Annotated in this window: 101 protein-coding genes, 2 tRNA genes and 1 other RNA gene (2 of these 104 cut by a window edge); 60 read left to right on the top strand and 44 right to left on the bottom strand. The window is 66.8% G+C overall.

The features are described from left to right. On the top strand, positions 1 to 29 hold the final stretch of the coding sequence (locus tag ACH82I_RS07085; RefSeq protein ID WP_230747840.1) for a hypothetical protein. It extends 304 nt beyond the left edge of the window; the window shows 29 of its 333 coding nt (coding positions 305-333); the start codon falls outside the window, past its left edge; its stop codon occupies positions 27 to 29. Further along, positions 26 to 577, top strand: coding sequence for a hypothetical protein (locus ACH82I_RS07080; protein ID WP_413336458.1), 552 nt, complete (start codon positions 26 to 28; stop codon positions 575 to 577). The genes ACH82I_RS07085 and ACH82I_RS07080 overlap by 4 nt, the downstream gene beginning before the upstream one ends. Positions 578 to 596: 19 nt before the next feature. Here ACH82I_RS07080 and ACH82I_RS07075 read toward each other — a convergent pair whose 3' ends face one another. Then, a complete protein-coding gene (locus tag ACH82I_RS07075; RefSeq protein WP_230747836.1) occupies positions 597 to 2552 on the bottom strand; it encodes an FAD-binding monooxygenase in 1956 nt (651 codons plus the stop codon). Positions 2553 to 2628: 76 nt separating this feature from the next. After that, entirely contained in the window at positions 2629 to 3969 is a 1341-nt protein-coding gene (locus ACH82I_RS07070) for an MFS transporter (RefSeq protein ID WP_230747835.1), read from the bottom strand. Positions 3970 to 4117: 148 nt separating this feature from the next. On the opposite strand from ACH82I_RS07070, the gene ACH82I_RS07065 reads away from it, so the two are divergent. From ACH82I_RS07065 to ACH82I_RS07040, 6 genes are read left to right on the top strand one after another with little or no spacing between them, the layout of a single operon-like run. Continuing rightward, positions 4118 to 5602 carry a fumarylacetoacetate hydrolase family protein gene (locus tag ACH82I_RS07065; protein ID WP_413336457.1) on the top strand — a complete coding sequence of 495 codons (1485 nt, stop codon included), beginning with the start codon at positions 4118 to 4120 and terminating at the stop codon, positions 5600 to 5602. Beyond that, positions 5599 to 6321 carry a GntR family transcriptional regulator gene (locus tag ACH82I_RS07060; RefSeq protein WP_413336456.1) on the top strand — a complete coding sequence of 241 codons (723 nt, stop codon included), beginning with the start codon at positions 5599 to 5601 and terminating at the stop codon, positions 6319 to 6321. Before ACH82I_RS07065 ends, ACH82I_RS07060 begins: the two co-directional genes overlap by 4 nt. Then, complete coding sequence (gene hpaE, locus ACH82I_RS07055) at positions 6318 to 7823, top strand: 5-carboxymethyl-2-hydroxymuconate semialdehyde dehydrogenase (RefSeq protein WP_413336455.1); 1506 nt, start codon at positions 6318 to 6320, stop codon at positions 7821 to 7823. The genes ACH82I_RS07060 and hpaE overlap by 4 nt, the downstream gene beginning before the upstream one ends. A 13-nt stretch (positions 7824 to 7836) precedes the next feature. Next, a complete protein-coding gene (gene hpaD / locus ACH82I_RS07050; protein ID WP_413336454.1) occupies positions 7837 to 8949 on the top strand; it encodes a 3,4-dihydroxyphenylacetate 2,3-dioxygenase in 1113 nt (370 codons plus the stop codon). 12 nt (positions 8950 to 8961) lie between these two features. Further along, a complete protein-coding gene (locus ACH82I_RS07045) occupies positions 8962 to 9747 on the top strand; it encodes a fumarylacetoacetate hydrolase family protein (protein ID WP_413336453.1) in 786 nt (261 codons plus the stop codon). After that, the gene (locus ACH82I_RS07040; RefSeq protein ID WP_413336452.1) at positions 9732 to 10520 is read left to right on the top strand and encodes an HpcH/HpaI aldolase family protein; all 789 of its coding nucleotides are present in this window, start codon (positions 9732 to 9734) and stop codon (positions 10518 to 10520) included. The genes ACH82I_RS07045 and ACH82I_RS07040 overlap by 16 nt, the downstream gene beginning before the upstream one ends. Before the next feature lie 3 nt (positions 10521 to 10523). Here the strand turns inward: ACH82I_RS07040 and ACH82I_RS07035 are convergent, their stop codons facing one another. Further along, positions 10524 to 12503 carry an LPXTG cell wall anchor domain-containing protein gene (locus tag ACH82I_RS07035; protein ID WP_413336451.1) on the bottom strand — a complete coding sequence of 660 codons (1980 nt, stop codon included), beginning with the start codon at positions 12501 to 12503 and terminating at the stop codon, positions 10524 to 10526. Positions 12504 to 12889: 386 nt separating this feature from the next. Between ACH82I_RS07035 and ACH82I_RS07030 the strand changes: the two genes are divergently transcribed. Both ACH82I_RS07030 and ACH82I_RS07025 read left to right on the top strand, forming a co-directional pair. After that, positions 12890 to 14668 (top strand): PrsW family glutamic-type intramembrane protease, encoded by a 1779-nt coding sequence (locus ACH82I_RS07030; RefSeq protein ID WP_413336450.1) that lies wholly within the window; start codon positions 12890 to 12892, stop codon positions 14666 to 14668. Between the two features lie 8 nt (positions 14669 to 14676). Then, the gene (locus tag ACH82I_RS07025; RefSeq protein WP_413336449.1) at positions 14677 to 15864 is read left to right on the top strand and encodes a MarP family serine protease; all 1188 of its coding nucleotides are present in this window, start codon (positions 14677 to 14679) and stop codon (positions 15862 to 15864) included. Positions 15865 to 15903: 39 nt separating this feature from the next. On the opposite strand, the gene ACH82I_RS07020 is transcribed toward ACH82I_RS07025, so the two are convergent. The 3 genes from ACH82I_RS07020 to upp form a co-directional block, all read right to left on the bottom strand. Beyond that, positions 15904 to 16845: an endonuclease/exonuclease/phosphatase family protein gene (locus ACH82I_RS07020; protein ID WP_413336448.1), complete on the bottom strand. Its 942-nt coding sequence runs from the start codon at positions 16843 to 16845 to the stop codon at positions 15904 to 15906. A gap of 90 nt (positions 16846 to 16935) precedes the next feature. Further along, positions 16936 to 17703: a winged helix-turn-helix domain-containing protein gene (locus ACH82I_RS07015; protein ID WP_413336447.1), complete on the bottom strand. Its 768-nt coding sequence runs from the start codon at positions 17701 to 17703 to the stop codon at positions 16936 to 16938. Between the two features lie 364 nt (positions 17704 to 18067). After that, entirely contained in the window at positions 18068 to 18706 is a 639-nt protein-coding gene (gene upp, locus ACH82I_RS07010) for a uracil phosphoribosyltransferase (protein WP_413336446.1), read from the bottom strand. An 80-nt stretch (positions 18707 to 18786) separates the two neighbouring features. Between upp and ACH82I_RS07005 the strand changes: the two genes are divergently transcribed. Then, positions 18787 to 19341, top strand: a complete 555-nt coding sequence (locus ACH82I_RS07005) for a tRNA adenosine deaminase-associated protein (RefSeq protein WP_413336445.1) — start codon at positions 18787 to 18789, stop codon at positions 19339 to 19341. Positions 19342 to 19355: 14 nt separating this feature from the next. Next, positions 19356 to 19790, top strand: a complete 435-nt coding sequence (locus ACH82I_RS07000) for a nucleoside deaminase (protein ID WP_413336444.1) — start codon at positions 19356 to 19358, stop codon at positions 19788 to 19790. On the opposite strand, the gene ACH82I_RS06995 is transcribed toward ACH82I_RS07000, so the two are convergent. Then, complete coding sequence (locus ACH82I_RS06995) at positions 19787 to 20416, bottom strand: TetR/AcrR family transcriptional regulator (protein ID WP_413336443.1); 630 nt, start codon at positions 20414 to 20416, stop codon at positions 19787 to 19789. The genes ACH82I_RS07000 and ACH82I_RS06995 overlap by 4 nt on opposite strands. Here ACH82I_RS06995 and ACH82I_RS06990 point away from each other — a divergent pair. Together ACH82I_RS06990 and ACH82I_RS06985 are read left to right on the top strand one after the other, a co-directional pair. Continuing rightward, entirely contained in the window at positions 20410 to 21909 is a 1500-nt protein-coding gene (locus ACH82I_RS06990; protein ID WP_413336442.1) for a serine hydrolase domain-containing protein, read from the top strand. The genes ACH82I_RS06995 and ACH82I_RS06990 overlap by 7 nt on opposite strands. A 42-nt stretch (positions 21910 to 21951) precedes the next feature. Next, positions 21952 to 22042: transfer RNA gene (locus ACH82I_RS06985), tRNA-Ser, on the top strand. 136 nt (positions 22043 to 22178) lie between these two features. Here ACH82I_RS06985 and ACH82I_RS06980 read toward each other — a convergent pair. The 3 genes from ACH82I_RS06980 to ACH82I_RS06970 form a co-directional block, all read right to left on the bottom strand. After that, complete coding sequence (locus ACH82I_RS06980) at positions 22179 to 23345, bottom strand: integrase core domain-containing protein (protein WP_413336441.1); 1167 nt, start codon at positions 23343 to 23345, stop codon at positions 22179 to 22181. A 435-nt stretch (positions 23346 to 23780) separates the two neighbouring features. Further along, on the bottom strand, positions 23781 to 24095 hold the full coding sequence (locus ACH82I_RS06975) for a hypothetical protein (protein WP_413336440.1): 315 nt from the start codon (positions 24093 to 24095) through the stop codon (positions 23781 to 23783). A gap of 17 nt (positions 24096 to 24112) precedes the next feature. Continuing rightward, on the bottom strand, positions 24113 to 25810 hold the full coding sequence (locus ACH82I_RS06970; RefSeq protein ID WP_413336439.1) for a sodium:solute symporter family protein: 1698 nt from the start codon (positions 25808 to 25810) through the stop codon (positions 24113 to 24115). Positions 25811 to 26131: 321 nt separating this feature from the next. On the opposite strand from ACH82I_RS06970, the gene ACH82I_RS06965 reads away from it, so the two are divergent. From ACH82I_RS06965 to ACH82I_RS06920, 10 genes are all read left to right on the top strand, one after another. Continuing rightward, positions 26132 to 27607: an NCS2 family permease gene (locus ACH82I_RS06965; protein ID WP_413336438.1), complete on the top strand. Its 1476-nt coding sequence runs from the start codon at positions 26132 to 26134 to the stop codon at positions 27605 to 27607. 211 nt (positions 27608 to 27818) lie between these two features. Then, the gene (locus tag ACH82I_RS06960) at positions 27819 to 29303 is read left to right on the top strand and encodes a xanthine dehydrogenase small subunit (protein WP_413336437.1); all 1485 of its coding nucleotides are present in this window, start codon (positions 27819 to 27821) and stop codon (positions 29301 to 29303) included. After that, positions 29300 to 31675, top strand: a complete 2376-nt coding sequence (gene xdhB, locus ACH82I_RS06955; RefSeq protein WP_413336436.1) for a xanthine dehydrogenase molybdopterin binding subunit — start codon at positions 29300 to 29302, stop codon at positions 31673 to 31675. Before ACH82I_RS06960 ends, xdhB begins: the two co-directional genes overlap by 4 nt. Next, on the top strand, positions 31672 to 32457 hold the full coding sequence (gene xdhC, locus ACH82I_RS06950; RefSeq protein WP_413336435.1) for a xanthine dehydrogenase accessory protein XdhC: 786 nt from the start codon (positions 31672 to 31674) through the stop codon (positions 32455 to 32457). Before xdhB ends, xdhC begins: the two co-directional genes overlap by 4 nt. Before the next feature lie 41 nt (positions 32458 to 32498). Continuing rightward, entirely contained in the window at positions 32499 to 33782 is a 1284-nt protein-coding gene (gene guaD / locus ACH82I_RS06945) for a guanine deaminase (RefSeq protein WP_413336434.1), read from the top strand. Positions 33783 to 33989: 207 nt separating this feature from the next. Continuing rightward, entirely contained in the window at positions 33990 to 34802 is an 813-nt protein-coding gene (locus tag ACH82I_RS06940; protein WP_413336433.1) for a hydroxypyruvate isomerase family protein, read from the top strand. Between the two features lie 37 nt (positions 34803 to 34839). After that, positions 34840 to 35721: a 2-hydroxy-3-oxopropionate reductase gene (locus tag ACH82I_RS06935; RefSeq protein WP_413336432.1), complete on the top strand. Its 882-nt coding sequence runs from the start codon at positions 34840 to 34842 to the stop codon at positions 35719 to 35721. Positions 35722 to 35785: 64 nt separating this feature from the next. Beyond that, positions 35786 to 37582 (top strand): glyoxylate carboligase, encoded by a 1797-nt coding sequence (gene gcl / locus ACH82I_RS06930; protein ID WP_413336431.1) that lies wholly within the window; start codon positions 35786 to 35788, stop codon positions 37580 to 37582. Between the two features lie 119 nt (positions 37583 to 37701). After that, positions 37702 to 39057 (top strand): allantoinase AllB, encoded by a 1356-nt coding sequence (allB, locus tag ACH82I_RS06925; RefSeq protein ID WP_413336430.1) that lies wholly within the window; start codon positions 37702 to 37704, stop codon positions 39055 to 39057. Positions 39058 to 39500: 443 nt separating this feature from the next. Beyond that, complete coding sequence (locus ACH82I_RS06920) at positions 39501 to 40217, top strand: DUF559 domain-containing protein (RefSeq protein WP_230747251.1); 717 nt, start codon at positions 39501 to 39503, stop codon at positions 40215 to 40217. Positions 40218 to 40303: 86 nt separating this feature from the next. On the opposite strand, the gene bcp is transcribed toward ACH82I_RS06920, so the two are convergent. After that, entirely contained in the window at positions 40304 to 40771 is a 468-nt protein-coding gene (gene bcp, locus ACH82I_RS06915) for a thioredoxin-dependent thiol peroxidase (protein ID WP_230747253.1), read from the bottom strand. A gap of 37 nt (positions 40772 to 40808) precedes the next feature. After that, entirely contained in the window at positions 40809 to 42029 is a 1221-nt protein-coding gene (locus tag ACH82I_RS06910; RefSeq protein ID WP_413336428.1) for a glycerate kinase, read from the bottom strand. 189 nt (positions 42030 to 42218) lie between these two features. On the opposite strand from ACH82I_RS06910, the gene uraD reads away from it, so the two are divergent. The 4 genes from uraD (at position 42219) to aceE (ending at position 46919) form a co-directional block, all read left to right on the top strand. Next, positions 42219 to 42740 (top strand): 2-oxo-4-hydroxy-4-carboxy-5-ureidoimidazoline decarboxylase, encoded by a 522-nt coding sequence (uraD, locus tag ACH82I_RS06905; RefSeq protein ID WP_230747268.1) that lies wholly within the window; start codon positions 42219 to 42221, stop codon positions 42738 to 42740. After that, a complete protein-coding gene (gene uraH, locus ACH82I_RS06900) occupies positions 42737 to 43060 on the top strand; it encodes a hydroxyisourate hydrolase (RefSeq protein WP_413336425.1) in 324 nt (107 codons plus the stop codon). Before uraD ends, uraH begins: the two co-directional genes overlap by 4 nt. 165 nt (positions 43061 to 43225) lie before the next feature. Then, entirely contained in the window at positions 43226 to 44110 is an 885-nt protein-coding gene (gene pucL, locus ACH82I_RS06895; protein ID WP_230747274.1) for a factor-independent urate hydroxylase, read from the top strand. A gap of 73 nt (positions 44111 to 44183) precedes the next feature. Continuing rightward, positions 44184 to 46919, top strand: coding sequence for a pyruvate dehydrogenase (acetyl-transferring), homodimeric type (aceE, locus tag ACH82I_RS06890; protein ID WP_230747283.1), 2736 nt, complete (start codon positions 44184 to 44186; stop codon positions 46917 to 46919). A 25-nt stretch (positions 46920 to 46944) separates the two neighbouring features. Here the strand turns inward: aceE and ACH82I_RS06885 are convergent, their stop codons facing one another. Next, positions 46945 to 47730, bottom strand: a complete 786-nt coding sequence (locus tag ACH82I_RS06885) for an IclR family transcriptional regulator (protein WP_230747285.1) — start codon at positions 47728 to 47730, stop codon at positions 46945 to 46947. Positions 47731 to 47944: 214 nt separating this feature from the next. On the opposite strand from ACH82I_RS06885, the gene ACH82I_RS06880 reads away from it, so the two are divergent. The 3 genes from ACH82I_RS06880 to ACH82I_RS06870 all read left to right on the top strand — a co-directional run bounded on the left by ACH82I_RS06880 (position 47945) and on the right by ACH82I_RS06870 (position 51577). Beyond that, positions 47945 to 49324: an NAD-dependent malic enzyme gene (locus ACH82I_RS06880; protein ID WP_413336422.1), complete on the top strand. Its 1380-nt coding sequence runs from the start codon at positions 47945 to 47947 to the stop codon at positions 49322 to 49324. Between the two features lie 91 nt (positions 49325 to 49415). Next, positions 49416 to 50723, top strand: coding sequence for a DUF6986 family protein (locus tag ACH82I_RS06875; protein ID WP_413336741.1), 1308 nt, complete (start codon positions 49416 to 49418; stop codon positions 50721 to 50723). Between the two features lie 29 nt (positions 50724 to 50752). After that, positions 50753 to 51577 (top strand): bifunctional allantoicase/(S)-ureidoglycine aminohydrolase, encoded by an 825-nt coding sequence (locus ACH82I_RS06870; protein WP_413336420.1) that lies wholly within the window; start codon positions 50753 to 50755, stop codon positions 51575 to 51577. A gap of 115 nt (positions 51578 to 51692) precedes the next feature. Here ACH82I_RS06870 and ACH82I_RS06865 read toward each other — a convergent pair whose 3' ends face one another. Then, entirely contained in the window at positions 51693 to 53168 is a 1476-nt protein-coding gene (locus ACH82I_RS06865; RefSeq protein ID WP_413336418.1) for a malate:quinone oxidoreductase, read from the bottom strand. A 217-nt stretch (positions 53169 to 53385) separates the two neighbouring features. Here ACH82I_RS06865 and ACH82I_RS06860 point away from each other — a divergent pair, with 217 nt between their 5' ends. The 3 genes from ACH82I_RS06860 to ACH82I_RS06850 all read left to right on the top strand — a co-directional run bounded on the left by ACH82I_RS06860 (position 53386) and on the right by ACH82I_RS06850 (position 56955). Continuing rightward, positions 53386 to 54486 (top strand): aminotransferase class I/II-fold pyridoxal phosphate-dependent enzyme, encoded by a 1101-nt coding sequence (locus ACH82I_RS06860; RefSeq protein WP_413336416.1) that lies wholly within the window; start codon positions 53386 to 53388, stop codon positions 54484 to 54486. Beyond that, the gene (locus tag ACH82I_RS06855; RefSeq protein ID WP_413336414.1) at positions 54483 to 55865 is read left to right on the top strand and encodes an FAD-binding oxidoreductase; all 1383 of its coding nucleotides are present in this window, start codon (positions 54483 to 54485) and stop codon (positions 55863 to 55865) included. The genes ACH82I_RS06860 and ACH82I_RS06855 overlap by 4 nt, the downstream gene beginning before the upstream one ends. A gap of 91 nt (positions 55866 to 55956) precedes the next feature. Next, positions 55957 to 56955, top strand: coding sequence for an isopenicillin N synthase family dioxygenase (locus ACH82I_RS06850; RefSeq protein ID WP_413336412.1), 999 nt, complete (start codon positions 55957 to 55959; stop codon positions 56953 to 56955). A gap of 14 nt (positions 56956 to 56969) precedes the next feature. Here the strand turns inward: ACH82I_RS06850 and mmuM are convergent, their stop codons facing one another. Beyond that, positions 56970 to 57887, bottom strand: coding sequence for a homocysteine S-methyltransferase (gene mmuM, locus ACH82I_RS06845; protein WP_413336410.1), 918 nt, complete (start codon positions 57885 to 57887; stop codon positions 56970 to 56972). A gap of 21 nt (positions 57888 to 57908) precedes the next feature. Here mmuM and tgt point away from each other — a divergent pair, with 21 nt between their 5' ends. After that, positions 57909 to 59180, top strand: coding sequence for a tRNA guanosine(34) transglycosylase Tgt (gene tgt / locus ACH82I_RS06840; protein WP_413336408.1), 1272 nt, complete (start codon positions 57909 to 57911; stop codon positions 59178 to 59180). Between the two features lie 28 nt (positions 59181 to 59208). Here the strand turns inward: tgt and ACH82I_RS06835 are convergent, their stop codons facing one another. After that, positions 59209 to 59955: a queuosine precursor transporter gene (locus ACH82I_RS06835; protein WP_413336406.1), complete on the bottom strand. Its 747-nt coding sequence runs from the start codon at positions 59953 to 59955 to the stop codon at positions 59209 to 59211. Next, positions 59936 to 62512 carry a M3 family metallopeptidase gene (locus ACH82I_RS06830; protein ID WP_413336404.1) on the bottom strand — a complete coding sequence of 859 codons (2577 nt, stop codon included), beginning with the start codon at positions 62510 to 62512 and terminating at the stop codon, positions 59936 to 59938. Before ACH82I_RS06830 ends, ACH82I_RS06835 begins: the two co-directional genes overlap by 20 nt. 95 nt (positions 62513 to 62607) lie before the next feature. On the opposite strand from ACH82I_RS06830, the gene ACH82I_RS06825 reads away from it, so the two are divergent. After that, positions 62608 to 63678, top strand: coding sequence for an AI-2E family transporter (locus ACH82I_RS06825; RefSeq protein WP_413336402.1), 1071 nt, complete (start codon positions 62608 to 62610; stop codon positions 63676 to 63678). 2 nt (positions 63679 to 63680) lie between these two features. Here the strand turns inward: ACH82I_RS06825 and ACH82I_RS06820 are convergent, their stop codons facing one another. Beyond that, on the bottom strand, positions 63681 to 63899 hold the full coding sequence (locus ACH82I_RS06820) for a hypothetical protein (protein ID WP_413336400.1): 219 nt from the start codon (positions 63897 to 63899) through the stop codon (positions 63681 to 63683). 44 nt (positions 63900 to 63943) lie between these two features. Between ACH82I_RS06820 and ACH82I_RS06815 the strand changes: the two genes are divergently transcribed. From ACH82I_RS06815 to ACH82I_RS06800, 4 genes are all read left to right on the top strand, one after another. Beyond that, a complete protein-coding gene (locus ACH82I_RS06815; RefSeq protein WP_413336398.1) occupies positions 63944 to 64570 on the top strand; it encodes a GNAT family N-acetyltransferase in 627 nt (208 codons plus the stop codon). Then, a complete protein-coding gene (locus ACH82I_RS06810; protein WP_413336396.1) occupies positions 64560 to 65174 on the top strand; it encodes a M23 family metallopeptidase in 615 nt (204 codons plus the stop codon). Before ACH82I_RS06815 ends, ACH82I_RS06810 begins: the two co-directional genes overlap by 11 nt. Before the next feature lie 171 nt (positions 65175 to 65345). After that, entirely contained in the window at positions 65346 to 66869 is a 1524-nt protein-coding gene (locus tag ACH82I_RS06805) for an aldehyde dehydrogenase family protein (RefSeq protein ID WP_413336394.1), read from the top strand. After that, the gene (locus ACH82I_RS06800; protein WP_413336392.1) at positions 66869 to 67288 is read left to right on the top strand and encodes a DUF779 domain-containing protein; all 420 of its coding nucleotides are present in this window, start codon (positions 66869 to 66871) and stop codon (positions 67286 to 67288) included. Before ACH82I_RS06805 ends, ACH82I_RS06800 begins: the two co-directional genes overlap by 1 nt. Positions 67289 to 67321: 33 nt before the next feature. Here ACH82I_RS06800 and ACH82I_RS06795 read toward each other — a convergent pair whose 3' ends face one another. The 6 genes from ACH82I_RS06795 to ACH82I_RS06770 are packed head-to-tail and all read right to left on the bottom strand — an operon-like array spanning position 67322 to position 75059. Beyond that, positions 67322 to 68668 (bottom strand): alkylhydroperoxidase domain protein, encoded by a 1347-nt coding sequence (locus tag ACH82I_RS06795; protein WP_413336390.1) that lies wholly within the window; start codon positions 68666 to 68668, stop codon positions 67322 to 67324. Between the two features lies 1 nt (position 68669). Then, complete coding sequence (locus tag ACH82I_RS06790) at positions 68670 to 69737, bottom strand: putative FMN-dependent luciferase-like monooxygenase (protein WP_413336388.1); 1068 nt, start codon at positions 69735 to 69737, stop codon at positions 68670 to 68672. Positions 69738 to 69743: 6 nt separating this feature from the next. Further along, positions 69744 to 71420: a dipeptide ABC transporter ATP-binding protein gene (locus tag ACH82I_RS06785; RefSeq protein ID WP_413336386.1), complete on the bottom strand. Its 1677-nt coding sequence runs from the start codon at positions 71418 to 71420 to the stop codon at positions 69744 to 69746. Then, a complete protein-coding gene (locus tag ACH82I_RS06780; RefSeq protein WP_230747347.1) occupies positions 71417 to 72286 on the bottom strand; it encodes an ABC transporter permease in 870 nt (289 codons plus the stop codon). Before ACH82I_RS06780 ends, ACH82I_RS06785 begins: the two co-directional genes overlap by 4 nt. After that, positions 72283 to 73353 (bottom strand): ABC transporter permease, encoded by a 1071-nt coding sequence (locus ACH82I_RS06775; RefSeq protein WP_413336384.1) that lies wholly within the window; start codon positions 73351 to 73353, stop codon positions 72283 to 72285. Before ACH82I_RS06775 ends, ACH82I_RS06780 begins: the two co-directional genes overlap by 4 nt. Then, a complete protein-coding gene (locus ACH82I_RS06770) occupies positions 73350 to 75059 on the bottom strand; it encodes a TIGR04028 family ABC transporter substrate-binding protein (protein WP_413336382.1) in 1710 nt (569 codons plus the stop codon). The genes ACH82I_RS06775 and ACH82I_RS06770 overlap by 4 nt, the downstream gene beginning before the upstream one ends. 196 nt (positions 75060 to 75255) lie before the next feature. Between ACH82I_RS06770 and ACH82I_RS06765 the strand changes: the two genes are divergently transcribed. Genes ACH82I_RS06765 through ACH82I_RS06755 form a run of 3 tightly spaced genes read left to right on the top strand, consistent with a single transcriptional unit; the run spans position 75256 to position 77343 of the window. Then, complete coding sequence (locus tag ACH82I_RS06765; RefSeq protein WP_413336380.1) at positions 75256 to 75882, top strand: VOC family protein; 627 nt, start codon at positions 75256 to 75258, stop codon at positions 75880 to 75882. Further along, on the top strand, positions 75870 to 76538 hold the full coding sequence (locus tag ACH82I_RS06760) for a VOC family protein (RefSeq protein ID WP_413336378.1): 669 nt from the start codon (positions 75870 to 75872) through the stop codon (positions 76536 to 76538). Before ACH82I_RS06765 ends, ACH82I_RS06760 begins: the two co-directional genes overlap by 13 nt. Positions 76539 to 76554: 16 nt before the next feature. After that, entirely contained in the window at positions 76555 to 77343 is a 789-nt protein-coding gene (locus ACH82I_RS06755; protein WP_413336376.1) for a DUF3152 domain-containing protein, read from the top strand. Positions 77344 to 77347: 4 nt separating this feature from the next. Here ACH82I_RS06755 and ACH82I_RS06750 read toward each other — a convergent pair whose 3' ends face one another. Continuing rightward, positions 77348 to 79099: a DHA2 family efflux MFS transporter permease subunit gene (locus ACH82I_RS06750; RefSeq protein ID WP_413336374.1), complete on the bottom strand. Its 1752-nt coding sequence runs from the start codon at positions 79097 to 79099 to the stop codon at positions 77348 to 77350. Then, the gene (locus ACH82I_RS06745) at positions 79096 to 79746 is read right to left on the bottom strand and encodes a TetR/AcrR family transcriptional regulator (RefSeq protein ID WP_230747363.1); all 651 of its coding nucleotides are present in this window, start codon (positions 79744 to 79746) and stop codon (positions 79096 to 79098) included. The genes ACH82I_RS06750 and ACH82I_RS06745 overlap by 4 nt, the downstream gene beginning before the upstream one ends. A gap of 165 nt (positions 79747 to 79911) precedes the next feature. On the opposite strand from ACH82I_RS06745, the gene ACH82I_RS06740 reads away from it, so the two are divergent. After that, the gene (locus ACH82I_RS06740) at positions 79912 to 82449 is read left to right on the top strand and encodes an ATP-dependent Clp protease ATP-binding subunit (protein ID WP_230747365.1); all 2538 of its coding nucleotides are present in this window, start codon (positions 79912 to 79914) and stop codon (positions 82447 to 82449) included. A gap of 263 nt (positions 82450 to 82712) precedes the next feature. Here ACH82I_RS06740 and ACH82I_RS06735 read toward each other — a convergent pair whose 3' ends face one another. The 3 genes from ACH82I_RS06735 to ACH82I_RS06725 form a co-directional block, all read right to left on the bottom strand. Further along, positions 82713 to 83507: a YidC/Oxa1 family membrane protein insertase gene (locus ACH82I_RS06735; RefSeq protein ID WP_413336371.1), complete on the bottom strand. Its 795-nt coding sequence runs from the start codon at positions 83505 to 83507 to the stop codon at positions 82713 to 82715. Between the two features lie 131 nt (positions 83508 to 83638). After that, positions 83639 to 83944 (bottom strand): hypothetical protein, encoded by a 306-nt coding sequence (locus tag ACH82I_RS06730; protein ID WP_230747369.1) that lies wholly within the window; start codon positions 83942 to 83944, stop codon positions 83639 to 83641. A 54-nt stretch (positions 83945 to 83998) separates the two neighbouring features. Further along, on the bottom strand, positions 83999 to 84637 hold the full coding sequence (locus ACH82I_RS06725) for an endonuclease (RefSeq protein WP_413336369.1): 639 nt from the start codon (positions 84635 to 84637) through the stop codon (positions 83999 to 84001). A gap of 145 nt (positions 84638 to 84782) precedes the next feature. Between ACH82I_RS06725 and ACH82I_RS06720 the strand changes: the two genes are divergently transcribed. The 5 genes from ACH82I_RS06720 (at position 84783) to ACH82I_RS06700 (ending at position 88452) form a co-directional block, all read left to right on the top strand. Further along, entirely contained in the window at positions 84783 to 85418 is a 636-nt protein-coding gene (locus tag ACH82I_RS06720) for a ClpP family protease (protein WP_413336367.1), read from the top strand. Beyond that, positions 85415 to 85996, top strand: a complete 582-nt coding sequence (locus tag ACH82I_RS06715) for a ClpP family protease (RefSeq protein WP_413336365.1) — start codon at positions 85415 to 85417, stop codon at positions 85994 to 85996. The genes ACH82I_RS06720 and ACH82I_RS06715 overlap by 4 nt, the downstream gene beginning before the upstream one ends. Before the next feature lie 103 nt (positions 85997 to 86099). Further along, positions 86100 to 87380: a sensor histidine kinase gene (locus ACH82I_RS06710; protein WP_413336363.1), complete on the top strand. Its 1281-nt coding sequence runs from the start codon at positions 86100 to 86102 to the stop codon at positions 87378 to 87380. Next, the gene (locus tag ACH82I_RS06705) at positions 87377 to 88051 is read left to right on the top strand and encodes a response regulator (RefSeq protein WP_413336361.1); all 675 of its coding nucleotides are present in this window, start codon (positions 87377 to 87379) and stop codon (positions 88049 to 88051) included. The genes ACH82I_RS06710 and ACH82I_RS06705 overlap by 4 nt, the downstream gene beginning before the upstream one ends. Before the next feature lie 119 nt (positions 88052 to 88170). Further along, positions 88171 to 88452, top strand: coding sequence for an SHOCT domain-containing protein (locus ACH82I_RS06700; RefSeq protein WP_230747383.1), 282 nt, complete (start codon positions 88171 to 88173; stop codon positions 88450 to 88452). 31 nt (positions 88453 to 88483) lie between these two features. On the opposite strand, the gene ACH82I_RS06695 is transcribed toward ACH82I_RS06700, so the two are convergent. Beyond that, positions 88484 to 88843, bottom strand: coding sequence for a helix-turn-helix domain-containing protein (locus ACH82I_RS06695; RefSeq protein ID WP_413336359.1), 360 nt, complete (start codon positions 88841 to 88843; stop codon positions 88484 to 88486). 195 nt (positions 88844 to 89038) lie between these two features. Here ACH82I_RS06695 and ACH82I_RS06690 point away from each other — a divergent pair, with 195 nt between their 5' ends. After that, a complete protein-coding gene (locus ACH82I_RS06690; protein WP_413336357.1) occupies positions 89039 to 90067 on the top strand; it encodes an iron-siderophore ABC transporter substrate-binding protein in 1029 nt (342 codons plus the stop codon). Positions 90068 to 90070: 3 nt separating this feature from the next. On the opposite strand, the gene ACH82I_RS06685 is transcribed toward ACH82I_RS06690, so the two are convergent. From ACH82I_RS06685 to ffs, 3 genes are all read right to left on the bottom strand, one after another. Then, a complete protein-coding gene (locus ACH82I_RS06685) occupies positions 90071 to 90583 on the bottom strand; it encodes a GbsR/MarR family transcriptional regulator (protein ID WP_413336355.1) in 513 nt (170 codons plus the stop codon). Then, positions 90583 to 92130: a L,D-transpeptidase gene (locus tag ACH82I_RS06680; protein WP_413336353.1), complete on the bottom strand. Its 1548-nt coding sequence runs from the start codon at positions 92128 to 92130 to the stop codon at positions 90583 to 90585. The genes ACH82I_RS06685 and ACH82I_RS06680 overlap by 1 nt, the downstream gene beginning before the upstream one ends. 179 nt (positions 92131 to 92309) lie before the next feature. Continuing rightward, positions 92310 to 92405: signal recognition particle sRNA small type (ffs, locus tag ACH82I_RS06675), an RNA gene on the bottom strand. A 125-nt stretch (positions 92406 to 92530) separates the two neighbouring features. Between ffs and ACH82I_RS06670 the strand changes: the two genes are divergently transcribed. From ACH82I_RS06670 to ACH82I_RS06660, 3 genes are read left to right on the top strand one after another with little or no spacing between them, the layout of a single operon-like run. After that, a complete protein-coding gene (locus ACH82I_RS06670; RefSeq protein ID WP_413336351.1) occupies positions 92531 to 93709 on the top strand; it encodes a hypothetical protein in 1179 nt (392 codons plus the stop codon). Further along, positions 93706 to 94461, top strand: a complete 756-nt coding sequence (locus ACH82I_RS06665; RefSeq protein WP_413336349.1) for an ABC transporter ATP-binding protein — start codon at positions 93706 to 93708, stop codon at positions 94459 to 94461. The genes ACH82I_RS06670 and ACH82I_RS06665 overlap by 4 nt, the downstream gene beginning before the upstream one ends. After that, positions 94458 to 95657 carry an ABC transporter permease gene (locus ACH82I_RS06660; protein ID WP_413336347.1) on the top strand — a complete coding sequence of 400 codons (1200 nt, stop codon included), beginning with the start codon at positions 94458 to 94460 and terminating at the stop codon, positions 95655 to 95657. Before ACH82I_RS06665 ends, ACH82I_RS06660 begins: the two co-directional genes overlap by 4 nt. Here the strand turns inward: ACH82I_RS06660 and ACH82I_RS06655 are convergent. Then, a complete protein-coding gene (locus ACH82I_RS06655; protein ID WP_413336345.1) occupies positions 95635 to 97074 on the bottom strand; it encodes an MFS transporter in 1440 nt (479 codons plus the stop codon). The genes ACH82I_RS06660 and ACH82I_RS06655 overlap by 23 nt on opposite strands. A gap of 101 nt (positions 97075 to 97175) precedes the next feature. Between ACH82I_RS06655 and ACH82I_RS06650 the strand changes: the two genes are divergently transcribed. The 3 genes from ACH82I_RS06650 (at position 97176) to sfnG (ending at position 99807) form a co-directional block, all read left to right on the top strand. Continuing rightward, entirely contained in the window at positions 97176 to 98066 is an 891-nt protein-coding gene (locus ACH82I_RS06650; RefSeq protein WP_413336343.1) for a helix-turn-helix transcriptional regulator, read from the top strand. Between the two features lie 153 nt (positions 98067 to 98219). Further along, a tRNA-Ser gene (locus ACH82I_RS06645) sits at positions 98220 to 98304 on the top strand. Between the two features lie 336 nt (positions 98305 to 98640). Continuing rightward, on the top strand, positions 98641 to 99807 hold the full coding sequence (sfnG, locus tag ACH82I_RS06640; protein WP_413336341.1) for a dimethylsulfone monooxygenase SfnG: 1167 nt from the start codon (positions 98641 to 98643) through the stop codon (positions 99805 to 99807). Positions 99808 to 99852: 45 nt separating this feature from the next. On the opposite strand, the gene ACH82I_RS06635 is transcribed toward sfnG, so the two are convergent. From ACH82I_RS06635 to ACH82I_RS06615, 5 genes are all read right to left on the bottom strand, one after another. Then, positions 99853 to 101427: a SpoIID/LytB domain-containing protein gene (locus ACH82I_RS06635; protein WP_413336339.1), complete on the bottom strand. Its 1575-nt coding sequence runs from the start codon at positions 101425 to 101427 to the stop codon at positions 99853 to 99855. 55 nt (positions 101428 to 101482) lie between these two features. Further along, on the bottom strand, positions 101483 to 102289 hold the full coding sequence (locus ACH82I_RS06630; RefSeq protein ID WP_413336337.1) for an Fpg/Nei family DNA glycosylase: 807 nt from the start codon (positions 102287 to 102289) through the stop codon (positions 101483 to 101485). A 9-nt stretch (positions 102290 to 102298) separates the two neighbouring features. Next, positions 102299 to 102832, bottom strand: coding sequence for a type 1 glutamine amidotransferase domain-containing protein (locus ACH82I_RS06625; RefSeq protein ID WP_413336335.1), 534 nt, complete (start codon positions 102830 to 102832; stop codon positions 102299 to 102301). A gap of 126 nt (positions 102833 to 102958) precedes the next feature. After that, positions 102959 to 103918 (bottom strand): NADP-dependent oxidoreductase, encoded by a 960-nt coding sequence (locus ACH82I_RS06620; RefSeq protein WP_413336333.1) that lies wholly within the window; start codon positions 103916 to 103918, stop codon positions 102959 to 102961. A 217-nt stretch (positions 103919 to 104135) separates the two neighbouring features. Next, complete coding sequence (locus ACH82I_RS06615) at positions 104136 to 104831, bottom strand: hypothetical protein (protein WP_230747421.1); 696 nt, start codon at positions 104829 to 104831, stop codon at positions 104136 to 104138. A gap of 241 nt (positions 104832 to 105072) precedes the next feature. Here ACH82I_RS06615 and ACH82I_RS06610 point away from each other — a divergent pair, with 241 nt between their 5' ends. The 4 genes from ACH82I_RS06610 (at position 105073) to ACH82I_RS06595 (ending at position 108590) form a co-directional block, all read left to right on the top strand. Next, positions 105073 to 105480, top strand: coding sequence for a YciI family protein (locus ACH82I_RS06610; protein WP_413336331.1), 408 nt, complete (start codon positions 105073 to 105075; stop codon positions 105478 to 105480). Positions 105481 to 105484: 4 nt separating this feature from the next. Then, on the top strand, positions 105485 to 106660 hold the full coding sequence (locus ACH82I_RS06605) for an RNA polymerase sigma factor (RefSeq protein WP_413336329.1): 1176 nt from the start codon (positions 105485 to 105487) through the stop codon (positions 106658 to 106660). A 111-nt stretch (positions 106661 to 106771) separates the two neighbouring features. Then, positions 106772 to 107830 carry an FUSC family protein gene (locus ACH82I_RS06600; protein ID WP_413336327.1) on the top strand — a complete coding sequence of 353 codons (1059 nt, stop codon included), beginning with the start codon at positions 106772 to 106774 and terminating at the stop codon, positions 107828 to 107830. A 73-nt stretch (positions 107831 to 107903) separates the two neighbouring features. Then, positions 107904 to 108590, top strand: a complete 687-nt coding sequence (locus tag ACH82I_RS06595) for a DNA alkylation repair protein (protein ID WP_413336325.1) — start codon at positions 107904 to 107906, stop codon at positions 108588 to 108590. A gap of 15 nt (positions 108591 to 108605) precedes the next feature. Here ACH82I_RS06595 and ACH82I_RS06590 read toward each other — a convergent pair whose 3' ends face one another. The 5 genes from ACH82I_RS06590 to ACH82I_RS06570 all read right to left on the bottom strand — a co-directional run. Next, positions 108606 to 109409 carry an ABC transporter ATP-binding protein gene (locus ACH82I_RS06590; RefSeq protein WP_413336323.1) on the bottom strand — a complete coding sequence of 268 codons (804 nt, stop codon included), beginning with the start codon at positions 109407 to 109409 and terminating at the stop codon, positions 108606 to 108608. Beyond that, positions 109406 to 110452, bottom strand: coding sequence for a FecCD family ABC transporter permease (locus tag ACH82I_RS06585; RefSeq protein WP_413336321.1), 1047 nt, complete (start codon positions 110450 to 110452; stop codon positions 109406 to 109408). The genes ACH82I_RS06590 and ACH82I_RS06585 overlap by 4 nt, the downstream gene beginning before the upstream one ends. After that, positions 110449 to 111489, bottom strand: coding sequence for a FecCD family ABC transporter permease (locus ACH82I_RS06580; protein ID WP_413336320.1), 1041 nt, complete (start codon positions 111487 to 111489; stop codon positions 110449 to 110451). The genes ACH82I_RS06585 and ACH82I_RS06580 overlap by 4 nt, the downstream gene beginning before the upstream one ends. A 12-nt stretch (positions 111490 to 111501) precedes the next feature. After that, positions 111502 to 112533, bottom strand: a complete 1032-nt coding sequence (locus ACH82I_RS06575; protein WP_413336318.1) for an iron-siderophore ABC transporter substrate-binding protein — start codon at positions 112531 to 112533, stop codon at positions 111502 to 111504. Between the two features lie 176 nt (positions 112534 to 112709). Next, a protein-coding gene (locus ACH82I_RS06570) for an AraC family transcriptional regulator (RefSeq protein WP_413336316.1) crosses the window boundary here: on the bottom strand, positions 112710 to 113380 show its 3' portion. It continues 154 nt past the right edge of the window; the window shows 671 of its 825 coding nt (coding positions 155-825); its start codon lies beyond the right edge, outside the window — the gene reads right to left on this strand; it ends in the stop codon at positions 112710 to 112712.

Below are 113380 nucleotides of genomic sequence, written 5' to 3'. Positions count from 1 at the left end.
CGGTCGACGGCAGTGGAGATCAGCCGTGAGCACAGTCGACCAACGTAAGGCCCGAAGCCGACACAAGCTCCTGCTGGCGGCCAGACTCCTGCCGTTGGCAACGGTCGTCGCGTGGATCATCACGATCGTCGTTCCCACCATCGACAGCAACACCAGTGACGGCGGCAACGAGGAAGGTCCGAGCCTCACCATCACCTCCCTGGGACACTCACCGGTGCTGCTGGAATACCTCGATCATGAGGCCATCAGCATCTGGATCGGCATCCTCACCCTGGCGATCCTGCCCTGGTTGGTGGGCGCTTCGAAGTGGTGGTCGGCTGCTGCAGTCCTGTTCGGTGCCGCCCTCCTGTGGATGCTGAGCTCGTATCTCATCACGCCGCCGATCATGATGTGGGACGGTCAGACCGAGGACGGAACGCCGACGGGCGGCATGGAGGTCGGCCGCCCGGCACCCGGCTTTGCTGTGTACGCCATCGGAGCTCTCGCCCTCACGGCAGCGGGCATCTGCGGGTGGATCTCTTCGTCTGGGAGTACGGCAGCGCTGCGACACAGAGGTGCCCTCGACCCGGACGTCTGACCGGACCGAGGGCAGAAGCTCACTGCTCGGGTAAGAACACTCCGTCGAAGAAGCGGCCGATCTCTTCGTGTGCGTCCAGAGGGAAGACGCCCGAGACGTACTGGTCCGGACGGACCACGACGACCGCTCCGTCGCGGCTGATGCCGCGGGCTTCGAAGATGTCCTCCTCGTCAAGCGTCGCGTAGATCTTCTCCACATACTCGAGTCCGAACTCTCCCACATGCGGGCGGAAGGCCGTCGGCACATCGGGGAAGGAGAACTCGGTGTGGCCCTGCTGGTAGATGACGCTGAGTTCGAGAAGGCTGTCGAGATCCTCGCCCTCACGGCGGAACTTCACCAGAGGGGAAGCCGGATCGGACTCGAGCCAGGCAGCGAGGGCCGCGACCTTCGACGGCGTCGCGTCCGTCTCGTCCGCAGCGCCCGCCGTGTCCGCACCGTCGGCGTCTGTCCCGGCGAGCGTCGGTGCCGCGGCATCGGCGAAGACATAGACCCGCCAGCGGCCGTCGGCGCGCGCCTCATGCCCGAGGTGGATGAAGTTGCCATCGCAATTGCGCTGAACCCTGGCCGATTTGAATCGCTTGCCCACCGGGAATCCGGTCGACAGCTCCTGGTGTTCGGTCGACGTGGTGATCATCGACTCGGCGTACTCGGTCATGAACCCGGCGGGGAATTCGGCGGTTTTGACGTAGAAGTCTTCGAGATAGCTCGCATCCGGCAGCTCCTCCTGCGGAGTCGCCATCAGCGTCGACCATTCCTTGTCGAAGTCGATGAGGTTCTTCGCCGCCACCTGCCGTTCGGCAGAATAGGTGCGCAGCAGCTCCTGCGAGGAGCGGCCGGAGAGTACCTGCCCGAGCTTCCACGCAATGTTGAAGCCGTCCTGCATCGAGACGTTCATGCCCTGACCGGCCTTGGCCGAGTGCGTGTGGCAGGCGTCGCCGGTGATGAACACCCGCGGGGAGGGTGCACCGGGAGTCGTGTCGTCGGCGTCGTCGAAGGCATCGGTGAGTCGGTGGCCGACCTCGTAGACGCTGTGCCAGGCGACGTTCTTCACGTCGAGGCTGTAGGGCGTGATGATCGCGTTGGCCTTGGCGATGATGTCGTCGATGCTCGTCTGGCGCACCTTGCGCTGATCGCCCTCCGGCACCTCGCCGAGGTCGACGTACATGCGGAAGAGATGCCCGCCCTCGCGGGGGATGTGGAGGATGTTGCCGTGCTTAGAGGAGATGGCGCACTTCGTGCGGATATCGGGGAAGTCCGAGTTCGCGAGCACGTCCATGACCCCCCAGGCGTGGTTGGCCTGATCGCCGGTCATCGTGCGGCCGATCGATCTGCGCACACCGGAACGGGCACCGTCGCAGCCGACGACGTAGCCCGCGCGGATGGTGCGCTCCTCACCTGCACGCTCACCTGAGGTGTAACGGACGGTGACAGCAACGGGATGCTCTGAGCCGGAGTCCCTGTCGACTGCAAGGTCGACGAACTCGATGCCGTAGTCGGGAGTGATGCGGCCGGGGGACTGCTTCGCGAACTGGGCGAAGTAGTCGAGGACCCGAGCCTGGTTGACGATAAGGTGCGGGAATTCGCTGATGCCGGCTTCGTCGTCCTTCGGCCGCCCCGTGCGGATGATGTGCTCGGGGTTCTCCGGGTCGGGATTCCAGAAGGACATGTCGACGATGTGGTATCCCTCGCGCATGATCTCCTCGGCGAAGCCGAACGCCTGGAAGGTCTCCACCGAGCGGGCCTGAATGCCGTCGGCCTGACCGATGACCAGGCGTGAATCGCGCTTCTCGATGAGGCGGGTGTTCACCTCCGGGTACTGGGACAGCTGTGCCGCCGCGATCATGCCCGCAGGGCCGCTGCCGACGATGAGGACATCGACCTCATCGGGCAGCTCCTCAGGACGATCGATTCCGCAGCCTGCCGCTGCTTCGATCCGCGGGTCCGCGGACACATAGCCGTGCTGGTGAAAATGCATGTCAACCTCCGGTCCATCACACGTCTTCGTGACTTCTCAATACTAACAGTTCATATACGATCTGGTGTTGCTCGGCTCATCTGGTGTGATGTCCGACAAGGGGGCTGACGGACTGCTCCTCCTCGTGGTCGGGTCCCAGCGGGATGCCGGAGCGATCCTTGAGGCACAGGGTCGCGACCAGAGCGATCAGCGTCATCAGCGCCAGATAGGCGGCCACCGAGGTGGTCGTGCCGGTCGCGGACACGAGCGCCTTCGCGATGGTCGGGGCGAAGGCCCCGCCGAGGATCGATCCGATCGCATACGAGACCGAGACTCCGGAGAAGCGCACGCTGGAGGGGAAGAGCTCGGCGTACATCGCCGGCTGCTGGCCGTAGGTGAAGCCGAGGCCGACGCTGAGGACGACCAGTGCGGTGAAGAGCAGCCAGATGCTGCCGGTGTTGACCAGCGGGAAGAGGGAGAAGATGCCGATGAGCAGCAGGGCCCACCCGAGCAGATAGGTGTTCTTCCGGCCGATCCTGTCCGAGACTGCTCCAGCGACGATCGTGAAGATCAGCCAGGAGACCGCCGAGGCGGACACCGCCCAGAGGACGGGGCCGCGGTCGAGTCCGATCGGTCCGGTGGGGTCGGTGGCATAGTTCTGGATGTAGCCGCCGGTGGTCATGTAGCCGGCGGCGTTGTTGCCGACGAAGACGAGGGAGGCGAGGATGACGAGCAGCCAGTGGTTCCGGAACAGCTTGCCCAGCGGATTGCTGACCTGCTCCTTGCGCTCGGCGATCTCATGGAAGACGGGCGATTCCTCGACTCCGCGACGGATCCAGTAGCCGACCGCGACGAGGAGGATCGAGAGGAAGAACGGCACGCGCCAGCCCCATTCGAGGAAGGCATCGCCCGGTGCGATCGCGGTCATCAGGGCGAGGACGCCTGAGGACAGGATGAGTCCGATGGACACGCCGATCTGCGGGTAGGACCCGCGCAGTCCGCGGCGTCTCGGTTCGGCGTGCTCGACGGCGAGGAGGACTGCGCCTCCCCATTCGCCGCCGGCCGAGATGCCCTGGATGATGCGCAGGACGATGAGGAGGATCGGGGCGGCGATGCCGATCGAATCGAAGGTCGGCAGGAAGCCGATCAGCGCTGTGGCGGCGCCCATCGCGATGAGGGTGATGATGAGGATGACGCGGCGCCCGAGTTTGTCCCCGAAATGTCCGGCGAGGAACGCTCCCAGAGGGCGGAACAGGAAGCTGATGCCGACCGTGGCGAAGGCGACCATGGTCGACATCGTCGGTCCCAGTGGGCCGAAGAACAGCTGGTTGAAGATCAGTCCGGAGGCTGCCGCGTAGAGGAAGTAGTCGTACCACTCGATGCTGGTCCCCACGACGGTTGCGAAGGCCACTCGGCCCTGGGTGTGCGGTCTGCTCATCATGACTCCTCTGTCGCAATTCGGCGTGTGTCCGAGTCCTGCCGTCACCGTCAACTCGGCTCCGAGGATGTGACGCGGACTACTTGTCCTCCGGAACCGTATCATATACGATCTGAGTGAAGTTCAACCGAAATGAGGTGTGAGATCGATGTCGACTCCAGCTGGTGCTCCGGCCCGACCGGGCAAAGTCATCGCAGTCCATGTGGCGTACGAATCCCGTTCCGCCCAGCGCGGCAAGCGGCCCGACCAGCCGTCCTACTTCCTCAAGGCCGCCAGCTCCATCGCCGGCACAGGGGAGACCATCGAACGTCCCGCCGGCACCTCGCTGCTCGCCTTCGAAGGTGAGATCGCCGTCGTCATCGGCACCCTCGCACACCGCGTGAGCATGGAGGACGCCTGGAACCACGTCGAGGGCGTGACCGCATCCAACGACTTCGGTCTCTACGACATGAAGACGCCCGACAAGGGTTCGAACCTGCGGTCGAAGAGCCGCGACGGCTACACCCCGCTGGGGCCGAACATCATCCCCGCCGCCGAGGCGGACCCGCAGTCCCTGCGCATCCGCACCTGGGTCAACGGCGAGGTCAAGCAGGACGACGGTACGTCAGCCGAGCAGCTGATCTTCCCCTTGACCCAGATCGTCGCCGATCTCAGCCAGCACATGACCCTCGAACCCGGAGATGTCATCCTCACCGGAACCCCGGCGGGCTCGAGCGTCGTCGCCCCCGGGGACACTGTCGAGGTCAAGGTCACGGCCACCTCGGCGAGCGGTTCCGAACTCAGTTCGGGACGACTCGTCACCACTGTGATCGAAGGCCCGGGCGACTTCGACGAAACTCTCGGCAGCACCCCCGCCGTGAACGAGGCTCTGGCCATCGACGCCTGGGGATCGCGTGAGGAAGCGGGCCTGCCGCCGGAAGCCGAGACCGACGCGAGCGCATCACTGAGCGAGGAGCTGCGTGCCAAACTCACCGCAGCCCCGACCGCGGGCCTGTCCGCGCAGCTGCGCTCCCGGGGGCTGAACAACGTCGTCATCGAGGGAGTCGCACCTCTGAAACCCGGCAGCAAGATCGTCGGCACCGCGAAGACCCTGCGATTCGTACCCAACCGCGAGGATCTGTTCACATCCCACGGCGGCGGCTACAACGCCCAGAAGCGGGCCTTCGATTCGATCTCGAACGGTGAGGTCATCGTCATCGAAGCCCGCGGCGAGGCCGGATCGGGAACCCTCGGCGATGTGCTGGCCCTGCGAGCCAAGGCCCTGGGCGCGACCGGAGTCATCACCGACGGGGGAGTCCGCGACTCCGCCGAGGTGGCCGAGATCCTCCCCGTGTTCGCGACCTCCCGCAACCCCGCCGTGCTCGGGCGCAAGCACGTGCCCTGGGAGTCCGAAGTGGCCGTGGCCTGCGGAAACGCCACCGTTCTGCCCGGCGATGTGATCGTCGGCGACGACGACGGAGTCATCGTCATCCCCCGCGACCTCGTCGAGGACGTCGTCGACGCCGCATTGGCCAAGGAGACCGAGGACGGCTGGGTCGCCGAGCAGGTCGCGGCCGGCAACCCCATCGAGAACCTGTTCCCACCCAAAGGCGCATGGAAAGAGAAGTTCGAGGCATGGAAGGCCACTCAGTGAAGACCGCAGACGGGGAGACCTCCGAGGCCGAGCTCTCGGCAGAATCCGGTTCGCTGAGCAAGGCGGAGACGGCCTACCGTTGGATCCGCCGACGCATCGCCGAGCAGACCTTCGAGCCCGGGCACAAACTGGTCCTCGCCCAGATCGCGCTCGAACTCGACACCTCCGTCGTCCCGGTTCGCGAGGCGATCCGGCGTCTCGAGGCCGACGGGCTCGTCACCTTCGAACGCAATGTCGGAGCCCGGGTGGCCATGGTCGATCAGAGCTCCTATGCCCAATCCATGGAGGCCGTTGCGATTCTCGAAGGAGCCGCAACCGCCCAGGCGCTGGAGTTCCTCACCGAGGATGACCTCGCCGAGGCCGAAGCGATCAATGAGCGCATGCGCAGCCTCCTCGACGACTTCGACCCCACCGAATTCACTCGACTCAACCACGAGTTCCACGCAGCCCTGTTCCGCCGCTGCCCCAACGAGCGACTGCACTCCCTGGTCGCCGTGGAATGGGACCGGCTGGCTCATCTGCGGAACTCGACGTTCTCCTTCGTGCCCGAACGGGCACTGGGCTCGGTCGACGAGCACGCCCGCATCGTCGCCCTGATCCGGGCCCGCGCCTCGGCGGACGAGATCGAACGGGTGGTGCGCGGCCATCGGTCCGCGACCCTGCACAGCTACCAGGAAGCCCAAGCCAAGACCACAGAGAGAGAAGAGGACAAGTCATGACTGACACCACCGCTGCTCCCACCGGAATTCCGGAGAAGATCCGCCACTACATAGGCGGCGAATTCGTCGACTCCATCGACGGCGATGAATTCGACGTCATCAACCCCGTGGACAACCGGCCCTATATCAAGGCCGCCTCGGGAAAGAAGGCCGACATCGACGCGGCGGTCGCCTCGGCGAAGCAGGCCTTCGACGAAGGCCCCTGGCCGAGGATGCTGCCACGTGAGCGCGCCCGCGTGCTGAATAAGATCGCCGATATCGCCGAATCCCGGAATCAGGAGCTCGCGGAGATGGAGTCCTTCGATTCCGGTCTGCCGATCACCCAGGCCCGGGGGCAGGCCGCCCGCGCCGCGGAGAACTTCCGGTTCTTCGCCGACCTCATCGTCGCCCAGGTCGACGATGCGTTCAAGGTTCCCGGCCGCCAGGCCAACTACGTCAACCGCAAGCCGATCGGCGTGGCCGGACTCATCACCCCCTGGAACACCCCGTTCATGCTCGAGTCCTGGAAGCTCGCTCCGGCGATCGCGACCGGCAACACCGTGGTCCTCAAACCCGCCGAGTTCACCCCGCTCTCGGCTTCCCTGTGGCCGGGAATCTTCGAGGAGGCCGGACTGCCCACGGGCGTGTTCAACATGGTCAACGGCTTCGGCGAGGAGGGCTTCGCCGGGGATTCGCTGGTCAAACATCCCGACGTTCCGCTCATCTCCTTCACCGGCGAATCGAGCACCGGTCAGACGATCTTCGCGAACGCCGCTCCCTGGCTCAAAGGCCTGTCGATGGAGCTCGGCGGCAAATCCCCGGCCGTCGTCTTCGCCGATGCCGATCTCGACGCGGCGATCAACGCCACGATCTTCGGCGTCTTCTCCCTCAACGGGGAACGATGCACCGCGGGTTCGCGCATCCTCGTCGAAGAATCCGTCTATGACGAATTCGTCGAACGCTACGCCGCCCAGGCCAAGCGCGTGAAGGTCGGTCTGCCCTCGGATCCCGACACCGAGGTGGCCGCGCTGGTCCACCCCGAGCACTTCGAGAAGGTCATGTCCTACGTCGAGATCGGCAAGGAGGAGGCTCGCCTCGTCGCCGGAGGCGGACGTCCCGAGGGATTCGAGACCGGCAACTTCGTCGCTCCGACCGTCTTCGCCGATGTCGCCCCCGACGCCCGGATCTTCCAGGAGGAGATCTTCGGTCCCGTCGTCGCGATCACCCCGTTCAAGTCCGATGCGGAAGCGCTGCAGCTGGCGAATGACACCAAGTACGGCCTCGCCGCCTACATCTGGACCTCCGACCTCAAACGCGCACACAACTTCTCGCAGGCCGTGGAATCCGGAATGGTGTGGCTGAACTCGAACAACGTCCGCGATCTGCGGACCCCCTTCGGCGGCGTCAAGGCCTCGGGCCTCGGCCACGAAGGCGGCTACCGGTCGATCGACTTCTACACGGAACAGCAGTCCGTGCACATCAACCTCGGCGAGGTCCACAATCCCGTCTTCGGGAAGCAGTGAAAGGTTTCCACCCATGTCCCAGCCAATTCCCACCCCCACCGTCCCGGCACCGGACGTTCTGCGCTGCGCCTATATGGAGCTCGTCGTCACGGACCTGAAGAAGTCGCGTGACTTCTACGTCGATGTGCTCGACCTGCAGGTCACCGAGGAGGACGAGTCCACCGTTTACCTGCGGTCGATGGAGGAGTTCATCCACCACAATGTGGTGCTGCGTCAGGGGCCCGTGGCCGCGGCGGCGGCGTTCGCCTACCGGGTGCGCACTCCCGAGGACGTCGACCGTGCGGAAGCCTACTACCGCGAGCTCGGCTGCCCGGTCGTGCGGAAGAAGGACGGGTTCGTGCGCGGCATCGGCGACTCGGTGCGCGTCCAGGATCCGCTCGGCTTCCCCTACGAGTTCTTCTACGAGGTCGAGCACGTCGAACGTCTCGCCTGGCGCTACGACCTCTACTCGCCGGGCGCACTTGTGCGTCTCGATCACTTCAACCAGGTCACCCCTGACGTGCCGAAGGCCGTGGACTACATGGAGAACCTCGGCTTCCGCGTCACCGAGGACATCCAAGATGCCGAAGGCACCGTCTACGCCGCCTGGATGCGCCGTAAACCGACCGTCCACGATACGGCGATGACCGGCGGGGACGGTCCGCGCATGCACCACGTCGCCTTCGCCACGCACGAGAAGCACAACATCCTCGCCATCTGCGACAAGCTCGGCGCACTGCGTCTCTCGGACACGATCGAACGCGGGCCCGGACGGCACGGCGTCTCGAACGCCTTCTACCTCTACCTGCGCGACCCCGACGGCCACCGGATCGAGGTCTACACCCAGGACTACTACACGGGCGACCCGGACAACCCGCGCGTAACCTGGGACGTCCACGACAATCAGCGTCGTGACTGGTGGGGCAACCCGGTCGTGCCCTCCTGGTACACCGACGCCTCCACCGTCCTCGACCTCGACGGCAACCCGGTGCCGATCGTCACCCGCACCGACACCTCCGAAATGGATGTCACGATCGGCGCCGACGGGTTCTCCTACACCCGGCGCGAGGATGCCTCCAGCCGGTTCGGCGAGCACTCGGGTGCCGACGACGGCGAAGACGAGTTCAAGCTGGGTCACCAGCTCTGAGGAGGAGCAGACATGCTCGATGAGACAACGATCGCAGCGATCGCCGACGATCTGGCGACCGCGGAGAAGAACCGGTCGAAGATCGGCCTGCTCACCGCGAAGTACCCCGAGATGACCGTCGAGGACTCCTACGCCGTGCAGAACGAATGGCGCCGGCGAGGTGAGGCGGCCGGCCGCCGACTCTTCGGACACAAGATCGGCCTGACCTCGAAGCCGATGCAGCAGGCCACCGGCATCACCGAACCCGACTACGGGACGATCTTCGCCGACCAGGTCTACGACACCGGTTCGGTCATCGACCACTCCCGGTATTCGGGTGTTCGGGTCGAGGTCGAGCTCGCCTTTGTGCTCAAGGACGAGCTGCGCGGACCGGACGTCAGCCTCTTCGACGTCCTCCGGGCCACGGAATACGTGGTGCCCGCGCTTGAGGTGCTGTCTTCACGGATCGAAATGGAGGGCCGGACCATCGTCGATACGATCTCGGACAATGCGGCGCTAGGGGCGATGGTCCTCGGCGGTCGTCCCGTGGCCGTGGATGCTCTCGACCTGCGCCGGGTCGGGGCGCTGCTCTACCGCAATGAGTCCGTCGAGGACTCGGGGCTGGCCGCCGCCGTGCTCGACCATCCGGCCCGCGGCATCGTCTGGCTGGCGAACAAACTCGCCGAACACGGCGATGTGCTGCATGCAGGGGAGACCGTCCTGGCCGGATCGTTCACCCGACCCATGTGGGTGAGCCCGGGAGACACCGTCCACGCCGACTACGGAGAGTTGGGAGTCATCACATGCCGTTTCGAGTAGACCTGCCGCAGACCTTCACCCGACGAGTCGCCGAGTTGGATGCGGGGGAGTACCTGACCGGAATGTGGGTGTGTTCCGGATCGCCCGTGGCCGCGGAGATCGCCGCATCCTCGGGGATGCAATGGGTTCTCATCGACGCCGAGCACTCGCCGATCGGTCTCGAGACCACGACGGGCCTGCTCCGAGCGATGAATGGCTACCCGGCGACTCCCGTGGTGCGGGTGCCGGTCAATGATCAGGTGCTCATCAAGCAGCACCTCGACCTCGGTGCGCAGAATCTGCTCGTGCCGATGGTCGACACGAAAGCCGACGCCGAGGCGGCCGTGCGTGCCGTGCGCTACCCACCGCGGGGTGTGCGCGGGGTCGGATCGGCTCTGGCCAGGGCTTCGCGGTGGAACGCCGTGGAGAACTATCTCGGTCGGGCCGAGGAGTTCGTGTCCCTGACAGTGCAGATCGAGTCGGCAATTGCTGTCGAGAACGCCGCGGAGATCGCTGCGGTCGACGGGATCGATGCCGTGTTCGTCGGTCCCTCGGACCTGGCCGCCTCGATGGGCCTGCTCGGTCAGCAGACCCATCCGGACGTCACCGAGGCGGTGCTGGCCACCTTCGAGGCGGTCAGGGCCGCCGGCAAGCCCGTCGGCGTCAACGCCTTCGACCCTGAACAGGCACGGAAGTACCTCGATGCTGGAGCCTCGTTCGTCCTCGTCGGCGCCGATGTCGGACTGATGATGAACGGGGCCCGGGCGTGGGCGCAGACCTGGGTGCACGACTGAGGATCACTCTTCGCCGCGGCGTCGACCGGTGATCAGCAGGACCGTGGTGCCGAGACCGACGAGGACGATGCCGGCTCCGATGAGCATCCCGTTGCCGGTGGCGCCGGTCCGCGGCAGTTCGGCCGGGGGAGCGGGAGCCTCAGGCGCCTCGGCTACGGGTTCGACCGGCGGGGTCTCGGGCTGTTCCGGAGGGGCGGGCGGGGCACTGGGCTGCTCCGGAGGGGCCGGCGGTGTGCTCGGTTCCTCGGGCGGTGCACTCGGCTCTTCGGGTGGTGCCGGCGGCGTGCTCGGCTTCTCCTCCGGCGGACGATGCACGGTCTCGGAGGGGATGCCCCACTCGCTCGTCCAGGCCGTGTGCACCTCGCTTTCGGCGATCGAGGTCACGTAGGTGACCCAGCCGACCGGCATCTCCACCGGTTCGGTGGCGATCTCCGCGGTGCCTTCCTGGTCAGCGACGACGGTGACGTCCTGGCTCGACAGTTCCTCACCCGCGGGCTCCGCGGACTGCTTCGGCTCCTCCTCGACGTGGTAGGCGGTCACGGTGACCACGGCTTCGGAACCTGGCCGCAGGCCCGTCACTCGCACCTCGTCGTGGGTGGTGCTGCCTTCGTAGACCGCCTCGGTGTCGGCACTCGGCGTCCACGGGGTGAATCCGGTCTCCCGGGGCTGGCCGTGGATGCCTTTCCACTCCTTCGTCGCCTTGTCTCCGGCGATGGTCTCCGTGAAGTACATCCATCCGCGGAAGTCATCGGGCACGGTGATCGCCTCGGAGGTGTGCGTGCCGTTGCCGATGTTCTTCGAGGTCACCGAGCCGATGACGCGGGCGTCGTCGTTCTTCTTGCCCAGCTCGGGTTTCGACGCGGTCTGCCACAGCTCGTGTTCGACGGTGACTTTGTGGTCGCCGATGAGACCGGAGACCGTGAACTCATCGGTCACCGAATCCCCGGGCTGAGGCTTCTGGTTCGAGATCTCGGTGGTCACCCGCGGCTGTGAGGTCATGTCCAGCGAAACCTTCGCCTCGAGAGTGTCGGGTTTGTCCGGAGTGATCACCCGTTGGACCCGTTTCGACGTGTTCGGCTTGTAGAGGAGCACCGACTCCGGTGCCACCTGCGCGGAGGCCTTCACACTGACCGTTCCCGGTTCCGTGAGCTTGAGCCTCTTCACCGTGGCCTTCGTTCCGGTGGTCAGGGACTTCGGGGCATCCTCGACCCCGCTGATCTTCAGACCGATCGGGACGTCGGGGACTCGGGCACCGGAGGCGCTGGTGAGAGTCACCGTCATTGTCACCTCCCCGGTGCGGGGAATGCGCAATGTCGAATCGTCATCGGATCCGGGGTCCTCGACCTTCACGAAGTCACCATCACCGGGGCCAGGAGAAGGATCGGGCACCGGGGCGGACTTCTGCGCCTGGTCATAGGGTTCGAGCACGGGCAGGTCGAGCACCGGTTCGAGGGTGACATCGAGAGAATAGGGCCCGGCGAACTTCTTCGCCTCGGCTGAGATCCGGGAGTACTCCTTCGCCGCTCCGGCGAACTTCTTGCCGAGTTCGCTCGGCTTCTCCGCGGGAACGGTGTGATCGTGGGGGACCTTCTTGTCGAGCCTGGCCAGCGCGCTCAGCGCAGCTTGGACGTCATCGGACTTCGACCCGGAGTGGGTGTGCAGCGCCCACGCGGTCTCCGGACTTGTGACCGTCGTCGGTTTCGCGTCGGTGAAGTACTTCGGCAGCGGCGACTGCTTGCCCGCATCGATGCAGTATGCGGGCCGGTCCTTGAACGTCCGGTAGGCGCCGTACCAGGTCTTGCCTTCCTTGGCATGGTGCCAGATTCCCGGACCGTACGTGTCCGAGGACTTGAGCATCGGGACCTCGCCGAGTGCCGCCGGCGGGCCCGCGGCCATGGCCGGGCCGAGACCGATGAGCGAGGCCAGAGCCACGACGATGAGGAGGAGGGCTGAGCGGAGCGCGATTCGTCTGTGAGTAGTCATGGCACGATTCCACGCTGGGCCGGGTAAGTCTGACCAGGGTCGAAAATGTGCCTGTGAATTCACCTGTCGTCGTCCACAGGAAATCGCACGCGAGTCGGAATGCAGCGCGTCGGAGCTGGGGAGCGAAGTCGGCGCGTGGTCCTCGATGAAAGCCGAGGTGAGAGCGGTGCGAGCGCGGTCGGTTTTGGACCCGGGTTTCGACGATCCAAATCTGCCCGCCGAGGTGGCCGCTGAGTCGGCGGGTTGTCCACAGGGAATCGAGCGCGAGTGAGGTTTCGAAAGTACTCAACTGTTGCTGGACAGATACATCATTCTGCGCGGGATGTCAGCGTTCGACCGTAAACTTGGCACTGCGGTCATTCCCCACAAAGAAGGACGATAGCTCTATGTCGGCACAGAACGGTCCTGGCTCGCAGGGTCCGAACAACCCCGGACCCCACCGCGCGCAGCCTCCGCAAGTCGCGGACCCGAGGCAGCCCAACGGCCAGCAGTCGGGAGTACCGCAGCCCGGACCGCAGCAGGTCCCGCCTCAGCAGGTCCCGCCTCAGGGGCCACCGCAGCAGTCGGGAATGCCGTCCCAGCAGCCGCCGATGCAGCGACCGCCCCGGCAGGGAATGCCCCAGCAGCAGCCGATGCCGCCTCAGCAGCCGAGCAATGACCGGTTCCGTCCGCGGCCGCAACAGGGCCCCGGTCCGGGAACACAGCAGCCCCAGCGCCCGATCCCTCAGCCGGGGACGGCTGCGCAGAACCACCTCGGCGGGGGAATGGGGAACGGCCCCGGACAACCTCCGATGCAGGGCCAGCCGATGCAGGGCCAGCCGATGCCCGGCGGACCGCAGATGTATGGTCAACCGCAGGTGCCCGCCCAGCCGCAGTTGTACGCCCCGCCGATGCAGCCGCGCGTGTACGAACAGCCGCGCTTCGCTCCCACGGTCACCCAGGAGATGCGGATCCGCGCCGGCGTCCAGGCTCCCCAGCAGATGGTCACCGAGACGCCGTGGACCGGGGCTGTGCGCCAGTCTCGGCCGGTCGAGGAAGCTCCGGATTCGACCGGCAACATCATCCGCCTCGTCCTTGCCATCGTCGTGCTCGTCGCCCTGGTCGGCGGGCTTCTGCTCCTCGCCCTGATCGGCGGGATCGCCTTCGGCGTGCGACTCTTCGCCCTGATCGGACTCTCCGCGATCCCACTGATCGGAATCATCGCCTACGTCCTCTGGCTCGACCGGTGGAAACCCCAGCCGAAGCTCCTGCTCGGCATCTGTCTGCTCTGGGGCGCCGTCGCCGCGGTCATCCTCACCCTGTTCGTCTCATTGGTCGGTGAGGTCGCGCTCTATATGATCGGAGTCGGCGGGATGCCCAGTACGGTCGGCGCCGTCATCCAAGCCCCGATCGTCGAGGAGACGACGAAGACCGTCCTCCTCGTCGTCATCGTCCTCGCCGCCAGACGGCACTTCGAAGGCCCCCTCGACGGGCTCGTCTACGGGGCGCTCATCGGTGCCGGCTTCGCTTTTACAGAGAACGTCCTCTATCTCGCACAGGCATGGGACAGCGGACAGCTGGGAGGACTGTTCCTGACCTTCGCAATGCGCTGCATCGGTTCACCTCTCCTGCACACCACATTCTCCACCTGTGCCGGTGTGACGATCGGTCTCGCCGCTCGCAAATGGCCGTGGTGGGCCGTCGTCCTCATGTGGTTCCCGGGACTGATCGTCGGCATGATTCTGCACGGAGTCTGGAACGGCACGATGACCGGACTCGGTCAGATCCATCCGTTTGCCCAGATCGCGGGCCTCATCGTACTCAGCTTCATCCTCACCGGCTGTTGGGTCACGCTCGGCCTGATTCTGCGCCGCAGCGAGCGGCTGCACACCCTGAACATGCTCGGCGACTATGCGAACACCGGATGGCTCACCCATGCCGAGGTCGACATGCTCGGCACCTGGAAGGGCCGGAAGTTCGGCCGACAGTGGGCGGATTCCTTCCCCGGCGGCAAAGAGGAGATGCGCACGATGATCCGGACCTCGGGTGAGCTCTCGACCACGCGCATGCGGCTGCTCGCCGGCCTCGGCGGAGAGACTGAACGCGCGCTCGAGCGCTTCCAGCTGAAGAAGTTCTCCTCCGCCCGCGATCGTCTGCTCGCCGCCTCGAGACGAACGGCCGGATAGCCGCCACCATGCTCGTCGACATCGTCATCGTCCTCGTCGGAATCGCGGCGCTCTTCACCGGGTTCCGGCAGGGATTCATCACCGGCCTCGGCACCGCCGCGGGCTTCGTCGTCGGATGGATCCTGGGACGGCTGCTCTCTCCGCTGGTCGAATCCCTGAGCGAGGGCACCTCCGCGATGGACAACCCCGGAGTGGTGATGCTGCTGGCGTCGATGCCGCTGGTCCTCAGCGTGCTCTTCGCCTTCGCCGGCAGCGGCATCGGCGCATGGATCAAGAAGTCGATGGACTCCGAGCTCGGGCAGGGCATCGACGCGATCGGCGGAACCGTCACCGGGGGAATCGTCTGCGTCCTCGTCATCTGGCTGGCCGCCGGATTCATCCGCACCACGCCCTGGGTCGAACCGAACCGGTGGGTCGCCGACTCGACGATCATCGCCGCCGTCGACCGGACGATCCCGTATTCCTCGCAGCTCGCCCTCGGCGATATCTCCCAGGGACTCAAGGCGACGGGGTTCCCGCAGGTGTTCTCCGGTCAGACGGAGCAGATCCGGGGAGTCGGCGAGCCCGATTCGGCGATGGTCGATGTCGGCCGCAAGGTCGAGGATTCGGTCGTCAAGATCACGACCACGGCCACCACCTGCTCTGCCGGATCCGAGGGGTCGGGCTTCGTCTACCGCGACGGCCTCGTGGCCACGAACGCCCATGTGGTGGCCGGGTCCACCGAACTCGCCGTGCAGGTCGGAGGCAAGGGCAGGCCCTACTCCGCCGAGGTGGTCGAATTCGACGAGCAGGCCGACGTGGCCGTGCTGCGAGTTCCCGAGCTCAGCGCCCCCGCCCTGGACTTCGGTGATGGGCTGGCCACCGGCGACGACTCCGTGGTCGTCGGATTCCCCGCCAACGGCCCCTACACGATCTCACCCTCGCGAGTGCGGGACAAGATCGATGCCCGCGGGCTCGACATCTATGACGAGAATTCTGTAGTGCGTGAGGTCTACTCGCTGCGCGGAATCGTTCGGGAAGGCAATTCGGGCGGCCCGCTCATCGATGCGAACGGCGATGTCGTCGGCATGGTCTTCGCGCGTTCGGCCACCGACGGCGAGACCGGCTATGCGCTCACCCGCGCCGAGATCGCCGATGAGCTGGAAGCCGGAGCGAACACCAACACCCCGCAGCCGACGGGTCAGTGCACGAGCTGAGACGCGAGCACGCGCTGAGACGCGTGCACGAACTGAAGACTACTTCAGGTCGAGGCCGGCGATGACGGCGCGGTGGTCGCTCGATCCGCGGTTGAGCACCTCGTCGGAGGTGGCGTCGAAGCCGCGGTAGAGGATGTGGTCGAGTCGGGTGACCGGGAATCGTGCCGGCCAGGTGTAGCCGAAGCCTCCGTGGGCTTCTTGCCGCGAGTCCTCGAGCGGGGGCACCAGGGCGGACATGTTGGAATCGGTCGACGCGGTGTTGAAGTCACCGGCGACGATGACGTGGTCGGCTTCGTCGGTGGAGACCTCCGTGGCCAGGCGGCGGATCGCCGCATTGCGCATCGCCTCATGCCCGGGGCGCACCGAGGGCATGTGCACGGCATAGAACCGGATGTCGCCGTGGTCGGTTGAGATGGTGGCGGCGAAGGCACGTGGCCACTGCAGCCCCAGGTCGACCTCCTCGGCGTTCGAGATCGGCCACTTCGACCAGACGCCGATCGTATCGACGACCTGCGAATGCTCGAAGGAGCTGTCGAGCTCCTTGTGGATGATCTTTCCCGACAGGGACTCGAGCTCTTGGATCGTGACGATGTCCGGGTCCGCGGCCACGAGGTTCTTCGCCGCGGCGGTGGGCTCGGGCATGCGGGCGCCGACATTGTGGGTGGCGACCGTGAGGTCCGGATCGGATTCGTCGCTCGAGGGCAGCAGCGCGCCGCCGAACATCGCGGCCCAGACGACCGTGGGGACGAGGAAGCCGATGAGCGAGAGGATCGAGAACCGGAAGAGGAGCATGAGCAGCACGAGAGCGAGGAAGACTCCGGTCCACGGCAGGATCGACTCAACGAGGAGTGCGATGCCCATTCTGTTGGGCAGCAGGTCGTGGAGCAGGAGGAACGCCGCATAGAGGATCCCGAAGATCAGTGCGGTGATTCCCTTCGCGGGACTGTGCGCTCGTCGGGCGCGCGGATATGCCTGGTTCATCGATTAAGAATCTTAACCGTGAAGTCTGGCTCCGGGCTGGGTGAGGTCTGCGATGCGCCTCACACCTCGGATTCGCCGAGGCGGTCCGGCTCAGCGATGGGCGGTGGCGCTCCACACGGTGACGTCCGGGTGGGTGTCGTAGCGGTAGCCCGATCCCCTCATCGTGCGCACCACCGAAGCGTATTCGCCGAGGCGGCGGCGCAGACGTCGGATGTGCACGTCGACGGTCCGCTCATCGGGGACTTCGCCTCCGGACCAGACGGCGTCGATGAGGTCCTCACGCGGCAGGGTGGTGTCGGCGTGGGAGACGAGGGTGGCGAGCAGGTCAAACTCCTTCGTCGTCACATCGACGAGCTCGCCGTCGATGCGGACCTCGCGACGAGGGATGTCGATGCGCAGGCGTTCGGTCGCAGTTCCCTGGAAGCTCTCACCCAGACGGGAGCCGAAGGCCCCAGTGGGCCCGTCGCCGGCGCGCTGAGCGCCGGCCGCTTCGCCCTCTTCGCGGAGTGCAGGAGGGTGGATGCGGTTGGGAATGCGCGAACGCACAGGGCCGTGTGTTCCTGCCGGTGTTCCGGTGGCGGCGGGGGAGCCGGTGGCGACGGCACGGACGGCATCGATGTCGCTGCCGCGGCCTTCGGGGGCCAGGGCGATGACGGCCTGGGTCTCGGCCTGACTGGCGAGTTCCTTCGCATAGGCCTGGAGTTCCCCGGCGATCGCCGAGAGATTGGTGCCGTCGGCGGCGGCCTTGGACTCATCGAGTCCGATGTAGACGATGATGCCGCGGGCGGCCTTCGGTGAGGGGACCACACCGGCGGGACCGTAGGTGTGCGGGGGATTCTGCGGATCGACTGCGCTCAAGCGAGCTCCTGCGCGACGGACGGCGACTGCACTGCGGGGGTGAACGTACGCGGGTTCTGGGTTCGACATGACTGTCCTTTGCTCCGACCTTCGAGGCCGATGTGACTGGAAGAGTCCGCTGCGGAATGGGCGTGTACTCGTTCGAGGCCGAACAGCGGGAGGGCGATCACCGGCCACGAACGCAGGGCATACACATCTGTGCCATGCGCATTCGCAGCGAGTGAGTCGAAGAAGTCATGGCTTCATTATTCGTCACACAAAAGTCGAACTGCAATGATGGACGCGAAAATGAGACGACTGTGACGAAATATGACGTCACACGCCGAGGTGCCGCGTCCCTGGTGAGGCTCTGGTCGGTGAGCCTCTAGTCCACGATCCCGTACATGCGGTCCCCGGCATCGCCGAGGCCCGGAACGATGTAGCCCTTCTCATTGAGCTTCTCATCGAGGGCGGCGGTGTAGATCTCGACGTCGGCCGAGTCTCCGTAGTCGGCCTCGATGCGCTGGACGCCCTCGGGGGCGGAGACGAGGCAGACGGCGGTGACGTCGCGGGCACCGCGCGCGAGCAGGAAGTCGATGGCCATAGCCAGGGTGCCGCCCGTGGCCAGCATCGGATCGACGACGAAGATCTGACGACCGCGCAGATCATCGGGCAGGCGATCGGCATAGGCGCTGGGCTCGAACGTCTCCTCATCGCGGACCATGCCGAGGAAGCCCACCTCGGCGGTGGGGAGGATGCGCAGCATCCCGTCGAGCATGCCCAGGCCGGCGCGCAGGATCGGGACGACGATCGGGCGGGGTTCGGCCAGCGTGGTGCCGGTGAACGTCGAGACCGGGGTCGTGACCTCCTTGTCCTCGACGGCGACCGAGCGTGTGGCCTCATAGGCCAAGAGCATCACGAGCTCTTCGGTGAGCTGGCGGAAGCGGGCGGAGTCGGTGTCGCGATCGCGCAGGACGCTGAGTTTGTGGGCGATGAGCGGGTGATCGGCTACGTGAAGTCGCATACCCAAATGGTACGGGAGAAGTTTCCGACTTCGCGTGTCCAACTGTGGTCAACGACCGGGGGAGAGTTCACAATGGAGGCATGTCGTACTTCACTGAGATCCTTGCCGAATCCGCCGACGGCTTCCGTGCCCTCGATGTCGACGTCCGGGACGCCTCCGGCCTCGACAGCCTCGTCGACATGATGCGCTCGTCTGGCTCCGAGGACGGGGAGGCCGTGGCCGTGATCGAACACGAGGACGAGTGGTTCGGCCTCGTCCGACTGTGCGCCGACAATGAGGTCAAGGTCTTCCTTTCCGACCTCAGGGCGGTCGAGCTCAGTCCCTTCGCCGATATCTTCTCCGACTTCCTCGACTCCCAGCCCGATGCCTACGAGTCCGAACCCGAGGAGGAATTCGGGATCGACGAGGACGAGGACGGCCAGGACGATGACGAGGAGGATGACGACGAGGTCGAGATGCTCGAATTCGATCCCGACGCCGAATGGGGCGGTGATGCCGATATCTACGCCGACCGCGGGGTCACTGCCGCAACCCTCATCGACCAGGTCGAGTCCTACCGCTCCGACCCGGCGCGCGTCGTCGCCCATGTCGGTGAAGCCGTCGGCTTCGCCGATCAGCTCGAGGCGGCCCGCTGAACGAGCAGACCTGGATGGACCTCGCCCTCGCCGAGGCGGTCCTGGCCCCCGCGCATGACGACGTTCCCGTCGGAGCCGTGGTCCTCGATGCCGCGGGGCGGGTGATCGGGCGCGGTCACAATCGCCGTGAGGTCGATCGGGATCCCGTCGGCCATGCCGAGCTCATCGCGCTGCGGTCCGCCGCCGAGGCGCTCGGCCGTTGGCGGCTCGAGGACGCGACCCTCGTGGTCACCCTTGAGCCCTGTGCGATGTGCGCCGGGGCCATCGTCGGAGCCCGGGTCGCCCGGGTCGTCTATGGGGCCTTCGATGAGAAGGCCGGGGCGGCCGGTTCGGTCTGGGATCTGCTGCGCGACCGCGCGGCCCTCCACCACCCGGAGGTCGTCTCCGGGGTGCGCGCGGATGACTGCCGTGCGCTGCTGGGCGAGTTCTTCGCGGCCAAGCGCGGCTAGCCGGATCGCTCGGAGGAGACGCTCCTCGAGCAGTCCCCGTCGAAGACCGAGTCGATCGCGGCCTCGAGCGGGGCCGGGTCCGGTGTCATCCCGAGAGCGGAGCGGACCATGATCCCGTGGCAGAGAGCGAGAATCGCTCGTGCGGAGGCGGCGGCATCGCGATCGGGCGCGACCTCCCCGCATTCCTTTCCGTTGGTGACTGCGGTCTCCACCTGGTGGACGAGTTCGGCTTCGCGGTCTCGCGCTGTCGTAGTGAGCTGCGGGTTTCGCGCCGCCATGCCGAGGAACTCCTGACGGAGGCGGCACTCGGCCTCTCGTTCCGCGTCGAGGGGGAGGAGCTGGGCGAGGCCTGCGGCGATCATGTTACGGATCGGCAGTCTCGCATGTTCCCTCTGCTCGACCAGGGCTTCGACTCGTGCGCCGATTCGGTCGAGGCAGGCCTCGTAGGAGGATCGCAGAAGTGCGTCCTTGGAGTCGAAGTAGTGCTGGACGAGTCCGACCGAGACCTGCGCGGTGGAGGCCACGCGGGCGATCGTGACGGCACCGAGTCCGGACTCCGTGGCGGTGCGCAGGACGGCGTCGACGATCTGCTCGCGTCGCTGGGCGTGGTCTGAGGTTCGTGGCACGGCATTACCGTATCAGCATATGGTTTAATAACCGTATGGATATACGGGAATCTTCGAGCGCGCTCCGTCGAATCCTCACTGCGGTCCTGGCGGTCGTAGCTGCCGGCCAGCTGTGGGCGGCGCCGGCGGTTGCCGAGCTGCGCAACGGCGAACCCGGGGCTCAGGCAGCCTGTGACCGGATCGAAGGGGATCTGGCGGAGGCGATAGATGAGGCGGGGGTGCCGGGGGCGACCGTCGCCGTGGTGACGCCCGAGTCTGTGGATGTGCGCGCGGTCGGTGAGGATGCCGCGGGAGAGGCACTCGAGCCCGATGCCGCGATGCTCTGGGGGTCCGTGTCGAAGCCGATAGCCGCGACGGTGGTGATGAGGCTGGTCGAGGAGGGCCGCCTCGCACTCGATGATCCGGTGTCGGAGTATCTGCAGGAGATGCCGACGACGGACCCCAGATTCCGGTCGATCACCATTCGGCAGCTTCTCAATCACACGAGCGGATTGCCCTTCGGCGCCGAATTCCTCGACGTCGACGCTCCCGGAAGACGTGCGAGTGACGTCATCGCGGCGATGGAGGATCTTGAGCTCGTCGGTGATCCGGGCGGTGCGTATTCGTACAGCAGTGTGGGGTTCGTCTTCGTCCAAGCCGTCATCGAGGAGGTGGAAGGCGAAGGTCTGGCCGAAGTGGAGTCGAGGCTCTTCCCCGGTGTGGGAGAACTCGACGACGTGAGTCCGGGGGCGCGGTTCGTGGGGAACCGAGCGCTGTCGTGGCGGACTCCGCGCGATGGCGCCGGTCTGGGCTACGGCTATCAGGGCGGGTCGGTCGGGGCTTTGGCCGGCTTCGTCCAGGACTCCTTCGGGGAGCGGGGCGCCGGCGAGATCGACGAGATGATCGAAGAGCCCGTCGATTCCAGCGGGGGAGGATCGATGGGACTCGGGTGGCGGGTGCGAGCTGACGGAGTCGTCTGGCACACCGGCACGGTTCCCGGCTATTTCAGCGCCGTCCATATCGATCGTGAGCGGCAGGTCGCAGTGGTGGTGACGATGAATGCCTCGGGACTTCTGCCTGAGGAACAGCTTCTCGGCATAACCGAGGACCTGTTCGAGGAGGTCCGAGGGAACGAGGGCGACGGCGGGGGCTTCGGGGGCTCGCCGGTGGGGCTGCTGATCCTCCTCGGTGTCGCGGCGGTCGTGCTCGTGGTGGTCGGGCTCGGCATTCGGCTACGAGGAGGTCGAGTCCGTGCAGCATTCTGGCTGGCGGGGTCGCTCGTCGTCGGGCTCTGTGGGTGGTGGCTGCTCCCGGCCCTGCTCGAGGTTCCCGCCCGCTACCTCTGGCTGTGGGTCCCGGAGGTGGCGATCGCTTTCACTCTCATTCCGATCGCCTTGTTCGGCGTCGGCGTCTGGTCGGCATTTCGGTCCAGAGAAAGGGGTCGGCCACGGGCTCGAACCGGGCGTGGGCAGCAGCGGAGGGGAGCGGTCGGGAGTGGCTCAGCTCACCCCTGAGCGATTTGGCCGCCGAGTGCGCCAGACTGTACAGTTGTCGGCGGTGGCGTGTCCGAGCGGCCGAAGGTGCAACACTCGAAATGTTGTGTACGGTAACCCCGTACCGTGGGTTCAAATCCCACCGCCACCGCCATGTGATGTCTCACGTCATCGTTCACTCGATGGCGTGGGACATTTCTTATTTCTGACCCGGTCATGTCTCACGACATCGTGCACATTTTCGGGGTCATGTCTCACGTCATCGTTCACACCATGTCTCGCGTCATCGTTCACTTCTTCCTCTGGTAGTCCTTGCTCGCGTCGAGTGTGTGTTCAGCGATGATTTCTCCGTCGTCTCGATTGATGACCATCGTCTCGGACCCGTGCACGAGCAGAAGCACTCGCTTCCTCGACCATGCCCGGCCGATCCCTAGGTGGCGCAATCGGCCCGCGTAGCGGATGCTGATCGTGCCGGTGGCATCGACCTGGTCGTATCTGACTCGCCAGATGTGGCCGGTGGCCTCGAGGACGGGGAAGGCTTTGTCCGTGGCCATGTACACCTCGTGTGGGGTGCGGCGTCCGATGGCTCGGTGGGGTCGTTGAGTGTTGTAGATGACTGCGAACCTCGCCAGCTGGGCGTTGAGCTCGGCGATGGTCGGCACGAAGCCGTCGGCGCTGAGCCATCGCTTGAGTGTCTGGTGGTAGTGCTCGATCTTGCCCTGGGTCGTGGGGTGGTTCGCGGCCCCGTTCTTCTGCACGATCCCCAGATCGGCGAGGAGCTGTTCGAACCCGTTGGGTTGTTTCGGGGTTCCGTCGTGGCCGCGGGCGAAGCGCGTGGTGTAGACCATGCCGTTATCGGTCAGCGTTGATGCTGGTGGCCTGTAGATGTCCATCGTGTGGATGAATGTGTCGATGACTGTCTGTCCGGTGACGGGGGTATGTGTGGTCGCGTGGAGGAGTGCGCGGGAGTGGTCATCGAGCCAGGAGAGGATCTGGGTGTCGGTGCCATCGGTCAGGGGCCAGTGGGTGAAGTCGGATTGCCAGCATTCGTTGGGGGCGGCTGCTTCGAAGCGGTGCCAGGAGGTGCGGGGGCGTTTCTGGGGTTGATCGACGATGGTGTTGTGGCGGCGGAGGATTCTCCAGATCGTTGAGGTGCTGGGACGGGGTTCGGGGAGGCGGTCCCAGATCGATTCGGGGCCGGCGTCGAGTCCCTGGGTGGTGAGTGTGTCGCGGAGTTTCAGGATTCTGGTAATCGTGTCGTCGTCGGTGGAGTTGGGGTTGGTGTGGGGGCGGCGTGTTTGCGGGTCGACGGCGTTGATGCCTCCGGTGCGGTAGCGGGCGAGGAGGGTGTAGACCCATCGTTTCGAGATGCCGAAGCGTTCGGCTGCTTCGGGGGCTGTGAGTGTGCCTTCGGTGATGGAGAGGATGATGACTCGGTTTCTGTTTGTGTCCTTCATGAGTGAACGATGTCGTGAGACATGTGGTGAAGGATGTCGCGACACAGGTTGTGCATGATGTCGTGACACATCGAGTGATCGATGTCGTGAGACAGGGGTGAACGATGTCCTGAAACCAGACACCACCGCCACCGCCAGCGAAAAAGCCCCGGAATCCTTGATGAATCAAGGGTTCCGGGGCATTCTCCATCGTCCGGATGCTCACGACATCGTTCCGGTCAGGGAAGCGCTCGATCAACGCGAATCGCGAAAATGTCGCCTTTGCTCGGTGCTCAGTACTGTCGATCAACACTTAGCTCGAAAACAACGTCGCACGAGACGATGTTTTCGAGCTTCGCGTGGACTGACGCCGGACGGCTTCTACTGGAGTTCCGCGGGAGGCGAAAGAGCGACCGAGGGACAATGAGCCCAGCCGCCGGACGTCAGCAGCGGCGGTCAGTCCGCCTCAGCGCCGCTGCCGCTTCCGCTTCCGCTTCCGCTGCTGCCGACGGAGCCTGAGGCCGCGGCGTCATCGACGATGCGGATCGGGCGCAGGCGGGCCCACACGAGGAAGACGAGCGCCGCGACGACCAAGCCGATCCCCGTCCACAGGTTCGCATCGATGCCTCCGGTCCGCTCCGCCTCGTCGGGGGACAGGCCGATGATGCCGGCGATGGTCAGGATGATGCCGAAGATGCCCAGCAGCACCCCGATGACATTGCGGATGTCGAAGGCGCCGGCGGTCTTGGTGAGTTCGTTGCTTCTGCTCATTGTTCTCGGTTGCTCCTTCAGCTGAAGACCACGTTGAGGATGATGACCATGATCAGCGCCACGCCGGCCACCGGGGCCGGGCGCTTCCAGATCGGGGGCTTCGGTTCGTTTGGATCATCGAAGTCGGTTTTCGGCGTCTCCGAGTACACGAGGCCGCGCAGCTCGGCGGCCGGCTTCGGCGTGGTCATGAAGGTGACGATGACCGAGAGCACGATGTCGACGACGAAGGCGGTGCTGGCGGCGAGGAACGCCGCGCCCTGGCCCGGCAGGTCGAGGACTCCGGTCTCGGCGAGGATGAAGACGATGACCGCGGACAGGGTTCCGCCGACGAGGCCGACCCAACCGGCGGTCGCGGACATCCGCTTCCAGAACATGCCGAGGATGAAGGTCGCGAACAGCGGCGCGTTGAAGAAACCGAACAGCGTCTGCAGGTAGTCCATGAGGTTGGAGAAGTTCCCGGCGATGAGCGCGGTGAAGATTGCGACGATGCAGGCGCCGACCGTGGCGAAGCGGCCGACCTTGAGGTAGTAGTCGTCCGGGCGGTCCTTGACCACGTACTGCTGCCACAGGTCGTAGCTGAAGACGGTGTTGAACGCGGAGATGTTGGCGGCCATGCCCGCCATGAAGGCCGCGAGCAGACCGGCGATCGCGATGCCGAGGAGACCGTTGGGCAGGACTTCGCGCATGAGCAGAAGGAGGGCGTCGTTGTAGTTCACGCCCGTCTGAGCCTGCGCGGCCGCCTCGCCGGCGGTGCTCGAGATCTGCTTGAACTCGGAGAGCTGGGTGACCAGCACGGCGGCGATCATGCCGGGAATGACGACGATGAAGGGGATGAACATCTTCGGGAAGGCGCCGATGATCGGGGTCAGGCGGGCGGCGTTGATGCTCTTCGAGGCCATCGCTCGCTGCACCTCGACGAAGTTCGTCGTCCAGTAGCCAAAGGAGAGCACGAAGCCGAGGCCGAAGACGATGCCGACGACGGAGAGCACGGGGTTGTCGAATCCGGAGAGCTGCTGACCGGGCCAGCTGTTGAGCTGCTCTGCACCGAGCATCCCGTCCCCGCTGACCCGCTCGACGAGTCCGTCCCAGCCGCCCACGCGGTGGAGGCCGATGAGCGTCAGTGGCAGCAGTGCGGCGACGATGACGAAGAACTGGAGGACCTCGTTGTAGATCGCGGCGCTCAGACCGCCGAGGGTGATGTAGGACAGGACGATCGCCGCGGCCACGATGAGTGCCACCCACAGTGGCCAGCCGAGCAGCCGGTTGACGATCGTGCCGAGCAGGAACAGGTTGACGCCGGCGATGAGGATCTGCGCGATGGCGAAGGACAGGGCGTTGACCAGGTGGGCCCCTGTGCCGAAGCGCTTGCGCATGAATTCCGGGACGGATCTGACCTTCGACCCGTAGTAGAAGGGCATCATCACCACGCCGAGGAAGAGCATCGCCGGGATCGCACCGATCCAGAAGTAGTGCATCGTCGGCATGCCGTACTGGGCGCCAGTGGCCGACATGCCCATGATCTCGACGGCGCCGAGGTTGGCCGAGACGAAGGCGAGACCGGTGACCCAGGCGGGAAGGCTCCGTCCGGACAGCAGGAATTCGATGCTCGACGAGATCCCGCGTTTGGCGAACCAGCCGATGCCGAGGACGAAGGCGAAGTAGATCGCGATCAGCAGATAATCGACCCACTGGGCGTCCAGGCGGATGTCTTCCACGGGTAACTCCAACTTCTTCGGTGAATGGTCCTTCGGTGGTGTCGTGCACCACAGTCGGACACTCTAGATGACTGTGTGAATGATAGCTAGTGAACGAACATGAAAAGTTTTGATCGATTGTGATGTTTGACACGTTCGCAAGGAGCGGCGAAACTGTGCTGATGAAATCAGAAACCTTTTTCCGTATAGCGAAATCATCCCCGTGTGGGAGGATTGCGCTGCGGAGATCGGTCGAATTTCATTGCGCAGGTTCAAGGCGCGGGGTCGGAACGACGATGTTCCCGACCGATCAAATCGAACAACCTGAGGTGGTCCATGAAAATGGCTGACAACAATCAACAGCGGGAGAAGAGTCCCGCCTCGGAGGAGACGGGCGGCCACGGCGTGTTCGACCGGTTCTTCGAGATCACTCGTCGCGGCTCGACGATCAAACAGGAGATCCGCGGCGGCCTCGTGGCCTTCGTGGCGATGGCCTACATCGTCGTGCTCAATCCGCTCATCCTCGGAGGCTCGCAGGACGTCGTCGGCGGCGCCCTCGACTTCGCCCAGCTGACGGCGGTCACCGGCCTCGTCGCCGGTACCATCACGATCCTCTTCGGCGTCGTCGCCCGACTGCCCTTCGGCCTCGCCGCCGGACTCGGCATGAACAGCTTCCTCGCCGTCGCCGTCGTCCAGGAAGTCACCTGGGCCGAGGCGATGGGCCTCGTGGTGATCAACGGCATCATCATCGTCGTGCTCGGCGCCACCGGCATCCGCACGGCTATCTTCCACGCGGTTCCGCACGCGCTGAAGATCGCGATCACGGTCGGCATCGGCCTGTTCATCGCATTCATCGGATTCGTCAACTCCGGATTCGTCACCCGCACCCCGTCCGGCCCGCCCGTCCAGCTGGGCCAGGACGGCTCGATCGCCTCCCTGCCGACGGTGATCTTCCTCTTCGCGCTCATCCTCATCGGTGTGCTCGTGTCCCGGAAGGTCCCCGGCGCCATCCTCATCGGCATCATCGTGGCTACGATCGCCGCGATCATCGTGCAGGCCATCACGAAGCTCGGCACGGTCGGCGACCCGGTCAGCCCGGATCCGAAGGGCTGGAACCTCTCGGCTCCCGAGATCCCCAGCCAGCTCGTGGCCGTGCCCGACTTCTCGCTCATCGGCGCCTTCGACCTCGTCGGCTCCTTCGAGCGCATCGGCGTCCTGGCCGCGACGATGCTCGTGTTCACCCTCGTGTTCACGAACTTCTTCGACGCGATGGGTGCGATGACCGGCCTGGCCCGCAACGCGGGTCTGCAGACCTCCGACGGAATGTTCCCCCGCATCCGCGGCGCCTTCATCGTCGAAGGCCTGGGGGCCGTGGCCGGCGGTGGCGCCTCGGCGTCGTCGAACACGGTCTTCGTCGACTCCGCAGCGGGCATCGCGGAGGGTGCGAGAACGGGGCTGGCGGCCATCGTCACCGGCATCCTGTTCCTGCTCTCGATGTTCTTCGCCCCGCTCATCGCCGTCATTCCGATGGAGGCCGGTGCCGCCGCCCTCGTGGTCGTCGGCGCGATGATGGTCGCCGAGATCCGCGAGATCGATCTCAGCGACTTCCGCACCTCCCTGCCGGTGTTCCTGACGATGGTGACGATGCCGCTGACCTACTCGATCGCCAACGGCATCGGCGTCGGATTCATCACCTGGACGCTCATCCACTCGATGAGCCGCCGAGGCAAGGACGTCCACTGGCTGCTGTGGGTCGTCTCGGCCGGATTCATCCTCTACTTCGTTCGCGGACCGATTTCGGCTATCTTGGGAGCATGACGAATATGTCTGAGATCACAGCCTGGGGAAAGGGTCGGATCGCCCACGGCGACTGAGCAGCTGCACAGTCGATGCCGGATCCGAACCGATCCCGAGCCGACACCGCGTTCTTCGCTGCTGTTCGCATGGATAACCAGAAGTACGAAGAACGAAGCAACTGCTCCAACCATGCACTGTGCGCCACATCGACGAGGCGCAGGAGGTAAGTGCAATGTCCGCACCGACAACACAACGGGCCACCGCCGAGATCTCTGTGAACGGACGGGCCCATGAGTTCCACGGCCCGCCTCACACCAACGCCCTTGACTTTCTCCGCGGGCAGGGCCTGACCGGCTCCAAGGAAGGCTGTGCCGAAGGCGAATGCGGGGCCTGCGCGATTCTCGTCGCCCGCCCCGACACCGAGGATTCCACACGCTGGATCTCGGTCAACTCGTGCCTGCTGCCGGCCGCCGCACTCGACGGTCAGGAGGTCGTCACCGCCGAAGGCCTCGCCGCCGACGAACACATCCATCCCGTCCAAGAGGAGATGGCAGTGCGCGGCGGCTCCCAATGCGGATACTGCACCCCCGGATTCATCTCCTCCATGGCCGCCGAATACTACCGCCCCGAACGCGCTGGCGACGCCGTCGACCCGGGCGAGCACTGCGGTCCCAACGGCTTCGACATCCACTCCCTGTCCGGCAATCTCTGCCGCTGCACCGGCTACCGCCCGATCCGCGATGCCGCCTACGCCCTCGGCCAGCCCGAACCCGGCGACGTGCTCGCCCAGCGTCGAGACCGACCCGCCCCCGCCTCGGCGACCACGGACATCCACTGCGCCGACACCGCGACCGGTCAAGTGGGACGGTACCGTCGTCCCGCCACCCTCGCCGAGGCGGTCGAGATCCTCGCCGCCGAGCCCGAGGTCATCCCCGTGGCCGGGACCACCGACTGGGGCGTCGAGGTCAACATCAAGGGCGCCCGCGCCAAATCCCTGCTCGCGCTCGACCGGCTGCCCGAACTGCGCGGCATCACCCGCACCGACGAGCACATCGAACTCGGCGCCGCGAGCACCCTGAGCGAACTCGAACGCGAACTCGGCGGGTCGATCCCGCTGCTGGGCAAGCTGTTCCCGCAGTTCGCCTCCCGCCTCATCCGCAACGCCGCGACCATCGGCGGCAACCTCGGCACGGGCTCACCGATCGGGGACACCCCGCCGGCCCTGCTCGCGCTCGAGGCCGAGCTCGTGCTCACCTCGGCGCGGGGGAGTCGCACGGTCGAACTGGCCGACTACTTCACCGGCTACCGGCAGACGGTGCGCGAAGCGGGTGAGATCATCTCAGCGATCCGCATCCCGCTGCCCCTGGCACCCCTGACCTCCTTCCAGAAGATCGCCAAACGCCGCTTCGACGACATCTCCTCGGTCGCCATCGGCTACGCCGTGGACGTCGTGGACGGAACCGTGGCCAAGGCGCGGATCGGACTCGGAGGGGTCGCGGCCACCCCGCTGCGGGCACGCGCCACCGAGGCGATGCTCGAGGGGCGGCCGTGGACGCTGGAGACCGTGCACGCCGCGGCCGAGACCCTCGCCGCCGAAGGCACCCCGATGGACGACCACCGGGCCAGTGCCAAGTATCGGACCGCGATGCTGCGGTCCTCCCTCGAACGCTTCTTCGCCGAGCAGCTCGGCGCGATGAACCAGGAGGCCACGCGATGAGCCAGCTCTCCCAACGCCCCGTCGACCCGATCGTCGGCGAGAGCCACCACCACGAAAGCGCCTTCGGCCACGTCACCGGCAAGGCCCTCTACACCGATGACCTCGTCGGTCGTCTCACCGGCGTCCTCCATGCCTTCCCCGTGCAGTCGACCCAGGCGCATGCGAAGCTGGGTGCGATCGACGTCGACCCCGCCTATGCGGTGCCCGGCGTCGTCCGGGTGATCACCGCCGCGGACATCCCCGGCGTCAACGACCAGGGCGTCAAACACGATGAGCCGATGCTGCCCGTCGACGAGATCATGTTCTTCGGCCAGCCCATCGCCTGGGTGCTCGGTGAGGACCTCGAAGCCGCGAAGGCCGGAGCCGCCGCCGTCGTCGTCGCAACCGAAGAGCTGCCCTCCCTGGTCACCGTGCCCGAGGCGATCGCAGCGAACAGCTTCCACGGCGTCCAGCCGGTCATCGACAAGGGGCAGGTCGATGATGCCTTCGCCGATGCCGCTCACGTCTTCGAAGGCGAATTCGAGTTCGCCGGGCAGGAGCACTTCTACCTCGAGACGCAGGCCTCCCTGGCCCACGTCGACGAGAACGACCAGATCTTCATCCAATGCTCGACCCAGCATCCGACCGAGACCCAGGACATCGTCTCCCACGTCCTCGGGGTCCCTGCCCACGAGGTGACCGTGCAGTGCCTGCGGATGGGCGGCGGATTCGGCGGCAAGGAGATGCAGCCCCACGGCTATGCCGCACTCGCCGCCCTCGGCGCGAAGCTGACCGGCCGACCGGTGCGGCTGCGGCTCAACCGGACCTGTGATATCACGATGACCGGCAAACGCCACGGCTTCCATTCGACCTGGAAGATCGGGTTCACCGAGGAGGGGAAGATCCTCGCCCTCGATGCGACCCTGACCGCCGACGGCGGCTGGAGCCTCGACCTGTCCGAGCCCGTGCTCACCCGCGCGATGTGTCACATCGACAACGCCTACTGGGTGCCCAACATCCGCGTCCACGGCCGCATCGCCAAGTGCAACAAGACCTCGCAGACGGCCTTCCGCGGATTCGGCGGACCGCAGGGCATGCTCGTCATGGAGGACATCCTCGGTCGGGTCGCTCCGAAGCTGGGGCTCAGCGCCCGCGAGCTGCGCCGCCGCAACTTCTACTCCGCGGGCCAGGACACGCCCTACTACCAGCCGGTGCGCCATCCCGAGCGGATGGGTGCGGCCTGGGACCAGGTCCTCACCGACGCCGAGATGGCTGCCAGGGAAGCCGAGATCGCCGAGTTCAACGCCGGCAGTCCCGACGTCAAACGCGCCCTGGCGCTGACCCCGGTGAAGTTCGGGATCTCCTTCAACCTCACCGCCTTCAACCAGGGCGGGGCGCTCGTGCTCGTGTACAAGGACGGATCCGTCCTCATCACCCACGGCGGCACCGAGATGGGCCAGGGCCTGCACATGAAGATGCTGCAGGTCGCGGCCACCACCCTCGGGGTGCCCCTGTCGACGGTGCGGCTCGCGCCCACCCGCACGGACAAGGTCCCCAACACCTCGGCGACGGCGGCGAGCTCCGGCTCCGACCTCAACGGCGGTGCCGTCAAGGACGCCTGCGAGCAGATCCTCGGCCGCCTGCGCCAGGTCGCGGCCGGTCTGCTCGGGGCCCCGGCACACGAGGTCAGCGTCAACCGCGGGATCGTCTCCGCGCTGTCGTCGAAGAAGACCGTGACCTGGGAAGAGCTGATCAACACCGCGTACTTCCAGCGGATCCAGCTCTCGGCCTCCGGGTTCTATCGGACCGAGGGACTGCACTGGGACCTGTCGACGATGACCGGGGAGCCCTTCAAGTACTTCGCCTACGGGGTGGCGGCCTCCGAGGTCGAGGTCAGCCGCTTCGACGGCTCCTACTCGCTGCGCCGGGTCGACATCGTCCACGACGTCGGGGACTCGCTGTCCCCGCTCATCGACCTCGGCCAGATCGAGGGCGGGTTCGTCCAGGGTGCCGGCTGGCTGACCCTGGAGGATCTGCGCTGGGACGATTCCGACCGGCCCAGTCGCGGACGCCTGGCCACCCAGGCGGCGAGCACGTATAAGATCCCGAGCTTCTCCGAAGCACCGGAGGTCTTCAACGTCTCGCTGCTGGACAAAGCCCACGAAGAGGGAGCCGTCTACGGGTCCAAGGCCGTCGGTGAGCCCCCGCTGATGCTCGCCTTCTCCGTGCGCGAGGCCCTGCGGGAGGCCGTCGCCGCCTTCGGGCCGGGCGGAGCCGGCGTGGAGCTGGCCTCACCTGCGACCCCGGAGCAGGTGTTCTGGGCGATCGAGTCTGTGCGTGCCGCCTCGCCCGAGACAGCCGACCACCGGGAAGGCGAACGAGTACCGTCATGACCTGGATGGACACCGCAGCCGAGCTCCGCGGGGCTCGGGTGCCGGCCGTCCTCGTCACTCTTGCCTCCGTGCGCGGGCACGCCCCGCGTGAGGCCGGAGCGAAGATGATCGTTACCGCCGATGGGCTGCATGGAACCATCGGCGGAGGCAATCTCGAGATGACGGCCCTCACCCGCGCCCGCGAATTACTCGATGCCGAGGCTCGGGCCCCGGAGATGCTGACCCTGCGACTCAACGACAAGGCTCCGGCGAAGTACGGCCGCCAATGCTGCGGGGGAGAGGTCAACCTGCTGCTCGAACCCCTGCCGGTGCCCGCAGCGGTGGCGATCTTCGGCGTCGGCAATATCGGGCTCGAACTCGCGCGGATACTCAGCCGCCACGACATCGACCTCCACCTGTCCGATTCCCGGCCCGAGCTCCTCGCCGAACTCGACCGCCTCGAGGCCGGCGTGGCGAACATCGAGAGGTCCTTCTCCATGGTCGGCGAAGAGGTGCTCGTGGGACTGCCGGCCGGCACCCACGTGCTCATCATGACCCACGACCATGCCGAGGACCTGCATCTGTGCGATGCGGCCCTGCGGCGGGGAGACCTCGGCTCGATCGGACTCATCGGCTCGAGCGCCAAATGGCAGCGCTTCCGGAAGAACCTCATCGCCGACGGCCACGAACCCGCCCTCGTCGACACCATCGACTGCCCCATCGGCCTGCCCGAAATCACGGGCAAGAGCCCGGCCACGATCGCACTCAGCGTCGCCGCCAAACTCATCTCCACCATGGGCTGAGCAGCCCAGCCACGAACTTCACTGCAAACAGGAGCATCACCATGATCATCTACCGCGCCCGCGTGTTCGACACCCCCGAGAGTCCCTTCACCGGCGGTGAGCTGCGCGCGGAGTCAGATGTCGCCCTCGTCGTCGACGACGGTCTCATCACCGACCGCACCGACTTCGCCTCCGCGACGGCGGCCCATCCCGAGGCCGAGGTCGTCGACCTGCGCGCCGGAGTCCTCATTCCCGGCCTCGTCGACACCCACGTCCACTACCCGCAGGTCAGGGCGATCGGGCATCTCGGCAAACCCCTGCTCGAATGGCTCGACCACAGCGCCCTGCCCGAGGAGGCGAAGCTGGCCGAGGAGACCTACGCCCGGGCCGTGGCCGGCGAATTCCTCACCGGACTGACCTCGGCGGGGACCACCTCGGCGATGGTCTTCGGCTCCCACTTCGCGACCGCCATGGACGTCCTCTTCTCCCGCGCCGCCGAGGTGGGACTGCGGATGACCTCCGGCCTTGTCACCAGCGACGTCAACCTCCCGGAGGTGCTGCTGACGAACGTGGAGCGCTCGCACGCCGAAGGCCAGGCGCTCATCGACCGCTGGCACGGCGTGGGGCGGCTGCGCTATGCCGTGACCCCGCGCTTCTCCTTCTCCGCGGGACCTGAGCTGCTCGCCGCGGGCGGGCGGCTCGTGGCCGAGAACCCGGGCATCTGGGTCACCTCGCACCTGAACGAGAACCGCGACGAGATCGCCGGCGTCGCCGAGCTCCACCCCGAGTCCCGGGACTACCTCGACACCTACGACCGGGCCGGGCTGCTGGGCCGGCGCACGATCCTCGCCCACAATGTCCACCCCGGGGGCCGAGAGCTCGCGCGGATGGCCGAAGCGGGAGCCGCCGCGGCGCACTGCCCGACCTCGAACTCGGCCCTGGCCAGCGGATTCTTCCCGCTGCGCCGGCACATCGAGGCGGGCGTGCGCGTGGCGTTGGGCTCCGACGTCGGTGCGGGAACCGGATTCTCCCTGCTCAAGGAGGGGGCGCAGGCCTACTTCATGCAGCAGCTCGATCCCGCCGGGGGAGTCCCGCTCTCCGGGGCCCACCTGCTGCACCTGGCCACCGCCGCCGGCGCCGAGGCGCTCGAACTCGACGAGGTCGGCGATCTGTCGGTCGGCAAGCGCTTCGACGCCGCCTATCTGCGTCCGACCGAAGGTCAGCCGCTCGACGTGGGCCTGACCCATGCGGCCTCCGACGAGGATGCGCTGGCGAAGATCTTCGCCCTCGGCACCCCGGCCGACATCACCCAGGTCTGGATCGACGGAGCCCTCGTCAAGGCCTGACCGCCCACCCCACTGCTACCTGACGGCGGCCCAGCACCCTCGCGCGAGGGTGCTGGGCCGCCGTCAGGTAGCAGTGGGGAAATTCTTCTGAGCAGGTTGACTCCCGGCCGCGACCCTGCCTATGCTTGATTTCATCAAACGGAAATGAACTTCCACGATACGAAAACAGTGGAAGTCCGTACTCGCAGAGACGCGAAGGAGAACACCATGGCGACATTCGCTTTCACCGATGCCGACAGCTACGTCCTCAACTGCTCAACCCTGCTCACCGAACTGCCCGTCATGGAGCGTGCCCAGGCGGCCAAGGACGCCGGGTTCGGCCAGGTCGAGTTCTGGTGGCCCTTCGACGGCAACCCGCGCCCCACCTCGGCGGAGGTCGATGGGTTCATCGCCTCCCTCGAGTCCGCCGGAGTCGAACTCAAGGGCCTGAACTTCTGGGCCGGGAACATGGCCGGCGGCGATCGCGGCATGGTCTCGATCCCCGGTGCCGAGGCCGACTTCGCCGCGAACGTCGAGATCGTCGTCGAGATCGGGCGCCGCACCGGCTGCCGCGCCTTCAACGCCCTCTACGGCCTGCGGGTCGACGGCGCAGATCCCGAGGAGCAGGACCGGATCGCTGCGGCCAACCTCGAGCTCGCCGCGAACGCGGTTGCCGCAATCGGCGGCACCGTCCTCGTCGAACCCGTCTCCGGGGCCGAGGCCTACCCGCTCAAGCGGGCCGCCGACGCCGCCGAGGTGGTCGACCGGGTGCGGGCCCGCGGGGTCGACAACATCGCCATGCTCGCCGACTTCTTCCATATGTCGATCAACGGCGACGACGTCGCTGCGGTCATCGAAGCCGATGCGGCGAAGTTCGGCCACATCCAGATCGCTGACGCCGCCGGCCGCGGTGCGCCGGGCACGGGCGAGCTGCCCCTGCAGGATTGGATCAACCGCTCCTACGAGCTCGGCTACACCGGGGCCATCGCCCTCGAATACAAGCAGGACCGCGAGACCGCCTTCGAGTGGCTCGCGAACTGAGACCCCTCTTTCCAGACACAGCAGTGAGGACACGAACATGAGCAAGACAATCGCATTCATCGGACTCGGAATCATGGGCCTGCCGATGGCCAAGAACCTCGTGAGCGCCGGCTTCGACGTCCGCGGCTTCAACCGCAGCCCGGAGAAGGCCCAGGCCCTCGCCGAGGCGGGCGGCCAGGCCGCCGGAACCATCGCCGAGGCGGTCGACGGTGCCGAGGTCATCATCACCATGGTCCCCGATTCGCCCGACGTCGAAGACGTGCTCACCCGTGAGGACGGCATCCTCGCCCACGCTGCGGCGGGAGCCACCTGGATCGACTTCTCGACGATCCGCCCCGATGTGGCCAAAGGCCTCGCCGAGCAGGCCAAGGCCAAGGGGCTCAAGGCACTCGATGCCCCGGTCTCCGGGGGCGAACCCGGAGCCGTCGACGGAGTGCTCTCGATCATGGTCGGCGGAGACCAGGCCGACTTCGACGCCGCTGCCGAGGTCTTCGCCGCTGTCGGCAAGACCATCGTCCTCGTCGGTCCCTCGGGCTCCGGCCAGACCGTCAAAGCCGCGAACCAGCTCATCGTCGCCGGCAACATCGGCCTGCTGGCCGAAGCCGTCGTCTTCCTCGAGGCCTACGGGGTCGAGACCACCTCGGCACTGCAGGTCCTCGGCGGAGGACTGGCCGGATCGAAGGTCCTCGAGCAGAAGGGGCAGAAGATGCTCGACCGGTCCTTCGAGCCCGGCTTCCGACTGGCCCTGCACCACAAGGACATGGGCATCGTCACCGCCGCCGCCCGCGAGGCCGGCGTCGCGATCCCGCTCGGCTCATCGGTGGCCCAACTCGTCGCCGCGACCGTCCAGCAGGGCAACGGGGGCCTCGACCATTCGGGTCTCTTCACCGTCGTCGAGCAGCTCTCCGGCAAGAAGTAGGCCCCACCACGAACCGAGTCGGCGACAACGTCGTCGCCGGCTCACCAACGCAAAGGACAGAACAATGACACGAATGCGAGCAGTTGACGCGGTGGTGCTCATCCTCGAGAAGGAAGGTGCCACCGAGACGTTCGGCCTGCCGGGCGCGGCCATCAACCCGCTGTACTCGGCGATGAAGGCCCACGGCGGCATCCGCCACACCCTGGCCCGGCACGTCGAGGGCGCCTCCCACATGGCCGACGGCTTCACCCGGGCGGCCGCCGGGAACATCGGCGTGTGCCTCGGCACCTCGGGGCCGGCCGGCACCGACATGATCACCGGCCTCTACGCCGCGGCCGCGGACTCCCAGCCAATCCTCTGCATCACCGGCCAGGCGCCCGTTGCGGTCCTGGACAAAGAGGACTTCCAGGCCGTGGACATCGCCTCGATCGCCGCTCCGGTGACGAAGATGGCCAAGACAGTCCTCGAGGCCGGACAGGTGCCCGGGGTCTTCCAGTCCGCCTTCCAGCTCATGCGCTCGGCCCGCCCCGGTCCGGTGCTCATCGACCTGCCGATCGACGTCCAGCAGACGGAGATCGACTTCGACATCGCCACCTACGAACCGCTGCTGCCGTCGAAGCCGGCGGCCACCTCGGCGCAGGCGGAGAAGATCCTCGACCTCATCGCCGAGGCGAAGCATCCGCTCATCATCGCCGGTGGCGGCATCCTCAACGCCGATGCCGCCGAGCGGCTCGTCGAGTTCGCCGAGGCGACCTCCATCCCGGTCTCGCCGACGCTCATGGGGTGGGGGACGATCCCGGACAACCACCCCCTGCAGGCGGGCATGGTCGGAATCCAGACCCACGTGCGCTACGGCAACGCCTCCTTCCTCGAATCCGACCTGGTCATCGGCATCGGCAATCGCTGGGCCAATCGCCACACCGGCGACCTCTCGGTGTATCGGGCGGGACGGAAGTTCGTCCACATCGACATCGAACCCACCCAGATCGGACGCGTCTTCTCCCCGGACTACGGCGTCGTCTCCGATGCCGGAGCCGCCCTCGACGCCCTGCTCGCCGCGGCGCGTTCTCGCAGCGGCGGCGCGAGCCTGCCGGACTTCTCCGAGTGGGCAGGGAAGTGCACGGCGCGCAAGTCGACCGAGCATCGGAAGACGAACTACACGGAGATGCCGATCAAGCCGCAGCGTGTCTATCAGGAGATGAACGCCGCCTTCGACGAGGACGTGACCTATGTATCGACGATCGGGCTGAGCCAGATCGCCGGAGCCCAGATGCTCCACGTCTACAAGCCCCGCCACTGGATCAACGCCGGTCAGGCCGGGCCTCTGGGGTGGACGGGACCGGCCGCGCTGGGCGTGGCGAAGGCGAAGCCGAACGAAACCGTCGTGGCCCTGTCCGGAGACTACGACTTCCAGTTCATGATTGAAGAGCTCGCCGTCGGTGCCCAGCACAGGATCCCGTACGTCCATGTGGTCGTCAACAACTCCTACCTCGGCCTGATCAGGCAGTCGCAGCGCGGCTTCGACATGGACTATCAGGTGTCCCTGGCGTTCGAGAACATCAACTCCACCGGCAGCGCTGCCGGCTACGGAGTCGACCACGTCGCCGTGGCGCAGGGACTCGGCTGCAAGGCGCTGCGGGTCGAGGACCCCGAACTCATCGGCGAAGGGCTGCGGGTGGCCAAGGAGCTCATGGACGAACACCAGGTCCCCGTCGTCGTCGAGGTCATCCTCGAACGGGTCACGAACATCTCGATGGGTGCCTCGCTCGATAAGATCAACGAGTTCGACGTGCTCGCCCAGACCCCGGCCGATGCGCCCACGGCGCTGACGCCGATGAGCGAACTCGTCGCCGCGAAGTAGAGACCGCGTCGGCCGACACACGGCGCACATATTGGTATACCATGGCCCCGGGGGAGTCGCACAGGCTCCCTCGGGGCCGTTCCATCCGACCACGGCGGTCGGATCAACGAGGAGGATGCATGAGCAATGACGACAGCTTCGACCTGATCATCCGCGCCCGGCGGGCCGCCCTGCCCGCAGGCGTGAGCGCGGCCGAAATCGGCGTCCGCGACGGCGCGATCGCCCAGATCGCCACCGGTGAAGACCGACTGAGCGGGACCGCCTCGGCGAGTGCCGAGGTCATCGAGATCGACGAGTCGCAGGTACTGCTGCCCGGACTCGTCGATTCCCATGTCCACGTCAACGATCCCGGCCGCAGCGAATGGGAGGGCTTCGCCAGCGCCACCCGCGCCGCAGCCGCCGGCGGAGTGACGACGATCGTCGACATGCCCCTGAACTCCCTGCCGCCGACCGTCAACGTCGATTCGCTGCAGATCAAGCGCGAGGTCGCCGGTCCCAAGGCCTTCGTCGACGTCGGCTTCTGGGGTGGGGCGATCCCGGGCAACACCGCCGACCTGCGCCCGCTCTTCGACGCCGGAGTCTACGGCTTCAAATGCTTCCTCGAGGACTCGGGCGTCGAGGAGTTCCCACCGCTCGAGCCCGCCGAGATGAAGGCCGACATGGCCGAGATCGCCTCCTTCGACGGGATGCTCATCGTCCACGCCGAAGACCACGAGGTGATGGCCGAGGCGCCGTCGTTCTCGGGCCCCAAATTCAGCGACTTCCTTGCCTCACGGCCCCGCGAGGCCGAGAACGTGGCGATCGCCCGCGTCATCGACGCCGCCCGGGAGACCGGAGCCAGGGCGCACATCCTCCACCTCTCCTCGGCCGATGCGCTGCCGCAGATCGCCGCGGCCAAGGCCGAAGGCGTCAGGCTCACCGTGGAGACCTGCCCGCACTACCTCGTCTTCACCGCCGAGGAGATCCCCGACGGGGCGACGACGCACAAGTGCTGCCCGCCGATCCGCGAGGAGTCGAACCGGGAGGCGCTGTGGCAGGGGCTCATGGACGGCACGATCGACTGCATCGTCTCCGACCATTCGCCCTCGACCGCCGAACTCAAACTGCTCGACACCGGTGACTTCGGGGCTGCGTGGGGCGGGATCTCGTCCCTGCAGCTGGGGCTCTCGCTCGTGTGGACCGAGGCCGCGAAGCGCGGGGTCGACCTCGCCGAGGTGGTCCGCTGGATGTCTGCGGCGCCGGCCGCCGTGGCCCGAGTGGAGGGCAAAGGCGCGATTGCCGTGGGCAACGACGCCGATTTCGCCGTGTTCTCCCCGGACGAGGAGTGGACGGTCGCGGCCACCGAGCTCTACCACCGCAACCAGATCAGCGCTTACGACACCCGGACCGTGCGCGGACGAGTGACGTCGACCCTGCTGCGCGGCGCCCCCGTCGACTTCGACCAGCCGCGGGGCCGCCTCCTGACTGCCCGCTGACCCTTAAAAGTCCTCTCACTGCTACCTGACGGCGGCCCAGCAACGTGGCGCCACGTTGCTGGGCCGCCGTCAGGTAGCAGTGGGGGAGTTTGTGCTCAGGGTTATCCACAGTCTCATGTAGTATATTGCGATTTGTTGCCAGATGATGCAATTTAGTGTCTATGCATCTGTTTCTGTCGACCGGCAAACTTCACCGGCTGGGTTTCACCAAAGATGAAATCCGGCGAGCTCAGCGGTGCTGTCTCTCGCGCATCGCCCGTGGGCGTTATGTGGCCACCTCCGTCTGCGATGATCCGCGTCATCGGGCGATCTGGAGCGCGCTGTCAGAAGAAGAATTCGAGGCCCTGGCATCGCGAGGAAACATGCGCGACGAGATGGACCGGCTGAGATTGCTGATCCGGGCGCGGGCGGAGAAGGTGAATGCCGCATCGAGGCGGAACCGCGTGACAAAGGGCAGAGAGGTGTTCTCGCACATCTCGGCAGCGCTGATCCACGGGCTGGATCCGGCGTATTCCGCCACCGCACGCGTCGAGGCGCTGCGACCGAACGTCAGTCGGAAGTACAGGTATCTCCACGTTCGCAACAGAGAGCTTCCCAGAGACCAGACCACCGTGATCGGCATGTATTCTGCGACCACTCTCGAGAGGACGCTGGTCGACGTGGCCAGAGACTACGAGTTGGCCCTCTCCGTGGCACTCATCGATCAGGCGATCCGGGACGGACTCACATCGAGAAGTCATATTGCCGATCAACTTGATCGCTATCCGGCGGTACGCGGCGACGGTGCGGTACGTCAAGCGCTCGCCTTGTCCGACGGTCGGCGGGAGTCGGCCCCCGAGTCGATCGCAGCGGTTCGCTTCTTCGAACATGGAATCGAGGGATTCGAGCCTCAGGTGGAGTTCTTCGATGAGAGCGGTCGGATCTTCGCACGCGTGGACTTCTGCAATGTCGATGCCAAGGTGATCGTCGAGGTGGATGGGATCGAAAAGTACTTCATGGACGATGACGCCCGTGGGAAGCTTGCGAAGGAGAAGGCTCGGGAGTCGGCTCTGGAGTCACGGGGATACCGAGTCATCCGGCTGACATTCGGCCAATTGTTCCAGTCCGCGCCATTCGACCATATCCTCAACACGGTCGCGGCCCGGCTCCGACAGCGCTGAGACCTCCCCACTGCTACCTGACGGCGGCCCAGCAACGTGGCGCCACGTTGCTGGGCCGCCGTCAGGTAGCAGTGGGGTGGGTGGGGTCAGGCGCCGAGGCTCTTGCGCAGGCGGGCGACGTGGCCTTCGGCGTCGACGTTGTATTCGGCGGAAGTGAGCACTCCCTCCTCGTCGATGACGAAGGTCGAACGCAGAGTGCCCTCGAAGGTCCGGTCGCCGATGGTCTTCTCGCCGAAGCTGCCGTAGGCCTTCGCGAGTTCTGCGCCGGGATCCGAGAGCAGAGGGAAGGTCAGCGACTCGTCGGCCGCGAAGGCCTTGAGCGCCTCGGCGTCATCGGGGGAGACCCCGAGGACCTGGAACCCGGCCGCGGCCAGCGAGGACAGATTGTCCCGGAAGTCGCACGCTTCGGTCGTGCATCCGGGTGTGGCCGCCTTCGGGTAGAAGTAGAGGATCACCTTCTGCCCGGCGAAGTCCGCCTTCGAATAGGTCGTGCCGTTCGCATCGGCGAGGGAGAAGTCCGGTGCCTGATCTCCTGCGCTCAGCTGTGTCGTCATGCTGTTTCCTTCCGTCGGTGTTCGTTCCTATTGGTGGTCAGTTGCGGCTCGCGCCCACGCCCGTGCCTGCGCCCACGCCCGTGCCTGCGCCCACGCCCGTGCCCGCCGCGAGGAGCGCGCAGGCCTGGGCGGCCGTGGATTCGATGAGCTCGCCGGCTCGCTCGGAGAGCTCGCTCAGCTCGGCCGGCCCGTCGGCGATGGACAGGGCCGCGGTGATCCCGGCGGCCCGGCATTCGGCGGGACCCAGCCCCACGCGTCCGGCGATGACGATGATCGAGGCCCGGGCGGGAGCATGGTCCCGCACGGCAGCGACGACCTTCCCGCCCAGGGACTGCGAGTCGAAGGACCCCTCCCCAGTGAGCACGATGTCGGCCGATTCGAGGGCCTCGGACAGGCCGACCGCCTCGGCGACCATCGTCGATCCGGGCACCACCTCGGCGCCGAGCAGCGTCGTCAGGGCCAGGGGGATGCCTCCCGCCGCCCCGAATCCGGGGGTCGCTGCCAGCGATTCCGCCAGCTCCCGGGAGTCCGCGAGCACCTCGGCGAGGTGGCCCAACCCGGTGTCGAGGGTCTCCACATCGGCGGGGTCGGCCCCCTTCTGCGGGCCGAAGACCGCGGCGGCACCGCGCGGGCCGGTGAGCGGATTGTCGACGTCGACGGCGATGCGCCACCGGACCTGCCGGGCGCGCGGATCGAGACCGGAGTCATCGACCGCGGCCAGTGCCGCCAGCCCGCCGCCGCCGGGCGCGATGGGTTCGCCGTTCGCGTCGGTGAAGCGCGCGCCGAGGGCCGAGACGATGCCGGTTCCGCCGTCGGTGCTCGCCGAGCCGCCGATGCACAGGAGGATCTCCTCGACGCCGAGGTCGAGGACGGCGCGGGCGATGAGTCCGACCCCGTAGGTGTCGGCGCGCAGGGGCTCAAGGGCGACATCGGAGACCTGTGGCAGCCCGTTGGCCTGGGCGGCCTCGATGACCGCGGTCCGCCCGTCGGCGGAGACCCCGAAGCTCGCCGAGGCGGTTCTGCCCAGGGCGTCGACGACCTCGACGGTGCGCGGCGGCGTTGCCCACACGGCGAGCAGGGCGTCGAGGGTGCCCTCCCCGCCGTCGGCGAAGGGCAGTTCGGTGACTGTCGCGGCCGGGAAGACCTGGCGGGCACCGCGGGCCAGAGCCGCGGCGGCCGCAGGTGCGGAGGCCGAGCCCTTGAAGGAATCGGGCGCGCAGACGATGGTCGGGGTCTGTGTCGAAGCGTCGATGCTCATGGCCTCATTCAACCTCATTGTCGTGATCGCGGTGGCCGGGTGCCCACGGGGCGGACGGCCGCCGGCGGCTCCGCCCCCCATCAGTATCCATGATGCGGAAGAATGTTTCCAATTGGCGACCCCTGCAACTTGACATCCGCGCGGCCGGACAGCAGACTCGGATCAATCGAACGGAAATGGTATTCCGAAATGCGAAAGCCCATCGAGGAGGTCACCGTGGACCTGGACGAGTTCAACCGATTGCCCGAGGACGAGGCCCGCGCAGCACTGCGCCCCTGCCTCGACGTCGATCGGTGGATCGCCGAGGTGAGCGCCGCCCGTCCGTATCCGGACGTCGACTCCGCGCTCGCCGCCGCCCGCAGCGCCGCGAACCCGCTGACGCCGGAGGAGATCGATGCCGCGCTGGCCCATCACCCGCGGATCGGGGAGAAGGCCGCAGGCGATTCCGCCGAGGCGGCCCATTCGAGCCGTGAACAGGCGGGTCTGGGGCAGCTCGGCACCGACGTGCAGTCCCGTCTGGCCGCCGGCAACGCCGCCTACGAAGAGCGCTTCGACCGGGTCTTCCTCATCCGCGCCGCCGGGCGCGACCCCGAGGAGATCCTGGCCGAACTCGAACGCCGCATGGACAACACCGACGACGCCGAGCTCGCCGAGGTCGGCGAGCAGCTCATCCAGATCGCCGCCCTGAGACTCGAAGGAGCACTCACATGAGCTTCATCTCCGCCCACGCACTCGATTCGACCCTCGGCACGCCCGCCCGGGACCTCGAGGTCAGCCTCTTCGACGGAGGCGAGATCATCGCCTCGGCGCGCACTGACGACAACGGTCGTGTCTCGGAATTCGGACCGGAGCACCTCGAGGCCGGAGACTATCGGATCGTATTCTCTACCGGCGACTACTTCGCGGCCCAGGGGCAGGATCACTTCCATCCCGCGGTCACGATCGACTTCACGGTCAAAGCCGGTGAAGCGCACTACCACATTCCGCTGCTGCTCAGTCCATTCGCCTACAGCACCTACCGCGGCAGCTGAAGAACCGCACCACCTATAGACACCAGGGGAAGCAGGCCCCCTGCAGGATCTGGATCCTCAACAAACCGCCGAAGCCCAGCAGGGGCCTCGCAGATTGATTGGTCACGGCGCGCGCCCTCGGAGACGAGCAGATGCGAGCGCCGACAGAGCTATAGGAGCACGAACATGAGCACAGTGAAACTGACGACGAACCAGTACGGCAAGGCCGAGAACCGGCTGATGCGGGTCTACCGGGACTCCGAACGCCACGAGATCCGCGATCTCAACGTCACCTCCCAGCTGTGGGGCGACTTCGAGACCGCCCACACCAAGGGCGACAACGAACACGTCGTGGCCACCGACACCCAGAAGAACACGGTCTTCGCCAAGGCCAAGGAACTCGGAGTGAGCTCACCCGAGCAGTTCCTCCTCGGCCTGGCCGAGCACTTCACCTCGAGCTTCGACTGGGTCACCGGCGGACGCTGGGCGGCCGAAGAATACGGCTGGGACCGGATCAACGATCACAACCACTCCTTCTACAAGGCCGCCCCGGAGACCCGCACCGCGGTGCTCACCCGCGACGGTGAGACGAACACGCTGATCTCCGGCTTCTACGGACTCACGGTGCTCAAGACCACCGAATCGGGCTTCGTCGGCTACCCGAAGGACAAGTACACCACCCTGCCGGAGACCGACGACCGGATCCTCGCCACCGACATCGCCACCCGCTGGATCTACAACACCACGGACCTCGACTTCGAGGCCGTCTACACGCGTGTCAAGGAAATCATCCTCGACTCGTTCACCGATCACTACTCGCATGCCCTCCAGCACACCCTCTACCAGATGGGTGAGAAGGTCATCGAGGCTGTTCCGGAGATCGACGAGATACGCTTCTCCTGCCCGAACAAACACCACTTCCTCTACGACATCGAACGCTTCGGGCTGGAGAACCCGAACGAAGTGTTCATCGTCGCTGATCGGCCCTACGGGCTGATCGAAGCCACATTCACCCGCGACGGCGTGGAGGAGAACAAGGAGGCCTGGGCGCAGATCGCCGGCTTCTGCTGATCAGAGAAGTTCCATCTCCGGGCTCTCGGGGCACCTCCCCGGGAGCCCGGAACCCCGTGAGAAGGAAACCCCGATGACCCAGACCACATCCTCGGCGATCCCGAGTGAAACGCCCGAACAGGAAGTCGACGAATGGCTCGAGTCCTGGGAGGGACTCGTGGCCGAGCGCGGCACCCTGCGCGCCGGCGAGATCATGGAAGCCCTGCGGCTGCGCGCGGCCTCGAACTCGGTGGCCCAGCCGAAGGTGACGACGACCGACTACGTCAACACTATCCCGGCCGACCAGGAACCCGAGTATCCAGGCGATGAGCGCCTCGAGCGCAAGTACCGCAAATGGCTGCGCTGGAACGCCGCGATGCTCGTCCATCGCGCCCAGCGACCCGAGATCTCCGTGGGCGGTCACATCTCGACCTATGCGGGTGCCGCAACCCTCTACGAGATCGGGTTCAACAACTTCTTCCGCGGCCAGGACCACCCCGGCGGCGGCGACCAGGTCTTCTTCCAGGGCCACGCCTCCCCGGGCATGTACGCCCGCGCCTTCCTCGAGGGGCGCTTGAGCGAGGCCGACCTCGACGGCTTCCGCCAGGAGGCCTCGAAGTCTCCGCATGGACTCAGCTCCTACCCGCATCCGCGCCTGATGCCCGAGTTCTGGCAGTTCCCGACCGTGTCGATGGGCCTCGGCCCGATCAACGCGATCTACCAGGCGCAGATGAACCGCTACCTGCACAACCGCGGCATCAAGGACACCTCCGACCAGCGGGTGTGGGCCTTCCTCGGCGACGGCGAGATGGACGAACCCGAATCGCGCGGGGCGCTCCAGCTCGCGGCCAATGAGGGACTCGACAACCTCACCTTCGTCGTCAACTGCAACCTGCAGCGCCTCGACGGCCCGGTCCGCGGCAACGGCAAGATCGTCCAGGAGCTCGAAGCCGCCTTCACCGGCGCCGGCTGGAACGTCATCAAGGTCCTGTGGGGCCGCGAGTGGGATTCCCTGCTCGACAACGACCACACCGGCGAGCTCGTGCGGATCATGAACGAGACCCTCGACGGGGACTACCAGACCTTCAAGGCCGAATCCGGCGGTTTCATCCGCGACAACTTCTTCGGCCGCTCCCCGACGACCAAAGGCCTCGTCGAACACCTCTCCGACGACGACATCTGGAACCTCAAGCGCGGCGGCCACGACTATCACAAGGTCTACGCCGCCTACCGTCACGCGGTGAACACGAACGGCAAGCCCACCGTCGTCCTCGTCCAGACCGTCAAAGGCTACGGCCTGGGCACGAGCTTCGAATCGCGCAACGCCACCCACCAGATGAAGAAGTTCACCGCCGCCGACGTCAAAGCCTTCCGCGACCGGATGGACATCCCGATCACCGACAAGGTCATCGACGAGGACCCCTACGCCGTGCCGTACTACCATCCGGGCACCGACGCCGAGGAGATCGAGTACATGCTCGAACGCCGCCGGGAACTCGGCGGCTTCCTCCCGGCACGCAAACCTGAGCACTCCAAGAAGACCCTGCCCGAGGTGTCCGACAAGGCCTTCGCGCAGACGAAGAAGGGCTCGGGGCAGCAGCAGGCCGCGACGACCATGGCCTTCGTCCGCCTGCTCAAGGACCTCATGCGGGAGAAGGGCATCGGCAACCGGATCGTGCCCATCATCCCCGATGAGGCCCGGACCTTCGGCATCGACGCGTTCTTCCCGACCGCGAAGATCTACAACCCGAACGGGCAGAACTACCTCGCCGTGGACCGTGAGCTCTTCCTCTCCTACAAGGAGGCGACATCGGGCCAGCTGCTCCACGTCGGCATCAACGAGGCCGGGGCAGCGGCCGGGTTCACGGCCGCCGGCACCGCATACTCCACGCACGGCGAGCCGATGATCCCGATCTACGTGTTCTACTCGATGTTCGGCTTCCAGCGCACCGGCGACGCCTTCTGGGCGGCCGGTGACCAGATGACCCGCGGGTTCATCATCGGCGCCACGGCTGGTCGGACCACGCTGACGGGCGAAGGCCTCCAGCACGCCGACGGACACTCACCGGTGCTCGCGGCCACCAACCCCGCGGTCGTGAGCTATGATCCGGCCTACGGCTACGAGATCGGGCACATCGTCCGCGACGGCCTGCACCGGATGTACGGCGAGCACGACCTCGGCGAGGACGCCCGCAACGTCATGTACTACCTCACCGTGTACAACGAGCCGATGCTCCAGCCGGCCGAGCCCGAGGACGTCGACGTCGAGGGGATCCTCAAAGGAATCCACCGCGTCGCCGAGGCGGGGGCCGGGGACGGTCCGAAGGCTCAGCTGCTCGCCTCCGGCGTCGCCGTCCCCTGGGCCCTCGAGGCCCGCGGACTGCTCGCCCAGGACTGGGGCGTCGATGCCGCCGTGTGGTCGGTGACCTCGTGGTCCCAGCTGCGCCGCGACGGACTCGCCTGCGAAGCGGAGAAGCTCGAGAACTTCGAAGCCGAGCCGCGCACCCCGTATGTGCGACAGCGACTGGGGTCGGAAGCGGGGCCGATCGTGGCCACGAGCGACTTCGACTCCACGCAGCCGGACCTCATCCGGCCCTTCCTCAAGCAGGACTTCGCGACCCTGGGAGCCGACGGCTTCGGCTTCTCCGACACGCGGGCGGCCGCGCGCCGTCACTTCAAGATCGATGCCCACTCGATGGTCGTGCGGACCCTGCAGCTGCTCGCCGACCGCGGTGAGATCGCTCGCAGCGTGCCGGTCGAGGCCGCGAAGAAGTACCGTCTCGACGACGTCAACGCAGGCACCTCCGGCACCGCCGGCGGCGATTCCTGAAGCAGCTCAGTCCCCGCGAAGCAGCTCAGGCCCCGCGGCGCATGTCCTCGGAGATGCGCTGCGCGGCCGAGCGCAGGAGCGGGATGGCGCGGTCGGCGAAGGCCTGATCGACGCGGCTGATCGGGCCGGAGACCGAGATCGCCAGAGGAGCGGGAGCATCGGGGATGGACATGGCGAAGCAGCGCACCCCCAGCTCCTGCTCCTGCTCGTCGATCGAGTAGCCGCGCTCGCGGATGCGCTCGAGCTCGGCCTCGAGCGCCTCCAGGGTGCCGATGCTGTGTTCCGTGGGCGTCGGCATCCCCGCAGTGGCCACGATGTGGCGGACCTGCTCGGCCTCGAGGCCGGCGAGGATGGCCTTGCCGACCCCGGTGTCGTGCATATGGGTCCGCCGGCCCACCTCGGTGAACATGCGCATCTGCCGCTGGGAGGCGACCTGATCGACGTAGACGACCATGTCGCCGTCGAGGGTCGCGACGTTCGCGGACTCGCCGAGCTCCTCGACGAGCGTGCGCAGATAGGGGCGGGCGATCGCACCGAGCTGTTCCCCGGCGAGATTGCCGAGGCGGACCAGCCCGGGCCCGAGCGCATAGCCGCGGTTGGGCAGCTGTCGGACCACGCCGAGGTTGACCAAGGTGTTGAGCAGGCGATGGATCGTCGGCAGCGGCAGGTTGACATCGGCGGCGATGTGGCTCAGCGTCGCCGAGCCCGAGGAGTTTGCGATGCAGTCGAGAAGTCCGAAGGCGCGCTCGACGGACTGGACTCCGCCCTTGGTCTGACGAATCGCGGGAGTTGCCGTGTCGTTGCTTGTCATCGGAGTTCCTCTTCCTCGATCTGTGACGGTCGTCGCCGACTCGACTCTGAGTGCCGGGGCGAAGGTCCGCCTCGCTGAGCACAGCGGCTGCAGCGAAACTATCGGCCAGTCTAATCCCGAAATGGAAGAAACTTTCCACACTCAGTTGGATATTCCACAATACAGAAGTTAGTATCCATAGTACGGAAAATGCATATCAGAGAGGATATCAACCATGGCTGCTCCCAGTCCCGGCTACTCCATCACCCTTCGCGTGGCGACAGCGGTCGGCCAGGCAGCGACGTCCGATCTCGTCGCCGCCGCAGCGGCCACGGGCGCCGCGGTCACCGCCCTCGACGTCGTCGAATCGACTCCGCACACCGTCATCATCGATGTCAGCGCCGACACCCGCGACACCGCCCACGCCGAGGAGGTCGCGGCCGCGCTCGGCAAGCTCCCCGGCGTCGAGGTCCGCAAGTCCTCCGACCGGACCTTCCTGCTCCACCTCGGCGGCAAGCTCGAATCCGCACCCAAGGTGCCCCTGCGCAACCGCGACGACCTGTCCCGCGCCTACACCCCGGGCGTGGCCCGCGTGTGCAAGGCGATCGCGGAGAACAAGGCCGACGCCAGGCGCCTGACCATCAAACGCAACACCGTCGCCGTGGTCACGGACGGGACCGCGGTCCTGGGCCTCGGTGACATCGGCCCCGAAGCCGCGATGCCGGTGATGGAGGGCAAGGCCGTGCTGTTCAAGCAGTTCGCCGGGGTCGACGCCTGGCCGGTCGCCCTGGATACGAAGGACACCGAGGAGATCATCTCCATCTGCAAGGCCATCGCCCCGGCCTACGGCGGCATCAACCTCGAGGACATCTCCGCCCCGCGCTGCTTCGAGATCGAGGCCCGGCTGCGCGATGAGCTCGACATCCCGGTCTTCCACGATGACCAGCACGGCACCGGAATCGTCACCCTCGCGGCCCTGACGAACGCACTCAAGGTCGTCGGGAAGAAGATCGAGGATCTGCGGATCGTCGTCTCCGGCGTCGGCGCGGCCGGCAATGCGATCATCCGCCTCCTCCAGGTCGCGGGGGCAGAGAACATCATCGCCTGCGGTCGCGACGGGGCCATCGGCCCGAACTCGAAAGTCGACACCGAGCACAAGAAGTGGCTGCAGGCCAACACGAATCCGGAAGGGTTCGAAGGCACGCTCAAGGAAGCCGTGGTCGGCGCCGACGCCTTCATCGGCGTCTCGGCTCCCAATGTACTCGACGGCAATGACATCAAGGCGATGAACTCCGGCGCGCTCGTCTTCGCCATGGCCAACCCCGACCCCGAGGTCGACCCCGCCGAGGCGCTGAAGTACGCGGCCGTCGTCGCCACCGGGCGCAGCGACTACCCCAACCAGATCAACAACGTCCTCGCCTTCCCCGGCATCTTCCGCGGCCTCCTCGACGCCGAAGCCACCGATGTCGATGAGAACATCATGGTCGCCGCCGCCGAGGCGATCGCCTCCTGCATCCCGGAGGAGGAGCTCCACCCCGGTTATGTCATCCCCTCGGTCTTCGACCCCGAGGTCGCGAAGAAGGTCGCCGAGGCGGTCGCCGCCGTATCGAGGTGAGTGGCGTCCGGGATGGAATGAGAGACAATGAGCACAGGCCGTGCGATGACGCCGGAGACTCGCAGCCCGTGCAGAGAAAGTGGAAGTGACAGTGGAACAGAGAACCTTGGCCGAGATCGACTCGCTCCTGTCGGAGACCGATGCGCTGCTGCGCACCAGCTACCCGGGGGAGCGGGATGCCCGCCAACCCGTGCACACCGTCTATGTGCCCGGTCATGACACCAGCCCCACTCTGCCCCGGGACTGGGGGCGGCAGGCACTCGACGCCGTGGAGTCCAACGGCGGCATGGTCCAACTCGCCGAGCGCGTCATCATCGCCGCCCGCAAGGAGGCCGGGGCCGTCTCCGGGTCGATCGTGCCCAGTCTCCACCAGATCGCCCGCGAGGCCGAAATGCTCGCCGAGGCGGTCACCGAGAAGCTATACCGCGAACCCATCGAGGATCTCCGTCTCGACTTCGAGGACGGCTTCGGTCGCCAGTCCGATGAGACCGAGGACCGGTGGGTGAAGCAGGCCGCCCGCGATGCGATCGCCGGTCTGTCCGAGTCGGCGGCGCCCGCGTTCTTCGGCATCCGCTTCAAGTGCATGGAGGAGGAGACCCGGGCACGGGGTCTGCGCACCCTCGATCTCTTCATCTCCGAGGTGCTCGCCGCCCACGGCTCCTGGCCGTCTCAGCTCGTCCTCACCCTGCCGAAGGTCAGCACCGTCGACCAAGTGCGGGCCATGGTGCTCGCCTGCCGATCCCTCGAAGCCGAGCACCACCTCGGCGAGGGCACGATCCGCTTCGAGGTCCAGGTCGAGACCCCGCAGCTCATCCTCGGCGCCGACGGCACCGTCCCGGTAGCCACGGCCCTGCACGCGGGGGAGGGGCGAGTGACCTCCCTGCACTACGGCACCTATGACTATTCGGCCTCGATGGGTGTGGCCGCCGCCTACCAGGCGATGGACCACCCGGTCGCGGACTTCGCGAAGAACCAGATGATGCTCGCCGTGGCCGGCACCGGCGTCCACCTCTCCGACGGCTCGACGAACATCCTGCCGGTGGGCGAACCCGAGGAGATCCAGCACGCCTGGAGCCTCCACGCCGGACTCGTCCGCCGCCACCTGCGGCGCGGCATCTACCAGGGCTGGGACATGCACCCCAACCAGCTGCCGACGAGGTTCCTTGCGACCTTCAGCTTCTACCGCGAGGGTGGGGCGAAGGCGGCCGGACGACTGCGCAGCTACGTCTTCGGGGAGGACTCCGCCGTCCTCGACGAACCGGCCACCGCCAAGGCCATGGCCCGCTATCTCTCGCGCGGCCTGGCCTGCGGGGCGCACACCGAGGAATTCCTCACCACCCGCACGAACCTCAGCCTCGGCGAGCTCGATCGGCTCGCCCGGACGGGATCACTGAACTGAACCGCATGACCGAGAAGGAGACCCCACCCATGACGACGACCGACCCGTACACCTACTTCGCACCCACCGGCGGACATCCGCCGCAGTCGGACCTGCTCACCGACCGTGCGATCGTCACCGAGGCCTACACGGTCATCCCGCGCGGAGTCATGCGCGACATCGTCACCTCGAACCTGCCCGAGTGGACCGGCACCCGGTCGTGGGTGCTGAGCAAGCCCGTGGCCGGGGGAGCGGTGACCTTCTCGCAGACGATCCTCGAGGTCGCCCCCGGCGGCGGCTCGGACTCACCCGAACCGCAGCCCGAGGTCGAAGGCTTCCTCTTCCTCATGGCCGGGCAGCTCACCGTCACCCATGAGGGACAGGCCCACGAGCTGACCCCGGGCGGATACGCGTTCCTGCCCGCCGGCTCGACGTGGAGTGCGAAGTCCACCGGCACCGAGGCGGCCCGCTTCCACTGGGTGCGCAAGCGCTACCAGGAGGTGGCCGGGCTGACCCCGGAGGCGAAGTTCGGCAACGAATCCGATGTCGAGCCCGCTGCCATGCCGGGCACCGACAACCGGTGGCGGACCACCCGTCCGCTCGATCCGGACAACCTCGCCTACGACATGCATGTCAACATCGTGACCTTCGAACCCGGCGCGGTCATCCCCTTCGCCGAGACGCATGAGATGGAGCACGGCCTCTACGTCCTCGAAGGCAAGGCGGTCTACCGGCTCAACGGCGATTGGGTCGAGGTCCAGGAGGGCGACTTCATCTCGATGCGCGCCTTCTGCCCGCAGGCCTGCTACGCCGGCGGGCCCGGCCGCTTCCGCTACCTGCTGTACAAGGACGTCAACCGTCAGGTCGAACTCTGAGCGTGCTGCGCCACCGGCGGTGAGAGCGACAACCGCTTGCCAGAAGGCCCTGCGTCCCGAACTGGTTCAGGTCGCAGGGCCTTCTGCCAAGCGGTTGGTCCGCGGCGGCAGCGGCTCAGATGAGCTGCAGGGTCCGGGCGGTGTACTCGGAGAGTTCCTTGAGCAGGGTCTCGTCATCGGCGAGGCTGTGGCCGAGCGAGGGGACCATGTCCTTGAGCGAGGGCTCCCACTCCGCGTACTGGCGGGGGAAGCAGGTCCCCAGCAGGTTGAGCATGATCGCCACGGCCGTCGAGGCACCCGGTGAGGCACCGAGCAGGGCCGCGATCGAACCGTCGGCCGAGGAGACGAGTTCGGTGCCGAAGCCGAGGACTCCGCCCTTCTTCTCGTCCTTCTTCATCACCTGCACACGCTGACCGGCCTGGATGAACTCCCAGTCGCTCGGGTCGATGTTCGGGATGAACTCGTGCATCGACTCGAAGCGGGCCTTCTTCGAGGCGGCCAGCTCGCTGACCAGGTAGGTGACGAGGTCGGTGTTGTCCTTGGCGACATTGAGCATCGTCGCCAGGTTGTTTCCGCGCACGGAGAACGGCAGGTCGGTGAAGCGGCCGCCCTTGAGGAACTTCGGGGAGAAGCCGGCGTAGGGGCCGAAGAGCAGGTAGTCCTTGCCGTCGACGACGCGGGTGTCGAGGTGCGGCACGGACATCGCCGGGGCACCGAAGGAGGCCTGGCCATAGACCTTGGCCTGATGGCGGGCGACGAGATCGGGGTTCGAGGTGCGCAGGAAGATGCCGGAGACGGGGAATCCGCCGTAGCCGCGGCCCTCGGGGATGCCGGACTTCTGCAGCAGCGGCAGGGCACCGCCGCCGGCGCCGACGAAGACGAACTTCGCGCCGATCCGATGGGTCTCATGGGAGAGCTGGTCCTTGACGGTGACCGTCCAGCCGTCGGAGGCGCGGTCGAGGTCGGTGACCTGGTGGTTCGTGCGGACCGTGGCGCCCTTGTCCGCGACGTAGCTGAGCAGCTGACGCGACAGCGAGCCGAAGTCGACGTCGGTGCCGAGCTTGGTCCGGGAGATGCCGTTGACCTGACCGGGGCCGCGGCCTTCGAACATCAGCGGCAGCCACTCGGCCTGGGTGGCGGGGTCGTCGGTGAACTCCATCTCGGCGAACAGAGGGTTGCGGACCATCTGCTCGCGACGGTTCTTGATGTAGTCGCGTCCCTTCTCACCACGGCCGTAGCTGATGTGCGGGACCTGGTTGATAAACGACTTCGGGTCCGGCAGGACGCCGTTGTCGACGAGGTGCGACCAGTACTGACGGGAGTGATGGAACTGCTCGTTGATCTGCGAGGCCTTCTTCAGGTCGATGTGACCGTCGGCGTCCTCGGGGGTGTAGTTGAGTTCGCAGAGGGCGGCGTGTCCGGTGCCGGCGTTGTTCCACGGGTCGGAGCTCTCTTCGGCGACGTAGTCGAGCTTCTCGTAGACCCGGATGTCCCACTCGGGCTGAAGCTCGGTGAGCATCGCACCCAGGGTGGCGCTCATGATGCCGCCGCCGATCAAGACGACGTCAACCTTTTCCTGCGTTGAGGGCATTTCGACTCTCATTCCTCGTCACTGAACTGTATGGTCTTCGACTCACAGACTACTCTCCGGCCGCGGCGAACCGATAACCCGGGGAGGGGTGACGGACGGCCCGTGCGAGCAAGCTCACAACCGGCATGCGTCCCGTCGGTGACTCGAATTCCGGCCGTTCGGACCTTTTGCGCGGACACCCTGTGTCGGCCGCCACAAGGTATGCAACTATGGGCACATGTCGAATCGATTCCGTCTTCGCGAGGCCCTCAGCCAGTTCCCGCCCTATGTCCCGGGCAAACCTCCCGTGCAGGCACCAGGCCTGACCCCGTTCAAACTGTCCTCGAACGAGAACCACCTGCCGCCGCTGCCGGGTGTCCTCGACGCGGTCACCGACGGCGGACAGATCCCCGCGAACTATCCTGACCCGAAGTCGACGAAGCTCGTCGCGGATCTCGCCGACCACCTCGGCGTGGAGCCCGCGGAGGTGGTGCCCGGTGCCGGCGCCTCGGAGGTGCTCTCGGCGCTGACGAACATCACGCTCGAAGCGGGGACCTCGGTCGTCTACCCCTGGCCCTCGTTCGAGATGTACCCGATCCTCGCCGTGGCGCGGGGAGCCGAGAAACGGGCCGTGCCGACCCTGCCCGACGGCCGCCACGACTTCCAGGGGCTGCTCTCCGAGATCGACCAGACCACCAGGCTGGTCCTCCTGTGCTCACCGAACAACCCCACCGGACCGGCGATCACGAGCGAAGAGCTCGACGGGTTCCTCGCCGAGGTGCCCGCCGACGTCATCGTCGCCCTCGACGAGGCGTACTTCGAATTCGCCACCGGCGCCGAGGCGGTCGACGGTCTGGCCGCCTACCGGAAGCACCCGAACCTCGTCCTCGTGCGGACCTTCTCCAAGGCCCACGGGCTGGCCGGTCTGCGGGTCGGCTACGGAGTCGCCGATGAGACGATCGCGACCGCCCTGCGGCAGGTCATCGCCCCCTTCAGCGTCACCGCCGTCGCCCAGGCCGCGGCCGCGGAGTCCCTCGGGAGGGTCGGAGAGGTCCTCGTCCGGGCCAAGCAGGTGGCGGCCGACCGCGACCGCTTCGCCGCGGACCTGCGCGAACTCGGCTTCGACGTCCCCGACTCCGAAGGCAACTACGTGTGGGTGGCCCTCGACCCCGAGGAGGCCGTCGCCTTCGAAGGGGCCTGCGCCGAGGTGGCCGTGGCGATCCGCCGACTCACCGGAGGCGTGCGAATCAGCATCGGCCCAGATGAGGCACTCGACCGGGTGCGCACGGTGGCGGCGACCTTCGCCGCCGAGCGCCGGGACCGGTCCGCGCAGGCATGAATCCAGACGACCTGTCGGCACGGCTGAGCCCCGGGGCGCTCGTGACCGATGCCGATGTCATCGCCGCCCACGCGGCCGACAAGGCCCTGTTCTGCCCGGCCGGGACCGCCTCGGCGCTGGTCAGGGCGCGCTCGGTCGACGACGTCGTGTCGGTGATGCGCTTCGCCACCGAGCATCGGATCCCCGTGGTCACGCAGGGGGCGCGGACGGGACTGTCCGGGGCGGCCAACGCCGTCGACGGCTGTCTGCTGCTCAACGTGGCGGGCCTGAACCGGATCCTCGACATCGACCCGGTCAATCAGACCTGCACCGTCGAACCCGGTGTCATCAACCAGGACCTCAAATCGGCCCTGGCCGAACACGGTCTGTCGTATCCGCCGGATCCGGGGTCGGTGGCGATCTCGACGATCGGCGGCAATGTCGCCACGAACGCCGGGGGCATGTGCTGTGTGAAGTACGGGGTGACGAAGGACTACGTGCGCTCGCTGACCGTCGTCCTCCCCGACGGAACCCTGACCCGGTTGGGCCGGACCACCGCGAAGGGCGTGGCCGGGCTCGACATGGCCTCTCTGTTCATCGGCTCCGAGGGGACCCTGGGCGTCATCGTCGAGATCACCCTGGGACTCAAGCCGCTGCTGAGTCCTCCGATCACCGGGGTGGGGATCTTCCCGTCAATGGCTGCCGCCGGACACACGGTCACCGAGTTCATGTCGAGTGGGGCGGCCCCGTCCCTGCTCGAACTCATCGACGGTCCGACCGTGGGCATGCTCAATGCCTACGGGGACTTCGGTCTGCCCGACGGTGCCGGTGCCCTGCTGCTGGTCCAGTCGGATGCTCCCGGTGCCGGCGGTGTCGCCGAACTCGAAGCGTTCAAGACGATCGCCGAGGCCCAGGGGGCCGATGAGGTGTTCTTCTCCGATGATCCGGCCGACTCCGAGATGCTCGTGGCGGCCAGGCGGGCGGTGTCGCCGGCGATGGAGAAGTATGCGAACAGCCTCGGCGGGGGAGAGCTCATCGATGATGTGTGCATTCCGCGCTCCCGGCTGGGGGAGTTCTTCGAGAGTCTCGCCGCCATCGACGCCGAGGCCGGGGTCGAGGTGGCCACGGCCGGTCATGCCGGGGACGGGAACATGCACCCGAGCGTGCTCTTCGATGCCTCAGATGAAGCCCAGGTCGCCGAGGCGCGGGAGGTGTTCGCGTCGATCATGCAGCTGGGCCTCGACCTGGGCGGGACGATCACCGGTGAGCATGGGGTGGGCTACCTCAAACGCGACTGGCTGGTCCGCGAGCTCGACGAAGGAGCCCGGCTGCTGCAGGTCAGCCTCAAAGAGGCGGTGGATCCCCTCGGCATCCTCAACCCGGGGAAGATGCTCGGCTGAGACCACCCGGCGGCGACCCCGTATGACGCCGTGTTGCGCACGATGACCGACCAAGGGCATCGCTTCGCCTCGGCGGTCTATCGTCTGTGACATGACTCTCACACAGCTGCCCATCCTCGACCTCAGCCGCGCCGAGGACCCCGCTACGGCCGAGGCATTTCGTGCCGACCTGCGCCGCATCACTCACGAGATCGGATTCTTCTACCTCGTCGGGCACGGCATCCCCGACGCCGAATTCTCCCGCATCATCGAGGTGGCCGAACGGTTCTTCGCCCTCCCGGAGGAGGAGAAGCTGGCGATCGAGAACACGAACTCGCCTCACTTCCGCGGCTACACCCGCACCGGCGGGGAACGCACCAGAGGGAAGGTCGACTGGCGCGAGCAGATCGACATCGGACCCGAACGTGACCCCGTGGCCGGACCGGTCCACGACTTCGACAACCTCACCGGCCCCAATCAGTACCCGGCCGCACTGCCCGAACTGCGGGAGGCCACGGACTCCTGGCATGCTCAGCTGACCGAGGTCGGGAATCGGCTGCTCGGCCAGTGGGCGCTCAGCCTCGGACAGAGTGTCGACCACTTCGCCTCGGCGTTCGAGACCGACCCCGAATCGTTCATCAAGATCGTCCGCTATCCGGCGACTGAGGACGATGCCGTGACACAGGGAGTCGGCGAGCACCGTGACGGCGGAACGCTCACCCTGCTCTACCCGCAGCCGGGAACCACAGGCCTGCAGGTCCAGACCGACGACGGTTGGATCGACGCCGACCCGATCGAGAACGCCTTCGTCGTCAACATCGGCAAACTCCTCGAGGTCGCCACGAACGGCTACCTCAAGGCCACGGTCCACCGGGTGCTGCCGACCCGTCCCGGCGAGGACCGGATCTCCATCCCGTTCTTCTACAACCCCGCACTGAGCTCGCAGCTGCCTCCCGTCGACCTGCCTGCGGAACTGGCCGAGAAGGCGCGCGGAGTCTCCGTGGACGAACTCGACGCGCTGCACTCGGTGTACGGGGAGAACGCGTTCCTCTCCCGCCTGCGCTCACATCCCAATGTCGCGCAGAGGCACTATCCGGAGCACGTGAGCTGAACTGAGCTGAGCTTTCAGCCTCGGCCGATCCCCGAGGCCAGGGCCGCGATGTGGTCAGGCGTGGTCCGGCAGCAGCCCCCGATGAACAGCGCTCCGGTCTCCGTCCATTCGTCGACGGGCCAGGAGCCGGCTCCCGCCCCGTTGCTGTCCTGCCAGGTCATGGCTTCGGCGTCGTAGCGCTCGCCCGAGTTCGGGTAGGCGATGAGCGGCAGATCCGTGTGTGCTCCGAGCTCGCGCAGCGCCGGGGTGACCAGGCCCGGACGGACGCAGTTGACGCCGATCGCCTCGATGCTCGCCGAGGTGGACGCCGCCTCGGCGAGATCCGCCAGGGCCGATCCGTCCGGCAGGTGGGCCCCGTCAGCGGCCAGCGTCACGCTCAGCCACGCGGGAAGTCCGTACTCGGCGGCAAGCCGGCCGAGGACCAGGATCTCGTCGATGCGCGGCTGCGTCTCGATCGCGAGCAGGTCGACTCCCGCCTCGGCGAGAGCCTCGATACGGGCACGGTGGAAGTCGGCGAACTCGGCTTCCGAGAGGCGGTAGTCGCCGGTGTATTCGGAGCCGTCGCCGATTGCGGCACCGTAGGGGCCGATAGAGCCCGCGACGAGGGCTTCGCCGCCTGCGGCGGAGCGAGCGACCTCGACGCTTCTGGTGATGAGTCCGCGGCCTGCGGCGGCGTCGATGCCGGCCCGCGTGAAGCCGAGGGGAGTGGCCTGGTAGCTCGCGGTCGTGACGATTCGGGCACCGGCGCGGATGAAGGTGGCGTGCACCTCGGCGATGGTGTCGGGGTCATCGCGGAGCAGGTCGGCCGACCACAGCTCATGGCCGAGGTCGACGCCGCGGCTCTCCAGTGCGGTGCCCAGCCCGCCGTCGATGACGATGGGCGTGCCGGTGTCGAGTGCGTGCTCGAGCGTCTCGGTGAAGGTCTCGATCATGGTCCCAGTTAAACTTGTCCGGTGAGCCCATTCGAATCCCCTGCAGCATCTGAGACAGCCCCCGACGCCGAGGTGGGGGTCAACGACCGTTCCCGATTCGGATTCGAGGTCGGCACCCGGCTCGACACCGGCGGGCGCACCGGCGTCATCCACACCCCGCACGGGGACATCCAGACCCCGGCCTTCATCCCCGTCGGCACCAAGGCCACGGTCAAGGCGGTCCGCCCCGACGAGGTCGCCGAACTCGGCGGGCAGGCGGTGCTCGCCAACGCCTACCACCTCTACCTCCAGCCCGGATCCGATCTCATCGACGAAGCCGGGGGACTGGGCAAGTTCATGAACTGGCCCGGACCGACATTCACCGATTCCGGCGGCTTCCAGGTGATGAGCCTGGGCTCGGGATTCAAGAAGGTCATCTCGATGGAGTCGACGGGGGAGCAGAACGATGAACTCGTGGCCGTGGGCAAGGAGCGGCTGTCGAACGTCGACGACGACGGGGTGACGTTCAAATCCCACCTCGACGGGTCGATGCACCGATTCACCCCGGAGATCTCGATGGGCGTCCAGCACGAACTCGGCGCCGACATCATGTTCGCCTTCGACGAGCTCACCACGCTCGTCAACACCCGCGGCTACCAGGAGGAATCGCTGGAGCGGACGCGGCTGTGGGCGATCCGCTGCATCGAGGAGCACCAGCGGCTGACCGCACAGCGCTCGCACCGTCCCTACCAGGCGCTCTTCGGAGTCCTCCAGGGTGCGCAGTACGAGGACCTGCGGCGGAAGGCCGCCCGGGACTTAGGCTCCATGGACTTCGACGGCTACGGAATCGGCGGGGCGCTGGAGAAGGAGAACCTCGGCATCATCATCCGCTGGGTGTGCGAAGAGCTGCCGGAGAACAAGCCCCGGCACCTGCTGGGGATCTCGGAACCCGATGACCTGTTCGAGGCGATCAGGACCGGTGCTGACACCTTCGACTGCGTCTCGCCCTCACGCGTGGCCCGGAACGCCGCGATCTACACCCGCGACGGCCGCTACAACCTCACCGGCGCGAAGTACCGGCGCGACTTCGGTCCCCTCGACCCGGACTGCTCGTGCTACACGTGCCAGAACTATTCGCGGGCCTATCTGCGCCACCTCTACAAGGCCAAGGAGATGCTCTTCTCCACCCTGTGCACGATCCACAACGAACACTTCGTCGTCTCCATGGTCGCCGAGATCCGGCAGGCGATGATTGACGGCCGCTTCACCGAACTCGAGACCGAGGTCCTCGGCCGCTACTACGCGAAGAAGTAGGCAGGAACGGGCAGCCGGCCCGGCGCGCCTATCGACTCGCGTCGGCGGGCAGTTCGTAGCTGGGTTCGTGCTTCTTGACGATCTTGATCACGCGGTAGGTCACCGGCATGAGGATGACTTCGACGGCGACCTTGTAGACGAAGCCGACGATGATGTAGTTGATGAAGTCGAGGCCCGGGATGACTCCGGCGAAGGCGATGATGCAGAAGAGCAGGGTGTCGACGAACTCCCCGACACCGGTCGAGGTGAGCAGGCGGACCCACAGCTTCGATTCGCCCATCCGCTTCTTCACGGCCACGAGGACCCAGGAGTTGAGCAGCTGGCCGACGAAATAGCCGACCAGGGAGGCCGCGACGATGCGCGGGTAGAAGCCGAGGACCGCGGCGAAGGCGTCCTGGTTCTCATACCCCGGCCCCGGAGGTGAGATGAGGACGAGCCAGAAGACGAAGGTCGCGAGGATCTGCAGACCGAAACCGGTGATCACGGCCTTGCGGGCGGCCTTGAAACCGTAGACCTCGCTGATCACGTCGCCGAGGATGTAGGCGATGGGGAAGAGGAACGCCCCGCCGTCGGTGACGATGGGGCCGAAGCCGATGACCTTCGTCGCGGATATGTTGGAGATGATGAGCACCGCGGCGAAGACGGCGAGGAACACCGCGTAGTAGCGGCCCCGGGAGGATGCGAAGGCCGCGAGGCGGTTGGTCGGGAGGTCATCCGCCGGGTCGTCTGCACGACCCGGCCGTCCAGACTCGGATTCAGGCGTCGTCGGCGACAACGGTGATCTCCTTCCCGTTCGTCACCGCGAGCAGCTGCGAGTACGTCAGCGGCATCATCGAATTCGGCGTCCCCGCGCCCGCCCAGAGCACGGGGTGCGCCGCCAGCGTCACGTCGACAAAGCTGCGGATCTGCTGCGGGTGACCGCAGGGGGCGACGCCGCCGATGACCTGGCCGGTGGCTGAGCGGACGAAGTCCTTGTCGGCGCGATCGAGAGAGTCCACGCCGATGAGCTTCGCGACATGGTCGGTGTCCACGCGGTGGGCTCCGGAGGCCATGATGAGGACGGGTTCGCCGTCGGCGGAGAAGATCAGGCTGTTCGCGATCGCCCCGACCTCGACTCCGAGCTCTGCCGCCGCCGAGGCTGCTGTCGGGGTGGCAACGGCGAACAGTTCGATCCGCGGTTCGATGCCCGCGGCCTCGAGTGCGGTCGCGACCTTCTCGTGGTTGGGGTGCGGGTCGGGTGCGTCAGCCGCCGAGGCGGTCGTCGGCTCGGGCTCGGATTCGACGTCGGGTTCGGGCACCGGTTCGGCCAGTCCGCGACGGCGCAGCAGGGGCGCAACATCGGGGCGGGTGCCGAAGAACTTCTCGATCGCGCTCATCGGATCCACCGAGTAGCCGGGGGCGAGGATGGCTTCGCGGAAGGCATCTCCGGCCTCCCGGTTGAGTCCGCCCTTGTTCTCGAACCATTCGCTGACCCAGGCCGCGATGACCTCGGAGTAGAGGTAGGAGTAGTAGCCGGCGGCGTACCCGGAGGCGAAGATGTGCCCGAAGTAGGGCGTGCGGTAGCGCGGCGGCACGAGCGGGGAGAACCCGGCGGCGGCGAGGACTTCGGATTCGAAGGACAGGACGTCGGTGATGTGCTCCCCGGCCTCGAGCGAATGCCAGGACAGGTCGAGCATCGCGGCGGCGAGGTATTCGATGGTGGAGAAGCCCTGCCCGAACTTCTCGGATTCGATGAGGGCGTCGACGAGAGTCGCGGGCATCGGCTCACCGGTGTCGACTTGCTTGGCGAAGTGGGGGAGCACCTGCGGGTGGAAGGCCCACATCTCGTTGAGCTGGGAGGGGAACTCGACATAGTCGCGCGGCACCGAGGTGCCGGCGGTCGAGGGGTAGGTCGAGTTCGCGAACAGGCCGTGGAGGACATGGCCGAATTCGTGGAAGAGGGTGGTCAGCTCGGTCGGGTTAAGCAGGGTGGGTCGACCCGGTCCCGGCTTCGCGAGGTTGAGTGAGAGGGTGACGACGGGCAGGTGTCCGGTCAGCCGGGAGGAGGAGACGAGCTCGTCCATCCAGGCACCGCCGCGTTTGGTGTCTCGTGAGTAGGGATCGAGGAGCACGAGCCCCAGGGGGCGTTCGTTGGCGTCGGTGACCTCGAAGGCGCGGACGTCCTCGTGCCAGCCGATGATGCCCTCGCGTGGGGCGAAGGTGATTCCGTAGAGTCCGGTGGCGGCCCGGAAGACGCCCTCGGTCAGCACGGTGTCGAATTCGAAGTACTTGGCCACCTCGTCGGGGTCGATGCCGTACTCGTCGTGCTGGAACTTCGTCAGGTAGTACTTGACGTCGGAGGCGGGGACGTCGTCGAGGCCGTAGCGCTCCTTCACCGTGGCCAGTTCCGCATCGAGCTGGGCATTGGCCGGGGCGATGAGTGAGGACACGATGTCCGCGGCGGCATCGGGGTTGCCGGCGGTCTGGTTGTCGATCGCATAGGAGGAGTAGGAGGGGTAGCCGAGCAGCATCGCCTGCAGTGCGCGCAGGGCGGTGGTGTCGGCGACCTGAGTGCGGGTGTCGCCTTCCCCGCCGCGGGATCCGCGGGCGGTGGAGTTGCTGAGCACGTGGCGACGGGTCTGCGCGACCTCGAGGGAGCCGAGGGCGAGCTGCTGGGTGAAGTTGTTCAGGGTGAGCAGGAAGCCGTCGAGTCCGCGTTCGGCTGCGCGGGCGGCTGCGGCGGCGATCTGGTCCTCGCTCAGACCCACAAGCTGTTCGGCATCGCTGAGGTGGACGGCGAGTTCCTGCGTATCCGTCTGCAGGGCCCGGGAGAAGGAGGTCGCGAGGGTGGTGAGTTCGGCGGCGATCGTCGTCATCTGCTCGCGTTCCTCCTCGCCGAGGCGGGCTCCCGCCCGGACGAAGCGGTCGACCGTGAGCTCCTGCTGTCGTTTGTCCTCGGGGTTGAGGTCGGTGACGTGGACCTGTTCGATGCGGTGGAAGAGGTCGACGTCGAGCAGAATCGCGGTCTCGGTCGCCGACAGCTGGTCCCGCGCTTCGGCGAAGGCTTCGTGGAGTTCGGGACGGAAGTGGTTCGATTCGATGGCGTTGAGCACCGAGGTGATCCGCGACATCGGCACGGAGGCGGATTCGAAGCGGACCGTGGTGGAGAAGAACGTCACCTCGGTGTCGTCGGCGATGATCGCGGCCACCTCGGCGCGGGCGTAGTCGGTGGCTGTGTGCACCGCGCTCAGCATCGATTCGGGCGTGACCTGGGAGAAATCGGGGAGCGAATAGTCGCCCTGCGGGTCGAGGAAGGCCTCCCAGACATCGATGCTGTTCGGATCGGAGCTCATTCTCGACGTACCACTTTCTTCACGTATGGGTTCTCGCCCACGATCCTAACGTGTGTCGACCTCGGCGTGCATGAACGCTGACTACACTGGAGGCCATGGGCACAGGTCAGGGGGCGTCCCTCTCACTCAACAGCGCGTTCAGGGTCGGCTTCACCGGCACCCTCGGCGTGGGACTGGCCATCGGCCTGATCATGGCCCTGCAGTCCGTGGCCACCGTCATCATCTACATCGGTCTGGCCCTCTTCCTCGCGCTCGGACTCGAACCGATCGTGCTGTGGCTGACCGAGCGCAAGCTCTCGCGGTCCCTGGCCGTCATCCTTGTCGTGTTCGCGTTCATCGCCATCGTCGCCGGGGCGGTGCTGCTCATCGCTCCGGCCGTGATCAGTCAGATCCAGCAGTTCATCGACGACCTGCCGGACATCGTCGCGGACCTCGCGACCACCGGGTGGGTGACCGATCTCGAGCAGCGGTTCACCGGTGCCGTCGACCTCGACGCGATCTTCGCGAGCATCAGCGACTGGGTCTCCGATCCGCAGAACGTCCTGTCGTTGGGCGGCGGTGTGGTGTCGATCGGGGCGGGGATCCTCAGCTTCATCACCGGTGTGATCATCGTCGTCATCCTCACCATCTACTTCGCCGTGACCATGCCGACGATCAAGGCGGCGATGTTCTCCCTGGTCGCGGCCAGCTCACGCCCGACCGTGGAATCCGTCACCGAGGAGGTCACCCGATCCATCGGACGCTACGTCCTCGGGCAGGTGTCCCTGGGCATCGTCAACGGTGTGTGTTCGGCGATCTTCCTCACCATCATCGGTGCACCCCTGCCGGCGCTGCTCGCCTTCGTCGCGTTCCTCGCCTCGCTCATCCCGCTCGTCGGTCCGATCACCGGAGCGATCATCATCACGGCATCGTGCCTGATGGTCTCGCCGGGGCTGGGCATCGCCGCGGGCATCTACTACCTCGTCTACATGCAGGTCGAGGCGTACCTGCTCAGCCCGCGCATCATGAATAAGGCCGTCGACGTGCCTGGTGCGCTGGTCATCATCGCCGCGATCGCCGGCGGCACCCTGGGCGGAGTGCTCGGCGCCGTGGTCGCCGTGCCGGTGGCCGCCTCGGGGCTGATCGTCATCCGCAAGGTCGTCGTGCCTGCGCAGGACAAGAGGTAGGGCTAGCGGTTTTCGTCGCGTCCGCGTGACTTGCGGACGATGAGTCCGATGATGAATCGGCTGAGGTAGTAGGTGCCGAAATAGCCGATGACAGCGACGACCAAGGTGACGAGCAGGTTGGACTCACCGGTGCCGATCACGGACAGCGTGGCGAAGACCGTGACGGAGATCGCCAGGAGATAGGGGATCAGCCGCAGGGTCGGGTTGTCGATGTCGCGCATGAGTTGAGGGTACCAAGACTCGTGACCGGCGCCGAGGCGGCGGTGTGCCAGGATGGGGACAGGCTTCGGAGGGAGTGGGTGTGGTTCTGCCGCCCTGGCCATCGGTCTGTCCGGTCCGCGGGGCGGTTCAGTTGCGTCCGGTCGAGGTCCGTGATGTCGCGATGGCGCAGGAACTGTCCACCGATCCCTATGTGCCGTTGACCGGTTCGCTGCCGGGAGATGCCACCGCGGAGGAGGCCCTGGCTTGGGTGCGGAGACAACAGGGCCGGCATGCAGAAGGTCGTGGCTTCTCCTTTGCGATCGCGCGCCGATCCGATGATCGGGCGATCGGACACTGCGGCCTCTGGTTGACAGAGATCGACGAGGGTAGGGCAACTGCCGGATATGCGATAGCTCCCTCCTCGCGTGGCCACGGCCACGCGGCCGATGCGCTGATCGCACTGACCGAATTCGGCTGGACCCTGCCTGGTCTGCAGCGAATCGCACTGCTCATCGAGCCCTGGAACACGGCATCGCTGAGGACCGCCGAGGCAGCTGGCTACGTGAGAGAGGGAAAACTCGCCGGGTACAAAGAGATCGGCGGTGCGCCCCGCGACATGGTCGTCTTCGCTGCGATTCGACCGACAGCAATTCAACCGACCGCGGAAAGCGACAGCGAAGATGGCGACTGACCCACTCGAACTTGCCTACCCCTTCACCGGGCGGTGGTTGGTTCAGAACAGTCCCGCGGATCATGTGCCGAGCCACGGGACGGTCCGATTCGCGAGCTCGTATGCGATCGATTTCGTGCCGGTCGATGATTCGGGACGATCGGCCGCATTCGGTCTCGAATCACTGCTTCGTCCGCAACCTCCGGAGAAGTTCGTCGGCTTCGGCCGCGCCGTTCTGGCCCCGGCAGAGGGCACTGTCGTGGCCGTCCACCACTCCGCGCCCGATCATCCCGCCCACCGTGGCCTGCCCTCGCTCGGCTACGCGCTGACCCAACGCAGACGTGTCGATGCCGGATGGCTCGCGCTCGCCGGCAATCACGTCATGATCAGGACCGCCCGCGGAATCGTCGTCCTGTGCCATCTTCAACGGGGCAGTGCTCAGGTCTCGCCAGGAGAGGATGTGCGGATCGGCGATGAGATCGGCCGGTGCGGCAACTCCGGCAACAGCACCGAACCGCATCTGCATGTCCAGGCGATCGACGCTCTCGACATCTCGCGCGCAGCTGCTGTGCCGATTCGATTCGGCGAATCACTGCCCGCCAGCGGCACCATCGTCGAAGGGTGAGCCACCCCTCCCAACTCCATCACGAAGCAGTGACAGCTATTGTCCACGCAGACTCTGCGGCTTAGGGTGAGAGAACACGGACACATCCGCTCCGCACGGTCGGCCGAGACCGGAGGCAGCACGCGAAACAGCATGTGACACGGGGTGGATGGACTCACACGAAGGAGTGTCATGGCAGTCTACTCAGCACCTGGTACCGAAGGTTCTCTCGTCACGTTCAAACCGCGTTACGAGAACTACATCGGCGGGGAGTGGGTGCCGCCGAAGAACGGCAACTACTTCGAGAACATCACCCCCGTCACCGGCCAGGCATTCACCGAGATCCCCAGCTCCACCGCCGAAGACATCGAAACCGCTCTTGACGCCGCCTGGGCCGCAGCCCCCTCCTGGGGCAAGACCTCGACGACGGAACGCGCGAACATCCTCCTCAAGATCGCCGACCGCATCGAAGAGAACCTCGAGATGCTCGCCGTCGCCGAGACCTGGGACAACGGCAAGGGAATCCGCGAACCTCTCGCCGCCGACCTGCCGCTGGCCGTCGACCACTACCGGTACTTCGCCTCGGCGATCCGGGCCCAGGAAGGCGGCATCTCGCAGATCGACGAAGACACCGTGGCCTACCACTTCCACGAACCGCTCGGCGTGGTCGGACAGATCATCCCGTGGAACTTCCCCCTGCTCATGGCGACCTGGAAACTCGCCCCAGCCCTGGCTGCCGGCAACTGCGTCGTCCTCAAACCCGCCGAGCAGACCCCGGCCTCGATCCTCGTCCTCGCCGAACTCATCGGCGATCTGCTGCCTCCCGGTGTCCTCAACATCGTCAACGGCTTCGGCGTCGAAGCCGGCAAGCCGCTGGCCTCGAACAAGCGCATCCGCAAGATCGCCTTCACCGGTGAGACCACGACCGGGCGTCTGATCATGCAGTACGCCTCGCAGAACATCATCCCGGTGACCTTGGAGCTCGGCGGCAAGTCACCGAACATCTTCTTCGATGACGTGCTCGCCGCCGACGACAGCTTCCGGGACAAGGCCCTCGAAGGCTTCGCCATGTTCGCCCTCAACCAAGGTGAGGTCTGCACCTGCCCGTCCCGGGCGCTGGTCCAGGAATCGATCTTCGACGACTTCGTCGCCGCCGGCATCGAACGCGTCCGCGCGGTCAAGCAGGGCAACCCGCTCGACACCGACACCCAGGTCGGCGCGCAGGCCTCGAACGACCAGTACGAGAAGATCATGTCCTACCTGCAGATCGGCAAGGACGAAGGTGCCGAGGTGCTCATCGGCGGAGACAAGGCCGAACTCGACGGTGACCTCGCCGGCGGCTACTACATCCAGCCGACGATCTTCAAGGGCAGCAACACCATGCGGATCTTCCAAGAGGAGATCTTCGGACCCGTCGTCGCCCTGACCTCGTTCTCCGACTACGACAATGCCATCGCCACGGCCAATGACACCCTCTACGGCCTCGGCGCCGGAGTCTGGGCACGCAACGGCAACACCGCCTACCGGGCCGGTCGCGACATCCAAGCCGGTCGCGTGTGGGTGAACAACTACCACTCCTACCCGGCACACGCCGCCTTCGGCGGATACAAATCCTCGGGCATCGGACGAGAGAACCACAAGATGATGCTCGACCACTACCAGCAGACGAAGAACCTGCTGGTCAGCTACTCCGAGAATGCACAAGGATTCTTCTGATGACCGACTCAACCGACACCGCAGCCCTCGAATCCACACCGACGATCGACGGTGAGGAGAAGTCCCGAGTGGCAATGACCCAGGCCACGGTCGACCTGCTGGCCGACCTGGTCGCCAAACACGGACAGCTGATGTTCCACCAGTCCGGGGGCTGCTGTGACGGTTCCTCACCGATGTGCTTCCCCGAAGGCGACTTCCTCACCTCCGAAGCCGACGTGCTCCTCGGACACTTCGAACTGCCCATCGACGACACCGAGAAGGCCGGACTGGACTTCTGGATGTCGACCGAACAGTTCGAGTACTGGAAGCACACGCACCTGACCATCGACGTCGTCCCGGGACGCGGCAGCGGTTTCAGCGTCGAATCACCGACGGGCAACCGCTTCATCATCCGCTCGGCCCTCATGGACGTCGCCTGAGGTCAGTCGCCTGTGGTCAGAGGGACCGCCCGGTCAGCGGGCGCCCAGCACCTCCGGCTCTCCCAGGGAGAGCATCAGCCGGTTCGCCCAGTTGAAGAACGCCGCGCAGCTGAGGGCGTCGACGATGTCCCCATCGCCGAGGCCCGCCTCCCGCAGCGTCGAGACGTGCGTGGGACCGAAGGCCTGCGGGGTCAGGGTGAGTGCGACCGACGCATCGACCACGGCATCCCAGACAGGGTCGCCGAGGTCGGAGCGCTCCGCGACCCCGGAGCCGAGCAGCTTCTGCACGAGTTCCCCGCGACCGGACTCCGCGGTCGCCCGATCGGAGTGGATCGAGGCGCAGAACAGGCACCCGTTCAGCCGTGAGGCCGCGGTCGCCGCGAGCTCCCGCTCGGCCCGACCCAGACCGTCAGTGACGTTGAAGAAGATGTCGAGGTCGGTCAGGGTCCGTGCCCGCAGCGCCGCCGGATCCCTGGCGAGGAGACGGAAGTACGGGTTCTTCGCCCGCCCGGCCTCGATGAGGGCCTCGCGCTGGACCTCGGTGAGGTCCGCCTCGGCGACGGGGGCGATCCACGGCACCCAGCCGAGACCCGCCTGCCGGAACAGCTCCGGTCGATTGAGCCCGGGGTAGGTGTTCACACGGTCACCGACCGTGGTCAGGGCTTCGGTCGCCCGCGCCGAGGTGGTCCCACCCTGGCCGTCGACCGTGCCGGTTCCGCTCTCGGCCTGCCCTGCCTGCGGCGGTGCGTCCGTGGCCGGGGCATCGGTGGCGGCCGGAGCGTGGGAGAGTGCGGCCAGTCCGGTGCTGATGCGGATCTGGAAGTTCAGGAACGACACGAGCTGGGCGAGTGTGACGATCGCATCCTCGTCCCAGCCCGCAGCGAGGAGCAGCGCCAGATGCTCCGGCCGCGAATCCCGTGGGTGGAGGACGAGCAGATGTGCGAACTCGAGGCCTGCGACCAGTCGGTCGCTCAGGGTCTCCGTCGATTTCGGGTCGGCTGCGAACCAGGGCCCGGGGACGTTCTCCGCTGCCAGTGCGGCAGACTCGAAGACACCGTAGGGTCCACGCACAGCGGCGCGGGAATCAAGGGTGAGCACGGCCTCGTCGAGCAGCTCCGCGACCGCCCACGAGGCGGCTTCGTCCTCATCGCGGAGCAGGTCGCGGTAGAACTCCTCGGCCGCCGGTGCACCCAGCAGGCCCGCAGTGAATGCGGCCACGGCGTAGCGATCCCGGTGGGGGAAGGAACCGACGTCCTCGGGTTCGAGCAGCGCCTCGAAGCTCAGCTGAGCATTCTCCTTGGCCTGCGGCCGGTGGTCGCGGAGGGTATCGAGGCGATCACCGGCGGAGATTCCGGCCAGGGCGTTGATGATGTCCGTCATCTCAGGCCCCCTGCCCTTCGGCCAGGCTCAGACCGAGTGCCGGGGCCACCTCGGTGGCGAGCAGCTCGATCGAGCGCAGGGCGACCTCGTTCGTCGCCGGCACCGAATGGACCTGGAAGCTGACATCGGTGACCCGACCCAGCACACGGTCGGCCGAGAGTCGTTCGACCACCTCATCCGGGGTGCCCAGATACGTGTCGGTGGCGACGAGGAGCTCATCGAGGCTGAGGTTCGAGGTGTCATAGCCGACGAGCCGATTCGCCTCGGCCCGCAGCGCCGGTTCGGTCAGTGCCCGCAGTTCGGTGAGGTTCTCCGCATCGGCGACCACGGCCGTGCGGGAGGCGAGGATCCGCGGTGCCACACCCTCGGGCAGCTGCGAGAGGTAGGCGTCGATGACCGGCAGCTGCACCTCATCCAAGGACGCGCCCGTGTCATCTTGGTCCCGCGGCTGCGTCCGGGAGAGCATGAGTCCGTCCCCGGCAGCACCGGCGGCCGCAGACCCGCGGGAGGAGAAGGTCGCCTGCCACAGACGCTCGGCAAGACCCGGTCGAGTGGCCGAAGAATCGGCATCGGGGCCCGGGTAGAGCAGATGCTCGGTCGGCAGAGACCGGCCGGCCAGCAGGGTGCGCAGGGTGGAGAGATTGTCCGCGAAGACCTCCCGACGGTCCTCGAAGCTCGTGCCGAAGGCCGGGAACGACTTCGGGTTCCCACCCGATCCGAGGCCGATCTCGAGACGACCGGCGGAGAGGAGATCGGTGACGGCGGCATCCTCGGCCACCCGCACCGCGTTCTCCATCGGCAGGGTGATGATCGCCGTGCCGAGCCGAATCCGCGACGTGCGCGCAGCGGCATGGGAGAGGAAGACCAGCGGCGAGGGCAGCCCGCCCTCGGCGGCCGAGAAGTGGTGTTGGGCGATCCAGGCGGAGTCGAAGCCGAAGCGTTCGGCCCGCTCGATCTGCTCGAGGGCGAAGCGGTAGCGCTGCGCGGCGGGGGCGTCTTCGAGCAGGCGGGTGAAGAACCCGAGCCGCGGCCCGGCGGACCCGGCGGAGGACGTGGAAGGACTCGTCATATCAACTCAGCTTTCTGCGGTGGCCAAGGCGGTCGGAGCCGAAGGCTTCGGCTCCTCGTCGCCGGCCGCAACGGGTCGGGGGATCGCCTCGAGGAGAGTGCGGGTGTAGGTGGTGCGCGGGTGGGCGAAGAGATCCTCGGTGGGACCGTTCTCGATCAGGCGACCGCCGGACATCACCGACACCGTATCAGCGATCTGACGGACCACCGCGAGGTCGTGGGAGATGAAGACATAGGTCAGCCCCAATTCGGTCTGCAGCTGATCGAGGAGGTCGAGGATCTGCGCCTGCACGGTGACATCGAGAGCCGAGACCGCTTCGTCGAAGACGACGAGTTCGGGACCGGCGATGAGCGCCCGGGCGATCGCCACGCGCTGCAGCTGTCCGCCGGAGAGTTCGGCCGGCCGCCGGTCGAGGAACTCACTGGGCAGCGCCACCCGCTCGAGGGTCTCGGCCACGATGCCCGGCCGAGACGCCCGATCCCCGATGCGGAAGTTGCGCAGCGGTTCGGTCAGCGTCGCCCGGATCGAATGCTTCGGATCGAGCGCGGAATAGGGGTTCTGGTGGACGAGCTGGACTGTGCGCCGGAACTCCCGGAGTCGAGAGCGGCCGCTGAGTTCGGCCGCATCGAAGTCGCCGACGCGCAGACTCCCGGACTGCGGGGTGAGGAACCCGGCCAGAGCCTTGCCCGTCGTCGTCTTCCCCGAACCGGATTCGCCGACGATGCCGTGAGTGGTGCCGCGGGCGACGGTGAAGGACACGTCCTCGACGCCGATGACCTGATCGCCTGTGCGGTCGTAGATCTGGGTGAGCGAATCGACCGAGACGAACGGGCGTGCGGAGGGATCGACCGCCTCGGCGCCGGTGGGGGACCGTCGGGCCTGCGTCTGCAGGGCCGGGGCATCGGCGAGCAGCCGCGAGGTGTAGTCAGTGGCCGGGCGGGAGAAGATCTGCCGGGCGGGCCCGGATTCGACGAGGCGACCGGACTGCATGACGAGGACTTCGTCGGCACGCTCCCCGGCCACCGCGAGATCGTGGGTGATGAAGAGGACGCCCATCCCGGTCTCGGCCCGCAGCTCGTCGAGGAGGTCGAGGACCTGCTTCTGCACGGTTACGTCGAGCGCCGAGGTCGGCTCGTCGGCGATGAGCAGACGCGGACGCAGGGCGATGGCGGAGGCGATGAGCACGCGTTGACGCATCCCGCCGGAGAGTTCGTGCGGGAACTGGTCGACGCGCTTCTCGGGCCGGTCGATGCCCACCTGGCCGAGCAGCTCGATGACCTGGGCACGGGCTTCGTGCCGGTTCGCACGGCGGTGGATCCGCAGCGCCTCGGCGACGGACTTCCCGACGGTCTGCAGGGGGTTGAGCGAGGTGCCCGGATCCTGCGGGACGTACCCGATCTGGGTGCCGCGCACACCCCTCCAACCGGACGCCCCCAGCGAGAGCAGATCGACCTCGCCGAGGTGGATCTGCCCGGCCGTGACAGCCGCGGAGGAGGGGAGGAGTCCGATGGCGGCATTGGCCGTCGTCGACTTCCCCGATCCGGATTCGCCGACCACGGCGGTCATCGAGGAGGGCCGGACCTCGAGGTCGAGATCCGCGACGGCGGGGGAGGAGGTGCCGCCTCGGCGGGCGTAGTCGACGGTGAGTGCGGAGACGCGCAGCAGCGGTGTCACATCGCTCATGATGTCGCCTTTCGCAGGGTGTTGCCGATCTGGTGGGTGGCCAGGACGATGGCCATGACCACGAGGCCGGGCAGCACGGTCAGCCACCAGGCGGTGGCCACGAAATTGCGGCCTTCGGCGATGATGAGGCCCCATTCTGGGGTCGGCGGCGGGGTGCCGTAGCCGAGGAACCCGAGCGTGGAGATCTGCAGGATCGCCGAACCGATCTGCAGCACCGCCAGGGACAGCACGGGAGAGATCGAGTTCGGGAGGATGTGGCGGATCAGCACGGAGCCGAAAGTCCCGCCCGAACCGTAGGCGGCGGCCACGAAGTCGCTGGTGTTGATGCTCACCGCCTGCGATCTCGAGAGGCGGGCGAACTGGGCGATGGCGGTGACGCCGACCGCGATGGCCGCATTGATGGTGCCGAAGCCGAGGACGACGACGATCGAGAGGCTGAGCAGGATCGCGGGGATCGAGAGGAGGACGTCGATGAGCCGCATGAGCACATCGTCGACGAGTCCGCGGCGGGTGCCGGCGATGAGTCCGATCGCGGTGCCGACGATGAGGCCGACGCCGACGGCGACGAGGGCCGCGAGCAGCGACTGCGAGGCTCCGTAGACGACGCGGGAGAAGGCATCGCGACCGGTCTGGTCGGTGCCGAACCAGTGCTCGAGGCTCGGGGCGAGGAGTGCCGCGGTGTCCCCGCCGTCGTTGGGATCGTGGTGGGTGAACAGACCCGGGAACAGGGCCCAGGCGACCGCGATGAGCAGGACCAGCGCCGAGATGACGGTGGCCGGTCCGATCACGGTGCCGCCGCCTCGGCGCGGGCCGGCTCCGAGTCGGCGGGCACCCGGGGTGCGGGTGAAGACATCGGTGAGGCTCATGACTCGGACTCCTTGTCCTCGGCCCAGCCGAGGTCGACGCCGACGCTGCCGGCGGTCGTGCTCAGGGCCCGGCGGGTGCTCGCGTCGTGGCTCTTCCTGCCCGCCGAGGCGGCGCTCGGCTGCCGGCGCAGACGAACGTCGATGACGGGGTAGAGGAGGTCGACGATGAGGTTGATGATGACGTAGGCGAAGGTGGCGATGACGACTACAGCGAGCAGGATCGGGTTGTCGCGGTGGGTCACGGCCTGGGCGGTGATCTGGCCGATGCCGTTGCGGCCGAACACGGTCTCGGTGACCACGGCCCCGGCGACGAGTTCGCCGAAGACGAGCCCGATGATCGTCAGACCCGGCAGGATCGCATTGCGGGCGACCGCGTGGATGAGGATCCACAGTTCGGAGGCCCCCTTGGCGGCGGTGACCTTGACGAAGCCGGAGGCCTTGACCTCGGTGATCGAACGGATGAGGACCTGCGCGATCGGGGCCGAGAGCGGCACCGCCACGGTCAGCGTCGGCAGCACGAGCGCCTCGGTGGGGCCGGGGGCGACGGCGGAGACGAGGCCGAGCTGGAAGGAGAAGACCTGGATGAGCAGGATGCCCAACCAGAACACGGGGATCGAGATGAACAGGCTGGGCACCGAGTCGAGGACGCGGCGGATCCACGCGAAGGGACCGGTCGCAGGCCCGAAGGTGGCGAGCACCGCGATGATCACGGCGAGCACCAGGGCGGTGAGGAACCCGGAGAGTGCGAGCACCGCCGTCGAGGGCAGGGCCGCGGAGACGATCGTCGACACGGCCGCCCCGGTCTGCACGGAGAAGCCGAAGTTCCCGGTGAAGAAGCCCGCCAGGCTGAGGAAGTAGCGGCTGATCCACGATTCGTCGGCACCGGTGGATTCGCGGATCTCGGCGATCTGATCGGGGGACAGCCCCAGTGCCGGGTCGGCGAAGCGGGCGGTGACGCCGTCGCCGGGGATGAGGCTGAGCAGGATGAAGGCCGCGGTGAAGGCGAGGAGCAGCACGAGAACCGCCTGGCCGAGGCGGAGGGCGAGATAGCGGATGTCGAGGATCATTGCTCTCCTGCCAGCCAGGTGCTGTAGAAATCGGGACGGCCGACCGGTTCGGTGGCGAAGCCGTGGACGCGGCGCCGGAAAGCAAAGACCTGGGGCTCTTCGAAGAACGGCAGCACATAGGCGTTCTCGACGAGGTAGTCCTGGACCTTCTCCGCGGCGATCTGACGCTTCTCGGTCACGGGTTCGGCGGCGAGGGCGTCGAGGAGTTCGTCGACCTTCGGGTCGATGGAGTCATTGGCTGCGTCCTCACGGTTGGCGCCGTTGAGGAACACGTCGCGGTTGACCGAGGAGTAGTTCGATCGCAGATTGTCGTAGTCGGCGCGGGCGACCATCGAGTGATAGATCTGCACGGTGTCGAGGTCGAGGGCGTCGAGGGTCTGCTTCGACTGGTCGCCGGGGTTGATCGACAGGCGCACCCCGACCCGGCGCAGCTGCTGTTGGATGAGGGTCTGGACCTCGTTCGAACGCGGCTGTGGCAGGGCGATGTTCACGGTCAGCGCCAGCACCTGCCCGTCCCGGACCCGGTATCCCTGTCCGTTGCGCTCGCCCCAACCGGCCTCGTCGAGGAGGCGGTCGGCCGTCGTCGGATCGTAGGTCCACGATCCCGACTGGTCCTTGTACCCCATGGCGCCCTTGGCCAGCAGTCCCGTTGCCAGGGGGTAGTTGGGGGTGAAGAGCTTGTCGACGATCTCCTGCCGGTCGATCGCGGCGATGAGTGCCTGTCTGACGGCGATGTCGTCGAGGAGTGCGTGACGGAACCGGAAGTTGATGCTGTTGTTAATGCCGTTGGTGGCCTTCGCGTAGAGGCGCAGACCCTGTTCGGTCACCCGTGGTTCGTCCGGGGCCTGGACGTCGCGGACACCATCGGCCTGGCCGGAGAGCACCGCACCGATGCGCACCGAGTATTCGTTGTTGACGAGGTAGTCGATGCCGTCGAGGTGGGCCCGTCCCTGATGGTCGAGGTGGGGCGGTGCCCAGTCGTAGTCCTCGCGGGCCCGGACGGAGAGCTTCGTGCCGATGGTCTCTTCGGTGATGTGGAAGGGCCCGCAGGTGTGGATCTGCGTGGCACCTCCGGGGCCGAAGCCCTCGGCATCGAGGTCGAGGGAGGAATCGGCGAGCAGGCCCGCGTTCATCGTCGACGTGGCCTGCGCGAATCCGGGGGAGGGGGCGCTGAAGTGGAAGCGCACCCGGTGCTCGTCGAGGACTTCGGCTCGATCGTAGTTCGAGATCTGCTCGGACACCGGCAGGGTGCGGGCCTCGTCGCCCTTGCCGAACAGGTCGAAGTTCTTCGCCACGTTCTCCGGGGTCAGCGGCGAACCGTCCGAGTAGGTGACACCCTGCCGCAGGGTGAAGGTGAATGCGGTGGCCTCGGCGTTGATCTCGGGCAGATTCGTGGCCAGCCAGGGGTGGAGTTCGAGGGTCTCCGGGTCCTGCCACAGCAGGCGGGCGGAGATGTTGTTCATGATGCCGCCGTTGGGATAGAAACCGACCGAGGGCGGATAGAGCAGGGTCCAGGTCTGCGGCTCGAAGTACGTGAGCACCCCGCCCTTGACGGGCTGTCCGTCGGCCAGGGGTGCGGTGTCCGTGGGCGTGCAGGCGCTCAGGGTGATGAGGGTGCCCAATCCAAGTCCGAGGCTGAGGAAATTGCGGCGGTCCAACGGGGTGCGGATGGCGCGCGCCGAGGTGGAGGGACGGAGATCCGTCATGGCAGGTGGTCCTTCGGGCCGGTGGGATCAGAGACAGAACGAACGAGACGATAGCTCAACAATTGGAGCCGGTCGGGCTATTCCCGCTGCGACGCACAATGCGTCGACATGGTCGGGGCGCGGTCGTGTTCTGCATGGCTATGAGTTAAGCGCATCGGCGTATCGGCGGTCAATTCGCTCGGGTTAATATTGCACTATGTTGCGCGCCTCCGACTTCGACCATCTCGTCATCGCCGTGCCCAATCTCGTCGAGGGTGTTGAGCAATTCGAATCTCGTTTGGGTGTCCGGGCCGTTCCCGGGGGATCACACCCGGGCCTGGGCACGGCGAACGCTCTGCTCGGGATCGACGGGCACAGCTATCTGGAGATCCTCGGCCCGGACCCGGACCAGGATCCCGCGCTCGCCGCCGGGCGTCTGGCCGGCATCGTCGAACCCACGGTGCAGCGCTGGGCGGTCCGGCCTGAGGACTTCGACGGACTCGTCGCCGCAGCGGCGACGACAACGGACGTCGACCTCGGCGAGGTCCATGACATGGCCCGGAGGACACCGGACGGGAACGTGCTCGAATGGCGGCTGACCCGGCGGACCCCGCTGGCGCTTGGCGGGATTCAGCCCTTCCTCATCGATTGGCTCGATTCCCCGCATCCCGCGAGCCGGGAGATGCAGCGCATCGGCCTCGAGCGACTGTGGGCGAGCAGTCCGGACGTTGACGGGACTCGCAGTGTTCTGCGATTCTTGGGCGCTAACCTCGAGGTTGAGGCAGGCGAGACCGACCGTCTGCACACCACTCTGAAAGGTCCAGGTGGATCATGGACGCTCTGAAACCGATTCCCGCCGAACTCGACCATCTCATCGTCACGGTGCCCGAACTCGACGCCGGCGTCGCCGAGATCGAAGCCGCCACCGGAGTGCGCGCAGTTCCCGGCGGTCGGCATCCCGGCCGGGGGACCGCGAACTTCCTGCTCGGTCTCACCCCGAGGGGGTGGCCGGCCGGGGCGCACACGTACCTCGAGATCCTCGGCCCCGACCCTGAGCAGGCAGCACCCGCCGACGGCACCTTGCCGCTCGACGCCCACCTGTCCGAGGGGCTGACCCTGCAGACCTGGGCGATCCATCCGCCGGCGTTCCTCGCGAAGATCGCGGCCGCGAACACCGCGGGCATCGATTTCGGCGAGGTGCGGGACATGTCCCGGGAGACCGCCGAGGGGGAGCTGCTCGAGTGGCGGCTGACGTCGAAATCGCCGCTGCCGTTGTCCGGCGTGCAGCCGTTCCTCATCGACTGGGGAGAGTCCACCCACCCCGCCGAGGCGGCCCTGCCCGCCCTCGAGCTGCTCGAGTTCAGCATCGAGACCGCGAACCCCGAGGCGCTGCGCGGTGTGCTCGGGGAGCTCGGGGCCGGGGACGCGGACGTGGTGACCGGGCCGGAGAACCGACTGCACGCACGACTGCGCGGACCCGGCGGCACAGTGGAGTTCTGAGACTACACTTGCGAGTGTGCCGACTCATCCCCAGCCCCGCGCCCGCCTGCTCACCACGCTCACCGCAGTCTCCCTGCTCATCGGCCTGAGCGCCTGCGCGCCCGAGTCCGAGCAGGAGACCCGTCCGACCCCGCATGCCGCCGAGACCGTCGGTGCTCCGAGCACCGGATCCGCGGCGCCGAGTGAGTCCGGACAGACCAGCCGGTCGCCCGAACCGAGTGACGATGCCGACTCCGAGGGAGTCGAAGCCGCCGGAGCCGCTGAGGTGAGCGAGGGTGACATCGACATGCACGGCAGCGGGAAATGGGACCGTCCGGCCGAAGAGACCGGCCCGAACCGGGACGAGGGCAGGACCTTCAGGGTCGCACTGCGCGTCGAGGACAACCTGCCCATCGACGTCGACGAGGCGGCGGCGTTCATCATCGGCACCCTCCAGGACGAACGCGGCTGGCAGGACATGGACGACGTCGCGATCGAGATGGTCGACGACGGTCAGGACGCGATGATCTCCATCGCCAGCCCCGACACCGTCGACGAGATGTGCCTGCCGCTGCGCACCCTGGGCAAGCTCTCCTGCCGAAACGGCAACAACGTCATCCTCAACGCCAAACGCTGGGTCTCGGCGACCGAGGAATTCGATGACATCACCCAGTACCGCCACTACCTCATCAACCACGAGGTCGGCCATGCGCTCGGCCACGGGCACGAATCGTGCCCCGGCCGAGGCAAGACCGCCCCGCTCATGCAGCAGCAGACGAAGGGCCTGCAGGGCTGCACACCCAACGGCTGGCCCTCGAAGGGCTGAGGCCTCAGTGCTTGGGTGAGTGCGCGCGCTCGCGCGAGTTCCCTCCGGCCGCCGCTCGCGTCGCGGTCTCGAACTCGATCTCATCATTGACCGATGACGAGCCGGCCGGTGTCAGCGAGCCTGGCTGCTCGACGACGGCGATGCTGTCGGTCGCAACGACCTCACGCGGAGGTTGGGCCTCCGGGCCGTCGACCTTGGTGGCGAGTGCCTTCTCCCGAACGAACAGGAGGATAAGGGCGGCGATGATCCCCAGAGGGCTGACCCAGAGGAAGATCGGGACGAGGGCATCGCTGTAGGCGTTGATGATGATCGAGTGGATCGGATCCGGCAGCGAGGTGACCACCTCAGGGGTGAGCGAATTCGATCCGGCGCCCTTGAGCGCGGCGCCACCCTGCGGACCCAGCGACTTGATCCCGTCCTCGAGGTTGGCCGAGAGCCGCGAGGTGAAGAGCGCGCCGATGAGCGACATGCCGAGCGTGCCGCCGATCTGACGGAAGAAGTTGTTCGATGCCGTGGCCGTGCCGACCATCGCCACCGGGAACGAGTTCTGCACGATAAGAACGAGCATCTGCATCGACAGTCCCAGGCCGAGGCCCAGCACGCACAGGCAGCCGATCACGACGAGCACGTTCTGGTCGGCCGAGACGAATGTTCCCATCAGGAAGAGGGCGACGCCGACGATCGCGCTGCCGATGACGGGGTAGTACTTGTAGCGACCCGTCTTCGAGACGATGAAGCCGACGGCAATCGAGGTCGGCAGCATGACTGCCATCATGGGCACCATGAGCAGCCCGGCCTTCGTCGCCTCGATGCCGTGTGCCATCTGGAGGAACGTGGGCATGTAGGAGAGCACCCCGAACATGCCGACCGCGATGCACATGCCCGCGATCGTGCACATGATGAAGTTCCTGTCGGTGAACACGAACATCGGAATGATCGGCTCGGGAACTGCCCGCTCGACGAAGACGAACACGACGGCGCTGAGCACGGCGATGCCGATGAGTCCGATGATGATGGGATCGTTCCAGTCGTACTGGTGTCCGCCCCATGAAGTGGTGAGGATGAGGGCGGTGGTGAACTCCGCGATGAGGATCATGCCGGCGTAGTCGACGTGCCGCTTGACCGAGCGGTCGGACTTGGGGACCTTGAGGAAGAGCAGAGCGGCGATCAGCGCCAGCACTCCGAAGGGCCAGTTGAGCGCAAAGGTCCAGCGCCAGCCGGGTCCCTCCGTGATCCAGCCGCCGATCAGCGGTCCGGCCACCGAGGTGACGGCGAAGTTGGCGCCCATGATTCCCATGTACTTGCCGCGCTGGCGGGCGGGTACGACGGCGGCGATGAGGGACTGGGCGAGGATGATGAGGCCGCCGCCGCCGAGTCCCTGGATGACGCGGGCCGTGATGAGGACAGCCATGCTGTGCGCGGCGAATCCGACCACGGAGCCCAGGATGAACATGCAGATCGCGAAGATGAAGATCTTCTTGCGATTGAACGAATCGCCCAGCTTGCCGTAGATCGGCATCATGATGGTCGATGCCAGCATGAATGCCGTCGAGACCCACAGCATCTGATCGACGCCGTTGAGGTCGCCGACGATGGTCGGCAGTGCCGTTGCCAGCATGGTCTGGTTGAGCGAGAACATGAACATCGCCAGCATCAGGCCGATGAACAGCAGGATCACGGACGAGGTCTTGACCTCGGCCTCCTGTGTGGCGCCCTGCTCCGAAGGAGCGGTGGGCTCAGTCGCGGTGTGACTCATTTCAACCTTTCTATGACGGTCAGGAAAAGCTCTGTCGAGGAGGTGAACGCCTCGTCCACCTGGTCCTCGGCCAAGTTCTGTGCGGGATCGGACTTCGCCGATCTCAGGGTGTGCTCGATCGGAATGGAGCACAGCTGAGCCAGCATGCGCGTGGCGCTGGCTGCGGACTCCTCGTCCGCGAAGTCGACGCCGTGACGCTCGATGCGCCGGCGCACCCCGGCCAGGATCTGGTCGGAGTAGGACCGCCTCGTCTCCAGACTCAGCATGCTCAGATGCGGATACCGGGACAGGATCGTGCGCACCTTCCGCCTGTTCGTCGAGCGCGGCACGAGGAACTCGAAGGTGGCGCGGATCGTGTAGGCGAGGTCTTCGGCGAGACGCTCACGAACGGGTTCGAAGTCCTCGACGAACTGCTGCACCTCGGTGGCGAGGTCCGCGGACTCCGTGAAGCCGAGAATGGCCATTTCCTTGGTCGGGAAATAGTTGAAGAACGTGCGCGTCGAGACCTCCGCAGCCTCCGCGATGTGCGCGACGGTCACATTGTCGAGACCGTGATCGACGACCAGATCGACGGCAGCGGTGTGAATGGCCGCACGACGCTCTCGGGTCTTGCGCTCGCGCAGCGACACTTCTGGTTCGGAACTCACCAGAAAATTATGCATCTATTGCAATTTTGCATCAAGTGCAGAAGTGCACTTCATGCAAATATGGCCCGTGATCTTGATTACACGGCTTGACCGGCGCGGGAATAAGACCACCACCGCGGTCGTTGATTGAGTCGTATACGCTCAACTTTCCAACAGGAGGTCACGTTGGCCACATTCTTCGGACCCGCCGGTTCCGGCGGCGACTCGTTCGACGAGTTCCTCGCCCGCTACCTGCAGGGTCAGAACGGAGCCCGTCGGTCTCGCACCGTCGACATCAACCGGCTGCTGAGCAAGCGCAGCCATGAGGTCATCGAAGCGGCAGCGGAATTCGCCGGCCGCCACGGTCAGGCCGAGGTCGATGCGCTCCACATCCTGCGCACCATGGTCGACTCCGAACCCGGAGTCTCCGCGGTGCGTCAGGCCGGAGCCGATCCCGAAGCCATCGCCCGTGCCATCGAGGGACGCCTGCCGGCCACGGCCGACAGCGTTGCCGAATCGTCACCGTCGCTGACCGGCTCGGCTCAGCGAGCGCTCCTCGACGCCTACCAGGTGGCGCGCGCCTTCGGCTCGACCTACATCGACCCCGAGCACATGTTCTTCGCGTTCGTGCTCAACCAGGAGATGCCGGCCGGACGCATCCTCGCCCAGGCCGGGGTTACCCAGGCCGCCCTGCAGGCCGGAGCCGAAGCCGCCGAGGCGGGCGCCGGTCATCCCGGCGCAGAGGCCGAGGGCGAAGAGGAGACGATGCTCGAGAGGTTCGGCACCGACCTCACGGCGCTGGCCGCAGACGGTCGCCTCGACCCGGTCATCGGCCGCTCGCAGGAGATCGAGCAGACCGTCGAGATCCTCGCTCGGCGGACCAAGAACAACCCCGTCCTCCTCGGTGAGGCCGGAGTCGGCAAGACCGCCATCGCCGAGGGACTCGCCCAGGCCATCCACTCAGGCGAGGTGCCCAAGCAGCTGCACGGCAAGCGCGTGATCGCACTCGATATGCCCGGCATGCTCGCCGGCACCCGCTACCGCGGTGACTTCGAAGAGCGCCTGACCGGGGCACTCGACGAGATCGCCGAAGACGGTGAGCTCATCGTCTTCGTCGACGAGCTGCACACCCTCGTCGGTGCCGGCGGCAACGGCGAATCGAACTCGATGGATGCCGGGAACATCCTCAAACCGAGGCTGGCGCGCGGCGATCTGCATCTCGTCGGAGCCACCACGCTCAAGGAGTACCGGACGATCGAGAAGGACTCGGCGCTCGAACGCCGTTTCCAGCCGGTCACGGTCGATGAGCCGAACGTCGAGGACGCCGTGGCGATCCTCGAGGGCCTTAAGGACCGCTACGCCGAATTCCACGAGGTGACCTACACCGATGCGGCGATCCGCGCCGCCGTCGAACTCTCCCACCGCTACATCACCGACCGGTTCCTCCCGGACAAGGCCATCGATCTCATCGACCAGGCCGGTGCCCGGATGTCGCTGCAGCGCGGACCGGCGGTCGACGTGGAAGCGCTCAAGGCGAAGCTGAGCGAGCTCGAAGCGGAGAAGAAGTCAGCGATCGAGATCGAGGACTACGAACGCGCCGGACGGCTCCGGGACGAACTCACCGAGCTCGGCACCCGGATCACGGCCGCAGAGAACCCGGAGACCACCTCGGCGAACTCCGCCGATGCCGTCATCGACGAACAGCAGATCGCCCAGGTCGTCTCCCGGGCCACCGGAATCCCGGCGGCGCGGATGACGCAGAGTCAGAAGACGCGACTGGCCGGACTCGAAGGGGTCCTCCACGAACGGGTGATCGGACAGAACGACGCCGTGACCGCAGTGTCCAAGGCGATCCGCCGCAGCCAGACGGGGATGGGCGATCCCAACCGCCCGATCGGCAGCTTCCTGTTCCTCGGACCCACGGGCGTGGGCAAGACCGAACTGGCCAAGGCCCTGGCCGCGACGCTCTTCGACGACGAATCGGCGATGATCCGATTCGACATGAGCGAGTTCGGGGAGCGGCACACGGTCTCCCGCCTCGTCGGCGCCCCTCCCGGCTACGTCGGCTACGACGAAGCCGGTCAGCTGACCGAGCAGGTGCGCAGGCGCCCGTACTCGGTGATCCTCCTCGACGAGGTCGAGAAGGCCCACCCGGATGCGTTCAACCTGCTGCTGCAGGTCCTCGACGACGGTCGGCTCACCGACGGTCAGGGACGCACGGTCGACTTCCGCAACACGGTCATCATCATGACCTCGAACCTCGGTTCGGAGTTCATGTCCGGCAACCCGCTGGGCTTCAACTCCGGTGCCCAGGTCGACGCGGAGAAGGACCTCAAGGCGAAGGTGATGGGCCGGCTCAAGGAGTTCATGCGGCCCGAGTTCCTCAACCGCATCGACGATACGGTGATGTTCTCCCGCCTCGACCGGGAGCAGCTGCGGACCATCGTCGGCCTCCAGCTCGAGGCCTCGCGCAAGCGCCTGGCCGCGCGGGAGATCGCGCTCGAGGTCTCCGACGAGGCCCTCGACTGGTTGGCCGATCAGGGCTACGAGCCCGAGTTCGGTGCCCGTCCGCTGCGTCGGGCGATCCAGCGTGAACTCGACGATCGGATCGCCGACCTGCTGGTCACCGAGGCCGTGAGCGAGGGCGGAACCGTCCGCGCTTCGGTCATCGATGGAGCGCTGCGCGTGGCCCCAGGCACCGGATCGGCCATGGTCGCCGTCTGATCCTGCGGGATCGGCACGGCCGCACCGAGCACAGCGAACCGGCGTGAGCCGAGCAGAGCCCGGGGCGGAGGATGCGTTCCTCCGCCCCGGGCTCTTCGCGTGCATCCGGTCGGGGCGTGCATCTGATCGGCGCGTGCACCCGGTCCGCGCGTGCACCCGGTCCGGGTGTGCATCTGGTCGTCGCGCAATGCGGCGGTCGAAGAAGTCGTCGCCAGTGACGACTTTTTCCGATTTCGCAGTGATCGAGACGGACGAGGCTCCGCTCAGCTCTTCACCGGCTCGTTCGCGCCGAGGAGGCGGTTGAGCACCAGCCGTTCGCCGAGCGTCCAGGTGCTCGTTGTCAGTAGGTACAGGCCCGCGGCCAGCGGCACGAACAGGGCGATGATCGCGGTGATGAACGGCATGAAGCTCAGCACCTTCGTCACGCCCGAGAGATCGGGCATCGCCGGGCGATCAGCACTCGAGACCGCCGGCGACTGCGTGCTCGCCGGCTCCGGCATCGCCGGGGTCAGGAGGTGCCGGGAGAATCCGGCGACCACGGCGATGAGGACGATGAGCACGAGGTAGACGGTGATCGAGACCCCGCTGAGGTCACCGGCGCCCATGAGCGTAAAGAAGCTCGAACCCAGCGGGAGACCGAAGAGCGTGTGTCCGAGGAGTTCGTTGGCATGCCCGTTGACGAACGTATGGATGAAGAGCCCGTAGACGGCCATGAGCACGGGCATCTGCGCGAGCACGGGCAGACAGCCGGCCATCGGAGAGGCCTTCTCCTCCTTGTACAGTTCCATGACCTTCTGCTGCATGAGCTCGGGCTGCTTCTTGTACTTGGTCTGGATGGCCGTGATCTTCGGGGCCAGCCGCCGGCGGGTCATTCCGGCCTTGACCTGGGAGAGTCCGACGGGGATGAGCAGGCATCTGACGACGAGGGTGAGGACCACGACGGCCAGGGCCGCGCTCTGGGCTCCGGCGAGGGGTTCGAGCAGGGAGCTGAGTCCGGTGACGATCCAGTAGGCGGCGTCGACGAGCAGTTCGATGGGCGGGAATTCGTAGATGTTCATGGCGTTGCGTCCTTCGCTGAGGTGCGGTGATGGGCCGGTGGCAGCCATCGCCGGAACGACGCACAGAAGCACAACCTCGCCGAGGTGGGGGTGCAGTGGGAGTGAGAGCCCTCAGGCAGTCACACGGTCGTTCAGGCGCTGGCGCGAACGACGAGTGAAGGAGCTCTGGGCCGAGCGGTGCCGGGTGTTCCCGGTTCCTCGGGCATGCGGAAGTCACGGACCGCGGTCCGCTCATTCGGAAGGGTGGGCACCCGGGTGGCCAGAGAAAGCACCCTGACCAGGGCCGTCGATGCCCATGAGGCGATCGGGGCCAGCAATGCCGCGCCCAAGAGGACGAGCACGAGCATGTGGGTGGGGGACTGCGGGAGAGCCGAATCGACGTCGGAGACGAGCACGGCAAGCAGGAACTGCAGCGTCATCAGCAGATTCATCAGCATGGTCTCGTCCTCCTCTCCGTGGCCGATGCTAGCATGCGCACCTGCGCGGAGAGCTCAGTCCTCGGCGGCCTTGAGGAGATCGGGGTCCCGGGCGAGTCGCACGAGTGCCGCCGCCAGCCGCGCCAGGTCCTCGCCTGCGACCAGGTCGGCCAGCTCCTCGTCGCCCTCCGGCAATCCGGCAGTCTGCGCTCCCTTGCGGACCAGCGGGTCGAACGCCGGTCGCACCGTGGGCCAGACCTGCTGGACCTCACGCAGGAAGATGTTCGCCCCGGTCGGACCGACTCCGGTGAACTCCCGGAGCAGTTCGGCGATCCGGCGGGGCCGTCCCTCCGCCTCATCACGCAGCCGCCGCAGGTCTCCGTGCCACCGCTCGATGAGCAGTTCGGCGGCCTCTGCCAATCGGGTGGAGGTGCTCTCGTCATATCGGCGATAGCCGCCGCGGCCGAGCGCATCGACGCGCTGCTGCCACGTGCTCGCCCGCAGCCGCTGAGGTGTCCTCCAGCCCTTCGAGTGGAGCTCGCGCGCAGTGGTGAGGGCGATATCGGAGCCGATCGGCTTGGACAGCAGGAGGCTGAGGACGAGCAGCTGCCACAGTGGGGCCGGTTTGTCGCGCAGCGTGATTGCGGCGTCAGCGGCAAATGTGCGGCCGTGGGCATCGATGAGGCGTACGGCACGTTTTCGCTGAGTGCTCATGCCGCCGATCTTAGGCCGGTCCCGGGGCGGGCAGTCAAGAGCCGCCGGTGCCACAGAATCCGGGATCCATCCGCTCACAGCGGCATGGCACCGCCGTGAGCGGATTCGTGTTCCGCTGACCGGCGCACAAGGCCACAGTGAGGGCATGTACACACATCTTGCGCCATTCCTGCCGACCCTCTCCGACTCCGAGGACGATCCCGACACCAGCCCGATCCCCGAATCCCAGCGGATGCTCTACGCCTACCGCACCGTGGTCTTCACCGGGGAGCTGCGCGATGAGAACGGCATGGAGATCATCTCCCGACTCGTCCTCCTCTCCGCCGAGGACCCGCAGGCCGACATCCATCTGTGGATCAACTCGCCGGGCGGATCCGTGCCGATGATGCACGCGATCGCCGATACGATCGCGACCTTGCCGAACGACGTCGTCACGATCGCGTTCGGGTGGGCCGCCTCGGCGGGGCAGTTCGTCCTGTCCCTGGGCACCCCGGGCAAGCGCCTCGCACTCCCGAACGCCCGCATCCTCCTCCACCAGGGCTCGAGCGGAATCGGCGGGGCCGCCGCCGATATCGAACTCCAAGGCAGCGACCTCCGGGAAGTCAGGGACTCGGTGCTTCACCGTCTCTCCGCGGCGACGGGGCAGGACTATGACACGATCTTCGCCGATTCCCTCCGCGACAGATGGTTCTCCGCGACCGCGGCCCTCGAGTACGGACTCATCGACCGGATCCTCGACGATCCGGCCGAACTCCACGGAATGATCGGAGCACGCCGATGAGCCAGTACACGATCCCGAACGTCGTCGACCGCTCGGGCAGCAGCGAGAAGATCGTCGACGTGTACTCACACCTGCTCGGCAACCGCATCGTCTACCTCGGTGTGGGCATCGACGACGGGGTGGCGAACACGATCATCGCCCAGCTGCTCCACCTCGAGGCGAACAATCACGAGCTGCCGATCCACCTCTATATCAACTCTCCGGGCGGCTCGCTGACGGCGATGACCGCGATCTATGACGCAATGCGCCACATCCGCGCGACCGTGGCCACGACCTGTGTGGGTCAGGCCGCTGCCGATGCCGCAGTGCTCCTGGCCGCCGGTCAGCCCGGGCAGCGTTCGATGCTCGAACATGCCCGTGCGGTGCTGCGCCAGCCCTATGCCGAAGGGGCGCGGGGAACCATTCCTGATCTCATCCTCGCCGCCGATGAGATGTCCCGGCAGCGCCGTGAGGTCGAAGCCATGCTCGCCCGCGGCACCGGTCGCAGCCTCGAGCAGATCCATGCTGATCTCGATCGGGACCTCGTCCTCGACGCCGAGGCGGCCAAGGAGTTCGGACTGATCGACCAGATCCTCTGAGGTCTCGCCCGGAGTAGGAAACCACGCGTACTCCGCGCAGAGGGCAGCGCGATACTCCCCGGGGATGACGACGCAGGCCCGGGCGGGTGACTACGATCGGAGAATGAGCCGAACCCTGGGCCTATCCGCGATCGCCCTGCTGCTGCAGCTGCCGTTCGCAATCGTGCTCGCCGCCGGCTCGGATGCCGGAATCGTCGCCGGCGCCGTCCGCATCGGCGTGGCCGTGGCCTCACCGCTGGTCTTCCTGATCCTGGCTCGCCGCCCCGGCCTCCGTGTCGCGGTGCTCGCGGGACTTACGCTGCTCGACATCCTCGTCTGGGCGGCACTGGCCTCGGCCGCGGAATCATCGAGCGACTTCGGCTTCGTCGCCGGCCACGGGAGCGGAAATGGGCCGCCCTGGTCACAGGGATTCGCCGGACCGGAGATGACTCCGTTCTATGCCGCCTACCTGTCCGCGATCGTCGCGGCCATGCTCGGCGGGCAGACCGTGCCGGCGATCGCTTCAGCCGCCGGGGTGTGGCTCGGTGCCCTGCTGATCGGTCCGCTGTTCGGCGTCGACTGGTCGGCCGGTCGGGTCGCCTCGGCGAGCATCGGCCTGGCCATCGCGGTGGGAATCGGAGCCTTCGTCCGCAGGCGACGCGAGACCAGACGGCGGGAGGCCGCGGCCACCGCCGCCCGCCACGCCGAGGTGGTCCAAGACGAACGCCTGCGCATCGCCCGCGACCTCCACGACGTCCTCGGCCACTCGCTGTCGCAGATCAACGTGCAGGCCGGGGTCGGTGAACACCTCATCGACCGAGACCCCGAGCAGGCTCGGGCCGCACTCGCGGCGATCAGACGGCTGAGCAGCACCGGGCTGAACGAGGTCCGGGCGCTCCTGCATACGATGCGCTCGGACATGACCGGCGCAGAAGGCAGCGAGGATGCCCCCTTGGCCCCGGTGCTCGGCCTCGACGACCTGCCCGCGCTGATTGCGAGCATGACCGGGGGGCCGGCCATCGACCTCGACGACCGGCGACCGCTGGCGGCCGACGGCACTCGTCAGCGTCCGGGTGAGGCCGTCGGTGCCGCCGCCTACCGGATCGTTCAGGAGGCCCTGACCAACGTCGTCCGGCATGCTCGCGCCGAGGCCGCCCACGTCGAGATCGCCCGCACCGAGACGCGCCTGCACATCCGCGTCCACGACGACGGCACCGGGCTCGGCGAGGCGCAGGAGGGGACTGGGATCATCGGGATGCGGGAGCGAGCCAAGCTGCTCCACGGCACCGTCACAATCACCTCGGCGTCGGAGACCGGAACCGCAGCCGCATCCGGCACCGAGGTGGCCGCCGACCTGCCGTGGACGACGGCCGAAGCCGGCCGCACAGGAGAGGACGACCGATGACCGCGATCACCGTGGCAATCGCCGACGATCACCAGCTGGTGCGGGCGGGCTTCGCCTCGCTGCTCGGCTCCGAGGACGACATCGCCGTGACAGTCCAGGCCTCCGGCGGTGAGGAGCTGGTTGAGAAGGTGCGGGCGACCCCGGTCGATGTGGTCCTCATGGACATCAGGATGCCCGCTGGGGACGGTCTGTGGGCGACCGAGGAGATCGCCGCGGACCCGCGGCTGGACGGAGTGCGGGTGGTGCTGGTGACGACCTTCGGCCTCGACGACTACATCGTGAGGGCAGTGCGGGCAGGGGCCAGCGGGTTCCTGCTCAAGGACACCGAACCGGTCGATCTCATCCGTGCCGTCCGCGTCGTCGCCGCAGGCGAGGCGCTGCTTTCACCCGAGGTCACGAAGTACCTGCTGACACGCATGTCACTGGGCCTGCGAACCGGACCTGAGCACGGACTCGAGGCCCTCACCGAGCGGGAGCATGAGGTCCTCGCCCTCGTCGGCCAAGGCCTGTCCAACGACGAGATCGCGGCCCGGCTCGTTCTCTCACCGCTGACGGCGAAGACCCACGTCTCGCGGATCATGACGAAGGTCGCCGCCCGCGACCGCGTCCACCTCGTCGTCCTCGCCTACGAATCCGGGCTCGTCTCACCCGGCTGGTTGGGCGAGACCTGAGGGCGTCATCCCCGGGGAGCAGCCGCAGTGACTCCCGGCGGGGGATTCGCCGAGGCGGCCGAGAGCGAAGGATGGATGCCAGGTCCACGACACCCGTGGACACCTGACAAGGAGGCATCATGCATATGGAACACGGACCCGGTCTCTGGCCGTTCTTCGTCCTCATCCCGATCTTCTGGGTCGTCGTCATCGGCCTGGTCGTCACGCTCATCATCACCCTCAACCGTCGCCGCTGGCGCAATGCCGGGGGACCGCCGTGGGCGGATTCGCGCAACCAAGGCGTCAGGAGCGCCGAGGCGACCTTGGCCGAGCGCTTCGCCCAGGGGGACATCGAGGAGGCCGACTACCGGGCCAGGCTCGAGGTGCTGCGGGCCAATCGGCCCGATCCGGGCAACGGCTGATCAGGGAACGGCCGACCCGCGCCGCGGCGGATCAGGCCGCCAGAGACAGCTGTGCCCGTCCGCGCAGGGGAGCGGCGGGTGCAGCTGTCGCCCTGCCCGGAGAGCCCAGAGCGCTGAGCTGCAGGGATCCCTGACCGAGATCGCTCGCAGCGAGCACGAGGACCTGCGGGAGTTCGAGCCCGAGGACCACGGCGATCGCCTCGATGACCTCGGAGGAGGGGTCCTTGAGACCGCGTTCGACCTCGGAGAGATACTGGGTCGAGACCCCGGAGCGTCGGGAGACGGCGGCCAGCGTCAGAGCGAGGTCGGTGCGGCGCAGACGCAGCACCCGGCCCAGCGCCTCACGCCAGAGCAGCGGGGGAGTCCGATGGTCCTCACGATGTGCGTCCATGCTGCGAGCCTAGGGGCAGACGGGCGCGGCTGCGAGGGTTTCTGCTGTGAGCAGATGGACGCAGACTCCGAGCCGATCGACACGGGTTCGGAGACTCTTCTCACACAGGTTTCAAACTTTTTGAAACTTTAAGTTAGGCTGGCCTTTGTAAAACACGAGGGATCCCATGGAATCCCACTTGTCGAAGGGGCAGAAATGTCAGCTCAACTCTTGCGTCGATTCGCCGCCGCGGGAACGGTAATCGCGTTCGCGCTCACCGCAGGTGCCTGCAGCCAGGATTCGAAGGACACCGAGGCTCAGACTGCGGGTGATTTCGAGCCGGTGACGATCGAGCACGCCTTGGGCAAGGCGGAGATCAAGACCGAACCCGAACGCGTCGTCACCCTCGGTCAGGGATCGACCGAGACCGCCATCGCCCTGGGCAAGACCCCGGTCGGCATGGAGGAATACGCCTGGGGAAGCGATGACTCCGGCTACATGCCGTGGATCCACGAGGCCATCGAGGAGAAGGGCGAAGAGCTGCCCGAGCAGTTCCAGGGCGACACGGAACTCGACGTCGAGGCGATCGCCGAACTCGATCCCGATGTCATCCTCGCCCCGTGGTCGGGCATCACCCAGGAGCAGTACGATCAGCTCACCGACATCGCCCCGACCGTGGCCTACCCCGAACAGCCGTGGACGATCGAATGGGACGAGCAGATCACCACGATCGGCAAGGCCCTCGGTGAGGAAGAGGAGTCCGAAGGGCTCGTCGAGGACATCAAGACCCAGCTCTCCGATGCCAAGCGCAAGGAGTACGAAGGCCTGACCTTCTCCTTCATCTACAACTCCGGACCGGGCACCCTCGGCGTGTTCTACCCCAGCGAACAGCGCGTCTCGATGGTCTCGGCACTCGGGCTGACTCCCGACCCGGTCATCGACGAACTGAAGAAGGACTACGACGAACCGGGCACGGATTCGGCTCTCATCGGTCTGGAGAACGCGGACAAGCTCAACGACTCCGACCTCATCTTCACCTTCTACTCCGATGAGAAGAGCCGGAAGGAGATCGAGAGACAGAGCGTCTACGCGAACATCCCCGCGATCAAGGCCGGAGCGGTCGTCGCCCCTGATGACCAGCCCTTCGTCACCGGCTCGTCGATCATCAACCCGCTCACCGTCCCCTGGACGCTCGAGCGCTACGTGCCGATGATCGACGAGGCAGTGAAGAAGCTCGACAAGTAGAGTTCAGCGGTCTCGGACACGGGCCGATTCGAGTTCGGCCCTGCGCCGGGCCCAGGATCCGGCCAGGTCGAGATCGTCGACGAGCCAGGACATGTAATCGTGCATATTGACCACCCGGGCATGGGCATCCGTGCCCGGGTGGACTGCATTCAGCGCCGAGGCGGCCAGATCCCGTTGGGCACGGAGGTAGGGCACCTCGCGGGCGAGGAAGCCGGCCCACACATCGGAGTCCATGATGAAGTGATCGGCCCGGGATCCCGGTCTCCTGATCCGGCGCACGAAGCCGGCATCGACCAGTCGCCTGGTCGCACTCGACACGGTGCCTGCGCTGATGCCCAGCGCCTCGGTCAGCTCCGCGGCCCGCACTCCCTCGGATTCGTCGACGAGGAGGTAGCCGGCGATCCGGCCTTCGAGAACCGAGGCCCCCGACATCGACCACATCGTGCCGAACCGAGTGCTGAACTCGATCTGGAAGTCCTTCGCCGAGGCGGCCCCGGCCTCATCTTCGGAGCGCATCAGTCGAGTGCGCTCAGCTTCTTCCAGTCGTCCCAGTCGTAGACCCAGTCGGAGATGTCGCTGGCCTCGGTGGAGAGGCTGACATCCGAGCCGGTGATCTCGACGGGGTCGCCGTAGATCGCCGAATCGTAGTACTCCTTGGCACGTTCGGTGCTGAGGTTGATGCAGCCGTGGGAGACGTTGGCCGAACCCTGCGATCCTGCTGACCACGGGGCGGCGTGGACGAACTCGCCGTTGTTGTGGATGCGCACCGCCCATTTCACATCGGTCTCGTAGTCCCACTGCTCGGAGGTCATCGTGTAGTCGGCGGCCTTGGCCATGACCACATGGATGCCGTTGTAGGACGGCGACTTCTGGGCGCCCAGGGAGGCGGGGAAGTCCATGATCTCCTTGCCGTCGCGGGTCACGGTCATCCGGTGGGTCTTCGCGCTCGCCTCGACGACCTGTTCCCGTCCGATCTCGAAGTCGAGGGAGAGGTCGTTCTGGCCGACGCTCGACTCACCGGTGGGGACGTTCTTCAGCGGGGCGTCGACGGAGACCTTCGAATGTGCGGGCCAGTAGTCCTTGGGGCGGAAGTGCAGACGTGACTCCGGGTCGTCGGGCAGCCAGGCCCAGGACCCCTTGACCTTGCGCTTCTTGCCGTCCTTGTCGGTGACCTTGACCGAGAGGCGGTGTTCGACGTCGTCGCGGTACTCCTTGGACACGGTCGATCCGAAGGTGAGGATGATCGGGGCGGCGACCCCGACGGTCTGGTCGTCGGAGAGGACGGTGCGCACGGCCATCGGCGAGGAATCGCTCGCTCCGACGTTCACGGTGGTGGTGAACTCGTGCTCCTGGCCGTCCTCGGTCGTCGCCGTCGCCGCGACCTCGTAGGTGCTGTCGGCGACGAGGTCGTAGTCGGAGATCCACGCGGTCGCATCATCGGGCGCCGCGACGGCGGACTTCTTCTTCTCGTCCGATTTTGCTGTCTCGTCGGATTTCGGTGTCTCGTCCGAATCGGCGGATTCGCTCGGCTCGGAGGATTCGCTCGGTTCGACGGAGTCTTCGGTCTCGTCATCGGTCGAGCCGAGGGAACCGGATCCGGCCTTCGCATCCTCATCCTCGGCATCGAGTTCGGCGCCGGTGGAGTCGAAGAAGACCCCGGGGTCGGCCGAGATGCGCGGGTGTTCGGAATCGGTGATGGAGATGTCGGTGAATTTCGCGTCAGCGACGGTCAGCGATATGCGCTTGCCCGGCTCGAGTTCGATATCGGAGCCCGATTCGACGGCCTGGCCGCCCTGGGCGGAATCGCTCGCGGTGGGGGAGGGTGAATCCGTAGGGGCCGCCGATTCGCTTGCGTCCGAGGTCTCGTCGTCTGAGTCCGCGGATGCGGCCTTCGCCTCCGCCTCGGAGACCGCACCGACGTGGAAAGTCGGCTCGGGGGAGGCTTCGGCGGACTTCTTCGCATCATTGCGAGTGGAGTCGGGGTCGGAGCTCGAGGGAGTGCAGGCCGTCAGCAGGGCGAGCACCGACAGAGCGGCGAGCGCCCCTTGGATCTTCTTGGACAACAGGGAACCTCGTTCGAACACAGGGATGAGAGCTGCAGACCATGCTAATGAAGCCAAATCACGAAAGTATTAACGAAATGGCCTCGCAGCCGCGAAATTCGGCGTTCGGGACGTCGAAAGTCAAGGCTGACCTGGGCTGACAGCGACAAAGGGGAGTTGTGGAATTGTGACCTTGGGGGAATGAGGACTCCCCGTGCACCCGCCAGAGCTCGCTTACCCTTGCTGCCTTCCGGCCCTGGGGGAGTTCACAAGATGACGCCGCACGGGGAGCCAGCGACCAGTCTAGTCGAGAGCATCCCTGCCAGCCAAAACGAGGTCGACACCCCCAACCAGCTGACAAGGACACTGTTATGTTCTCGTGATCCGATCGCCGCCTGAGAGGCCCATCTGCTGGATAGGGTTGAAACGATCCCCACTGCCGATCCCCGAAGGAACCATGCACATCTTCCGCCGAGTCGTTCTGCCGCTCGCCTTCCTCATCGTTCTCGTCATCATCGCCGCACTCCTCGGGTGGATCGCCTTCAAACCGGCATCCGACGACGAATTCGACGGGGCCGCAGCCACCGGGGAGCCCGCCGGTTCGACCGTCACCGCCGAGCGTGGAGACATCTCCAACCTGCTCGAGGTCAAGGGAACGATCAACGTCGATTCACCGACCGCGGTCAAGGCCGAGCACGAGGGCACGGTCAATCACCTTTTTGTCCAACCCGGGGACGAAGTCATGGAAGGCGCCGAACTCTTCCAAGTCCGCAGCGAAGGCGAGGAGAGCGAGAACCAGGACAGTGCGGGCCGAACGTCCGAGTCGAGCACCGAGGGCACCGACGCCGAGGCGAGCGACGATTCCGACGAGCCGGCTCCGGCCACTCCGCCCAAGCCGAAGTATCACACGATCATCGCCTCCGACGACGGAACCGTCGGCGACTTCGAGGTGGAGATGGGCGATTCGGTCTCTGCCGATACGCAGGTGACCGAGTTGCTGAAGAACACGTTTACCGCGAAAGCCGCGATCAAGGCCGCCGACCTCTACCGAGTCCCCTCACTGCCGGACACGGCGACGATCGCCATCACCGACGGGCCGGAACCGTTCGACTGCGAGCGGCTGCGGCTCGACCAGGGCCCCGGCACGAGCTCGGGTTCGACAGGCTCGCAGGGCGAGTCCGGTCAGTCCGGAGACGACGGTTCCGGAGCCGAGGCGGACACCGGGGGAGAGGACGCCGGAGCCGGCGCGGGTGAAGGACCGCAGCTGATCTGCACGGTCCCCGACGAGGTCACGGTCTACAACAGCCTGGATCTGACCATGTCGGTCGAAGCGGGATCTGCCGCAGACGTCATCGTCGTCCCGGTGTCCGCCGTCCGGGGCCTGACAGACACCGGCACCGTGTGGGTCACCGGGGAGGAGGGCGAACCCGAGGAGCGCGAAGTCGAGATCGGCCTCAACGACGGGTCCATGGTCGAAGTGAAGTCTGGCCTCGACGAAGGAGAGGAGATCGAGGAGTTCGTTCCCGGTACGGAGCCCGAAGACGAAGAGCTTGACGAGGAGTTCGACGAGGGCATGTACATCGAAGGCTCGGGCCTGTGAGCGGCACCGACGCCGCGCCCGCCCCGGCTACGGAGCTGCTGTCCCTGCGCCATGTTTCGCGGTCGGTGCCCATCGCCGAAGGGCAGACGCTGACGATCCTCGCCGATATCGACCTCGAGGTCGGTGCGGGCGAGCACATCGGAATCGTCGGCCGTTCAGGAACCGGCAAATCGACCCTGCTCAATATCCTCGGGCTCCTCGACGCTCCGAGCACCGGGACCATGGAGTTCGCCGGTGAGCCGGTGCAGCAGATCGCCCGGAACCGGGCCGCCGAGATCAGAGGACGTGACATCGGGTTCGTCTTCCAGCAGTTCAACCTCCTGCCCGGTCGCACCGCGGTCGAAAACGTCGAAGCGCCGCTGATGTACGGCACCGGACGGGAGTTCCGCAACCGTCGACGGCTGGCCGCTGCGATGTTGGAGCGGCTCGGCCTCGGCGATCGCATCGACATGAAGCCGAACCGCCTCTCCGGGGGTGAGCAGCAGAGAGTTGCGATCGCCCGATCCCTGGTGCGCGAACCCAAACTGGTTCTCGCCGACGAACCGACGGGTGCCCTCGACGTCGAAACGGGCCGCCAGGTGATGGAAATCCTCGACGGCATCACCAAAGACTCCGGGGCCGCGCTGATCACGATCACCCACGACCTCGCGGTCGCGAACATGGCCTCACGACAGTTCTCCCTCAGCCAGGGACGGCTGAACCCGATCGTCGACGGCGCCACCGCCGAGGCTCTGGCCGGTGAGCTGCCATGATCACCGGATTCGCCGCATCGATCGTCGAAGCCTGGCAGGAGCTGCGGGTGCACAAGGTGCGCGTGCTGATGTCGCTCATCGGCGTCGGAGTCGCCGTCTGCGCTCTGACCCTCGTCGTCGGGTTCGGGAATATGATGCAGAAGGGCCTGGCCGACGAATATGAGCAGCAGGCAGGCAGGGCCGCCACCTACACCGTCAGCATGTACCCGACGGAGTCGGAGATGAGCGATTCCGAGTCCGAGAAGGTCGATGCGGCACTTCGGGACACCGCCGAGCGGTTCGGCATCAGCCACGTCTCCGCCTACGGCCAGACGGAGACCACCGTGCCCGGCCCGACAGGCAGCGTGAGCGCCTCGATGTCCATCGTCGATCCCGACTTCGCCGTGATGCGCCGACTCGCTGTCGACCACGGCCGGTGGTTCAGCGAGGCCGACGCAGCGAACCTGTCCCCGGCCGTCGTCGCCGATGAGACGTTCCTCAGCGACTACGGAATCGACCCGAACTCCCTGCCGGCCACGATCGAACTCTCCGGTTCGCCGCGCACCCAGGCCACGGTGATCGGCTCCGTGCCCGGCGACGACTTCGGCGATCACGGGAACATCTACGTCCTCAACGGCCAACAGCAGGCGTTCGCCGAGGAGTCCGATGCCGTCTCCGACTTCGAGGTGTGGCTGCCGCCGGAGGTGGGGCAGGAGCTGATCAAGCAGGTCACCGCGGATCTCGAGCGGCAGCTGCCGGGATTCGACATCAGCGGGGAGAGAACCGACTTCGCCTCGGGCCTCGAAGAGTCCTTGGGGCCGGTGAAGAACGTGCTGCTGGTCATCAGCATCCTCATCCTGTTCATGGGCATGCTCGGTCTGCTCAACATCTCCCTGGTGACGATCCAACAGCGGGTCAGGGAGATCGGGATCCGCCGGTCGTTCGGGGCGACCAGCCGGCGCATCTTCTTCTCCGTGATGATGGAGAGCGTCGTCGCCACCACCATCGCCGGTGCCGTGGGAGTGCTCATCGCCGTCCTCCTCCTCAAGGCTCCCATCGTCGGGGAACTCGTGTTCGGGGGTGCGACGACGCCTCAGGTGCCGATCAGCGCGGTGGTCGTGGGTCTGCTGGTGTCGATCGGGGTCGGTGCCCTGGCCGGACTGATCCCCGCCATCGTCGCCACCCGGGTGCGCATCATCGACGCGATCCGAGCCTGAGCAGAGCCAGCGCACCGGCCCCGAAGGCCAAGCTGAGGACCACCTGGACCAGGCAGGCGAGGGCGAAGGCGTCGTCGTAGCCGACGTCGAGGATGAACACGTGGAAGAGAGCGCCGAGGAGGGCCACCCCGACCGCGATCCCGGCCTGCTGCATCGTCGAGATCAGCCCGCCGCTCAGACCCGCGACACGGTCGGGGACCGCCCCGACGACCGTGCCCACGAGCGGACCGAACTGCAGGGCCTGACCGGCGCCGAGGCTGAGCGCCGGAATCTGTAGCCACAGGTTCCAGCTCGCCTCCGGAGCACTCGCCGAGACACAGGCGACGCCGACGAGGCTGAACACCTGCAGCGTCGTGCCGAGCAGCATCGTGCCCGGACCGCCCAGCCTGCCGACCACTCGCGGGACGAGCAGGGAGACGAAGAGGAAGGCCGCGGCGAAGAGACCGAGCGCGATCCCGGAGACCCAGGCCGGATCCCCATGGCCGGTTTGCGAGGTCAGCGAGAAGTTGAACAGGAAGGTGCCGAAGCCGGCGAAGAACACCAACGCCATGAGCATCCCGATCCAGGCGGCGGGAACACGGACCACCTGCGGCGGGATGAGAGGGTCACGACCGGTCGCCTCGGCGCGGTTCTGCCAGATCGCGAACGCCGCCAGCCCGAGCACTGACACGGCCAGGAGGAGGCCGGGCAGCGGCAGCCACCCGGTGACGGGGCCGAGGGCGAGACCGATGACGAGGGCGACCATGCCGATGCCGAGCAGGATCGCACCCGGCAGATCGAGCGGACCGGGGTGGGCGGAGCGGGACTTCGTGAGGCGCAGCGAGCCGAGGAATGCGGCCAGCGCCACGAGGCCGCAGGACAGGAAGGCCGCACGCCAGCCCCAAGTGTCGCCGAAGGCCGAGGTCAGTCCGCCGCCGAGGACCTGCCCGCCGACGGTGCCGACGCCGGAGAAGGCGCCGAAGAGGCTGAGCGCCTTGAGTCGGGCGGAACCGGTCAGTGCATGTTGGAAGCTCGCGAGTATCTGCGGCATCATCACCGCCGCGGCCAGGCCCTGCGCGGTCCGGGCGATGAGCAGGGTGAGCGAATCGGGGGCGAGGCCGACGCCGAGGGAGACGAGGACGAGCGCGCCGGTGCCGATCGTGAACAGGCGGCGGCGTCCGAAGCGGTCGCCGATGCGCCCGCAGAGGATCAGCCCGGCCGCGAAGGCCGCGGAGAAGAGCCCGACGACGAGCGCCGAGGTCGAATCATCGGCACCGAGGTCGGACTTGAGGGCCGGGATGGCCACATTCGACACGGAGAACATGAACGTCGCGAGGAAGGCGCCGAGGTGCAGCGGCCACAGGGTCGGGGCCGGTACGGAGCCGGCCATCGCCTCGGCGTCGGTGGGCAGGACTGACTGCGTGGGGGAATTTCTCATGACTCCAGTCTCGGGGCCGGGAAGCGGTTGTGGGAGGGCGTGCGGATGGTGTTGGTCGCACCACCTGGATGAGCCAGGCAGATCGGGCGGACAATTGAAGCATGGCACAAGTGAGTACCGAAGAGCTCGGACGATTCCTGCGCTCGCGGCGCAACCGGGTCCGCCCCTGCGACGTGGGCCTGGCCAAGGGCACCCGCCGTCGGGTGCCCGGACTGCGGCGCGAGGAAGTCGCCGTGCTCGCTAACATCGGCACGAGCTGGTACACCTGGCTCGAGCAGGGCCGGGAGGTCCACCCTTCCGAATCGGTGCTCGAATCCATCGCCGAGGCGCTCCTGCTCGATCGTGAGGAACGTGCCCATCTCTTCCTGCTCGGCGGATACCCGGACCGGGTGGCGAACCCGGGGGACTCGGCGGTCGGTGAGCAGATGCGCACCCTGCTCGACGAGCTGCTGCCGCTGCCGGCGATGGTCACCGACCCGAGGTACACGATCCTCGCCTTCAATTCCGTCGAGCGGTATCTCGCCTCCGACCTCGAGGAGCTCGCCCCGGCCGACCGCAACTGTGCGATCCAGTCCTTCGAGAGTCCGGAATGGGCGCGGACGTTCCATTCCGACGACGGTCATCGGGCGCAAGTCGTGGCGAAGCTGCGTGCCTCCTATGCGGAGTCGATCGACGATCCGGAATGGTCGCCGCTGCTGAGACGGCTGCGGGCGCATCCGGAGTTCTGCCGCCTCTGGGACTCCGGGACGGTCGGTCGTTCGGTGGGGCGGGTGAAGACCATCGAGAACCCGTATGTCGGCACACTCAAGCTGACGATGACGACGCTGATCGCCCAGGAGAACCAGCGGCTGACGCTCTCGGTCTACCAGCCGGTCGACTCGCTCACCCGTTCGCGGCTGGAGACCCTGCACGGCTGGATCAACGACGGCAGCATCGAACGCAAACGCGCCGAGGCGGGCCCCCGGCGCCACCTCCACGCCGTCGGAGACTGAGCCGCCTGCGGCCGGGTGCAGTGCTCGAGGCGCTGTGCTCGGGACCGCGTAGACGGGAGTGGGCGTGACTCATTCACCTCGCGATCGTGTGATGGTTCACACTCGGCCACTGCGATTTCGCATTGTCGTCACGACTCGGATAAGCTGATTCGCGGAGGATTCGCCTAGTGGCCTATGGCGCTCGCCTGGAACGCGGGTTGGGTTAACGCCCTCAGGGGTTCGAATCCCCTATCCTCCGCGCGAAGCAGAAGCCCCGCACCCGAGACACTCGGGAGCGGGGCTTCTTCACGTCCGTAGGCGCCCGGCCCCTCGGTCAACGCGAAATCCGAAAAGGTCGTCTCCGCTCGGACTCATCGGCGTCGGTCAACGCGAAGCTCGAATAAGTCGTCACTGGCGACGACTTATTCGAGCTTCGCGTTGCCTGAGCGGGTGAGCTGCCTGCGACAGTCCCGCGCGGAAGAGAATGCGTCCCCGTGTGACCCGATGCGAAGCAATGCGTCGATCGTGTGGGCTGGATCACCGGCGGTTCGTAGGCTGGCAGACACCTTCCGACGAATGAAAGGGGCCTGATGCCGTGACAGAGTCCAGCACCAGCACGTACATCTCCGCCAATCCCGTCTCCACGGGCGAACCCGAAGAGCTGAAATTCGCCTACTGGGTGCCCAACGTCTCCGGCGGCCTGGTGGTCTCGAACGTCGAGCAGCGCACCGACTGGGGCTATGACTACAACGTCAAGCTCGCCCAGACCGCCGAGAACGTCGGCTTCGAATACGCGCTCAGTCAGGTCCGCTACCTCTCCAGCTACGGGGCCGCCCAGCAGCACGAGTCGACCTCGATCTCCCTGGCCCTGCTGCTCGCGACCGAGAGGCTCAAAGTCATCGCCGCCATCCACCCCGGCATCTGGGAGCCGATGGTGCTCACGAAGTACATCCTCACCGCCGACCAGTTCTCGAAGGGCCGCGCAGCGATCAACGTCGTCTCGGGCTGGTTCAAGGACGAATACACGAAGCTCGGCCTGCCCTGGCTGGACCACAACGAACGCTATCGCCGCTCCGCCGAGTTCATCGAGGTCGTCCGCAAGCTCTTCACCAAGGAGAACGTGCAATACCGCGGCGACTTCTACACAGTCAACGACTTCACTCTCCGGCCCGGTCCCTATCCAGTCGAAGGTCGGCCCTACCCGGAGATCTTCCAGGGCGGGAACTCCACCGCCGCCCGCGACAACGGAGGTCGGCACGCCGACTGGTACTTCTCCAACGGCAAGGACTTCGAGGGCTTCCGCGAACAGTATGCCGATGTCACGAAGGTCGCCGAAGCGAACAACCGGAAGGTCCGCTTCGGACTCCACGGCTTTGCCATCGTCCGCGACACCGAGGCCGAAGCTCGCGAACAGCTGCGCGAGATCATCGCCCACGCCGACGAAGGATCGGTCAACGGCTTCCGCAAGTCCGTGCAGGAGGCCGGTGCCTCGACCTCGGACAAGAAGGGCATGTGGGCCGATTCGAGCTTCGATGACCTCGTTCAATACAACGACGGCTTCCGCACCCAGCTCATCGGCACCCCCGAACAGGTCGCCGACCGGATCATCGAATACAAGAAGCTCGGTGTCGACCTCGTCCTCACCGCGTTCCTCCACTTCCAGGAGGAACTCGAGGCCTTCGGCAAGACGGTCATCCCGATCGCCCGCGAGAAGGAGGCCGAACTGGCCGAGAAGGGCATTCTTCTGCCCGCCGGAGCCTGAGACCGAGCCCGGGCCGGAGCCTGAGACCGGCCGCGACCGCCAGTCCTACTTCACGCTGAAGCTGGCCGATTTCAGCCCGAGCTTGCTGCGCAGCTGGACACCGGTCAGGCTCGCGGTGGCGCCCTTCGTCGAGGTCGCCTTCGCGGTCCTGACCAGTCCGGCTCCGGTCCGGGTCACCGCGAGTGACTTCACATCCTTGAGGCCGAAGGCCTTGGCCATGGCGGACTGTGTGATCGTCACGGACCAGGAGGCGTTCGGGTTGCCCGCCGCCTTGGACTTCGAAGCGGCGTCGTCACGGGACTTCAGGTAGGGCACCTCGCTGCCCCACACCTCGGCGGCGGAATTGGTCTTCCCGGCCGAGGACGACGAATACACGGCATCGATGAGCGCGCCCTTGTAGGCGACGACCTTCGCCGTCTTGACGCTCGCACCCGAACCCGACTGGGTGGCGGCCACGGCCTTGCGCCACGGCGCGCTGCCCGAGGCGTTCTCATGCTTCCAGCCCATGAAGTGCTGGGAGGCGACCTCATCGTAGACATTGCAGCCGCAGGCGGACTTGAGCGATCCGAGATTGCGGTAGGCGTAGGTGCGGGCGGCGATCGCCTGAGCCTGCAGGGCCGCGGACTGCCAGGAGGCGGGCACCTCGGCAATGCCGGGCAGGTACTCGCTGTTCGTCCTCATCACACCCAACACGTTGAGGGCCTTGTTCAGCTGCCTGACCTCGATGCGTCCGTGCCGGTAGACCCCGGTCGACCCGTTCTGCGCATGAGCGACCGACACCGTCGTCTTCGACTTGCCCGACCAGTATCGGGTGCCCTGCCATTCGACGGCCAACCAGGTGGCCTCGTAGGACTTCCCGCCGACCTTCGCCTTCACCTTCCCCGCCGAGGTGCGCTCGAGAGTGAGCGCCGATCCCGATTCGACGGTCTTGCCGCCGACCTTGACCCGCAGGCGACCGGAGTTCGGTGTGATCGTGGCCGTCTTGCGTCCGGCGACGAGCTGAACCGTGATCTCGGAGTTCGCGTTCTTCGCCAGCGTCTCGACCTTCGCCGGATTGTAGTAGTGCTCGAGGATCTGGGTGGCGCTCTTGCCGGCCGCGGCCATGCCGCGGGCCCCGTACTGGCTCATACCCACACCGTGGCCGAAGCCGGCGCCCTTGAGCGTGAACGAGGCCGGCGCCTTCGTCACCGAGACCTTCGCGCCGCCGGACTTGGTCCAGGTGATCTGTCCGTTCTGGAAGTTCTGGCGGGTCTGAGACCCGGAGCGGTATTCGTTGCTCGTCGGGTAGCCCAGCTGCCCCCGCTCCCAGCCCGACTTCTTCCAGGCGGTGCGGATGGCGCCCCAGGTGGCGTGGGCTCCGGTGGCCTTCGTCCAGTGGATCGTTCCGTTCCTGAACGTCTGGTAGCAGCCTTTGTCCTTGAGCGTGCACCGCTCCGGAGTCGTCGGGGGACCGAGTCGTCCCGAATCTCCGCCGAGGCTGCGGTGCACGGTGCCGATCGCACCCTTCGTCGGGTACGCGGCATGGGCAGGGGCCACTGCAGGCGCTGCAGCGAGCAGCAGAGCGACGAGAAGACAGGAGAGAATTCCGGACGTCACGCGTCCGGCCGGGGAAGCTGGCATGAACTGATCATAGACAGTGCTGTCAAGACCGCGGGTGAATGGGGAGGGAAATCCTTCAGGCGGCCTGACATCCCGGGCACCAGAACAGGTTCCTGCCCGCCACGGTGCTCGTGAGAATCGGGGCGCCGCAGATCAGACAGGGCTGGTTCTGGCGACGGTAGACGTAGACCTCGCCGCCGTGATCGTCCTGCCTGGGCTCACGTCCCATCTCTTCGGGCTCGTGCTCGGGTCGGACGGTGTCGATGCGACCGCGCGCCCGACCGACTTCCATGAGTTCGACCGTGTCCGTCCAGATCTGTTCGGCCCGCTCGCGACCGAGCGATCTGCCCGGTGTGCGCGGGTCGATGCCGAGCCGGAACAGCACCTCGGCGCGGTAGATGTTCCCGGTTCCGGCGATGACCGACTGGTCCATCAGCAGGGTCGCGATCGTCGACCGGGAGCTGAGCACCCGGTCGACGAACTTCTGCGCGTCTGCCTCGGGCCGCAGCGGATCCGGGCCGAGCCGGTCGATGACGGCTGCGACCTCGGGAGGGTCGAGGAGTGCGCAGGTGTTGGGTCCGCGCAGATCGGCGGTGGTCTCACCGTCGCTGAGTCGCCAGCGGACCTGCCCGACGACCGCGGGCTGTCCGGGCAGCAGGCGCATGGTCCCATAGATTCCCAGATGGATGTGCACCTGCGCCTCCGTGGAGGCGAAGCCGACGAAGAGGTGCTTGCCCCACGCCTCGGCGCGCTCGAGCACGTCCCCGTCGACCAGCCCGGCACCGGTGAAGCGCCCCTGCGGACTCGAGGAGGCGACCCGGTGCCCGGCGAAGAGGTCGACGAGGTCGTGGGCGAGCCGGTGGATCACATGACCTTCGGGCATGTCCGCCGGTCAGCTCAACTTGTCGGCGATCGCTGAGTTGAAGGCGTCGAGGTCACCGGGGTTTCGGGAGGTGATGAGGTTGCCGTCGACGACGACCTCGGTGTCTTCCCAGTCCGCGCCGGCATTGACCAGATCGGTCTTCGTCGCGACGAACGAGGTCAGCTTCCGGCCCTTGGCGACCCCCGCCTCGGCGAGGATCCAGGGAGCGTGGCAGATCGCGGCGACCGGCTTGTCGGCGGCGAAGAACGCCTTGACGAGGTCGACGGCATGCTCATCGAGGCGCAGGGCATCGGCGTTGAGGGTGCCGCCGGGCAGGACGAGGGCGTCGAAGTCATCGACCGAGGCTTCTGCGACGGGGACATCGACGGTGAACTCATCGGCATGCTCCCAGTCACCCTCCATCGCCTGCAGCGTTCCTTCGGACGGGGAGACGATGACGGTGGTTGCGCCCGCCTCGTCGAGGGCGGCGCGGGGGCTGGTCAGTTCGACCTGCTCGACACCGCGGGTGAGGAGGAAAGCGACCCTCTTATCGGAGACAGCCATGTTCGAACTCCTTTTCTTCCGTGTGTTCGCGCCGAGTGCGACGCGAGGTGGTGCTGGGGGCACCGTCGTTGACAACGTCACCGGGCGGGCCCGGTATTCCGATCCTGTATTCCGATCCTGCCGAGTTCAGCCGTTGAGGTGTCCTCGCTGCGCGGCGCTGAGCGGGGTGGCCGCTATGCGCAGCACCACCTTGCCGGCCGGATGCTGGGTCTGGAGGAAGCGGTATGCTTCCTGCACCTCGTCGAAGGCGAAGACCCGAGCCACCGGCAGGTGGACGTGCCCGTAGGCGATGGCCTTGCCCAGCCATGCCAAATCCTCCCGGCGGGCGTGTGCTTCGCCGTCGATGTGGACGCCGTGGGTGTCTGCGACCTGAGGTCCGGCGCCGATCGAATCGATCCGCTCGGCCGGAACACCGAGGGCCAGCAGCTCCTCGATCCCTTCGGTGCCCTGGGTGGAGAAGGCGGCGTGGATGCCCTCGGGTGCCCCGGCGCGCAGACGCTCGGCAAGACCGTCACCATAGGCGATGGGTTCGATCCCGAGGCTGGCGAGCAGACCGAGATTCGCGTCGCTGGCGCTGCCGATGACCCGGGCACCGAGGTTGACCGCCAGTTGGGCGGCGATGATCCCGACCCCGCCGGAGGCGCCCGAGACGTAGACGGTCTCACCGTCCTGCGGTGCGATCGCGCGGATGCCGGCCACCGCGGTGCGTCCGGCGATGTAGAGGCCACCTGCCGCGTCGAGTCCGAGGCCGCGGGGGATGAGGTCGAGCCGGTTCTCCGGGTCCTCGATGAGCAGCTGCTCGGCGATCGACCGGTGGGGCAGTCCGCCGAAGACGAGGTCGCCGGGCTTGAAGTCGCTCACGCCCTCACCAACCTCGGCGACGACTCCGGAGAAGTCCGCACCGATTCCGGCGCTCCCGGACACTTCGCCCATCCCGCCGGAGAGGATCTTCCAGTCCACGGGGTTGAGTCCGGCCGCACGGACGTCGACCTTGACCTGGCCGGGTCCCACCTCGAGGAGGGTGCCGTCGACGATCTCGAGCCGATCGAGGTCACCGTTGCTGCTGTAGCGGACGCTTCTGGTCATGGAACACTCCTTGTCTGCTGTCGATCAGGCCGCAGGGCCCTCACGGGGCCGCACTGCGGTTGATGTGGACGATAACGACCCGCAGAAGGGGTTTGTTCCCGGCCCGGCATCTGGCGTCATACGACGACGCGAGGCGACTCCGAACGATGTCGGGGTCGCCTCGCGGTGGGAATGTGTCCGTGGTGCCTGAGGGGAGGTCTCGGCGTTCGGTCGCGTCTCAGCTGATGTTGGGGAACTCGAGCTGGTAGCCGACGCCGGCGCTCGTCACCGAGGTGACCTTGACCGTTCCGTAGTGGGTCTTGCCGCTGTCGGTGACCTCGCAGTTGGTGCTTCCGCGTTTGGCGATGATCCTCAGGTCGTAGCGGCATTCGACGATGTCGACGTAGACGCCCTTGTCCGCGTAGGCGTTCTTGATATCTGCCTCGAGGTCGGCGGCGGGGATCGTGCCGTTGCCCTGATCGTCGAGGTCGACGCCCTCTGAACCGCTGCCCTCGCCGGAGGAACCGGAGCCGGAGGCCCCGGAATCCGAGGCACTTGAGCCCGAGGCCCCGGAATCCGAGTCTGCGGTGCTGGTGGAGGCGGACGAATCGGTGACGGTGCCCGCCGAGGTGCTGGTGCCGCTGCTCGTCGAGGTGCCGGAGGTGCCCGAGTCGCTCGCCGAGGTGGAATCGGTGGCCGTCGTGGAATCGCTGCCCGAGGTCGAATCCTGTCCGGCGTCCGAGCCGGGAGCGGACTCCTCGGCGACCGTTTCCTCGGTGGGTTCGGATTCGGCCTCGCCCGGGTCGGTCGAGGCCTCATCCTGGAGGGTGTCGTCCTGGCCGAAGGAGATGTGCATATCGCAGGCCGAGAGAGTCAGGGTCGCGGCGAGGGCTCCGGCGACGGTGATGGTCTTGAGGAGGATCGGGGTCTTCATGATGTGCTCCTTGGCAGGTGCTGAGGATGTATCGTTCGTTTGTACATGACAAGCCTCTCAGCGCACGTGCCTGACCAGGGCCGATTCCTGTTCGCATCCGGTGACGGGTGTTGCAGGTCGGTTACATCGCCCTATTCTTGGAGAAGTTCTCCCCGGTGATGTCGAGAACAGCCGCTCGGCTCCGTCCCAGGGGTGTCAGCGAGCACAACCCGTGCGAGCGGCGATGGACAAGGAGACGATCATGGCCAAATACCTCATGCTCAAGCACTATCGGATGCCGAGCGAATACATGGACTACACCCCGATGGATCAGTGGGCGCCGGAGGAGGTCGACGCGCATGTGGCCTACATGAACGACTTCGCCGATCGGCTCAGGGAGTCCGGCGAATTCGTCGATTCCCAGGCGCTCTCACCCGAAGGCACCTTCGTCCGCTCCGGCGGCCCCGGGCAACCCCCGGTCACCGACGGGCCCTTCCCGGAGACGAAGGACCTCATCGCCGGGTGGATGGTCATCGACGTCGGCTCCTACGAGCGGGCCCTCGAACTGGCCGGTGAGCTCTCCGCGGCCCCGGGCAAGGACGGTCAGCCGATCCGCGAATGGCTCGAGCTGCGCCCCTTCCTGGGCGAGGCCCCGACCGTCACCGACTGAGCTCATGGTCGCTGACGACACCCTCGCCGAGGTGGAGCTGCGGGAGCTCGTCCCTGCAGTGATCGGCATCCTCCGCGGCCGCGGAGCCGACTTCGCGGCCGCCGAGGATGCCGTGCAGGAAGCGCTCATCGAGGCCCTGTCCGCATGGCCCGCCGATGCGCCGCGGGATCCGCGCGGGTGGCTGGTCACCGTGGCCTGGCGGAAGTTCCTCGACGTCGTGCGCTCCGACGCGTCCCGGTCGCGGCGGGAGGAGCGCGTCACGCTGCTCGACGGTCTCGACGAGGTCCGTTCGGCGGGGGAGTCGGTCTCGGTCGATGACTCCCTCGAGCTCTACTTCCTCTGCGCACACCCTGACCTCGCCCCCGCCTCGGCGGTGGCTCTGACCCTGCGCGCGGTCGGGGGACTGACGACGAAGCAGATCGCCACCGCCTACATGGTGCCCGAGGCGACCATGGCCCAGCGGATCAGCCGCGCCAAACGCACGATCGCCGGTCACCGGCTGGATCGCCCCGGCGACCTCGGCTCGGTGCTCACCGTCCTCTACCTCGTGTTCAACGAGGGCCATTCCGGCGATGTCGACCTCGCCGCAGAGGCGATCCGGCTGACCCGCGGACTGCGCTCACTCAGCGATGATTCCGAGGTCGCCGGACTGCTCGCGCTCATGCTGCTCCACCACGCCCGCCGGTCCTCCCGCTTCGACTCGGCGGGACGGCTGATCGCCCTGTCGGACCAGGACCGGGGGCGCTGGGACACGGCCCTCATCAGTGAGGGGATCACGATTCTCCAAGCGGCGCTCGCCCGGGATCGGGTCGGTCAGTATCAGGCGCAGGCTGCGATCGCGGCCCTCCACGCGGATGCCCAGCGGGTCGAGGACACCGACTGGGTGCAGATCCTCGACTGGTACGACGAACTCATGGCCCTGACCGACAATCCGGTGGTGGCGCTGAATCGAGCGGTCGCACTCGGTGAGGCCGACGGGCCGCAGGCAGGTTTGGCCGCCCTGGGGGAACTGGCCGAGGACCTGCCCCGCTATGCCGCCGTCGAGGCGCATCTGCGCGCGGCCGCCGGCGAAACGGACCGGGCCGCCGAACTCTTCGCGACGGCCGCCGCGCGGACCTCGAACCTCGCCGAACGCGATCACCTGATGCGGCGGGCGGCGGAGCTGAGGACGTCACTGTGATGAATCAGACGCGTGCGATCGCGGCCGAGCAGGGGGCTGTGACAGTCTTCGTGGCATACGATCGAAACTTCCCCACCACGTCATCGACACCGCCGAGGAGGCACACCGAGGGTGAACCATGTCCAGGAGTTCTTTCGCGTCCCACCGTCCGAACGCGATCACATCCCCGCATTCCGGATCGCCCTGGGTGTGGCCGTGCCGCTGCTGGTCCTCCTGTTCATCGATCGCCTCGACCTCGCCGTCTACGCAGCCTTCGGCGCCTTCACCGGCATCTACGCGCGTTTCGAAGCCCCGCGCTCGCGACTGCGACGCCAATCGATCGCGGCCGGAATCCTCGTCGTCTGTGTGGGCATCGGCGCCCTGCTGGGCGCGCTCGACGCCTCGATCTGGGTGCTCATCGTCGTCACCTCGCTGGTCTCGGGGTTCGGTGCGGCCACCGCTCTGAGATTCCGGCTCAAACCCGGCGGATCGATCTTCTTCATCTTCGCCACCGGTGCCGTGGGCTCGATCCCGAACGGCGCCTCGGTGCCGACGGCCATGCTCATCGCCGCGGTCTCGGCCGGACTGAGCATCGGATTCGGGGCACTGGCCCACTTGGCCGGCGAACGGGTGCCCGCGGAGAAGGCCACATACGTCCGGGTCGGGCTGTCTCCCGTCGGCAAAGGCGATCTGCTCGCCCATGCCGCGCGGTTCACCATCGCCCCGCTCATCGCGGGCATCGTCGGCACCCTGCTCATTGATGTGCTGCCGCTGCTGTCCCACAGCTATTGGGCGATGGTCGCCGCGGTCGCTCCGATCGCCGCTCCCGGTCGTTCGGCCCGACTCAAACGCGGCCTGCACCGGGTCGTCGGCACTTTGGGTGGAGTCGTCGTCACCGCGTTCCTGCTCTCGTTCCCGATCGAGCCGTGGCAGATCGTCGTGTGGGTCATCCTGCTGCAGTTCCTCGCCGAGATCTACGTCCTGCGCAACTATTCGGTGGCTCTGTTCTTCATCACCCCGCTGGCGCTGCTGATGACGCAGCTCGGCCATCCGCTCCCGGTCACCGAACTGCTGACCTCCCGGGCCGTTGAGACCGTCATCGGCGTCATCGTCGGACTCATCGTCGTTCTGTTCACCTTCAGCCGTTCTCCGCGGCCCGCGCTGCGGTCCGGTGAGGACCCGGCCGGCTGACCGAGCTGGGCGCCCGCGTGCGGTCTATCATGATCACACGTCGTTGCCCCACCCTCAGATCCGGAAGGCCCTCATGTCCACGACCGCAGAAGTACTCGATGCCCTCGCCGCGCTCGAGGATCCGAAGATCCGCGCCGTCAATGAGACGCACGGCGACGACCACGGGGTCAACCTCACAAAGCTGCGCGCCGTGGCCAAGGACCTGAAGAAGAACGATGAGCTCGCCGCCGAACTCTGGGCGACCGGTGACACCGCCGCCCGCCTCGTCGCGATCCTCATCATGCGACCCCGTGCCTGGGACCTCGAGCAGCTCGACGCGATGCTGCGGGACGCCCGGGTCCCGAAGGTCCACGCTTGGCTGGTCAGCTACATCGTCAAGAAGTCACCCCACGCCGAGGTACTCCGGCAGTCCTGGTTCGACGATCCCGATCCCGTCGTCGCCTCCGCCGGGTGGGCGCTGACGAGCGAGAGGGTGAACAGGAACCCGGCAGGGCTCGATCTGCCTAGTCTGCTCGATACTATCGAGGCGAAGATGGCCGACGCCGAGGAGCGTCTGCAGTGGGCGATGAACGAGACTCTGTCGTATATCGGCATTGAGAACCCCGAGCTGCGGGAGCGGGCCATCGCCATCGGCCACCGCCTCGGCGTGCTCGAGGACTATCCGACTCCGCCGGGCTGCACCTCTCCCTTCGCACCGAGCTGGATTGCGGAGATCGTCCGCCGCAGGTCAGACGAGTCGCCCACGGACGCCGCCGACTGAGGCGGCGCGGGCACGTTATCCGAGCGTGCGATGGCGTCCGATCGGCAGCATCAGCGGCTGCCCGGACACCGGATCCTCGATGATCCGATTCTCCAACCCGAACACGTGCTCGACATTGGCTTCGGTGAGCACCTCGGCGGGGGTGCCCTGAGCGTGTATGGTACCGCCGGCGAGCATGACGAGTCGGTCGCAGTAGCGGGCGGCGAGGTTGAGATCGTGGAGGACCATGACGATCGTGACCCCGGAGCGCTGATTGAGCTCGGTGAGCAGATCGAGGACTTCGACCTGATGGTTGACGTCGAGGAACGTCGTCGGTTCGTCGAGGAGGAGGATATCGGTCTGCTGGGCCAGAGCCATCGCGATCCACACCCGCTGCCGCTGACCGCCGGAGAGTTCGTCCACGGGCCGATCCGCGAGCTCCGCGGTGCCGGTGGAGTCCAGGGCCTCGGCGACGGCGAGGTCATCGGCGGCACTCCACCGGGAGAACGCGCCCTGATGCGGATGGCGACCGCGCCCGACGAGATCGGCGACCGTGATGCCCTCCGGGGCGATCGGCGTCTGAGGAAGGAGCCCGAGAGTGCGGGCGAGCTTCTTCGCCGGCATCGCATGCACCTGCTGACCGTCGAGGACGACCCGACCCGAACGCGGGGTGAGCAGCCGGGACATGGATTTGAGCAGGGTGGACTTGCCGCAGGCGTTGGCTCCGACGATGCCGTTGATGTCTCCTGCGGGCAGGGTGAGGCTGAGTCCGGAGATGATGTCTGCGTCCCCGTAGGACAGGTGCAGGTCCTCGGCCGCAAGCGAATGGTCCGTGGTCACAGGGAGCCTCCCGAACGATTGATCCTGATGATGAGGTAGATGAGATAGGGGGCACCGAGGATGCCGGTGATGACGCCGACCGGGTACCGGGTGCCGAGTGCGAACTGACCGACGAGATCGGCGACGAGCACGAGGAGGGCGCCGACGAGTCCCGCGGGGATGAGCGGTGAGGGCCCCGGACCGACCAGCCGAGCCGCGATCGGCCCGGACAGGAACGCAACGAAGGCCACGGGGCCGGCCGCTGCGGTGGCGAAGGCGATGAGGCCGACGGCGGTGACGATGACGAACAGGCGGGTCCGCGACACCCGCACGCCGAGGGCCTCGGCGGTGTCGTCGCCGAGCTGCGTGATCGAGAGATTCCTCGACTGGCCGATGAGCAGCGGGGACAGGACGATGAGGGCGATGAGCACCGGAAGTACGGCGTCCCAGTTCGCTCCGTTGAGGCTGCCGGCCAGCCAGCGCAGCGCCTCCTGCAGGTCCCACTGTGCGGCCCGGGTCAGCTCCCAGTTGATCAGTGCGCTCAGCATCGAGGAGATGCCGATGCCGACGAGGATGAGGCGGATGCCCGCTGCTCCGTTCTTATAGGCGAGCAGGTAGATGAGCAGGGCCACCGCGAGCCCGGCGACGATCGCGAAGACCGAGACGCCGGTGGTCCCGAGGCCGAGGGTGATGATCGCGAACACCGCGGCCGCCGAGGCTCCGGAGCTGATGCCGATGATGTCGGGGCTGGCCAGAGGATTGCGGAGCATGGTTTGGAAGGTGACTCCGCCGAGGCCGAAGCTCAGTCCCACCAAGAGCGCCAGCACCGCACGCGGCAGACGGAGACGACCGACGGTGAATGAGGCCCCGGGGACCTGGTCGCCGGCGATGACGCGGATGACCTTGTCGAAGGAGTAGAAGGTCTGCCCGACCATGAGGCTGGCGAGGAAGCACGCGATGACGAGCACGGCGAGGATCACGACGGTGCTCGTCCAACGCTTCGCCCGCGCCCGACGCAGGCCGAGGACCGCCTCGGCGGTGGGTGTCAGTGGGGTGGTGCTCACAGGGATCGGACCTTCTGACGGCGGACGATGGCGATGAAAAACGGGGCGCCGATGAGTGCGGTGAGGATGCCGACATCGAGTTCGGCGGGGCGGGCGACGATGCGTCCGAGGATGTCCGAGGCGGTGAGCAGGCCGGCCCCGGTGACCGCGGAGAACGGGATCAGCCAGCGGTGGTCGACGCCGATGAGCAGGCGACAGGCGTGGGGGATGACGAGGCCGAGGAAGCCGATGGGTCCGGCCACGGCGGTGGCCCCGCCGCAGAGGATCACCGCACCGGCGGCAGAGAGGAGGCGGGTGAGGCCGACGTGCTGGCCCAGGCCCGCGGCGAGTTCGTCGCCGAGGGCGAGGGCGTTGAGCCCCGGGGTGCAGTAGACGCTGATGAGGAAGCCCGCGATGAGGAAGGGGACAATGAGCAGGACCGAGTCCATGGTCACCCCGCCGACCCCGCCGATCTGCCAGTCCCGGGTGAGATCGGAGATGTCACCGCGGGGGAGGACGACGGCGGAGATGAACGAGGACAGGGCCGCAGCCGTTGCGGCCCCGGCCAGGGCGAGCTTGAGCGGGGTTGCGCCCTGCCGTCCGAGGGACCCGACGGCGTAGACGAACACCGAGGTGATCGCGGCACCGGCGATGGCGAACCAGATGTAGCCATCGGCGGTGGACAGTCCGAAGAAAGCGATGCCGATGACTACGGCCAGCGAGGCCCCGGTGTTGACTCCGAGGATGCCCGGGTCGGCCAGAGGGTTGCGGGTCACGCCCTGCATCACGGCGCCGGAGACGCCGAGGGCCGCGCCGACGCAGACGGCAAGCAGGGTGCGGGGGATGCGCTTGGCAACCGCGGCCTGATCGAAGCCGCTCGCCGAACCGCCGTAGGCGGCGAGCACGTCGTCGAGGCCGACATTGCGGGAGCCGATCATGGTCGAGGCGATCATGAGGATGACGACGAGCACGAGGGCTGTCAGCATCCACATCAGGCGGACGTGAGTCGACCGCCGCAGCCGGGCGGCGGTCGACTCGACTGTCGATTGAGCTGTCATCGAGGTGGGTGCCTAGTTCTGGTTCGAAGCGGCCTTGTCGAGTTCGTCGAGGTAGTCGTCGAGGATGAACGAGATCGACAGCGGGGTCGGGTTCGCCGCGGTGCCCAGGGGCTGGTCACCCGGGAGGTTGACGATCGCCTCGTTCTTCACCGCGGGCATCTGCGAGAGCAGCTCATCGTCTTCGAGGGTCTTGACGAGTTTGTCATCGCCGTAGGTGACGATGATGTCGACGTCGTCGAAGACGTCGGCCTGTTCGGCGCTGACCGTCGAGGAGAACTGGTCGGTCTCCTCGGAGGCCTTCGCGATGCTGGCCGGAGCCTTCATCCCCATGTCTTCGAAGAACATCGCACGGGTGTCATGCGTGGTGTAGAAGTTGACCTCGGACAGGTCGGAAGGGTCGACGTGGGTGAGGAACATCGTCGACTTGTCCTTGATCGCCGGGTGTTCGGCGACCGAGGAGTCGATCTCGGACTCGAGGTCGGAGATGAGCTCCTCGCCCTCGTCCTTCATGCCGATGGCTTCGCTGTTGATCTCGATCATCTCGCGCCACGGGGTTCCCCAGGCCGTCTCCGGGTAGGCCACGACCGGAGCGATCTCGGACAGGGTGTCGTAGTCCTCCTGGCTCAGGCCCGAGTAGCCGGCGAGGATGACATCGGGCTGGGTGTCGGCGACGGCTTCGAAGTCGATGCCGTCGGTCTCGTCGAACAGGGTCGGGGTCTCGGCGCCGAGCTCGTCGAGCTTGTCCTCGACCCAGGGGAGGACTCCGTTGCCGTCGTCATCGCCGAAGTCGGCGCGGGCCATGCCGACGGGGACGACGCCGAGGGCCAGAGGCACCTCATGGTTGGCCCAGTTGACGGTGGCGACGCGTTCGGGCTTCTCCGAGATCTCGGTGGTGCCGAGGGCGTGTTCGATGGTCACGGGTGTCCATGAATCGTCACCGCCCGAGGCGTCATCGGAGGACTCTGAAGGTGAGCAGGCAGTGAGCATGAGCGCGGCGGTTACGGCTGCGGTCAGTGCCAACGCGCGGGCAGGGCGGCGGGTCATTGTGGCCTTTCGACGGTGTGTGGTCGCTTGGACGATGCGGAGGGTGAACAGCTCGGTTCATCCGCTCGAAGCGGGATGATTTAGGTGTGCCTAAACAAACTATCCGAGGCGACCGTGCGCCGCAATCGAGCAATTCCGACAGGCTGTTGCGCCAAACGGACAGGCCCGTGATGGTCTCAGGCGCGGAACTGCCCGGGGGTTGTGCCCGTGATTCGTTTGAACGCCGTGGTGAAGGCACTGGTCGAGGCGTAGCCGACGTCGAAGGCGGCATCCTCGATCGCGTGACCGAGGCCGATCAGGCTGACGGCGTGTTGGATCCGCGCGGTCGTGACCCAGCGGTTGAATCCCAGGCCCGTCTCGGCCTCGAAGGCGCGGGTGATGGTCCTGGCGCTCGCCCCCAGGCGGTGCGCCCAGTCCTGGAGGCTCGTCTCATCGGCCGGATCCTCGGCGATGGCGGCGACGATCGGGTCCAGCAGCGGATTGTTCGGCCGGTGGAGGAGGAGTTCGTGGGCGGCCGGAGACATGACGTCGAGGATCATCGCCTCGGTCAGGGAATAGGAGTCGGTGTGGGCTTCGAGGGTCTGCAGGCGGTCGAGGAGTAGGCGGAGCAGCGGGGTGATCGCGATCGTGGTCGGGGTGTCGCTGACGTGCGAGTTGTCGACACTGAACTGTGCCGCGCAGACGACGACTCCTGCTGGGGTCCACCCGGAGTGCGGGATCCCGGCCGGGATCCACATGCCCAAGGGGGCGGTGATGGTCCAGGTCCGTGAGCCGATCGTGACCGTGCCGACGCCGGCATCGCGCCACAGGAGCTCATGGGTGGGATGGGAGTGCTCGGCCCAATAGG

Origin of the sequence: Brevibacterium sp. GP-SGM9 (assembly GCF_047300845.1) — a bacterium.
Lineage (GTDB): Bacteria > Actinomycetota > Actinomycetes > Actinomycetales > Brevibacteriaceae > Brevibacterium.
The sequence above is the reverse complement of the archived record's forward strand: the minus strand, read 5'-3'. Positions and strand labels throughout refer to the sequence as shown.

What these genes read in the sequence shown, in the direction of transcription:
- allB (WP_413336430.1), top strand. Translation starts at nt 37,702, where the DNA reads ATGAGCAATGACGACAGCTTCGACCTGATCATCCGCGCCCGGCGGGCC.
- ACH82I_RS06885 (WP_230747285.1), bottom strand. Translation starts at nt 47,730, where the DNA reads ATGACAAGCAACGACACGGCAACTCCCGCGATTCGTCAGACCAAGGGC.
- ACH82I_RS07030 (WP_413336450.1), top strand. Translation starts at nt 12,890, where the DNA reads ATGTCGGCACAGAACGGTCCTGGCTCGCAGGGTCCGAACAACCCCGGA.
- ACH82I_RS06810 (WP_413336396.1), top strand. Translation starts at nt 64,560, where the DNA reads ATGGCGACTGACCCACTCGAACTTGCCTACCCCTTCACCGGGCGGTGG.
- ACH82I_RS06910 (WP_413336428.1), bottom strand. Translation starts at nt 42,029, where the DNA reads ATGAGCATCGACGCTTCGACACAGACCCCGACCATCGTCTGCGCGCCC.
- ACH82I_RS06720 (WP_413336367.1), top strand. Translation starts at nt 84,783, where the DNA reads ATGTACACACATCTTGCGCCATTCCTGCCGACCCTCTCCGACTCCGAG.
- ACH82I_RS06750 (WP_413336374.1), bottom strand. Translation starts at nt 79,099, where the DNA reads ATGAGTCACACCGCGACTGAGCCCACCGCTCCTTCGGAGCAGGGCGCC.
- ACH82I_RS06870 (WP_413336420.1), top strand. Translation starts at nt 50,753, where the DNA reads ATGACGACGACCGACCCGTACACCTACTTCGCACCCACCGGCGGACAT.
- ACH82I_RS06865 (WP_413336418.1), bottom strand. Translation starts at nt 53,168, where the DNA reads ATGCCCTCAACGCAGGAAAAGGTTGACGTCGTCTTGATCGGCGGCGGC.
- ACH82I_RS06625 (WP_413336335.1), bottom strand. Translation starts at nt 102,832, where the DNA reads ATGGCTGTCTCCGATAAGAGGGTCGCTTTCCTCCTCACCCGCGGTGTC.
- ACH82I_RS06780 (WP_230747347.1), bottom strand. Translation starts at nt 72,286, where the DNA reads ATGAGCCTCACCGATGTCTTCACCCGCACCCCGGGTGCCCGCCGACTC.
- ACH82I_RS06635 (WP_413336339.1), bottom strand. Translation starts at nt 101,427, where the DNA reads ATGCCAGCTTCCCCGGCCGGACGCGTGACGTCCGGAATTCTCTCCTGT.
- ACH82I_RS07045 (WP_413336453.1), top strand. Translation starts at nt 8,962, where the DNA reads ATGCTCGATGAGACAACGATCGCAGCGATCGCCGACGATCTGGCGACC.
- ACH82I_RS06660 (WP_413336347.1), top strand. Translation starts at nt 94,458, where the DNA reads ATGATCACCGGATTCGCCGCATCGATCGTCGAAGCCTGGCAGGAGCTG.
- ACH82I_RS06805 (WP_413336394.1), top strand. Translation starts at nt 65,346, where the DNA reads ATGGCAGTCTACTCAGCACCTGGTACCGAAGGTTCTCTCGTCACGTTC.
- ACH82I_RS06725 (WP_413336369.1), bottom strand. Translation starts at nt 84,637, where the DNA reads ATGAGCACTCAGCGAAAACGTGCCGTACGCCTCATCGATGCCCACGGC.
- ACH82I_RS06960 (WP_413336437.1), top strand. Translation starts at nt 27,819, where the DNA reads ATGTCCGCACCGACAACACAACGGGCCACCGCCGAGATCTCTGTGAAC.
- ACH82I_RS07065 (WP_413336457.1), top strand. Translation starts at nt 4,118, where the DNA reads ATGTCGACTCCAGCTGGTGCTCCGGCCCGACCGGGCAAAGTCATCGCA.
- hpaE (WP_413336455.1), top strand. Translation starts at nt 6,318, where the DNA reads ATGACTGACACCACCGCTGCTCCCACCGGAATTCCGGAGAAGATCCGC.
- bcp (WP_230747253.1), bottom strand. Translation starts at nt 40,771, where the DNA reads ATGACGACACAGCTGAGCGCAGGAGATCAGGCACCGGACTTCTCCCTC.
- ACH82I_RS06965 (WP_413336438.1), top strand. Translation starts at nt 26,132, where the DNA reads ATGGCTGACAACAATCAACAGCGGGAGAAGAGTCCCGCCTCGGAGGAG.
- ACH82I_RS07035 (WP_413336451.1), bottom strand. Translation starts at nt 12,503, where the DNA reads ATGACTACTCACAGACGAATCGCGCTCCGCTCAGCCCTCCTCCTCATC.
- ACH82I_RS06655 (WP_413336345.1), bottom strand. Translation starts at nt 97,074, where the DNA reads ATGAGAAATTCCCCCACGCAGTCAGTCCTGCCCACCGACGCCGAGGCG.
- guaD (WP_413336434.1), top strand. Translation starts at nt 32,499, where the DNA reads ATGATCATCTACCGCGCCCGCGTGTTCGACACCCCCGAGAGTCCCTTC.
- hpaD (WP_413336454.1), top strand. Translation starts at nt 7,837, where the DNA reads ATGTCCCAGCCAATTCCCACCCCCACCGTCCCGGCACCGGACGTTCTG.
- gcl (WP_413336431.1), top strand. Translation starts at nt 35,786, where the DNA reads ATGACACGAATGCGAGCAGTTGACGCGGTGGTGCTCATCCTCGAGAAG.
- aceE (WP_230747283.1), top strand. Translation starts at nt 44,184, where the DNA reads ATGACCCAGACCACATCCTCGGCGATCCCGAGTGAAACGCCCGAACAG.
- ACH82I_RS06975 (WP_413336440.1), bottom strand. Translation starts at nt 24,095, where the DNA reads ATGAGCAGAAGCAACGAACTCACCAAGACCGCCGGCGCCTTCGACATC.
- ACH82I_RS06695 (WP_413336359.1), bottom strand. Translation starts at nt 88,843, where the DNA reads ATGGACGCACATCGTGAGGACCATCGGACTCCCCCGCTGCTCTGGCGT.
- ACH82I_RS06940 (WP_413336433.1), top strand. Translation starts at nt 33,990, where the DNA reads ATGGCGACATTCGCTTTCACCGATGCCGACAGCTACGTCCTCAACTGC.
- ACH82I_RS06880 (WP_413336422.1), top strand. Translation starts at nt 47,945, where the DNA reads ATGGCTGCTCCCAGTCCCGGCTACTCCATCACCCTTCGCGTGGCGACA.
- ACH82I_RS06765 (WP_413336380.1), top strand. Translation starts at nt 75,256, where the DNA reads ATGTTGCGCGCCTCCGACTTCGACCATCTCGTCATCGCCGTGCCCAAT.
- ACH82I_RS06620 (WP_413336333.1), bottom strand. Translation starts at nt 103,918, where the DNA reads ATGACCAGAAGCGTCCGCTACAGCAGCAACGGTGACCTCGATCGGCTC.
- ACH82I_RS06685 (WP_413336355.1), bottom strand. Translation starts at nt 90,583, where the DNA reads ATGCGCTCCGAAGATGAGGCCGGGGCCGCCTCGGCGAAGGACTTCCAG.
- ACH82I_RS06575 (WP_413336318.1), bottom strand. Translation starts at nt 112,533, where the DNA reads ATGACCCGCCGCCCTGCCCGCGCGTTGGCACTGACCGCAGCCGTAACC.
- ACH82I_RS06850 (WP_413336412.1), top strand. Translation starts at nt 55,957, where the DNA reads ATGACTCTCACACAGCTGCCCATCCTCGACCTCAGCCGCGCCGAGGAC.
- ACH82I_RS07025 (WP_413336449.1), top strand. Translation starts at nt 14,677, where the DNA reads ATGCTCGTCGACATCGTCATCGTCCTCGTCGGAATCGCGGCGCTCTTC.
- ACH82I_RS06730 (WP_230747369.1), bottom strand. Translation starts at nt 83,944, where the DNA reads ATGCTGATGAATCTGCTGATGACGCTGCAGTTCCTGCTTGCCGTGCTC.
- mmuM (WP_413336410.1), bottom strand. Translation starts at nt 57,887, where the DNA reads ATGATCGAGACCTTCACCGAGACGCTCGAGCACGCACTCGACACCGGC.
- ACH82I_RS06775 (WP_413336384.1), bottom strand. Translation starts at nt 73,353, where the DNA reads ATGATCCTCGACATCCGCTATCTCGCCCTCCGCCTCGGCCAGGCGGTT.
- ACH82I_RS06825 (WP_413336402.1), top strand. Translation starts at nt 62,608, where the DNA reads ATGGGCACAGGTCAGGGGGCGTCCCTCTCACTCAACAGCGCGTTCAGG.
- ACH82I_RS07070 (WP_230747835.1), bottom strand. Translation starts at nt 3,969, where the DNA reads ATGAGCAGACCGCACACCCAGGGCCGAGTGGCCTTCGCAACCGTCGTG.
- ACH82I_RS06615 (WP_230747421.1), bottom strand. Translation starts at nt 104,831, where the DNA reads ATGAAGACCCCGATCCTCCTCAAGACCATCACCGTCGCCGGAGCCCTC.
- ACH82I_RS06760 (WP_413336378.1), top strand. Translation starts at nt 75,870, where the DNA reads ATGGACGCTCTGAAACCGATTCCCGCCGAACTCGACCATCTCATCGTC.
- ACH82I_RS06795 (WP_413336390.1), bottom strand. Translation starts at nt 68,668, where the DNA reads ATGACGGACATCATCAACGCCCTGGCCGGAATCTCCGCCGGTGATCGC.
- ACH82I_RS07020 (WP_413336448.1), bottom strand. Translation starts at nt 16,845, where the DNA reads ATGAACCAGGCATATCCGCGCGCCCGACGAGCGCACAGTCCCGCGAAG.
- ACH82I_RS06770 (WP_413336382.1), bottom strand. Translation starts at nt 75,059, where the DNA reads ATGACGGATCTCCGTCCCTCCACCTCGGCGCGCGCCATCCGCACCCCG.
- xdhC (WP_413336435.1), top strand. Translation starts at nt 31,672, where the DNA reads ATGACCTGGATGGACACCGCAGCCGAGCTCCGCGGGGCTCGGGTGCCG.
- ACH82I_RS06785 (WP_413336386.1), bottom strand. Translation starts at nt 71,420, where the DNA reads ATGAGCGATGTGACACCGCTGCTGCGCGTCTCCGCACTCACCGTCGAC.
- ACH82I_RS06630 (WP_413336337.1), bottom strand. Translation starts at nt 102,289, where the DNA reads ATGCCCGAAGGTCATGTGATCCACCGGCTCGCCCACGACCTCGTCGAC.
- ACH82I_RS06980 (WP_413336441.1), bottom strand. Translation starts at nt 23,345, where the DNA reads ATGAAGGACACAAACAGAAACCGAGTCATCATCCTCTCCATCACCGAA.
- ACH82I_RS06790 (WP_413336388.1), bottom strand. Translation starts at nt 69,737, where the DNA reads ATGACGAGTCCTTCCACGTCCTCCGCCGGGTCCGCCGGGCCGCGGCTC.
- ACH82I_RS06735 (WP_413336371.1), bottom strand. Translation starts at nt 83,507, where the DNA reads ATGAACATCTACGAATTCCCGCCCATCGAACTGCTCGTCGACGCCGCC.
- ACH82I_RS06710 (WP_413336363.1), top strand. Translation starts at nt 86,100, where the DNA reads ATGAGCCGAACCCTGGGCCTATCCGCGATCGCCCTGCTGCTGCAGCTG.
- ACH82I_RS06715 (WP_413336365.1), top strand. Translation starts at nt 85,415, where the DNA reads ATGAGCCAGTACACGATCCCGAACGTCGTCGACCGCTCGGGCAGCAGC.
- ACH82I_RS06800 (WP_413336392.1), top strand. Translation starts at nt 66,869, where the DNA reads ATGACCGACTCAACCGACACCGCAGCCCTCGAATCCACACCGACGATC.
- ACH82I_RS06700 (WP_230747383.1), top strand. Translation starts at nt 88,171, where the DNA reads ATGCATATGGAACACGGACCCGGTCTCTGGCCGTTCTTCGTCCTCATC.
- upp (WP_413336446.1), bottom strand. Translation starts at nt 18,706, where the DNA reads ATGCGACTTCACGTAGCCGATCACCCGCTCATCGCCCACAAACTCAGC.
- ACH82I_RS06580 (WP_413336320.1), bottom strand. Translation starts at nt 111,489, where the DNA reads ATGACAGCTCAATCGACAGTCGAGTCGACCGCCGCCCGGCTGCGGCGG.
- ACH82I_RS07000 (WP_413336444.1), top strand. Translation starts at nt 19,356, where the DNA reads ATGGACCTCGCCCTCGCCGAGGCGGTCCTGGCCCCCGCGCATGACGAC.
- ACH82I_RS06860 (WP_413336416.1), top strand. Translation starts at nt 53,386, where the DNA reads ATGTCGAATCGATTCCGTCTTCGCGAGGCCCTCAGCCAGTTCCCGCCC.
- xdhB (WP_413336436.1), top strand. Translation starts at nt 29,300, where the DNA reads ATGAGCCAGCTCTCCCAACGCCCCGTCGACCCGATCGTCGGCGAGAGC.
- ACH82I_RS06935 (WP_413336432.1), top strand. Translation starts at nt 34,840, where the DNA reads ATGAGCAAGACAATCGCATTCATCGGACTCGGAATCATGGGCCTGCCG.
- ACH82I_RS06830 (WP_413336404.1), bottom strand. Translation starts at nt 62,512, where the DNA reads ATGAGCTCCGATCCGAACAGCATCGATGTCTGGGAGGCCTTCCTCGAC.
- pucL (WP_230747274.1), top strand. Translation starts at nt 43,226, where the DNA reads ATGAGCACAGTGAAACTGACGACGAACCAGTACGGCAAGGCCGAGAAC.
- ACH82I_RS06690 (WP_413336357.1), top strand. Translation starts at nt 89,039, where the DNA reads ATGTCAGCTCAACTCTTGCGTCGATTCGCCGCCGCGGGAACGGTAATC.
- ACH82I_RS06595 (WP_413336325.1), top strand. Translation starts at nt 107,904, where the DNA reads ATGTCCACGACCGCAGAAGTACTCGATGCCCTCGCCGCGCTCGAGGAT.
- ACH82I_RS07005 (WP_413336445.1), top strand. Translation starts at nt 18,787, where the DNA reads ATGTCGTACTTCACTGAGATCCTTGCCGAATCCGCCGACGGCTTCCGT.
- uraH (WP_413336425.1), top strand. Translation starts at nt 42,737, where the DNA reads ATGAGCTTCATCTCCGCCCACGCACTCGATTCGACCCTCGGCACGCCC.
- ACH82I_RS06820 (WP_413336400.1), bottom strand. Translation starts at nt 63,899, where the DNA reads ATGCGCGACATCGACAACCCGACCCTGCGGCTGATCCCCTATCTCCTG.
- ACH82I_RS07075 (WP_230747836.1), bottom strand. Translation starts at nt 2,552, where the DNA reads ATGCATTTTCACCAGCACGGCTATGTGTCCGCGGACCCGCGGATCGAA.
- ACH82I_RS06605 (WP_413336329.1), top strand. Translation starts at nt 105,485, where the DNA reads ATGGTCGCTGACGACACCCTCGCCGAGGTGGAGCTGCGGGAGCTCGTC.
- ACH82I_RS06855 (WP_413336414.1), top strand. Translation starts at nt 54,483, where the DNA reads ATGAATCCAGACGACCTGTCGGCACGGCTGAGCCCCGGGGCGCTCGTG.
- uraD (WP_230747268.1), top strand. Translation starts at nt 42,219, where the DNA reads ATGCGAAAGCCCATCGAGGAGGTCACCGTGGACCTGGACGAGTTCAAC.
- ACH82I_RS07040 (WP_413336452.1), top strand. Translation starts at nt 9,732, where the DNA reads ATGCCGTTTCGAGTAGACCTGCCGCAGACCTTCACCCGACGAGTCGCC.
- ACH82I_RS06610 (WP_413336331.1), top strand. Translation starts at nt 105,073, where the DNA reads ATGGCCAAATACCTCATGCTCAAGCACTATCGGATGCCGAGCGAATAC.
- ACH82I_RS06650 (WP_413336343.1), top strand. Translation starts at nt 97,176, where the DNA reads ATGGCACAAGTGAGTACCGAAGAGCTCGGACGATTCCTGCGCTCGCGG.
- ACH82I_RS06705 (WP_413336361.1), top strand. Translation starts at nt 87,377, where the DNA reads ATGACCGCGATCACCGTGGCAATCGCCGACGATCACCAGCTGGTGCGG.